Here is a 100455-nt window from a genome sequence, read left to right as displayed (position 1 = left end):
TTCGCGTTTACAATACTTTGCTGCAACCTGATTGGCCACGCTCCATTCAACCCATTCACCGCTCACCACTTTCCACTCACCCGCGAAGCGTCAGAAAACAGCGGTGCCGGAGATACGGGACGCCGGAGTTGTGTACCTCTGGCACACTAAGACACTGTTATAACTTAATCTACAAACCTTTTGCACCTCTGGTGCAGCCTGTCAATCTCTTAACTTCGTGGATGGCAAAGAAGCAATCACATCACGGGGACACAACCACTCACCACGCTCCATTCAACCATTCACCTTCAACCCGCGTTAGGGATAGGAGCGGATACCGGCCCGCGCTTAAGGCCTCGGGGCGTATGAGCGTATAGCCCGGCCGAAGGCAACGCCCTGATATGAACATCCAAACAATCCAATTACTCACCACTCGCCAAAGGCAAGTCCATGATTCCTAACAGTTAAAAATTTGCGTATTATAAAATAAATATAACTAACTTTATAATACACAGCCTGTTACCGCCATGCCTGCAGAAGCCAATAAAGCTGTTTCGCCTTTAAGTTGGGTTATCATAACCGGATTGGGTTTTGTGTTGTTTGTAGGGGCCGCGGTAATACTCATGGTCGTTGGTAATAAATCTGCAAATATGAGTGCGCAGGTTTATTTCTTTCTTTTGATTTTTGCTGCTCTAATTGCGTCTGGCTTTTTATTCGGAGCATTAAAAGCGCACGCGAAATATAGTGGTCAGCTGCATAACGGAACTTTGGCGCTTGGCGGGCCTGCTGTAATCTTTTGCCTCATTATCTATTTTGGACTGAAGCTGTCTCCTACCGCTGATTCGTTCGATATAAAATTCATAGTATTTGCAGATGAAAGCAAAAATGAACTGGTAGATGGCGGGGTACTTAAAGTTTTATTCAATAAGCCTGATTCGGCGAGAGTTGAAAATGGAACAGTAACTTTTAACGACTTGCCTGCAAGTTTATTAGGCAAAAGCATTACCGTTACCCCCGCGGTAGCAGGCTATTACCGGCAAAGCCAGCAGGTAACTATCCCGCTTGACAGGCATACTTCTATTGAACTGCATCTCAGAAAGAAGCCGGATTCTTTAAAGGTAAGTGGTTTGGTTGTAGATGTACAGGGACAGCCTGTTCCTGATGTATTGATTGTACTGGCAGATGGACAGTATAAGACCAATGCAGATCAATTAGGTAATTTTAGTTTAATACTACCTATAAAAGATGGTACCGAACTTCCGGTGAGGATCTACATGGGTAAAAAGCTACGTTTTAACAGTACGCAGATTTTTTCGTCTAAAGTACCGCTTACGCTTCAACTGAATAAGCTATGAAAGCGCTTGTTTACATAGTAGGTCTATGTATGACCGGCCTTAACGGTTATGGGCAAACTACGGTTTTCAAAGGCGAGCTGTTAAACAATAACACTTTAGTTAAAAACTATACCATAACTATCGACGGAAATCCGGCGACGACAAATGGGTCGGGCGTTTTTAGCACCGCCATCAGCAGCAGCACTACCCAGGTAGAAATAAAAACGTCTGATAAAACTTATATCATACTTTACCCAATAGGAGGAAGGGTGCTGATACCTAAAAATCCAACCCTGTTAACGCAGATAGTACTGGAAAGCTTTCAATCAAGCGGGCAGATCAAGAGCTATATGGCGTCGTTATCGCAATTAAAGGACGCGGCCAAAAAGGGACAAGCCGATACCAAAGCACTGCAGGTTAAAATAGATTCTATCGCTGCTAATCTTAAAAAGCTGGGTTATTCGAATGAAGACCTGAGGGCAGCCCGCGAGAAGCAGGATGGTATCGACCTGTTTTACCCCGAAATCAGCGCAGCTTTGCAGAACTATATCCTGCAGGCGCAAAGTCTAATGATCGCCTTTAAATTTATTGGTGTGTATGCTTTTGTTAACGTTAACGCGCTTACACAATATGCGCAAACCCAGAATGGGTTTAATCAGGCTTTTGAAAAGTTATATGTTAATTACCCCACATACTCAAAAAAGATGAGCGACTATTGGGACGATCCGGCGCTTTCCAAAGCATTTGAAGGCATAGCCGATACGCTTATTTATGCCATTGGCAAAAATAAGATAGTCCCTTTAAATGATGTTAAAAACCAGATCAATCAATATTTTCAAAATCAGATGCCCGATAAGGATAAGGACAAGCTAAAAAAGGAGATCCAATCACAGATAGAAGCGCAGGTTCCGGCTATTACAGATCAGCTTACCGCTATGGAACAGCGCATAAAACAATTCCTAAGCCAGTTGAAGAATTAATAATCACTAATAACTAAAGCATTTAATCATGAAAAAATTAAATCCCCCTCTCTATGTTATTTTGATCGTTATCGCAGGCCTCTGTACTACCACATGTGGTAAAAGTAGTGACGGCGGCGGTGGCGGCGGTGGCGGCGTGATCGTTCTTTTAGGTGATCTTATCGGTTTTTGGCAACACGACCCCGACTCATTTACGTTTGATGGCCAGGACAACAAACTCGGTGGCTCTGGAACCGTCGGCGGGCAAACAGGCACAGTCTCGAACAGCAAAATTGACAAGTATCAGTTCTCGTTTGATCTTGTTTTTGCCGATAACAGCACAAAATCTTATACGGGTACTATAGATGAGACGAAGGAGATTATAAAGCTGACCACAGGCGGAATAACCACAACCTTTAATAAACAATAAGGAAAATATCCTTGATTAGCTAAGGTGTGCTGTCACGCTACTTTTTTCCTTTGGTATTGCGACAAAAGCCCTGACTTGGACATCGGGGCTTTTGTGTTTAAAAAAATTAATTCGTCTTACCGCTCCGGAAAATTTTAATTCAAAGTACGCTCAAAAGTCATTGATAGTCTTGGCAAATCAATAGCTTTTCGCCTTAATTCAACTTCAAAAAAATTATCTCAATTCAAAAAAAGTAAGCTATATTCACAGTGTCTAAATAGGTGTTAATCTCACACTCAATATAAAACCAATTCATGTACTCATGATGTTTAAACAAGTATCTCACAAAAGCGCAAAGATTACGCAATCGATTGTGTTGGTCATTTTGCTGTTAACAGGTATGTCAACTATGCCTGCTTTGGCAGTTATCAAATCGTTTAAAAAGGCTGCCGACGGCGTTACTTTTACGCTCGACAAAGGCATGATGAAAGTACTCATTCGTAAGGATGATATCATCGAGGTAAAATACACCATATTCGATGCTTTTGAAACGAAACCATCGCTGGTAGTTAATAACAAGTGGCTTCAGCATACACCTTACCAGATTACTGATGGGAAAGCGGAAATTGTAATTACTACATCGAAGCTGAAGGTCAAAATAAACAAAGCCACCAACGCTATTACCTATACCGATTTAAAAGGTAACGTGATCACAGCGGAGGACAGCGATAATAAATCGATGACGCCTGCTACTATTGCAGGAATCAGTACATACAATGTTACTGCGCAATTTAACTCGCCTAAGGACGAGGCCTTGTTTGGTTTGGGCTGTCACCCGCTTGATTCCATGTCCATCAATTATAAAGGCCGTAACCAGGATCTGGCCATTAAATATCTTACCGGCGCTATACCGGTGATGTTATCAACCAAAGGTTATGGTTTGATGTGGGATAATTATTCGGCCAGTAATTTTTACGGGGCTGAGGCCGATAATACCAAATTTAAGTATGTATCAGAAAGTGGTAAGCAAGTTGATTACTTCTTTTTCTACGGCCCCGGCTTTGACCATATTATCGATTTGTACCGTACCGCTACCGGCCGGGCGCCTATGTTTGGTAAATGGGCTTATGGTTTGTTTCAGTCGCAGGATAGGTATCTGAGTGAAGACGAGATACTGAGTGTAAAAGATAATTATCGCAATAACCACATTCCGGTTGACGTAATTGTACAGGACTGGTACTACTGGGACCCATTGCCGATAGGTTCACATGTGATGAAGCCGGAGCGCTATCCTCATCCTCAAAAATTGATTGACGCTTTGCACGAAGCAAATCTGCATGCCATGATCTCTATCTGGCCGGTTTTTGGTAAGGGAACACCTAACTATGACGCGCTGGATAAAATGGGCGGCCTGACCGATATTACCTGGGACAACGTGGTTACCCACACTTTTGATACTTATTATGATGCCCATAATCCTAAAGCGCGTGAGCTATACTGGGATCAGGCCCGCGATAGTCTCATCAAACGCTATGGCTGGGACGCATGGTGGATAGATCAGTGTGAGCCTGATAATGGCGCGTTGCTTGATGCCCGCCGGCAAAGTAATTTTGCCATTGGTAAAGGCATTGATTATTTTAATACTTACTCTTTGCAGCATACCAAAGGTGTATATGAAGGCTGGCGTCGTGATATTCCGGGCAAACGCGCTTTCTTTTTGGTGAGGCAGTCGTTTGCAGGCGAACAGCGTAATGCTTCGACGCTATGGTCGAGCGATATTGAGTGTACCTTTCATGATTTTAAAGACCAGGTGCCGCAGGGCATCAATGCCTGTACATCGGGAATCCCTTACTGGACATCAGACATCGGTGGTTATCACTATCACTGGAAACCTGCAGATTGGTCGCAGCCCGATAAGCGTGAACTTTTTACCCGCTGGTTCCAGTTTGGTACGTTCTGCCCGATATTCAGGATCCATGGTAAAGGTGAACGCGCTATCTTCAGCAAAAACTGGGATGAAAATACAAGGTCGATATTGCTTAATTTCGATAAGCTCCGCTATCGCCTGATGCCGTACATTTATTCATTGGCTGGTCGTGTTACTAATGATAATTACACTATCATGCGCTCTCTGGCATTTGATTACCGTGGCGATGCCAATGTTTACGGTATTCCTGACCAGTATATGTTTGGACCGGCCTTTATGGTTAACCCGGTTACCGAGCAGCTTTATACCTCAAGTGATGCTGCCAAAAAAGCCAAGGCACGCCAGGTTTACCTGCCCGCAGCCAGCAAATGGTATAACTTCTGGACAGGTGAATTGCTTGACGGTGGTCAAACCATCAGCGCCGCAGCGCCTATCGAAATATTGCCGCTTTACGTAAAAGCAGGCTCAATTATACCTATGGGCCCGGATGTTGAATACGCTACCGAAAAGCCAAACAGCAATATCGAACTTCGCATTTATCCGGGTGCCGATGCTTCATTTAAGTTTTATGAGGATGAGAACGATAATTATAATTATGAAAAAGGACAGTCGGCTACGTTTACCTTAAACTGGAATGATAAAACCCATAAGCTGAGTATCTCTGACACCAAGGGCCATTTCCCGGGCCAGTTGAAAAACCGCACGTTTAATATTGTGATGGTTAAAGGTGCTCACGGCTCCGATGTGGCTTTAACTGCTAAGGCGGATAAAGTGGTTAAGTACGCTGGGAAAGCAATGATAGTGGCGCTTTAGCGACAATGTAAAAAATGGATTTTTCTCTATGTCATTGCGAGGAGGAACGACGAAGCAATCGCATGCTGTACAGAGGGGCTCTGCCTCCGTGCGGTTGCCACGCTTCGCTCGCAATGACGTAGATTAATTTGCAATGATGAATTTCTCTAATTCTTTTTGCTCTCCACTTTCTTCACCCTGTTAGCCTTCATTTTTAAATTCAGCATCTCTACCAAAACAGAGAATGCCATGGCGAAATAAATATAACCTTTCGGGATATGCTGTTCAAAAGCTTCGGCCAGGAGCGAAACGCCAATCAATAACAAAAATGACAATGCCAGCATTTTTACGGTGGGGTGTTTATTTACAAAAGATGCAACGCCATTTGACGCCCACATCATAATACCTACGGCAATAACTACAGCAAGGATCATGATTTCAACATGGCTGGCCATCCCTACGGCAGTAATTACAGAATCGAGCGAGAAAACGATATCCAGCAGCATGATCTGTAATATAGTGCCCCAAAACGAATGTTTTTTTACCGCTCCTTCGTTTTCCTCATCTCCCTCAATCTTATGATGGATCTCGGCGGTACTTTTATAGATCAGGAACAAGCCGCCGACGATAAGGATCAGATCGCGACCGGAGATTGCCAGTTTTTCAACCCATTCGGCATCTGTAATACTAAAAATTGAACTAAGGTTAAACAAGGGCGCTGTTAAGGTCATTACCCAGCTGATAGAAAGCAATAACAGTATGCGGGTGATCATGGCCATGCCCAAACCGACCCGGCGGCCCTGGCTTTGCTGGCTGGCCGGAAGTTTGTCGGATAGAATAGAGATAAACACAATATTGTCGATGCCCAAAACAATCTCCAATAAAGTAAGCGTGATAAGGGAGATCCAGGATTCGGCCTGTTCAAAAATTTCAAAACTCATAGGTAGCAGGTATTTGTTTCTTCCCAAAAATAACAAAACCCCTGCCGTTAAGGGCAAGGGCTTGTAAAAATAGATTATCGTTTGGGAATGGCTTATTCAACAGTAACCGACTTTGCCAGGTTACGTGGCTGATCCACATTGCAACCACGCATAACCGCAATATGATAAGCCAATAGCTGGAGCGGAATAGTTGCCACCAGCGGAACAAAGGCTTCGTTGGTTTGCGGGATCTCTATCACATAATCGGCCATTCCTTTTACCTCGGTATCGCCTTCGCTAACAATAGCGATAACGTGCCCCTTACGGGCTTTTACTTCCTGGATGTTGCTGATCACTTTTTCGTACGACGAATGTTTAGTGGCGATGAACACAACTGGCATTTCATCATCAATTAAGGCGATAGGACCGTGTTTCATTTCGGCTGCCGGATAACCTTCGGCATGTATGTAAGAGATCTCCTTAAGCTTTAAAGCGCCTTCCAGTGCCACAGGGAATGAACTGCCCCTACCCAGGAACAAACAATTGCTTGAATCTTTAAACCTTGCCGCTATTTCCTTAATATGTTCATTGGTTTTCAGGGTTTCTTGTACCAGGTTAGGGATCTCGTTTAAACCGGTTAAATACTCAACCATTTTGCTTTGCGTGATTTTGCCACGCTGCTGGGCTATATAAAACGCGATAAGTGTTAACACACTTACCTGCGCGGTAAACGCCTTGGTTGATGCTACGCCAATTTCGGGGCCGGCATGGGTATAAACGCCGGCATGGGTTAAACGCGGAATGGACGCGCCAACCACATTACAGATACCGAAAATAGTAGCGCCCTTCTCTTTAGCCAGTTCAATGGCGGCCATGGTATCGGCTGTTTCGCCCGATTGGGATATGGCTATTACCAGGTCTTTTTCGGTGATGATAGGGTTACGGTATCTGAACTCAGAGGCATATTCCACTTCTACCGGTACGCGCGCGTATTCTTCAATCAGATATTCGCCTACCAAACCGGCATGCCATGATGTACCACAGGCCACAATAATGATCCTGTCAACGTTTTTAAGCTTCTCGGTGTATTCTTTAATACCACCAAGCTGGACTTTGCCCTGTTGGGGGTAAATACGGCCGCGCAGGCAATCGCGGATAGAGCGGGGCTGCTCATAGATCTCTTTCATCATGAAATGATCGTAGCCGCCTTTTTCAAGCATTTCCAGCTTCAGGTCAAGCTCCTGGATGTATGGGGTTTGTACCGAGTTATCGATATTTTTTACCAGCAGGTTTTCACGGTGCACATAAGCAATTTCGTTATCGTTAAGGTAGATCACATTTTTAGTGTACTCTACAATAGGAGTAGCGTCAGATGCAATGAAATATTCGCCTTTGCCTACGCCAATCACCATTGGGCTTCCTTTGCGCGCAGCTATCATCAGATCTGGCTCATCGGCACTCATAATTACAATAGCATATGCACCTATTACTTTGTTTAAGGCCACGCGTACGGCATCTTTTAAATCCAGGCCGGTTTCCCTTTGGATATCCTCAATCAGATGTATTAAAACCTCGGTATCGGTATCACTTTTAAAAACGTGGCCTTTGGCAATGAGGGTTTCTTTAATGATGCCGTAGTTTTCAATAATCCCGTTATGGATGATAGCAAGCTTCCTGTCGCCAGATGAGTGCGGGTGCGAGTTTCGGTCGCTTGGTTCGCCGTGGGTGGCCCAGCGGGTATGGCCCATGCCAATTGTCCCTTTCAGGTCTACGCCTTTTACAAAATTTTCCAGATCCTCAACTTTACCGGCCTTTTTATAAACTTTAAGGTCCTGGTCAAGCAGTGCAACACCGGCGCTGTCATAGCCGCGGTATTCGAGCCTGTGAAGCCCTTTTATAACGATGGGATAAGCATCCCTAAACCCTATATAACCAACAATTCCGCACATAAAATATCAAGTATAAATGTTAAACGCCGCAAAATAAACAGCTATATAACACATATCAGCAATAATTATTTTGATTTTTTGCGAAAAAGAGGAAGTTTTAAAATACTTAAAAAAGTATTTTAAGAAGTGGATTTGTCTTAAACAAAAAAATCCCCTAAGCGGGGATTCTTTTGTTTATTAAGGGATATCTTACTTGTGAATTTTGGTGTAAATGATATTCATTCGGATACTGTAACCCGGTGTGTTTTTATCGCTACCCACTATAATTGTACGGGCTGCTGTTTGTGTAGACGGAGCCACATCAATACCCGTTGTAGTGTTAACAAGGGTGGTATCAACAGGGGCAATATAAGTGCCGTAATCAATAGTTTTCTTGCGGATCAGATCCTGAACAAAAGCGGTAACCAGGAAGTGGTATTCTTTTTTTGTACGATCATAACGGCCGCCAAACAAGCTGGTTTGTGAACGTGGGTCGCTTGCGTTCACATCCTGTATTAATGTCCTTTGTTTGGCTATATCCAGTTTATACATAGTTAGCTTAGGCAGTGGCGCGTAAGGTACGCCTGAACCTGCACGTGGCGTTATAACAATTTCGGCACGGTTTAATACTACCGACGAGTCAACAAGTTTATCCAGCCCAGGGAAGCTTAGTTTGGCCCTTAGGCCTGCAAGGCCCTGAAGATAAACTGTATTTTGAGATGTTGTTGTATTATTGAGCGCTGCCTGGATGGTAGTGCTGTAGGTATGCGTAACCTCGGCAGCCCGGTTAAAGAACGGCAGGGTTACCGAAGCGGTGTCGATGGTACTCGTCGTCGTACTCGTGGCTGCAGTAACAACTTTGTAGAAAACATCAATTTGAGATGAACCAAGGTCAAGCTGTATAATACCGCCGGCGTCGCTGGCCTGCGCCCTCTCTAAACCAAGGTATAAACCTTTTATTGTGCTTTGGAAAGTTGTAGGCGATGCAAGTATCGTACCGCTCGCATTAAACAGGTTATTGTAAATGAAAGCTTTACTCAATGGTACACGTAACTGTGGCGCAACGCGCTGTACAGTATCGGTAGAGTCTGCACGGATACGGGCTATAGTGATACTGTCATGCGTACGCGCAGTGAAGGTTTTAGAACCAAGCAAAGCGCTAAGATCAGCATCCCAGTGATTATTGCTGTAGTAGGTTTTGCTCTCAACTTTCTTTTGAAGTTGATAAACGTTTATTTTATAACGCGAAGCCAGCGAGTCGCCATAAAAACCATCAGAATATTTGAGTACAAGTATAGCCGAGTCAATGGTAAGGGTACCTGCCGGAACAGAATACGCGGCACCATTTGGTAAGTTAACGCCCAGTGCAACAATACTTTTTGTTGTACCAAATACAGGGTCAACAAAGTTGGCAAGCGGTGTTCTTGTCATACCAGATGTTGACGCGGTATCATCAGCAACAGTATTGATAACGATATTGGTATCAACTACCAGGTTACCATTGATCTCGTTTTGATCATTGATGCCCAAACCAATACCATCCTGGCGTTTACAACTATTCAAAATAAAAAGACTTATTAACAGGGTCAATAAGTCTAATCGGAAAAATTTCATATATAATATTAAGTCTTATGCAACATCCACCAATTCGTCGTTGGTAATTTCGTCGTAAAAATTGTAATAATTTTCGAAATCTGCGGTAGAATCAAATTCTAAAACCGATTTATTGCTGTTTTTAACATTATTTAACACATCTGCATCAATGTCCGGGCTACCTAAAACGATACCATCTGAGTAGTGGATAGCACCGGCGTATAATGCCGAGTTGGTGCCGCCTTTGTAAGGCTCAACATGCTGCTCGTTCATATTGCTCATAATGGCTTTTGTAGTAAAGTCATTGTGCAATTTCTCCTTAAAATCATTTTCATAAATAGAGTAAATGATTTTTGAGTGTTTGAAAGTAGGATCGTCTTTGTAGGTTGTTTTAAGATAAGCAGGCACAAGCGCGCTCATCCACCCATGGCAGTGAATTACGTCCGGAGCCCAACCTAATTTTTTAACAGTTTCCAATGCGCCTTTGCAAAAGAAAATCATACGCTCATCATTGTCGGCGTAAAATTTACCTTCTTTGTCTGCAAATACATGTTTACGCTGAAAATATTCTTCATTATCCAAAAAATACACCTGCATACGCGCCGCCGGGATAGATGCTACTTTGATGATCAGCGGGTTGTCATTATCATCAATGATAATATTCATACCCGATAACCGGATCACTTCATGAAGTCTGTTCCTGCGCTCATTGATGTTGCCGAAACGCGGCATAAGGATACGGATTTCGTAACCTTTGTCCTGCATGGCCTGCGGGAGTTGGCGTGTTATTTCAGCAATTTTTGTGAGTTCAAGGAAAGGGGACATTTCATGAGTTATAAACAAAAGCTTAGATTTACCCATCACTAAATCAGTATTTAAAATGTAAAGAAGTCAAAAAATTTGAGTTTGCAAATATAACTAATATTATATAAACTGCCAACGAATTATGCAAGTAACTTTTGGTTATTTTTAAGCAATTGTACACCTTTGCCAGATTTTGTAATACCTGTTGCATTGAAAATATTCACCACCAAAAAAGAAATATCAGATTACTTTAACCGTAAGCCTGTAAAAGTAATTGGCTTTGTACCAACCATGGGTGCATTGCATAAGGGGCACCTGGGTTTAATTGAACTGGCAAAGCAGCAAAGCACCCAGGTTGTTTGCAGTATTTTTGTAAACCCTACCCAGTTTAATGACCCTAAGGACCTCGAAAAATACCCACGCCCGATAACTGATGATATCCGCCGCCTGGAAGAGGTGAACTGCGATATTTTGTTTAATCCGCAGGTTACCGAGATGTATGCTGATAATGAGAAATGGCATTTTGACATGGGTGATCTGGAGCACCTGCTGGAAGGAAAATTCAGGCCAGGGCACTATCAGGGCGTTACCCAGGTGGTTAACAAGCTATTCAATATAGTAAAGCCGGATATAGCCTTTTTTGGCCAGAAGGATTACCAGCAGTTTATGGTGATCAGCAAAATGGTGGAGGCGCTTGAAATGCCCGTTAAGCTGGTGATGTGCCCTATTGAGCGCGAACCCGACGGCCTGGCCATGAGCTCGAGAAATATCCACCTTACCCCATATGATCGTGAGCATTCGCTCATCCTGTCCAAAACGCTCAACTGGGTTAAAGAAAACTTCGATATCAATCAAATTGATACGTTACAGCAGCAGGCCGCTCAAATGATCAGCAATGAACCTGGCGTTGAACTGGAGTATTTTGAAATAGCCGACGGTAAAACACTTCATCTCGCCACACCGGCGTCAGAAAGTGTTGTGGCGCTGGTAGCGGCCCGCGTAGGTAAAACAAGATTGATTGATAATGTGTTGATTGATTAGGAGCCTATAGTTCATAGATAATGGTTCATGGTTTTTAGCAAAATTGCTGTTAGCGGGTTAGTTGAAATAATCATAAACTATTTACAATCAGCTAACAAATACTATGAACTATCAACTATGAACCATGAACTAAATATTCCTAACTTTGCGTCATGACAATTGAAATATTAAAGTCCAAAATTCACCGGGTTAAGGTAACGCAGGCGGAGTTGAATTATGTGGGCAGTATCACTATTGATGAAGACCTGATTGAGGCTGCAAATATCATCCCCAACGAAAAGGTTCAGATAGTGAACAACAATAACGGCGCTCGCTTTGAAACTTATGTTATCAAAGGCGAACGCGGAACCGGCACTGTTTGCCTGAATGGTGCTACAGCCCGCCTGGCACAGGTAGGCGATATCGTGATCATTATGTCGTACGCGTATATGGAGGCAGAGGAGGCCCGCAAATACGAACCAATTCTGGTATTCCCTGATTCAGATAACAAACTAATCAAATAAATCTGTATATCCCGTTTAATTGGACGGGTATGATCCTATTCCCAACGATACTTTCAGGCTCGCGTCGGTAGCGGCGGCTTTACGCAAACGGTAAACCATCCTGATACGTACCGAGGGTTCACGTACAAGCACATCCAAAAAATGCGAGTTATCGATATCCAATACAATGCTGTTGCCGGCATTGGGTTGGATATCTTTGCGGATAGCTACCATCACTTCTTCACTGCCATCGCTTTTGCCCATGTATACCCTTAATGAAGCGATATTGCCGATGTTGTAATCTGAAGGGTCCTTTGATTCCAACTTGGCCGATATGATGCGTACTTCACTTATCTTATTGGCATTATTGCCGTCTTTAGTAAAATCCTGGTCAAAGCTGTTGCCCGTGCTTATCGCTATTTGGGCTTCATCAACCTTAGCCGACGCCGGGATTACCATAGTAGCCGTGTAAGGAAAAGTTGATTTAACAACGGATTGCAGCATAGCACAGCTGCCAAGAAATAAAATAGCCACAAGCAATGGAAAAACAGGCTTCTTTATCATAGTTCTTAAATATATAAAGTATTTGCGGGTTGGCGCAATTACAGGTTTAATTGGGATTTTTACAGCCGGGGCTGTAAGTAAATATAGTGAGATTCTACGAAATTAATAAGCCTATTGTTTTATGAAAAAGTGCCTTAAAACTTAAAAAAAGCGGGGTGTAATTGCTGTAATGTTAAATCTGAAAAAAAACATGAATGGTGTTTGTTAAAATTCTATCTTTGCACCCCGACGCTGAAGTCGGGATTTCTTGGCTTTCAGCGCATAGGAAAAACCGTTTAAAGGCTTAACTGTCTTTAACTTTTGACTTAGAACTTTTGAATTAAAAAAAAGCCCTATGCCCAAAGACACCTCCATTAAATCCGTTCTGATTATCGGCTCCGGCCCAATCATCATCGGCCAGGCTTGCGAATTTGATTATTCCGGATCGCAAGCTGCTCTCTCGCTAAAAGAAGAAGGCATCTCTGTTTCTATCATTAACAGCAATCCGGCAACTATCATGACGGATAAAGTTATCAGCGACCATGTTTATCTTCTGCCGCTCACCTGCGAAAGCATTGAGAAAATTTTAACCGAGCAACAGATAGACGCTGTACTGCCTACCATGGGTGGCCAAACCGCGTTGAATCTTTGTATCGAAGCGTCTGAACGCGGCATCTGGGAAAAGTATGGCGTTAAAGTTATCGGTGTAGATATCGCCGCCATCGAAAAAACCGAAAACCGCGAGGCGTTCCGCCAGCTGATGGTTGACATCGGCGTAGGTGTTGCTAAATCAAAAATCGCCAACTCTTTCCTTGAAGGTAAAGAAGGTGCGCAGGAAATCGGTTTCCCGCTGGTTATTCGCCCAAGCTACACGCTGGGTGGTAAAGGCGCGGGTTTCGTTCACAAAAAAGAAGATTTCGACGCTGCCCTTAACCGTGGCTTACAAGCTTCACCAACCCACGAGGTATTGGTTGAGCAGGCTGTATTAGGCTGGAAAGAGTACGAATTGGAGTTGCTTCGCGATAGCAATGACAACGTGATCATCATCTGTTCTATCGAGAACTTTGACCCGATGGGTATCCACACCGGCGACTCGATCACCGTAGCCCCCGCCATGACCCTGAGCGATCGTTGCTACCAGGAAATGCGTAACCAGGCTATCAAGATGATGCGCGCCATCGGCAACTTTGCCGGCGGTTGTAATGTTCAGTTCTCGGTAAACCCTGCCGATGAATCGATCATCGCTATCGAGATCAACCCTCGTGTGTCACGCTCATCAGCCCTTGCTTCAAAAGCTACCGGTTACCCAATTGCTAAAATTGCTGCTAAGCTGGCGATAGGTTATAACCTTGATGAAATTGAAAACCAGATCACCAAAACCACTTCGGCTTACTTTGAGCCTACGCTGGATTACGTGATCGTGAAAATACCTCGCTGGAACTTTGATAAGTTCAAAGGCGCTAATAAAGAACTTGGCCTGCAGATGAAATCGGTAGGTGAGGTTATGGGTATCGGTCGCAGCTTTACCGAGGCTTTACAAAAAGCCTGTCAAAGTTTGGAGATTGGTCGCGCCGGTTTAGGTGCCGATGGTCGTCAGAGCCGCAACCTGGAAGAGATCATGGCCAGCCTGGAGCATCCAAGCTGGGACAGGTTGTTCCATATTTATGACGCGTTAAGCCTGGGTGTGCCTATCGAATCGGTACGTAAAGTAACCAAAATCGACCGCTGGTTCCTGAACCAGATCCAGGAACTGGTTAACCTGGAAACAGAGCTTCGCCGTTATTCACTGAATAATGTGCCTGAAGAGTTCCTGTACACCCTGAAACAAAAAGGTTTCTCAGACGTGCAGATTGCCCACATTTTGGGTAACGTAACCGAGGAAGATGTTTACCAGCGCCGCAAAGCCTTGGGTATGCACCGCGTTTACAAAATGGTGGATACCTGCGCTGCTGAATTCCCTGCAAAAACTCCGTACTACTATTCAAGCTACGAAGGCGAAAACGAATCTGTAGCATCTGATAAGAAAAAGATCATTGTATTAGGCTCGGGCCCTAACCGTATAGGCCAGGGTATTGAGTTTGATTATAGCTGTGTACACGGCTTACTTGCCGCTAAAGAGGCCGGTTTTGAGGCTATCATGGTTAACTGTAACCCTGAAACGGTATCAACCGACTTTAACATGGCCGATAAGCTGTACTTTGAGCCGGTTTACTGGGAGCATGTACGCGAGATTATCGAATTGGAGAAACCTTACGGTGTAATTGTTCAGCTTGGTGGTCAAACCGCGCTTAAAATGGCCGAGAAAATGCACGAGCATGGCATCCGTATCATTGGTACATCGTTCGATAACATGGACATTGCAGAAGATCGCGGCCGTTTCTCTGACCTGTTGAAAGACCTTGACATTCCATATCCAAAATACGGTGTAGCTGAAAGCGCTGAAGAAGCCCTTGAAGTTGCTCACAAAGTTGGTTACCCTGTGTTGGTAAGGCCAAGCTACGTATTAGGTGGCCAGGGCATGAGCATTGTGATCAACGATGAGGATCTTGAGAAAGCGGTTGTAAGCTTGCTGCGCAACCTGCCTGGTAACCGTGTACTGATCGACCACTTCCTTGATCGCGCCGCCGAAGCTGAGTCAGACTCGATCAGTGATGGTGAGGATGTACACATCATTGGTATGATGGAGCACATCGAGCCTGCCGGTATCCACTCTGGCGACTCATACGCGGTACTGCCTCCGTTCGATTTTTCGGATACCGTTATCCACCAGATAGAAGAGTATACCAAAAAGATAGCTACAGCACTTAACGTACGCGGCTTATTGAACATACAGTTCGCGGTTAAGGATGACAAGGTTTACGTAATTGAGGCCAACCCACGTGCTTCACGTACTGTACCTTTCATTGCTAAAGCTTATGACGTGCCATACATCAACATAGCTACCAAAGTTATGCTGGAAGCCAACAAGCTAAGCGACTTCACTATCGAGCGCAAGCTGTGGGGCTACGCCATTAAAGAACCGGTATTCTCATTCGATAAATTCCCTGAGGTTACCAAGGAGCTTGGCCCTGAAATGAAATCGACAGGTGAGGCCATCCGCTTCATCCCTAACCTGCAAGACCCTTACTTCAGGCATCTGTACAAAGAGAAATCAATGTATTTGAGTAAATAATTAAAACATTAAATTACAGCCTTTGTAGTTTAATTGCTAATAACGTGAACCTGCAACCCTAATTGCAGGTTCACTATTGTTGTACTTAGTTACTATAGATTGAAAGTTAATTCGGCTAATGGTCAGGACATCAACCTGAAGAGTGTTGATCCTGAAGATATGGATGGTGTTTTAATGAAAATTGAAAAGTCATTTAACATCAGTTTAAACGATACATCAGTAAATGATGTTCAAAACTTTGGTAAACTTTGCGACGTTGTAGTTGAAAAAGTAAAAAAAACAAACGATGGCTGTACCACACAGCAGGCATTTTACAAACTTCGTAATGCTATTAACGCATCGGCAGGGCATGACAAGGATATCATAAAGCCCCAAACCAAACTTGTTGATCTTTTCCCGCGTGATAGCCGGATCGAGGCTGTAGCCGCTATTGAAGAAGAAATGGGTTTCCAGATCAGCTTGCTTCAACCCAAGCAATGGATAGTTAACCTGTTTTCAATGATTTTGGTGGTTAGTTTTGTTTTGGCGTTTTATTACCTCGCTATAGGCATTGCAGGCATGGTAGTTGCTGGTATAGGCTTAAAACTGGCCGGCCGTTTTGGCAAAGAGATGCATGTAAAAACTATCGGCGATCTGGCCGAAAAAATTGCCCGCGAGCATTATATGAAATGCAAACGCGAAGCATCTGCAGTAAATAAAAACGAAGTTTCTGAAAAAATAAGGCAGCTCATTGTAACAAATGCTTAATATTGGTCGTCAGGGTTAATATATCACATATTAACCCTGACGATTAATTATATCCTGCATTGAGAACTACCTTTATCCTGCTTTTTGTCCTGCTGATAGGCGGGACAATGAAAACTTATGCTCAGGCCAAAAATGCTATCGGTCTCGGCCTTTCCTTAAACACCTCCCGCGAGAATAGTAATGGCTTTGGCGCCCTTTTGCAGGGTGAAGTTAAAATAGCGAAAGCTGTAAGCATCACGCCATATTTGGGCGGCGAAGTTGCTTACGGTGTGCTGGCCGGGTTATCGGGCAGATATTATTTCAGCAAGGAGATTTATACATTAGCGGGTGCTTTCGGGCATCTTGATCCCGATTATTCCGGCTTCGGTGCTACTGCCGGGATAGGCTTTATCGTTCTATCCGCACGGCATCAAACCCTCGATCTGAATTTTCATGGCGATTATTTGAAGAAAGGTAATCAGTCAACACCAATAGCCGGGCTCAGGCTTATTTATAGCTTTTCTTTTACTAAGCTTGAATAGGCTTATTTATCTACCATTAAACCTTTTACTTCAAAACTAACCTTTTTCCCAGCGGAGGCATTTGTTTTATGCTGCCTTTTACCGTTAACCGTGTCACCTGCCATATGCTGCAGGTCATCTGCAATGAACTGTTTGGCTGCTACTCCAGAAATTATTACCGTGCGACCGGCAAGAGCAGTTGGCAAATTTACACCTGCATTGGCGAAGTGAGCAGATATAATACGCTTGCTGCCTGCATCCATTTCAAACCAGCCACCTTTTTCTTTAGTTACCTTAATCACCTTGCCGGAAATCGCAGTAGTGATCCGCGTTTTTTTTCCCATAAAGGTTTCCAGTTTTGAGGCCGGCATTAAGGCTACGGTATCGGGCTTTTGGCCAAATATCATTCCATGCGGTAACGGTACTCGTTTTTGTGCTATGGCCGCATGAACTATCAGGAGCGATATAAACAACATTATTGTTTTCATGGTTAATTATTAACACATCCGCGCCAAAAATGTTGCTGAGTTTTTGGTTACTTTACACCCGTTAAAAAAGATAATTAACTGGTATTGTCCGCAGATGCAGGGTAATACCAGGTTTTGGTACGTAATAAGTATGTTAATATTTGTTAAAATGTTACTTTAAAGTGATTTACTACGTATCGATAAGTTAATTTTGCTTACTTTACTATATAACTTTTAAACAAACTCGTGAAAAAGAGCTTTACTAAAACAATTTTATTTGCCGCGTTTATAGTTGCCGTTGCTTTGGCAGGTGCAGGTTGTGGTAAAAGCGGAAGTGTTACACCAGTAACCGTACCGACTTTAACCACAATGGATGTGGTTACTGCCGAAAGTGGAACAATAGCCTATGCAGGCGGTTTATTTAACGGACAGCAGGATGTTAGCCTCGGTACTTATGGCATTTGCTATAGTTCAACCAATCAAACACCAACTACGGCCGATAAGAAAACTACTGATACCGTACTACAATTTGCTTATACAACCAAAATTACCGGTTTAAGCCCTAAAACAACTTATTACGCGCGTGCCTACGCCCTAAACAGTGCGGGTACCGGTTATGGTAAAGTTATCCAGTTCACTACCGGCGACGGTACTGCTTATGCAGGCGGCACAGTTAGCACACTGGCGGGCAACGCGGGATCTGACTTTATTGACGGCTTAGGGAGCGCCGCTTTCTTTGACAGTCCGCAGGGTATAACGGTTGGTGCTGATGGCAATATTTATGTTGCTGATTCATTCAACAGTGCTATACGTAAAGTCACCACGGCGGGAAATGTTACTACGCTGTCGGGTAATGGCGCTATAGGTTATGTTGATGGCCCTATAGCAACAGCCCAATTTTATGCCCCGCAAAGTTTAGTTACCGATGCAACAGGTAATATTTACATAGCTGATTACGGTAATAACAATATTCGTAAAATTACACCAGATGGTACCGTTAGTACTTTTGCAGGCAGCGGTGATGCCGGTTATGCAGATGGAACCGGTACTAAAGCAACATTCAATAGTCCACGCGGCCTGGCAATTGATGGTTCCGGAAATATTTTTGTTGCCGATATGGGTAATAACCTGATCCGTAAAATTACATCGGCAGGTGTTGTTACTACATTTGCGGGTAGCAGGGGTGCAAGCTACCTGGATAATGCAACCGCCACCAGCGCTACTTTTAACAGACCTAACGGCATAGCTGTTGATGCCAGTAACAACGTTTACGTGGCCGAAGCGCTTAATCACACCATTCGTAAAATCACTCCTGAAGGAGTTGTTTCCACGTTTGTTGGCGGCAATAAGCAAACTACCCTTGTTGGCGGTCCGTCAGCTATCGCGTTTGATAAAAGCGGTAACCTGTTCATAACTGATCAGAACGGCAGAATCCTGGAAATCACTAAGGACAGGGTGTTAAGGACTATTGCAGGTAACGGCACAACAGGCTTTGCAGAAGGTGTTGGCACCGCAGGTATCTTTAATTCGCCGCAGGGCATCACGGTTGATGCCAGCAACAATGTTTATGTGGCCGATTACTATAATAATCGCATCCGTAAGATCGTATTGCAGTAAGCTTTTACTGTTTAGATATTTTCAGCGGGATAGTTTTTCTTTTGGGAAAAGTTATCCCGCTTTTTTTATATGGAATTGTGCTATTCCCCCCTCTCAAGGGTAATAGCAGATGAGTTGACAATTCCCTCCCTTGGGAGGGGTGCGTTAGGATCGCGAGTTGGCGGGGAGGGGTTTGTACGCCATTTAGTGAATAAGCCTGCCTATGAAACCCCTCCCTACACCCTCCTAGGGGAGGGAATCGCACAGCCCCATGCTTTAATATTTATTCTTTGACTAAGTGGGGTAATAGTTAAAAGTATCTCCCTCTCTCTAATTTTTCTTAAAATCATAAGCCCCGCGCTCCACAAAATCAGCCACTTTTACCCGTACACCTGTAACCTCGCCGTTTTGTACGGTGAACGGAAATACAGCCTTTCCTAACGTAGGATCGGAAAATGTAACGTAGAACCGGTTGCCGCCAAGGGGTTTTAGCAATGCATACATTTTTGGATGATGCTCAAAGCGCATCTCAAGGTTGTTACCTTCGCCTTGTGTAACTTCCATAATGCCATAAAACTCGTTGGTGTATTTGCCAAGGTATTTGTTAGGCAATAACATAGGCTTGAGGTTTAACAGCACAGAATCTTTTAGCTTTTTATCTTCGGCTTGTTCTGTCGCGGTATTGGCTTTGTATTGCTTTAAATAACCTTCGCTGTAGTTACGGAACGGTTGTTTAAAGTAAGCATCCAGAATGTCCCAGCGAAGGGCCTCAAATAGTAGGTTTTGATCTGTATTGGTTAATATAACAATGCCCAGGTTATCCTGCGGCGAGAGTGTTACTGATGACAGATAGCCATTTACGCCGCCATCATGCATTACGAGGCGATGCCCTGAGTAGTCCTGTATAAACCACCCCAGGCCGTAAAGCTCAAAGTTATTTTCGCCGTTCATGTGGTGAACGCTGCCAACAATATCTTGCGGTACACGGGTAGCCTCAATAGCCGCAGCGGGAATCACCTGGCGTTGCCCTACCTTACCATTGTTCAATAACGCCAATACCCATTTACTCATGTCATTTACCGATGAGCTGATAGACCCTGCCGGCGCGATCCCGTCTATCTGGCAATAGGGGATAGGGGTGAGCCTGCCATCAACAATGGTATGAGGTACTGTACGGTTTATAGAAGTTGGCAGATCTTTACTTAAAGCTAAAGTATTACCCATGCCCAGTGGTGCAAAAATAGCCTCTTTTACATAAGCCTCCCACGAGTGCCCGTTGGTTACTTTTGGAATGATTTCACCGGCTGTTAAAAATGCAGCGTTGGTATAACCCCAGCGTGTGCGGAAGGGATAGGCGGCTTTTAGCCTGCCCAGGCGTGCTATTACATCCTGGCGGGTAAGATTGGTGTTATAAAAAGTAAAGTCGCCCTGAAAGGTCTGGAAACCGAGGCGGTGACAAAGCAGGTCGCGTACAATTACCTGCTCGCTCGCGTTTTTATCTTCCAGTTTAAATTCGGGAATGTATTTGGTTACCTTATCATCTAAAGATAGCTTTTTATTGGCCTGCAGCATGGCGAGAGCGGTAGCCGTAAAAGCCTTGGTATTGCTGCCTATCATAAACAGGGTATTTTCATCAACCTTGTTCATGAGGCCAAGCTCTTTAATGCCGTAACCCTTCATCAGCACAACTTTGTTATCCTTTACAATACAAACGGCTACACCGGGCACACGCCAGTTGGTGAGGGCCTTGCTGATGTAAAGATCTAAACTGTCTTTAATGAATTTGCTCCTGTCGGCATGCTGGGCATTTACCGAAGTGAAAAGTAACATGCAGGCAACGAGCAATAGAGGTATTTTTTTCATTACAGAGGGCTTTAGATTTCTTTATTGTGCTAATTTAACGCAAAATTTACAGTGACGTTATCTAATAAATAAAAATAGCGTTGCTCTATTAATTCAAACTAAATGTATATGAAATTTTACCGTTCGGGATTAACTTTCCTTACCGCACTACTGTTAATTATCCAGCAGAATACCGCCCACGCGCAGCATAGCGGTGTTAACTGGACAAAAGACGGCAATCAATACTACCGCATCACCGGTGGACAGATCATCATGATCGACGCTCGGGATACATCTAAAAAAACTGTTTTTATCACAAAGCAAGAACTGACCCCGGCAGGTAAATCGCCTATCAGCGTAAAAAGGTTTACCGTGAGTGAGGATAACAAAAAAGTGCTTATCAATACCAACACCAAAAAGGTATGGCGCTATGATACCCGCGGCGATTACTGGGTTTATGACTCAAACACTAAAAAACTTTGGCAACTGGGTAAAAACCTGCCCGAATCTTCATTGATGTTTGCTAAGTTTTCGCCGGATGGCAGTAAAGCGGCTTATGTAAGCGGTCATAACATCTACATGGAGGACCTGGCCGATGGTTCGGTTAAGCAATTAACTACCGATGGTACTCAAAAGCTCATAAACGGCACTTTTGACTGGGCTTATGAAGAAGAGTTTGGCTGTCGCGATGGTTTCCGCTGGTCGCCGGATAGCAAATCTATCGCTTACTGGCAGTTGGATGCAAGCAAAACCAAAACTTATTTGATGATCAACACTACCGATTCGGTTTACCCGTTTGTTGTGCCTGTTGAATATCCTGTTGCCGGCGAAGATCCAAGCTCATGCAAAGTGGGGGTAGTTAACACCGCAACCGGCAAAACAACCTGGATCAATGTTCCGGGAGATGCTATACAGCACTACATTCCTAATATGGAATGGGCTGATAACTCAAACGAAGTTATCCTGGAGCAATTGAACCGTGCGCAAAACGAAAGCCGCGTATTTATTGGTAATGTATCAAATGGTACAACCCGTTCTATCCGTGAGGAGCACAATGATTCATGGATTGATGTTAAAGCCCGCGTAGCTGGCGGCGACCCTGTAGGCTGGGGCTGGATTGAAAAAGGTAAAAGCTTTTTATGGCTGAGCGAAAAAGACGGATGGCGCCATTTATATAAAGTAACCCGTGAAGGCAAGGAAAGCCTGATCACTAAAGGTAACTATGATGTAATCGGCATCGACATGATTGATGAAGCTTTGGGATATGTATACTTCATCGCATCGCCTGATAATGCTACACAAAAGTATCTTTACAAAATAAAATTGAGCGGCGGCAAAGCAGAGCGTGTTTCGCCTGCTGATGAGCCGGGAACGCACAGCTATGATATATCGCCTAACGGCAAAGTAGCGTTGCATAATTTCAACAACAGTTACACCCGTCCACAAAGTGAGGTTGTAAGCCTGCCCGAACACAAGCATATTACCGGTACTGTAATAACCGTTGATAAAGACGCTAAAAACAAGCCGGAATTTTTTAAGATAAAAACAGTTGATGGCATTGAAATGGATGGCTGGATGATGAAGCCAACCAATTTCGACCCAAATAAAAAATACCCTGTACTGTTTACTGTATATGGCGAACCTGCAGGACAAACCGTAACGGATACCTGGGGTACGGGCCGTAACAGGCTGTATGAAGGCAGCATGGCCGATGACGGATATATTTACATGTCGGTTGAAGGTCGTGGCGCTCCGGCCCCTAAAGGTACTGCATGGCGCAAGGCTATCTACAAAAATATCGGCATCATCAACATCCGCGATCAGGCTATGGCTGCCAAAGAGATCATCAAATGGCCTTTTGTCGACTCAACCCGTATTGCGGTACACGGCTGGAGCGGTGGTGGTTCGTCAACCCTTAACCTGATGTTCCAGTATGGTGATATCTACAAAACCGGTATCGCTGTAGCGGCTGTTGGTTCGCAGCTTACTTACGATAATATTTACCAGGAACGTTACATGGGCGTACCTACCGATGAGGCTGGTCGCGCGGCATTTATCAAAGGTTCGCCTATTACTTATGCTAAAAACCTGAAAGGTAATTTGCTTTACATCCACGGTACCGGCGATGACAATGTGCACTACAAAAACGCCGAGTTGCTGATTGATGAGTTGATAAAATACAACAGGCAGTTTCAACTGATGTCGTATCCTAACCGTACGCACTCGATATCAGAAGGTGAAGGCACAACAGAGCATTTACGTACCCTGTTTACACAGTACCTGAAAGCTAAATGCCCTCCGGGAGGAAGATAATTGTGAGGATTTGAAAAATAAATTAAAAGGGAGATCAAATGGTCTCCCTTTTTTTGTCAGTCATGTTTGCGTTTGTTTGGTATTAGTGTCATTATTATATGTGTCTGTGAAATTCTTAATTCCCCGTAGGGGATACCTGTTTGTAGCAAAATAATCGTTAGTAAAATTTGTGCACCGTTAGGTGCTACCCTTCTGCATGGCGCTAATGTATGCGCATATCGGGTAGCACCTAACGGCGCAAATGATTATGCAAAATAATGTTCTACAAACAGGTAGCGCCTAATGGCGCAAATCGGCAAGGTGTTTACGGGTTGGTTGCAGGAGGGGATTATATGATGTTACGCTTGTTATAACTTTTGGATAGTTACCTTAAAGGCATGAGCAACGTTTAGTGAAATAATAATATTCAAATTATGAAGTAACGTTGCCATGGCCCTTCCTGAATAAAACCGGCGACGTATCCGTATGCTTTTTAAAGTAATTGCTGAAATGTGTTGCTTCAGAAAAGCCAAGCCTGAAAGCGATCTCTTTAATGGAAAGTTTTGAATTTTGCAGTAGTGATTTGGCTTCGGCAATGGTTTTTTCGGCTATCCAGGTGCTGATGGTTTTGCCGGTTTTAATTTTGATGACGTTACTCAGGTAATTGGGATGCAGACTTTGTGCATCGGCATAATCCTGCACACGGAAAGCTTGTTCGGCAACACCACTGCTAAGGTCACGATAGTGTTTCTCGAGCAGGCGTTTAAAGTTCTTTACAATTTCTGAGCTGCGGTTACCTTCGTATATCGGGTTATAATCCTTCCAGAAATATTCCTTAAATTTTAACAGCATTACTACAAACAGGTTGCCGATGATACGGTAGCGGTAGGGGCTATTTGAGTTATACTCCCTCAATATTTGATGATATAAAATATCAAACTCATCAAAAACCTCCGGACTAACTACCCGCGCCGGAAATGTTTCGGCCAGCAAAAAGGAAAACTCATCAAAAATATTAGCATGAACGTTTTCCTTCAGGAATGATTCACTTAATGTGAACAGGTAAACATCGCCTATATGCTCCCAGTTAAACGAACGAAAATGCCCCGGATTGGTAAAGTAGATGGCTCGTGGCTGCAGTTTATAATTATGCTCATCAATAGTATAATCACCATCCCCGCTTTTAATAAAGGCAAAAACAAAAAAATTAAGCCTGCTCAACGGCGATTTAAACGGCGTGGGCTGGTTTATATCCTTCAGGTTGAAAACCGTAAAATCGGTATGCTTTATGAGTTCAAGCGGCAAGCCCAGGTGCTTGTATTGGTCATAAAGGGTATTAAAGATCTGCTTTTCATTGTCCTGGTGGTGCATGGGGGAAGATGTTTACTCCAAAGCTATGAGGGCTGCGGCAGATTTGCAAGAACCGGTAAAGCAATAAAAAAAACGGCTCATTGTTAGATCATAACAATGAGCCGTTTAAAATAAGGTTATTTATAGCTCTTAGTCAAAGCTTACGCTGCCATAACTGGTGCTGATGGTAATGGTTTTATCGCTGCCACCTTTGCCTAAATGGCCTTTGTAGGTTTTAGTTGGGTTAAAGCCACGTTCACCATCGGCAGGGGTTTTACTGGTGATGTTAACATCATGGCCGTTGTAATTAAAGCTGCCGTAGTGTACAGTAATATCGAAATCGGCATTCTGCCCATCGCTTACACCAAGCTTTACACTTGAATATGACGAGTTAACCGAAAGGTTTTTTACATTTTTATCAACCTCGCCAATATTTAAGGCGCCGCTGAACTTTACGTTGATGTTACCTGATGTGGTAATACGGCCAATTTTTGCCGATCCATAGCTTACATCCGCGTTAAGCTTGTCGCAATCGCCGAGGTTAAGGCTCCCGTAGGCCACATCAAGGTCGCTTCCTGTTAAGGTTTCAATAGTGGCACTGCCATATCTTACCCTGATTTGATTGCCAGGATTAGTCAGCGCTTTTGCGCGGAAGCTGCCATATGAGTTATTGATATTAAGCTTGCCGCTAAGATCAGGTAACTCTGTATTACCATATTTGTTGTTGATGGTAAGCGGGTTCCTGGCAGGCATATACACGGTATAATTGATCTCCATTTTACGGAACGCATTTTTTTTGCCAAATAATGATCCCCAGATACCACCATCATTGTCGCTATCTCCCTGGTTAATAGATGTTCTGAAAGAAACACCTGAGCCATCTTTGCTATCCTTGATGCTTACCGCGTCCAGCATTTTTTGCACCTTATCTTCATCATTAGCACCTACCACAATCTGTACATCAACCTTTACCTCACTTTTTGCCCAGGTAAACACAGTTACTTTACCATATTTGTTATCGATATTAATTACATCATTACCATCAATACTGTAGCTTTTGCTGTAGGTTTTGGTTTTCTCAACTATATCGCCGTTTTGCACTTGCTTTTCATAGCTCTCGTCACCATCGTAATTGTAACTAAAATTCTGGTCGAAATTTTTGAAACCGAAGTTTACGTTAGGGCTCAGTTTCTCAAACTTATCTGCAAACTTCATGCTGTCGAAATCCTTGAACTTCAATTTAAATTTTAAAGAGTCAAGCATTTTGAACCGCATGCTGTCCTTAAACTTAAAAGCAAGCTGCTTATTAAGGCGAACCATGTTTTGCATTTTAAGCTGGATCTGTTTTTGCTGCTGCACGCGCAGGTTATTCATCTGCTTTTGCAAATCGCGCATTTTGGTGCTCAGTTCCTTCATTTTTTCCTGGTACTCCTTGCTATTGGTCGCCGGTGTCCAATCACCATTAAGTTCAGCAGCGGGCGGCGGTGAGGGTGGTAATACCGGTTTTGCCGGAGGCGGAGGAGGAGCTGCAGGACTTACCTGTGCAAAGTTTGCTGTACTTATGGTTAACAAGCCGATAAGTGTTAGCAGGGCCGGACTAAATATTTTTAGTTTCATTGTTTTGTTCCTTTTTCATCTGGTTAAACTGTTCAATTACATTTAATTGCTGGTTTAGCACCTCGGTTTGTATTTGCAGGTTCCGGATCATTGCACGTAAAACACGTTCCTGGTTAGGGCTGGTGACTAAATCATTGTTTAGTTTTTTATAGGTGGAATCCATTTTAGCTATCTCGGCGCTGAACTCCTTGTATAGCTGCGGATCGTTTTTAGATGCTGATTTAAGTTCGGTAAGCTTGGTTTCAACAAGCGATGCGTAATGCACCCGCTGTTGCGCATACTCGGGGTTGATGGCTGCAAAGTCAACGCTTTTTACGCCTTTCTGGCTTTGTATATATATGCCGAAGCCTATCCCCATTACGATGATCACCGACGCGGCCACTTTTAGTACGAAGGCCAGCGAAAAAGTCTTTGCTTCGCGCTTTTTGGGCTGCTGATCTTCCTCGTCCAAAAAATTGAGCTGCGCCTCAATTTTACCCCACAGATCTGCCGATGGTTCTATCTCGTTAAATTCTTCGTTATTGTCGTGCATGAAATCTTCAAATCGCTTGCTCATGATACTGTTCCTTTCCTGTTTAAAATTTCAATTAACTTCCTTTTAGCTCTCAAAAACTGGGTTCTTGATGTGTTTTCTGATATGTTCAATATTTGTCCTATTTCTTCGTGGTCATACCCTTCAAGCAGGTACAATGATAATACAACACGGTAACCATCGGGCAGTAATTTCATGCCCTCCTTTACCCGGGCAACCTGGTATTGTATGTCTTCGTCGTCCCAGCTTTCATCGTCGGCAATATTTTCAAGGTGGCCGTCTTCCAGTTCAACCAGTTCAAGCTTCCGCTTGCGCAGCATATTGATTGACCGGTTAACAACGATTTGCTTAAGCCAGAGGCCAAATGTGGTATCCTGCCTAAAATCCTTCAGCTTGGCAAAGGCATCCACAAAAGCTTCCTGCAGCACATCTTCCGCTTCGGCAATATCGCCCACTATCCGAAAGGCCACGTTCAGCATAGCTTTCGAATACAGACGGTAAAGCTCATAGCAGGCCTTTTTGCTTCCCTGCTTGCACTCAATTACCAGGTTGTAATGTTTGTCAATATATATCGCTTCCAAATTTGTGACCAGCTTCAGGTTAATAGACGCAACGCATTTTACAACGTTGCACATATGTGAAAAATATTTTTTTAATTACTGATAATTTTTTTGAAAGTTTTAAGTTGAGGTGGATTTTAGATGTGCAAATTTGTAGATGTGCAAATTTCAAATGTGCAGATGTGCAAATTGAAAAGGTGGCATGATGAGCCGATTCCGGTTATGCGAATAAGCTGTTTGGTGCCAATAATATCCGCATGGATATCTTTATTCAGTCTTCAAATCTGAAATTTGCACATCTACAAATCTGCACATTAATCCCGGTCATCCTTTAATCCTAAAAATCAAGGTTCAGATACCTATCAATCGCCTTTACCGCATTATCATGTCTTTCCTGGCCTAAGCCTGATATTATTACATAATTAGCGTTAAGCGCCTGAAGTTCACGGTGCCAAACGTTCATGAAATATTCCCGCTTGGTAGGGAAGTTGCGTAAAGGATCATCCTGCCAGGGCATGTCGATATCCAGGAGCAGGTATAAGTCATAGGGGTGGCGCGGCAGTTCCTCAAGTACCTCCTGCGGAGCGCTGCCAAACATTTCCTCGCTCCAGATCTTTACGGTTAAAAAGGTAGTATCGCAAATCAGGATACCATTGGCCTGCGGAGTTAGTTTGTTTTCGAGTGCCACCTGGCCGTGAAACATATTCACCTCGTCCTGCCAGGTACAATCGCCTGTGAGGTTTGCGCAATACTCACGCGAATACTCAGGCACAGCTATTGTATTATAATGTGCCGCGAGATATTCAGACATGGTTGATTTACCTGTTGATTCTGGGCCTACAACTGCTATTTTGAGTATTTTGTTCATGTGGGGAAAACTAAGAAGCGCAGGAATTGTGCGATTCCCCTCTTGAGAGGGGTGGAGGGGTGTGTTCCTACTTTGATAAATCAATTGTAGAAACACACCCCCGCTATCGCTCCATCCTTCGCTCCCCCTCTCAAGAGGGGAACTAAAAAACTTTTTTGATTCGGACGTTAGCTGCCGTTCAACTAATCTCCAGTCACTAACCTCTAATTTCTCTACTCCGTTTTCTTAGGCACTCTTGTTGGTGTATCCTGTCCCGAAACAATAGTACGCGAACTCAACGCTATCGCGCGGATCGTCGAAGTAATGTTATCCACATCCAGTGTGCTAAACTCATCGCCAACGGTATGGTATAGTTTATCTATATCAATCTGGTCGGTTGAGATGGTGTGTGCAGGTACGCCAACTTCGGCCAGCGAGGCGTTATCACTTCTGTAAAACAAGTCCTGGTCCGGGTATGGGTCCGGATAAAATTTAAAGGTGGTACCTTCCAGGTTCTTCTGTAAGATCTTACCAAAATCGGATCTTTCAAAACCGGTGATGAATGCGGAGTTAGTACCAAATTTTGAAGCCTTGCCAATCATTTCAATATTAAACATGGCAACTACCTTATCGGCATCTACTTGTTTCGCAAAATACTGTGAGCCATATTCGCCAATCTCTTCGGCAGTAAAGGCTACAAAAATCAGGGTACGGGCATTGTTGTCAAGCTTTTTGTAGTATTTAGCCAGGCTTAACACGGCTGTTGTACCTGAAGCGTCATCATCGGCACCGTTGGCAATGCTGTCGGTTACTCCTGGTTTATCAGGCTTAATGATACCCAGGTGATCATAGTGGCCCGAAAATACTACGTATTCATTTGGTTTGGTCTTGCCGGGGATGATACCTGCTACGTTAAACAGTGGCAACTCCTGGGTTTTTACTTCGCAGTTTACATCAAATGATGTAACGTTATCAAACTTGCCGGATACAAATATGATTGGCGCTTTTGCTTTTCCTTTGAAATTGGTTGAGCCGGCACCAATATAGCCCTTAATACGGCTAAAGAGGCTTTTGAATTTAGGATCAACCAGTAAAAGGGTTTTGGTATCGCTTTTAAACGCTTTACGATATTCGGTGCGGAAATCCTTATCGGGGCCAACTGTAATCACCTGTACATCTTTATCACCTGCCCATTTAAATGAATCGGCACTGCTTGCAAACGCGCTGTCGGCAGCTACTGTTTTACCATTGATACTTACCGTTAAGCTTACCGGGGTTGAACGCACCATGGTAAAGTTTTGGCGGTAACCGGTGTTACCTTCCATCGGCTTTAGACCGGCCTTTTTATATTCGCTTTCAATGAATTGAGCTGCCTTTTCAATGCCGGGCGTAAAAGTTGCCCTGCCCTGCATATCATCTGCCGACAGCGTTTTGATGATGCGGGTTACATCATCTTTACTAACCAGTTTGTTAACATCCTGGGCAAAACTATAAGCCGAAACGCTTAATAATGCCGCTGTTACTATTGATATCTTCTTCATAGTTATTTGACTTTTGATTGCAGCCAGTTGTTACGGAAGGTTTCCTGTTCTTTGCTCAATTGTTTACCTGCCTTTTCAAAGGTTACTACCTCAAAGTTTGGATTTTCTTCAAGGGTGATGGTGGTTTCATGAGCGCCTGTGCGGTTTTTGTAGTTTATGATTACTTTATCGCCCGGTTTTTTATCGGCAATAATGTCGCTAAAGCCTTTCTGGTCTTTAATGTCTTTTCCGTCAACTTTCAGGATAACATCGCCTGCATCAAGACCTGCTTTATAAACCGGTGTGCCTATGGTTGTGCTTGAAAGTATTGGCAGACCTTCGGCGTCGGCAGCACGTACCTGGCCTGCACGACCGCGACCCGGGGTAGCGGCCAGCGGGCCGGCCCAGCCTTTACCCGGTTGTACTTTCTGTAAAACCAGGCCTGCTTTTGCCAATAGTTCTTCGTAATTATTTTTGTCGGTTCCGTTGATGTGGCGCTTAAAGAAATCGGCCGCGAATTTTGGATTGTTGGTTACTTTGCCTAAATCGCTTTGCAGATCGGGAATAGTATACGGCTTCATTACTTTGCCACGGTTAAGCCAAACAGCGCGCATGTAATCATCAAGCGTCATGTTAAAATCACTGCGTAAGCGAAGGTCAAGCGCTAATGCGATAGCACCACCGTAGGTATAATAGCTGGTAAAATCGTTAACGTTATTGTTAGGGTCGATAGATACGCCCGCGTCGGCAAATACAGAATAACGGCTCATCTGTGCGGCCGAATATTTAGCGGCCCCCGGCGTGTTTAAAATCTGGTTAACTAAACCTGCAATGGTTTTGGTGTAATCATCCAATGTGTTGAAGCCGGAGCGGGTAAGCAATAATTCGCCGTAATATTGGGTGAAACCTTCGGCAAACCAAAGCTCGCTGCTGATGTTGGCATGCTCAAAGTTAAATGGCTCCAACGATTTTGGGCGGATGCGTTTCACATTCCAGCTATGGAAATATTCGTGCGCGTAAACGCCCATCAGGTTGTTTTCAAACCCCTCTACTTTAGGCGCGGGAATAGTTATAGAAGTGGAGTTACGGTGCTCCATTCCATCACCGGATACAGCGGGGTTTACATCGCTTACAAAAGTATATTCGCCAAAATCGTAGGCTGGTAATTCGCCAAATACTGCCTTTTCTTCCAATACCAGCTTTTGGATCATTTTTCCGAAATTATCTATCACAGCCTGGCTATCGTCCGAGTGCATGGCAAGGTTTATTTTTTCTTTCTTACCATCGGTATTTACCACATCCCAACTGCTAACATTGTAGTTAGATAGTTCGGTAGGGCTATCCATCATGTACTGCAAACTTGGAGCGCTGTACACGCTTGAGCCCTCATGTTTAAGCTGTGAAGCTACTTTCCAGCCGTATTTATCCAGATCATCAAACTGAATGGTAAGCGGGCGTTTGTCTTGTCCAACAACCCACATAAAAGTGGCAGGCATATTCAGGTGGGCATGGCTTGGATCGATAGAAGCGTAAGTACCATCTGTCCAGTTACCGAAAAGCGTATAGTTCACTTTTACAGTGGCCGGATGTTCTCCAACTTCATAAACATCGCCTTCAACCTGTGTTAAAGGCAACTCTTTGCCGTCAACATCGGTAGCTTTAACGTTATAGATATTTTTGCCAAACTCATGTGTTGCATATCGGCCGGCAGATGAACGGCTCATGCGTACCCTAAAGTTACCAACCGGCGCTTGCGGAATGGTCATGCTTATTTCGGCCTCATGATGGGCGGCGTTAGGAAATGATATGGAATAGTAAATGGCTTTTTGCGGTTCCTGCTGTGCCATAACATTGCACGCAAGCGCGGAGGCAGCGGTAAATAGTAGTAATTTTTTCATCAACTTAAATTATCTGCGCTGAAATTACTATTAAATCGGCAAAAAAATAATATCAATATTATTACCTGCTATGGGTTCGCCAACCCTTTTAAAACTCTCGTTCTGACGCTTTCGTTTAATTATCCGTACATTTAAAGAAATTCCCGGCTTATGATCCTTTTTTCAAGAAGAAATTTACATTACACCGATTATAAATGGACTGCTTACATTCAGAATGATCCGCGTGTAAATGGCAGGCCAGATCATACAGTGTTTAATAAAAACGAGGGGAACGAAATGGTGTATCTCATTAACAAATTAATGATGATATGGGACTACCGTTTTGCCAATACCGGCAATAAAATGGAAAAACTGATCCATGATAAACTTCCGGCAGAGATTAGCAGCCAGGAAGAGGTACAGCAATGGCTTAAAACAAATCTCAAGTTTTAAATAAATAATAATAAGGATAGCACGAGGTACAGCGCAATTGTTTTTTGCTTTGAGCCTTCTGCTTTAAGCTTATCTTCTATCCAAACAACAAACTGAATACTTCCTCAATACTGCTTACGATCTTGATGTCGATATCGTAGCGCGAGAGGTCCATGCGCTTTTTATCCTGGCCGCTTGCAGGGAGGTTGTATTTGGAGATAAAGATCTGGTTGAAGCCGAGTTTTTGTGCTTCGGCAATGCGCTGCTCTACCCGGTTTACCGCCCTAATCTCGCCCGAAAGTCCGAGTTCGCCGGCAAAACAGGTTTTGAAGGGTATCGGCATATCCTCGTGCGATGAAATAATGGCAGCGGCAAGCCCCAGATCAATAGCGGGGTCTTCAACCCTGATGCCCCCGGTAATATTCAGGAATACATCCTTTGCGCCCAGCCTGAAACCACAGCGCTTTTCCAGTACGGCCAGCAGCATGCTCATGCGTTTGGTATCAAAGCCGGTAGCGGTACGTTGCGGTGTACCATAGGCCGACGCACTAACCAATGCCTGGGTCTCGATCAGCATCGGTCGCATCCCTTCTAACGTAGCAGAAATGGTAATGCCGCTCAATGGGGCTTCCCGGTGTGAGAGCAATATTTCCGAAGGATTGGATACTTCCCGCAAGCCTTCGCCCATCATTTCATAAATGCCCAGCTCCGATGCCGAGCCGAAGCGGTTTTTAATGGTGCGTAATATGCGGTAAACATGATGCCTGTCGCCCTCAAACTGTAACACGGTATCAACCATGTGCTCCAGTATTTTGGGGCCTGCTATCATGCCATCCTTAGTGATATGGCCAATTAAAAACACTGGTGTCGAAGTTTCTTTGGCAAAACGGAGCAGTTCGGCGGTACATTCCCTAACCTGTGATACGCTGCCTGGTGTTGATTCGATATGTGCCGAGTGCAGGGTCTGGATAGAGTCGATCACAACCATATCCGGCTCCAGTGCCTCTATTTGTTTAAAAATGTTTTGGGTTGAGGTTTCTGTAAGGATATACGCACCTTCGCCGATAGGTCCCCCCTCGGGCGATGCCAACCTTTCTGCCCTCATCTTGATCTGTCGTTCGCTTTCCTCGCCCGACACATACAGCACTTTCTGGTTAGGCATGTTGAGGGCAAGCTGCAGCATCAGAGTCGATTTGCCTATGCCCGGCTCACCGCCGATAAGTACCAATGAGCCCGGAACAATGCCGCCGCCCAAAACACGGTTAAACTCTTTATCTGGGGTAGGTACACGGTGCTCTTCGGAATACGTGATCTCCGTAACCGGCACAGGTTTGTTGGCCCGCTGCTGACTGGTTGAAGCAGGCTTCCAGGCGGGTACTGATGCATTGCCTTTTTCAATCACCTCTTCAACAAAGGTGTTCCATTGCTGGCATGACGGGCATTTGCCCAGCCATTTGGGCGATTCAAAGCCACAGCTTTGACAAAAGTACGCGATCTTGGATTTGGCCATTTTAGATTTGCAGATTACAGATGTGCAAATATGCAGATTATATTTAAAATGCTAAATTATTTAGTAATTTAAATATGGGACTTTTTGATTCACCGTATTACTTTTTGTCTGCATAAGTCCTGAAATATCCGCACTCCTTTAGCGCCTCTTTGTAATAGGCTGTTTGGTTATACTTGGCCTTTAACTCGGCAAAATAGTTATAGTAAGCATCAATTACCGATTTGCTGATTTTTCCTTCGGAAAGTTTTTCGTAGCCGTTAAAACCAGGATCGTTATAAACTTCATTTAGCGCGCATTTGCTCAGCATAAATGTACAACGGGCGCGTTGCTCATCGGTAGCTGCGTTTTTTCGGGCCAACTGATAATACTTTATAGCAACCTGCATAGAAGTCAGTTTGTCATCCATCCGCGGTTCGCCTTCATAGTAATAGCGACCGGTTGGCCCGGTAGCTACCACGTCCGATTCATAGAACAGCCTTGCATTACCATAGTACGTGATATTGTAATAAGCGTTGGCGGCGGCATAAGCATTACGGTAAACGTTTTTGCCCTGCTTAATTTCGGTATCCAGCGTATAAAGGGTTTGCAAAAAGCTCAGCGGAGTAAACTTTTGCTTTTGCGGCGCTTCATGGTCACAATCATGACAGTCGGTTAACCTGCCTGTAAAAGGGTTGCCGGCAAGCAAAAAATTCTCAGGTGTCATCTTTTTAAGTTGGGCAATGGCTTCCGGTAATTTTTGCTGATAAGCCAGCATGATAGCCTGATGGTAATATAAATTATTTAGCGTTATCGGGTAATAACGAAGCATGGCCTGCTCAAACGCGGTTTTGTCCGGTTTATTGAGCAGATCTATCATGTGTTGCACCCTCGCGCTATCGGCATAAAAATCCTGCGCATTGTTATTAAAACATATCTCCCTGATAGCGTTACCTTGTTTTTTATAAAGGCGGGAAATAGCCAGGTTGCAAACCGATATCGCATTGCTAAACCGCAGATCTTTTATTTTAAGCTTATTATCGCGCAGGTTGGCAAGCCAGTTAAGCGGCTCAATTAATTTAGCTTCGGCATTGGCATCCATTTTTTTCAGGCTTTTAATGTATAGCATCATATCCAGCAGTTTGGCCTGCGCCACAATCATTTTGTCACCGGCGGGGAACTGGCTTTTTGCTGTTGCGTAATACTTTCCGGCTGCGGTATAGTTGCTATCCAAAAAGTTGAGGTAACCGGCGGCAACGTTCCAATAGTAAGGCTTGGCGGTATTGTTTTTTGAGGCGATGTCTTCTACCAAACGTTTACCCGCATTGTCGGATCTTTTGACCGAATCAGTCGCGTTTCCCCAGCCTGTTCCAGCCTCCCGTACATTAATGAGGCGACTTAGCAGCAGATCGAGCTTTTCGGATTTGGGATTGATGGCTATTATAACTATTATGGCTCTTGAGGCATCATACTGTACGCCCAACATATGCCATAAGGTTATCTTTTCCTCCGGGGTTTTGGCAAGCTTCAATGTAGCATTCCAATCACTTTCATTTTGCGGGTGGAAACTCCAGAAACTCGGGATCTTCAATTTATAGGTGTAGTCGTAGCAGAGGCTGTACAGGTAATTTGATAGCGCGTAGTTTTTTTGCCTGTAATAATATCCGGCTACGTAGCCCATTGTACGATAGTAAATTAGATTTTTAGGAAAATGATCTTTAAACTGATCGAACAGTTTCACGGTTTTGTTTGATGGTTCATCCAGAAAATAGTAATAACGTACCATTTGAAACCAGATACGTTCTTTAATAAAAGGATCGGTTTCTTTATCATAAGCCCCCACCAGCGCTTGCCCCAGGTTCACCGGCGAATGATTGGGTTTTACTTTATCCCACGAATAATACTGATCGTTCACAGAATAAGCCTCGGCATTTTTGGCCAGCTTAAGGTAGCTGTAAAAGGCGTTAAGCATTTTTGCCGGTACATTGCCGGTAACAATAGCAGGATATTTAGCAGGTAGCGCTTTAAGCGAACCGGTAGATTTACGATAGATAGAATCAACGGCGCCCGCACTGGCTTTAAGGAGCAGGTATTGAAGCGACGTTTTATTGAATTGGTGATTAAAATGCTCATACCATTCATCAACAATATTGTCGTTATACCAGGTATTGCTGCCGTCGGTATAGCCTAAGCCGTAGTAAACCTCGTTGCCGGTGTAAAAGAATGGCGAATATTGTTTGTTAACAAAATATTCGGGGGTAAAAACAGAGTACTCTTCTTCATATGAGTCGGCGCAGGCCCAGATCACACCTGCTATAGTGAGTGTACATAAACTAAAAACGAGCAGAAATTTGCGTAAGGGTTTCCTGGTTAAATTTTGAAAGGTCGATGTTGGCCAGTTCATAGTAGATGATGGTTGTATGTTGTTGTTTAGGCAGATGCTGTATTATTTGTTCGGCGGCGGTGTTCAATGTTTTACCGTCCGTTTCTTCAAGTTTAAAAATATCATTTTGTTTTACATAAATTCCTTCCATGAAAAAGCTTGTCACGGCGCGATAGTTGGCCTGCCCTTCAATCTGTTCAAAATGAGAACGGTCTGCAAGTTGTTGCCTCCCGATTTTTCCGTAAACCTGTATAACCCTGCTATCGCGGATATGAATAGCCCAGGAGAACAACGGCAAGGCGATATCCAGCTTTAAAGGGTACACACTTAGATAATCGATATACTTACCGGCGTCCTCTTCATTGTAAATTGAATTGGGTTGATGCAGACCGGCATTGAGCTTACCCATATTGTAAAACATCAATACGCCACGGTCGGCAGGGGGGACTCCTGTACGGTCTTTAAATTTAACCTGGTGTAGGCGAATGGTTGCTTCCAACTGCTTTTTGCTGAGTTTTTTAAATGCCGCCAAAAAGCTGAAGTATTTAAGCCGGGTACTTAGCGACCAATCGCAGTCAACTTGTACCGCGGTATAGCTGATCTTCTTTTCTGTGGCCAGCTCATTAATCAGCTTGTTACAATGCACTGCAAGGGTAGTTACTGCAGTATCGGTAATGTTTTCAAAAGTTTTATTGGTGATATAGATAACGGGAATAATGTTCAGCCCTGCCGGGATTTCGTTAAGCTGCACAACGGCATTAGGGTAGGAGCGTTTTTCCTGATCATTCCAGCTTACATCAAAAAAATGGATGTAAGCATTGTTGCCGGTTTGTTTTAGTAAAGCTGCCTGTTGCCCGTTGAGGCTGAAGCCGGTTTTCCAGTAGTAAAAAGCAGTTGAAGCATTGCCGGGTTTGCGGCAGGAAGCCACATGAAGTAACAATACTACTATTATAAACCACCGGAAATATTTAAGCATAGGTAATGCAGCAGGTTTTTTAACGATGGTAAAGTAAGGGAATTTTTGATATATTGTTTGGGGGAACCAGTATTACATTCTATCTGGTCGAAGTTTAGCGCCAGCGTAACTTCGATCCCAAAACGGGTTAAGCTTTCAGCTTAACTGAAACAGACCAACTTTTTTAATATTTCAGGTAGGCGAGCAGAATGCTTGCCTTATTTTAGGACGAAGTTACGCTGTCGCTAAACTTCGACCAGGGGTGATAAGGAGATACCCCTGCGTAACTGCATAAAGATGCTTATGAGAAATATAGTTTTTTTAGAGGAACCCAATAAATACTCTGACGAAAATGAATTTATCGCTCACCTTCCAAAGGTTAGAGGAGAAGATGAGTTATTAAAAAAGCTAAGTGAGGCGCTTGAATTTCCAGACTACTTTGGGAATAACTGGAACGCACTATATGATTGTTTGTGCGATTTTCATTGGATGGCGAAGAGGGGGATTGTGTTGGTTCATCATGAGCTGCCTCTTCTTGCCGATGATAAAATAAAGATTTACCTAAATGTACTTTTTGATGCGGCCGGAAGTTGGCTTGATAATGAAGAGCATTATTTCAAGGTGATTTTTCCCGAGAAATCGAGGCGGTTTTTAGAGGCTAATCTTCTGATGTGAGTATCACAGCGCAAAGCGCCCTTATGGTTTCGTTTAATTTACCTTCAGAATTTAGTTCTACAAGTTCAGCCTCTCTGAAAATTCGTTTATGTGATTTTCCCTCGTGCTGCGCGTCTATGGTAATAAAGGCTTCAGCGTTTAAGCTATCCGGGCCGGATCTTGTAACATTGAGGACTTCGAAGTGTGGTTCGAAAACTTCCTTTATTCTGTCAACTATTTCCATATCTCAAAAATAGCGATTAAAACATTGCAATGTATGCATCGCATTTAACCTGTGTGAGTTATGTTATCGCTAAATTTTGATGAAATATAGAAGAGGGGAAAATAAAAAGAGCAGATGCTCATCCAAACATCTGCTCTTTTAAAGATCTTTAATTTGTGCCATTTTCAAACAGTTGCACTTCTGAAAGTTTTACAGTTTAATTTCTTCGTCTTTTGATGAGAAGAAATGGAATTCCGTGATCTGGTAGGATGGGTTGCTTTTAACCTTTATCCATTGGCCATATTTGATAAACCACTTCATTTGGCGGTTATAGATGCCTTTTTTAATGTAGGCTTCAATATATGGGTGCACGCACAGGGTAATCCCTTTTTCGTTTTGCTCGGTAAGGATATAATTGAAATTATTTTCAATATCATCCATCAGCAAAATGGTTGGCCTTATAGTGCCGGTTCCGTTACAGGTTGGACAAACCTCGCTGGTAACAATGTTCATTTCTGGCCTTACACGCTGACGGGTGATCTGCACTAAGCCAAATTTGCTCGGAGGCAAAATGGTGTGCTTGGCACGGTCGTACTGCATTTCGGCACGCAGAAAATCAAAAAGCTCTTTACGGTTTTGAGGTTTGTGCATATCGATAAAATCGATCACCACAATGCCGCCCATATCGCGCAGGCGTAATTGCCTTGCTATTTCTTTGGCGGCTTCCTTGTTTACCTGGTAAGCGTTCTCTTCCTGGTTTTCTTTACTGGCTGTACGATTACCGCTGTTTACGTCAATAACGTGCAGGGCTTCGGTATGCTCAATTACCAGGTAAGCGCCACCGGCAAGGTTCACGGTTTTACCAAACGCTCCCTTGATTTGCTTTTCGATACCAAAATGGTCAAATATAGGTTCCTTATGCTTGTGCATGCGGACTATACTTTCCATATCGGGCGATATTTCATGAATGTATGAACGAATTTCTTCGAACATACTGTTGTCATTGGTATAAATGTGCTGAAAATCGGGGTTCAAAATATCCCTGAGGATAGTTGATGTACGCCCAATTTCGCCCAATACCTTTTTTGAAGGCTCAACAGATGGCAGCTTGGTAATAAACTGCTCCCATTTTGAGATCAGATCAAGCAGGTCTTTCTGCAGCTCATCAACTCCTTTACCTTCGGAAACTGTACGGATGATAACGCCAAAATGCTTTGGCTTAATGCTTTCAACTACTTTCCGGAGCCTGGTGCGCTCAGTATTGCTTTTTATCTTTTTCGAAATGGAAATAGCTTCCGAAAAAGGTACTAAAACAACATACCGGCCTGCTATTGACAGGTCGGAACTTAAACGTGGCCCCTTAGTTGATATGGGTTCTTTGGCTATCTGTACCGGGATAAGCTGGTTTTTGGTCAATATCTCGGAGATTTTGCCTCCTTTATTGATATCGGCCTCAAGCTTAAACCCATCCAATAGCTTAGATTGATATCCCCCGCTACGTACCTGTTTGGTCAGTTTAAGCAGGCTTTGTACCTGCGGACCAAGGTCAAGATAATGCAAAAAGGCATCCTTCTCATAGCCAACGTCAACAAAGGCGGCATTTAGGCTGGGCATAATCTTTTTGATACGGCCCAGGTAAATATCGCCAACTGTATAGTTGTTGCTTACCTGTTCTTTGTGAAGCTCTACGAGTTGTTTATCCTGTAATAATGCAATGGTAGCCCCGTTGGGGGATGAATCGATAATTAATTCTTTTATCAATTGCTACTCCATTTCTTATAACGGTAAAAACCGTGTGTTAATAAGTGGGTAAAAAAACACTAATAAATAAAAAGTTACCAGCCCCGGTTGGGGGCAGGTAAACCATTAATGTTTAGTCTTAAGTCGTTAGTCGAAAGTTTAAAGTCAAGAAAAAGAAGACTTTGTACTTAAGACTAAGTACTATCGACTTAACACAAATGCTTATTTCTTTTTATGTCTGTTTTTTCTTAAACGTTTTTTACGTTTGTGGGTAGCCATTTTGTGTCTTTTACGTTTTTTACCGCTCGGCATAATAATAATTTTTAAATGTGTGTTAGTTATTTAATTCCTTGATATATCCATCAATGCGCTGACTGAATACGGGGTCAGGCATCATTTCTTTGCATTTCTGGTAAGCGTCAATAGCTTCCTTTTTCATACCCAATTGCTTATAGCTTTCGGCTAAATAGAAAGTCGGTTCCAGTTCCTGCTTTTGCGCAAGCAGTGTTTTAAACCTGCCTACCGCTTTTTCATACTGACCCGATTTCATGGCAAACATACCTAAGTTAAGGTTAGCGTTCCAATTGTTCGGGTCTTTTTTTACAACCTCAAGCAACAGCGCTATACCCTGCATAGGGCCGGCTGCGCCGTTAACGTAAGCTATGCCCAACCCGGTTTTACCTTCAAGGCTTTCGGGCTGTAATTTCAAAGCATTTTGAAATGCTTCGGCTGCATTATTTACAAACGCGGGCTGAAATAAAGTATCCTGTGTAAGTTTATATGCATCATTAAAACGGTTACCTGCATTTATCCAGTCTTGCACCTTGTTTTCTTTACGGGCTACTGCCTGGTAATAGAATGCCGCGGGTGCAGGCTGGTTAACATCGTCCCAGTGTTTGGCCAGTTGCTGTTGCAAAGCTGGTGCATCTGCGTCTGATGCTTTTTTTAACTGGGCTTCAAGGTCGTTGATCTTAGCCGCCAATGCATCCCCAATAGCTGCTTTGGCCGGGGCCGATACCATATCAACAGTAACGTTAGCTGCCGGTTTAGTGGCGCCTGCAGAGGCAGCCATGGCCGGTTTGCTGTTTTTATCGTCTTTTGGTTTTACTAAACCTTTTACGGGCAACCAATACAAATAGCCCATAATAACAACTACGGCTGCACTAACGACTATTTGTTTCTTATTCATGATGGCGTATAATTATTTTTTGCTGGTTTTGTTACCTGACTTTACTTTCTCAACAAAAGTTTTAGCTGGTTTAAAGCTTGGCACAAAGTGCTCAGGGATAATGATGGCAGTATTTTTTGAAATGTTACGTGCTGTTTTTTTAGCTCTTTTTTTAACAACAAAACTACCGAATCCTCTTACGTATACGTTTTCGCCGCCAACCATTGAGCTTTTAACAACTTTGAAAAACGCCTCAACAGTTTCCTGCACGTCTACTTTCTCTATACCTGTTTTTGATGAGATTTCAGTTATAATTTCTGCCTTAGTCATATCTTATTTACTTAATTTTATTTTATAAATACTTAACTGTTTTGGGGTTGCAAAAGTATTGCTTTATCCGTTAACAGCGAAATATTTATCCGTTTTTTTTTGTTCAGCCCTTAAAACATACACTATCGTTACAATTTTGAGTATGAGAGCCTTATAAATCACGGGCAAAATACAGGTTGCCGGTTGTGAAGAGGTGTGAAAAAAAGTGTGCAAATCCACCATCCTGATAGGCCTGGGCAACACTTACCTTTCACACTTTTTTAAGCGGGTCCGGCCCGGATTTCTGAATTTCCTGTGGCAGTTTTCTTAACCCCAGTTTCCATTCCCGGTATCCTTAACTTCTTGTTTCCTGATTCCCGGCTTCCTGGTGCTGCAATTACTTACTTTTACATCGATGAATTTTACAGACGAAATAGTTCAATGGTATTTGAAGAATAAACGCGACCTGCCCTGGCGTAATACCACAGACGCTTACGTGATCTGGCTTTCGGAAATTATACTGCAGCAAACCCGGGTAGAACAGGGGATGCCTTACTTTTATCGCTTCCTTGAAAAATACCCCGATGTAAGCAGTTTTGCCGCCGCCCATGAAGATGAGATCCTGAAACTATGGCAGGGGCTGGGCTATTATTCAAGAGGGCGTAACATGCTTAAAACAGCGCGACTGGTGCAAGAGCTTCATCATGGCCGTTTTCCGGATAGCTATAACGAACTGATAAAGCTAAAAGGAATTGGCGAATACACCGCGGCCGCTATAGCATCGTTTGCTGCCAATGAAGCAAAGGCCGTGGTTGACGGCAATGTTTACCGAGTGCTGGCGCGGTACCTGGGTATTTACGAGCCCATCAACTCAACTGCGGGTAAAAAAACATTCCAGCAGGTAGCGGATGATTTTCTTAATAAGAAAATGCCGGGGCTGCATAATCAGGCCATGATGGAGTTTGGCGCTATGCTGTGCAAACCTAAAGCTCCGAGCTGTAATATTTGCCCTGTACGAATGGATTGTGTGGCATTTAATACTAACGCGGTGGCCGACCTGCCGGTTAAATTAAAAAACCTGAAAGTGCGCGAACGCTTTTTAAATTATTTCCTGGTAACCGACGGGGATACCGTTTTAATGAACAAAAGGGGTGATAGGGATATCTGGGCGAATATGTATGATTTGCCTATGGTTGAAACAGATACGCTTTTAAGCACAAAAGAATTATTGAAACAACCTGCGGTTTTAGATGTTTTTGGTAATGATATTGAAGCAATAGAAGTTTCGCCGGTGTATAAACATATTCTTACCCATCAGCGACTTTTTGTTAGGCTGATAAAAATTGAGAATCAGCCAATCAAAATGAATGAAAACTGGGTAAAAATCAAGGTTCAAAACCTTCCGGAATTAGCATTGCCGAAAATCATTTTTATATTATTAAAAAATATTTTTAATTTGTAAAATAATTTTGCGTTAATTTAGGGCATGTCTGGAATAAACAAAGTAATACTCGTTGGCCATTTGGGGAAGGACCCCGAAGTACGAAATTTAGAAGGTGGGGTGTCTGTAACGAGTTTCCCTTTAGCTACTTCCGAAACGTTTAATAAGGACGGTCGTAAGGTTGAACAAACCGAATGGCACAATATTGTAATGTGGCGCGGGCTGGCCGAGGTAGCCGCCAAATTCCTTTCAAAAGGGAAGCTGGTTTATATAGAAGGCAAACTCCGTACACGCTCCTTTGAAGACAAAGAAGGGATAAAGAAGTACACTACCGAAATTGTGGCCGAGAACTTTACTATGCTTGGCCGTAAAAGTGATTTTGAAAATGAGCCATTGAAATCACCTTCAAAAAACGGGGATTCGTTTATTGATCATTTAAATGCCGAAGACTATTAATTTGCCGATACTTTACTGAAAACAACCCCGACAAAAAAATCTTACACATCATGCCATATAGTACCTTGTACGCTGCGCATGATGTATAAGATTTCCTAAATCGTTACCTAAACTTATTTTCCCCGCCAATAACTACCAGATCTTTTCGCCTTTTTTCATTTGGTCGAGCTGTTTGTTTAACGCTTCGTTTTCTTTGCCATTTATTTTGATCAGCTTTTCAAAGGCAGCAATACCCGCTTCTTTTTCTCCGGCTTTGTACAGCAGACATGAATAAGTGTTCAGGTAATTCAGGTTTTCTTCGTTGCCGCCTGTGAGCGTGGATTTTGACCAGTCGGCAGCTGTTTTTAAATAATCTTGATTATCGCTATCAAGATATAACGACCATGCGTAGGAATTGAGCATATTTATGTCAAAACCTGATGGTCTGGCTGTATAAGCATTAACGGCCGCGATAAATTGCGGTTTGTCTCCGGTCCATTGGTAGTAAGCCGGTTTTGCACAAACAATCATGTCGTTGCCTCGCCCGGGATATCGTGCCTCAATTTTAGACTTAATTGCATCCCAGTTTACATCCGTTATGATATCGCCTGTATAGTAATACATAAACCCATTATCTACTTTCTTGCCATCCTTGCGCAGCAGCGGAAGTATGAGTTCGTCAAAAGCGATATTGTTGACAACTATGGCGCTTTGGCCTTTGCCTGCTACCATGTCTACTTTATCGGCATCACGAAGTAACACCGCAAAACCAGGGTCTGTACTTTTTTTAGTGACAACGGTTATCAACTTTATATTCTCTTCGGTAAGCAAATCTTTTTGGGTACGTAAATAAGCATTTGCCACGACAGGTATGAAGTTGATGTCGCCGGTTTGCTGAGCCGAATGTGTAAGCGTCAACAAAAGGTCGCGTCTCGTTTACCCTGTTCAAATTGCTTTTTAAGGTGTGTGTATTGGGTTGCCGGGTCAAGGGCAGATTTAGCTTTGGCTATAAAATCGTCGGCTTTAACTGTACCGCCAACCACAGTGTGCACTAATTCACCGCTTGGGTTAAAAAATAAAAAAGTTGGATAAGCTGCAATTTTATAGGTGCTCGCTAAATATTTAGCGTCCTTGTAAAATAGCTTCACATCGGCATTGTCATTTTTGGTTTGGTCAAACTGGACGGACACATTAATGAAATTCTTGTTGAAAAAGTCGCCTACTTTTTGCTGAGGGAAAATTTCATTCGCCATAATTTTGCAGGGTTCGCACCAGCTTGTAAAGCCATCAACAAATACATACTTGTTTTCTTTTTTGGCTTTCGCCTTGATCTGGGCCCAGGTAAGTCCTTTTTCAAATTTGATTCCTTTTTCGGCAGCTTGCAGGGTTGTGCTTAGTAGCAGCAATGCTATTATCAATACTTTATTCATGGCAGGTTTAATTGGTTAATGCAATTTAAATATTTCGCGATTAATAATCATTTTTTATTTATTGCACTTAATACCGCGTCAATTAAGAGCTCTGCATAAACCAACCTTAGATATTCGTAAGTAATGCTTTGATATGTGTATCATTAAGGGGCCCTGCTCTTGCCACCTTTGTATTGTCAATCAACAACGACAAAAACATTAACAAAATAACAAAGGAAACCATGAACACATTAGCATCAAAAGTAGTATTAGTAACCGGTGCCTCAAGAGGCATAGGTGCAGCAGTAGCCCACAAATTAGCAGCCGAAGGCGCTAAAGTAATTATCAATTATGCAGGCGGTAAAGAAGCTGCCGACCAAACAGTAGCATCTATAAAACAACAAGGCGGTGACGCGATTGCCTTACAAGCCGATGTGAGCAAAGCCGATGAGGTAGCAGCCATGTTTGACGCCGCCATAGCCCACTACGGAAAAATTGATGTACTTGTAAACAATGCAGGCATCATGATCACCAAACTTATAAAAGACACTACCGACGAAGATTTTACCCGTCAGTTTGATATCAATGTAAAAGGCACTTTTAATACTCTTCGTGAGGCCGCTACAAAATTGGCCGACAAAGGGTCTGTAATCAATTTCTCATCAACCCAAACCCGAGTGTTAACACCTACTTATGGCAGCTATGTAGCAACTAAAGGTGCGGTTGAACAACTGACCCGTGTATTTGCAAAGGAAGTAGGAGCACGTGGTATTAATGTAAATGCGGTACAGCCGGGCCCTGTTAATACCGAATTATTCACCAAAGGCAAATCACAGGAGCTAATTGACCGCCTCAATTCACTCAACGCCTTTAATCGCCTGGGCGAGCCTGAAGACATTGCCAAAGTGGTTGCTTTCCTGGCCAGTGATGACGCCAAATGGATCAGCGGACAAATCATCGGTTTGAATGGCGCAATGGCTTAAGCCCCTAGCCCCCTAAAGGGGAATCAAGAAGCAAGAAATCAGGAATCAAGATTCAGGAAGAAACCTTGAAACAAGAAAAAATAAGTGTAATCAACAACAATCATCACAATCAAAAACATAGAAATCATGAACTCATTAAATAATAAAGTAGCAGTAATAACCGGCTCAGCCCGTGGTTTAGGTAAAGCAATTGCAGAACGTTACGCGGCATTAGGTGCCGATATCGTAATCAATTACTCACGTGATAAAGCATCTGCCGATGAAGTGGTAAGCAACATCAGCGCAATGGGTGTAAAAGTAATAGCTGTACAGGCCGATATCAGCAAAGTGGCCGATATTGAAAGGTTGTTTAAAGAAGCTAAAGAAGCCTTTGGTAAAATAGATATCGTGGTAGCCAATGCCGGTATCGAGCTTGTTGAAACCCCGGTAGTTGATTTTACTGAAGAACAGTTTGACCGTGTATTCGGTATCAATACTAAAGGCACTTACTTCACCATGCAGCAGGCTGCTAAAAATGTAGAAGACAATGGTCGTATTATTTACATTGCCTCAAGTACCACCTCATTCCCCGTACCCGGAATGGCTGTGTATGGTGGTAGCAAAACTACTCCACGCTATCTGGTTGATATCCTTTCAAAAGAAATTGGTCACCGCGGTGTAACAGTTAACTCTATCATACCATTTGCTGTTGATCATTCAGGTATCTTTGCCGAAGCTGATAGCTACCCCGCATTAAGAAAACAATTGCTTGACAGTTGTCCGATGGGCCGCCTGGCCGAAGTTGAAGATGTGGCCAATGTGGCCGAGTTTTTCGCCAGCGATCTTTCATCATTCGTAAACGGCCAGCATTTGCTGGTAAACGGTGGTGCAACAAATTAATAATCAGTTTAGTAACATACGCCAGCAGGTTGTAGTCTTAGCTATAACCTGTTGTTTCTATTTAACAGGCAGAAAATATTATTTGATTTATACATCTACTAAGCCATGAAAACGCTTAACCATTATATCATATACGGTACATTAATTACTGCCTCTGTAAATGCGCAGGCTGCAAAAACGCCTACCTCAACTATACAAAACATCAAAACCATGAATACCGAAAAATTAAGTAACGCGGTAGTAAAACAAGCCATTGAGGCTCTGCAAAGCGGCGATAAACAAACCTGGTTTGCTTTATTCACTAATGATGCCCAACTTTTTGACGATGGTAACAAAATGAACTTTAAAAGCTTTTTTGATAAGGCATTGGGGCATGAGCGCTTTACCAGTATTGATAAGGTAGAGCAAAACGGTTTACATGTTTACGGTAAATTCCACAGCGACCAGTGGGGCGATTTTAAAACCTATTTTAAGTTTACGGTTGCTGATAATAAGATCAGCAAATTAGAGATAGGACAGGCGAGTTATTGACCTGTTGTCATTCTGAGTGACAGCGAAGAATCTTCTGCGAGGTAAAAAGCGGCTATACAGGGCGAAGAAGATGCTTCGTGCCTCAGCATGACAAGCGTTTTTTATTCTTTTATCACCACACTTATCTCTTTCCCCGATATTTGTATCATGCAACAGCAACTCATCGCCCGTTTACAGCAGTTGAAACCAATCCCGGTTGGTGATCAGGAACTCATTGCAAAAGCCTTTGAACCGATGAAGTTTAAGGAGGGGGATACGTTATTGCCGCTTGGACACGTAGCAAGACAGTTGTTTTTCATTACAAACGGTGTACTGCGCATCATGGCCCAAAATGATAAAGGCAATGAGGTAACTTATTTCTTTTTAAAAGACAATCAGTTTTGCACTATCCTGTACAGCTTCAATAATAACATGATTGCCGAAGAAAGTATCCAGGCTGCCTGCGATACGGAATTGCTGGCTATCAGTAAAAATAATTTGCTGGCTTTATATGAGAAACTGCCCTATCTAAAAGAAATGATCGATCAGATTTCGCAGAATACGCTTCTGGAGAAAATAAAAACAAGAAATGCTTATCTGGGGCATGATTCATCCGAACGATACCTGTTATTTTTGGAGCGCCAGCCTGAAGTGGCTATGCGGGTACCTTTAACTGATATCGCTTCTTACCTGGGTGTTACGCCTCAGTCTTTAAGCAGGATCCGAAAAAACATCCGTTAATCGCATAATAAATAAACCGTGCTTTTTACCATTTGTTAAATGCCCTGGTTACTTTAGTGCCGAGCTTTGTTTTATCATTAAAACAGAACAAACATGTCAAGAATATTTATAACAGGATCGGCAGATGGTTTAGGGCAGATGGCCGCCCGATTATTAATAAAAGATGGTCATAGTGTGGTATTGCACGCCCGTAATGACGCCCGCGCTAAAGAGGCTTTGGCCACTGTGCGAGGGGCAGACGCCGTTGTTGCCGGCGATTTATCTTCTATTGCTGGAACTATAAAAGTTGCAGAACAGGTAAATAAACTTGGCACTTTTGACGCGGTAATTCATAATGCCGCAGTTGGCTACCAGGAGGGGCGACGGATAGCAACCGTCGACGGTTTACCGCACGTTTTTGCTATCAATAGCCTTGGTCCTTATATCCTCACCTGTTTAATAAATAAACCCAAACGGCTTGTATATATCAGTTCGGGCTTACACAAAGATGGGGATGCTACACTGCGCGACCTGGAATGGAACATTCGTAACTGGAACGGTTATATGGCTTATGCCGACTCAAAATTACACAATGTGGTCCTGGCTTTTTACGCTGCCCGCAAATGGCCCGATGTGTACTCAAACGCCCTGGAACCGGGCTGGGTAGCAACCAAAATGGGCGGACCAAGCGCTCCGGATAGTTTGGAAGATGGCCCCAAAACACAAGTATGGCTTGCTGCAAGCAATGAGCCTGAAGTGTTGGTAAGCGGGAAATATTTCTATCATAAAAAGTTACGTTCCGTTCATCCTGCAGCTTCAGATCCGGTTGTTCAGGATAAATTTATTGTCGAGTGCGAACGTTTATCGGGAATTAAATTTCCTGGTTGAAGGATTCAGTAAATTCGCATCAATAAAATCTATATAAATTAAAAACAAAATAGCTATCATGAATACAGTTAAAATAGGATGGATTGGTTTGGGTAAAATGGGCGTCCCCATGTCGCAGCAATTGATTAAGGCCGGGTATCCACTCAGCGTTTATAACCGCAGTAAGGACAAGGAAGAGGGATTTAAAGCCCAGGGCATCGGTACGGCCGCATCGCCAGCGTTGTTATTAAATGATACTGATGTTGTTTTTGTAATGGTATCTGATGATAAGGCCATCAAGGATATTTTTACCGGCGACGAAGGTTTGCTGGCCGCGAAAGTGAGTGGCAGGATCATCATTAACATGAGTACTGTTTCACCGGCCATAAGCAAGGAGATGGCTGCAGCATCCAAAGCTCAGGGTAATCATTACCTGGATGCGCCGGTATCAGGCAGTGTAAAACAGGCGGAGGATGCCATGCTTGTGATTATGGCGGGGGGCGAAGTAAGTGCATTTGAGCAGGCGAAACCTATTCTCGAAAAAATGGGCAAACTGGTAATGCTGGTTGGCGATACCGGCGCAGGCAACGTGGCCAAACTGGCAATTAACACCTTGTTGGGTATTGTTGCACAAGGCCTTGCCGAAACAGTAACGCTGGCACAACAAAACGGCATCGATGCAGAAGCGCTGACAACGCTGATTGGTAACAGTGCTTTAGGTAGCCCGTTCATCAAAATAAAGGGGGATGCTATTGTTAATGATAATTATAGTGCGGCTTTTGCCCTAAAGCATATCACTAAGGATCTGCGCCTGGCCAAAGACCTGGGTTTGGCTACTCCGCTTGGCGAAACCGCCTATCAAACCTATCAGGATGCCGAAGCCGCGTTTGGTGAAGAGGATATCATTGCGGTGATAAAGCAGGTGAGGAAGGGGTAAAGGATAGAAGATCACTATAAAAAAATGTCATTGCGAGCGAAGCGCGGCAATCGCACGGAGGCATGTCCGCCCTGTATAGTATGCGATTGCTTCGTCGTTCCTCCTCGCAATGACATGGTTTCGTCGTTCTTCGAGGGATGACTACCTACTCCAAAACTATCTTTTGATGCTGATAAGGTATTTCAATATGCCTGAACCCATGTTCTTTTAGTTTCCCGGCAAAATGTTGCTGAACGTCATACTCGCCATGAACCAGAAAAACGGTTTTCACCAATGCTGGATCCTGGCAGGCCAGAAAATGAAGCAGGTCATCATAATCGCCATGGGCACTCATGGATTTGATGGAACGTACTTCGGCTTTAACCTCGTACATATCGCCAAAAATATGCACCTCATGATCGCCGCGTAATAAGCGTCCGCCTAACGAATTTGGTTCCGCATAGCCTACCATTAAAATGGTGTTCTTTTGGTTGTTGATATTGTTTTTGATGTGATGTTTTACCCGCCCGGCTTCGGCCATGCCCGACGAGGAGATGATAACGCACGGACGCGGATCGTTATTCAACGCCTTTGACTCTTCCACACTTTCAATAAATTTCAGGCCTTTAAATCCAAAAGGATTGGCATCGGTTTTTAAAACTTCCTGCACGTTTTTATTGTAAACCTCTGGGTGGTTCATCAATACCTGCGTAGCCTTTTCCGACAGCGGGCTATCTACATAATAAGGAATATCCGGTAAGGTACCTTTCAGTTCCAGGCTGTTTAAGGCATACAGTAATTCCTGCGTGCGGCCAACGCTGAATGCCGGGATAATTACCTTGCCGCCCTTTACCTGGCAGGTTTGTTTAATAACTTCAAGTAGCGATTCCTCGATAGGTCCGAGGTCTTTATGCAGCGAATCGCCGTAGGTTGATTCCAGTAAAATATAATTGGCCTGCTCAAAAGTTTGCGGACTTTTCAGCAACAAATCGCCGTACCGGCCAACATCGCCACTGAAGGTAATGTATGTGTCCTTACCGTTTTCGGTTACGGTGATATGCACTGCGGCGCTGCCTAAAATATGTCCGGCATCAGTAAAATTAAATTTCACGGCGGGGGTAATGGCAAACTCCTCACCATATTCAACAATCTTGAACAGGCGCAGGGCTTCCATTACATCATCCTCGGTATATAAAGGCGAAAGCAGGGGCAGGCCTTTGCGGGCGCGGTGCTTGTTGCTATATTCGGCATCCTGCATCTGAATTTTTGCAGAATCAAGCAACAGGATCCGCGTAAGGTCCATAGTGGCCGATGTACAGTAGATGTTTCCGTCAAAACCTTCGGCAACTAACCTTGGGATTAAACCGCAATGGTCAATATGCGCGTGCGACAGGATCATGTGCGTAACACCTTTAGGATTAAAACCAAAATGTTCGTTCATTTCTTCGGTTTGTTCTCCAAGGCCTTGAAACATGCCGCAATCTAATAATATGCTGGTACCGTCGTTTAAACGGAGTAAATGCTTGCTACCGGTAACATTACGGGCAGCACCATGGAAGGTTATATTCATGTATAATTGGATGTGATCAACACAACGAATATGGTGATTTAAAGTTTAGGAAATTAATAACTAAAAATTTAGTTGCAAATTTGAAATATGTCCCTTACCTTAGTTTAACCAATTAAATATATTAATACACGAGGTATTAATTTAAAAGCACGCACATGGAAATTAAAGAGTTAACCCGCGCCGAAGAGCAGATCATGCAAGTGCTCTGGCAATTAAAAAAAGGGTATGTTAAAGACGTTATCGAGCAGTTACCTGAGCCCAAGCCCGCTTATAATACCGTGTCGACAATTATCCGGATCCTGGAAACCAAGGGCTTTGTTGGTCATGAGGCATTTGGTAAAAGTCATGAATATCACCCGGTGATCAGCAAGGAGCAGTATCAGAATTTTGCTGCCGATAAATTGCTGAGCGGCTATTTTGATAACTCTGTTAACCGCATGCTTTCGTTTTTTGTAAAGAAAGAAAAGATCGACCTGAAAGAGGCCGATGAGATCATGAAACTGATTGAAAAACTTAAAGAAAGATAATTATGAACTGGTGGCAATATTTATTACTGGTAAACATATACCTGTTGCTGTTTTACGGGTTTTATGTGCTTTTGCTCCGAAAAGAAACCTTTTTTCAGCTTAACAGGCTTTACCTGGTAAGCGCCGCCCTGTTGTCATTTATGATACCCGTTATTCAGGCCAGCTGGGTACAAAATCTTTTTATTACCCAGCAGGTGAAATACACGCTGTACAGCAGCCCGGTGGCTGTTTACAACTTTAAACCGATAGAAGAATCGCCGGTGAGTATAGGCGAGATCCTGTTTTTGGTGTATGTAGCGGGTATAGTGTTTTTGTCGGCAAGATTGGTATGGCAGCTGTTTAAGCTAAAAAAAGTGATCAGCCAGCCTGAGCCTCAGGTATCTTATTCCTTTTTCAAGACCGTAAAACTAAATGCCGATGGTGAAGTTAACGAAGCCATCGCCACGCACGAAGATGTGCATGCCCAACAATGGCACTCGGCCGATGTGCTTTTAATTGAGCTGGTGATGATCATTAACTGGTTTAACCCGATAGTGTATTTCTATCGCAGGGCTATAAAGCATATCCATGAATTTATTGCCGACAGGCATGCGGTTGAAGCCGGTACCGACAAGGCCGACTACGCCATGCTGCTCTTAAGCCAAACCTTTAATACGCCAACCCATGGCCTGGTTAATTCATTTTTTAATAAAAGCTTATTAAAAGAACGCATTATTATGCTGCAGAAAAATAAATCGCACCGGATATCGCTGGCTAAATATGGGCTTTCGGCCCCATTGTTTATTTTGATGATGGTCCTCTCATCAGCAACTATTAATAACAGTGATGCTATTTCAGTTATCAATACTAAAGCTGATAAGGTTTTTTCAACCCCGGCCAGTAAGGTAACAGAAATTACCATTGATGAACCAATCCGTGCTGAAAAGCACAATGTAGCTGCAGCTGATACTACACCTATTTATACTTCGGTTGAAAAAGTGCCCGAATTTTCGGGAGGACTACAGGCTTTCAGTAAATTCCTTCAAAGTAATCTCAGATATCCTGCTAACGCCCGCGCGCAAAAGATCCAGGGCAGGGTGATCATCACTTTTGTTGTTGAAAGGGATGGTGCGCTTTCAAATGAAAAGGTAGTAAGGGGCATTACCGATGATCTGAACAATGAAGCTTTAAGGGTGATAAAATTATCGCCTAACTGGAAACCTGGCATGCAGGGTAATCGTACGGTGAGGACTCAATATTCGGTACCTATCAGTTTTAAACTTGCCGCTGACGAGGATACCATAAAGACTACTACACCTGCAAAATTCTCAATAGCGTCGGCTCAACCCGGTTCCGATCAGGTATTTACAGCAGTTGAGCAGGTGCCGGAGTTTAAAGGTGGGATAAACGCGTTTGGTAAGTTTCTGGCAACTAATATCAGGTATCCTAAAGATGCCCGTGAAAAAAATATCCAGGGCCGGGTGGTTGCTACTTTTGTTGTTGAAAAAGATGGTTCTTTGTCTGATTTCAAAGTTCTGAGAGGAATAGGTTATGGCTGTGATGAAGAAGCAATAAGAGTGCTGAAGTTGTCTCCCGAATGGAAACCCGGTACTCAAAACGGTCGTGCTGTAAGGGTACAATATAGCGTGCCAATAAGTTTTACACTTGCTGGCGGCACACCCACTAAGCCCGGTGAAAATAAAACCGGTGCTGTTGTAACCGGAGATTCAAATACGTCTTCACTGGCGGCGCAGATACGGAGAGATTCAAGCAGGGCTACATTTTCAATACGGGATGGTTTTGAAAATGGGGCACAGCCGTTATATGTTATTGATGGTGTAACCCAGTCAAAATCGTTTGTCCTCAAAAATATTAACCCCGATGATATTTCAAGCATTACTGTTTGGAAGGATAAAAACGCAACCGCTATTTACGGTGAGCGGGGTGCAAACGGTGTTATACAGATCACTACCAAGGCCGAAGCAAAAAGGAAAGCAGCGGAAGGTACCGTTATAAAAGGAGCTGTTATCAAGAACAATTGATATTAGCAGGATGAAGTTGCATACGCTGCAAAGTAATTTATTTACAAAATGTTATACCAGCAGCACAACGTTTTTTGGAGTTTTGATGTGAATAGATTTGTTTATATTTGTAATTGAAAATATAACCTTATCACATGAAGAAACTTTATCCTCTATTACTACTGGTGGTAGCATTTGCGTTTGCACACACATCCTGCACCAAACTTACAGATCAGCCTAAACCGGTAACAGACAGCACCAAAACCCTTAAAGAAATTTCTTTGAGAGATACACTTACCATGTATACCGATCAGGTTATACAATTGGATGTAAAAGTCAGGCCAATAAATTTTGACACAACAAAGCTTGTTTGGGTATCATCAGATACCTCAGTAGCATCCGTTAGCCAATTAGGACGAATTACAGCAAAGAAAGAAGGCAGTTCAAAGGTTTCTGTCAGTAACGCCGAAAAAACAAAATCAATAAGTTGCACCGTAACAGTAAAGGATAGCCTTACGGTGGGTATGATAGCCTATTACCCTTTCGGGGCTAACACTGCCGACGTATCCGGCAATGGTAATAATGGCTTCGGATATAATTTAACGCAAGTTGCCGATAGGTTTGGCAATGCCAACGGGGCCTATTATTTTAATGGTTACAGCAGTTATATTGTGGTTAAGGATAAACAGACACTGCGACTGTCGCATACTGATTTTACCATTTCTACCTGGGTGAAGCTTGATGTTTATAACTATTCATTCGCTTCACAGATCATTGACAAAAGGATTCCTGAATTGGGCAACGGGTGGAATATGTCTATTTCGGGATATGATTTCGTTGCAACCGGTCAGGGTGGTTTAGGATTGCTAACATTTAATGAGAATAACAGCCCACTATTAACGCTTACTCAGGGAATGGTTTCGTTAAACGCCTGGCATATGATAACCACGGTATATAATTATCCTACCCACACTTTAGCGCTTTATATTGATGGCGTGAAAGACATTACATTTAACGGAATTGCTTCGCCAAATATAACCATAACGGCCGATGCTTATATCGGCAGGGATAATCCTGATGTTCCTTCTCCGGGATATTTCCTGAAAGGTGCGTTGGATGACATGCGTTTATATGACAGGGCTCTATCCGACAAAGAAATTAAAAAGCTTTATAAAGCTGTGTATTAATACAACTTAACCGGTAGGTTAAAACAGGTTTCCTCATGCGGGGAAACCTGTTTTGCTTTAAAACCGGCGCATGAAAAGCTAAGTAAAACTATTAAATTAGCCGCATGAAAGGTAACGACCGATTATATCCCTCTGTTTTTCACACGCGCTATGTATCCCTTTCACAACTGAGGGATAAAACCATCGAAATAGTAAAACAACTTACCGCCGATAATAAAACATTACTGCTTGCCGACTTTGGCTGTGGTGATATGCCATACCGCGAATTGATTGACCCGATAGTAGGCAAATACCTGGGTATCGACCTGGAAATGAACCCCAAGGCCGAGCATCATATCGGCTTCGACAGTAAAACTACCCTGCCCGATAATTATTGCGACATTGTGCTTAGTAACCAGGTGCTTGAACACGTAGATACCCCATCAGGTTATTTACAGGAGGCCATGCGTATTTTGAAACCCGGAGGTTCGGCTATTATTACCACACATGGTTACTGGTTTTATCATCCAACGCCTAATGATTACTGGAGGTGGACAAGTGCTGGTTTACGTAAAACCATCGAAGCCGAAGGGTTTAAGATCAATTCATTTTTTGGTATTATGGGTTTGGCGGCAAGTGGCCTGCAACTTTTTCAGGATGGTATTGCCGTTAAATTGCCTAAATTTTTAATTCCCCCTTTTGCTTTGGTAATGCAGGCTATGATTGGCCTGTTTAACAGAATAAACACACAGGCGCAACGTGATCGCGACGGCGCTATCTATGTTATTGTTGCCCAAAAGCCCCTTTAATATTATTTATTAACTTTGTACCTGCAAAGCATAGCTTTATATACTCTGTATCTGTAATGATTGAAACTCCAAACCGCGAAAATGTAGTGTCTTATTATGATGAGCACGTTAAAAACAAGCTTAATGATTATATTGTAGTTAATCCCCGTATTGAGTTTGGGTGGGATACCATTAAGCGTTTTACGCCATCAAGCCCGGCCCGCGTTTTAGAAGTAGGTTGTGGTATGGGCAATATTTGTTCGCGGATGCGTAAATACTGGCCTGATGCCGTTATTACAGGTATTGATATCAGCACCATGTCTATCCAGATTGCGCAAAAGCTTTTTGGCGACAGCAAACTAAATTTTAAGGAAAGCATCCTTACCACTGATACTTTTAATGAGCAGTTCGACCTGATCATTTTCATGGATGTATATGAGCACATTGCCGTTACCGACAGGCCTGCTGTTCACGCGGCACTTGCCAAAATTTTACGGAACAAAGGCCGCATCATTTTAACTGTGCCTACACCGGCAAACTTAAAATGGTCGTTGGTGAATAAGCCGGAAACCATGCAGCCGGTTGATGAGCATATCTCTTTTGATGTTATTGGCAAGCTGGCCGCAGATACAGGCACCGAAGTGATTTTTTACGAACTTAAAAACGTGTGGAACGTAGGCGACTACGCGCACATCGTATTGGAAAAAAATGACGATTTCGAGGCTGCGTTTTTTCATCCGAAACCGGTAACCGCATCTCAACGTAGCAGGAGGATCTTTAATAAGGCTGTTTATAAATTAGGCAGCTTCTTCCGCCGGTATTATGTCCGCAAAAAGTTAGGTTGATATGAGCGGGTCATATAACTTATGTATCATAAAGCCCAATAAGTCCGCTTTTTCCGAAACCTTCATTCAGGCGCATATAGATGGCCTGGCCGGGAATAAAAAAGTGCTGTACGGCGGTGCCTTCCCTTTGTATGACCATGAGGGAAAAACACTGATCCGTTCAAAACTGGGTCTGCTGAGTTATCTGATCCAAAAGCGGATTTTTAAAAAGAAAAATATCAGGGTACGTACCCGTGCCCTGTATAAATATCTCAAAGCAAATAAAATAGACGCTGTTTTTGCCGAATACGGCATGGTTGGCGCATCGGTTACAGAAGCTTGCAAAATGGCCGGCGTTCCGCTCATTATCCATTTTCATGGGGCCGATGTTTATCATCGTGATACAGTTGCCGCCTATGCCGAACTTTACCAGCAGGCTTTCAGGTACGCGAGCGCTTTCATTGCTGTGTCGGTAGATATGGCAGTTACACTGAAAGAAATGGGAGCGCCTGCCGATAAGGTATATACCGCTTCATGCGGCGTGGATACCGCCGCTTTTCCGCTGCTTGATATATCGGCCTCGGCCAAAGATTTTTTATTTGTAGGGCGTTTTGTGGAGAAAAAATCCCCTCAATCATTAGTTAAAGCATTTAAGATCGTCCTTGAACAGCATCCGGATGCGAGGCTTTGGATGGCAGGCGGCGGCCCGCTGTTTGATGAAACTAAAGCACTGATTGTGGAACTTGGGCTTAACGAGCAAATTACACTTACCGGGGTATTAAAGCCGGAAGAGATCAGGGATTTGATGAAACGCATGCGGGCATTTGTACAACATTCGGTTACTGCCGCCAATGGCGATAAAGAAGGGACCCCGGTTACCGTATTAGAAGCATCATCATCTGGGCTTCCAGTGGTTTCAACCCGGCATTCAGGAATTAAGGAAGCTGTTGTTGACGGCGAAACAGGTTTCCTGGTTGATGAGTATGATATAACCGGAATGGCCGAACGAATGATAACCCTGGCAGAATCTGTTGAACTGGCCGTGCAAATGGGTAAAGCTGCGCGAAACCACATGATTGACAATTACGATATTAACCTGCGTATAGCTTTGCTTGATCATATTATCCAGAACAGCATCAATAGTAAAGCGAACTAAATGAACCTATTACAAAAACAGGGATTTTTTAACAGCCTCATACTTTATGCCGGGGTTGCGTTGGGTTTCTTTAATTTGATCATTCTTTTTCAGCGGATCCTCACCATCGAGGAGATCGGTTTTTTTAATTTAATGACAACCACTATCTCGTTACTTTATGCCCAGTTTGCCGGGTTGGGGATTGGTAATATCATTCTTAAATATTTTCCGTACTATCGAAGTGAAGATAAAAAACACGGGGGATTTGCATCTTTTGTTGCCGTATGGAGCCTGGTTGGTTTTGTTGTTTTCACTGTGCTTTTTGTAGTTTTTAAAGATTCTATTGTAAGTCACTACAAAGATAAAGATGGTGGTCCGCTGCTCACCGAATATTTTTACTACCTGATTCCATTATCGTTCCTGGTCATGGTATTCTCCGTGCTTGAAAACATGGCACTCACGGTATTTAAAAATGTACTTTCTTCGTTTTTACGCGAGGTGGGGTTGCGTTTGTTTACAACTGCAGGAGTTTTATTGATTGCTCTTAAACTGATCGATTATCATGTTTTTTTAATAATATACATAATTGCTAACCTTGTAGCTGTACTGCTGTTGCTTACTTATATAGCCAAAGGCCGGCATTTTAGGTTTTCAGCCGTTAGTATACAATTGATCAGTGAACGAAAAACATTTCTCAGTTATGGCTTTTTCACAGTATTGAGCGGCAGTTCATTTGTAATGATCCAGAATCTGGATACGCTGATGCTGAGCCTGCTTACCAAACAGTCGTTTGTTTTCGTTGGCATCTATGGTACTTTTTTCGCCATCGCCGTAGTTATCAGCTTGCCGGCGAAGGCGCTCAGTCGTACTTCTTTGCAGATCATAGCACAATCATGGGTTACCAATGATATAGCTAAAATTGGTAAAATCTACTACAAAACGTCGGTAGTGCAAATGCTTATCGGCTGCTTGCTATTTATAGGTCTGGTTATCAACAGGCAGTTTATTGTAATGCTATTGCACAAACATGATTACGCCCCATATTTTAATGTGTTTATTGTGGTAGGCGTAGCATTTTTGGTTGATATGACAGGTGGCCTGAACGGTTATATCATGAACGTATCTAAATATTATCGCCTTACTACTGTTTTTATCGTTTCGGCAGTAGTGCTTTGTGTGGTATCAAACTGGATATTAATCCCGCGCATGGGTATGATGGGAGCCGCCGTATCTTACCTCGTTACCATGTTTGCGCTAAATTTTGCCTATTGGTTGTTTATCAAAATCAAGTTTAATCTGCAACCTTTCGCGAAAGCTCATTTGTATATATTATTGATATTTACGGTTTGTCTGTTGATAGGGCTTTATCTACCGCAGTTAAAAAATGTGGTTTTAGATATGGTTTACCGCTCGGCCATAGTTGGTGTGGTGTACGTATTTTTTGCCTATGTTTTAAAAATTTCAGAAGATATTAATGTTATATTTGATCGCATCCTGAAAAAAGTATAACCAGGACGCGTTGAGTACTAAATAACCTAACCTATCGCAATAAATTACATGAGCAAAATCTTTGCACAAACCTTATTTGTACGCTTATACATCAAGGTTATGCCATTTACATTGTTGGCCTGGCAGCATTTACCGATCTATAAAAAACAGGCAATACATAAGTATATGAGCCGGTTTTTTCTCTTACACTTTTTAAAAGTTCTTGATAAATTGAACATTATAATTGATTATCCCGTAAAAGAGATCAAATGCCGTTGCGCTGTGCCGGCATTAATGCAGCCTGGATTAACAATTTAATATTTTATTGACCCCTGATTGATTGAGTTAAATCATTTTTGACTGGCTTTAAAATGTTGTTGTTACAGGTTAAAATATTTTGAAAATTTAATAATGTGAAGGATAATTATTATCATTATCCGTTAATTTAAGCTATGCACCCTAATGCCTATTCGCTTGTATAAAACTTTTTTATGGGCAATGTTTTGCCTGTTCTTTTTACCTTTAGTTGGTTTTAGCCGGGTATCCGCACCTGAAATCAATAAAGCGAAGCGTATTACGGATTCGCGACTGAACTCTGATAATTTAACCCCGGCTCCGCTACAGGCCATAACTATTTGTTCTGCTGCCGCTGCCGTACTAAACGGTGATGTAAAAACCCCAACGCCCGATAGTTATCTCTGGCAAATAAACCGTGGTGGTAGCTGGGTTAGCGCGCCATCTACCAATACCCTGAAAGATTATATCACATCTTCACTTACTAACACTGCTGCAACCAGTATTGTTTATAGTTTGCGCAGGCAAATTACTACGAGTGGCGTTGTCACTTTTGATTCATTTTATGATGTAACAGTGAGGCCTATAAGCGCGGTTACAAATAATTCTATTTCGGCACCGGCTGTTACCCAGTTTTGTACTACCGGAAACCCTACTGCTATTACCGGTACTACAGCTGCAGGCGGTGATGGCACCTATGCTTATCAGTGGCAATCATCAACAGATAACATAACATTTACCGATATTGCCGGGGCAACATCCAAAAACTACGACCCGCCAACATTGAGCGGTGATATTTATTATCGCCGTGTAGTTACATCCGGTGCTTGTACCACATCGTTAGTCAGTAATGTGGTTGTATTTAAGGTTTCTCCGGCTCCTCAACCGCCACCTCCTTTAACCAAAGCTATAAGCACTTGTTACGGCACTTCTGTTGTGATAACGTTAGACTCGCCACCGGGTGCGGCAAAATATTACTGGTACGATTCGCCGGCTAAGAATACATTGGTGGGTTCAGGTGAATCTTTTACAACACCGGTTTTATTTGCCAGCACAAAGTATTATGTAGAAGCATCAAACGGTACTTGCAGCAGTCAGTTAACAACCGTGCAGGTAACAGTTACTCCTGCTCCTGATGTTCCGGCGTTTGCTCAAAGCATAGTTACCGCGTGTACCGGTTCTGCAGCTACACTTACCGTTCAAAATGCTCAAAGCGGTGTTGTTTATAACTGGTATGGTAGTCCAACCGATCCTAATATTATACATACAGGAGCCGGCTATACCCTTAATAATGTAACGGGAGGAATAAAGTTTTATGTGGAGGCTGTTAATACAACAGGTTGTGTTTCTGCGTCGCGTGGTACTGTGAGCTTATCTGTGGTTGGCTTACCGGTAGTCACTGTAAACAGTACAGGTACCAGTATCTGCCCGGGCACAACGGCTACCTTATCCGCTTCATCTTCAGATGCGGCAGCAGTTTTATCCTGGTATGATGCACCTACCGGTGGTACTTTGCTTGCTAAAGGCAATACTTATGTTACCGCTAAGTTGAGCGCAGCAAAAACTTACTACGTAGAAGCAACAAATACTGCCGGATGTAATACCAACGGAAGAACCCCGGTGCAGGTACAAATGACCAAGCCGCTTGATGCACCTGTGGTGACAGTTGGCGATGTTACATCATCAAGTGTAACCTTTAACTGGAGCACGGTAAATGGCGCTACCAGCTACCAGGTAAGTACCGATAACGGTTTAACTTATACTGCCCCAAGCTCGGGTAGTAACGGTTTAACGCATACGGTAAGCAATCTTGATGTTAATCAGCCGGTAACAATTACGGTTAAGGCTTTGGGCGCTACATCATGTACCCTTAGTGAGGCCTCGGCGGCTGTTACGGCTACCACTATCGACAATAACAATATCATATACGTGGCCAATAATTTTACCCCCAATGGCGACGGGAATAACGATGTCATCTACGTACATGGCAAAAATATCAGCACACTTTCATTTTACGTGTATGATCAGTGGGGCCAGTTGCTGTTTACATCAACCGATGTTAATAAAGGATGGGATGGTTATTTTAAAGGATCATTGATGCCGGTGGGCGTGTATGTATACTATTTAAAAGCAACAATGAATAATGGGGCGCAATTGACTAAAAAAGGAACAATTACGCTATTACGATGAAGAAAGCACTACTTATTATTACCATAGCGCTGCAGTTGGCAGTTGCAGGAAAAGTGAAGGCGCAGGTTGATCCGCATTTTTCACAGTTTTACGCTTATCCGCTTTGGCTAAACCCGGCGCTTACAGGCGTTTTTGATGGCGATACGCGCTTGTCGGCCAACTTCAGGGATCAATGGACTAACATTAACAACGGTTACCGTACAGCTGGTGTATCTGCCGATTTTAAACCGAATGATAAAGTTGGAATCGGCTTTAATGTGCTTGATCAAAAGGCAGGTACAGCCGGATATAATTACTTTACGGCTTATGGTTCATTTGGTTATGGCATAAAGCTTTCGGATGATGGTAACCAGCGCTTACATTTCGGTTTGCAGGCTGGAGTTATCAGTCGCAGTTTTGATCCTAATAAACTTCAGTCAGATAATCAGTATGATCCCAATACCGGTTACGACCCAACGCTGCCCAATTACGAGAATTTTGGCTATTCGTCAAAAACAGTATTTGATGCCGGTGCCGGAATCTATTATTACAATGCCGACCCGATGAACAAAGCCAATTTTTTTGGCGGGCTTAGCGTCAACCACATCAATGATGTAACAGATCCTTTTGCTGCAGGCGGTATTAACAGCAAATTACCAATACGATTTACAGCACACGGCGGTATCCGCATAAAGGCTTCTGACTTTTTTGACCTGATCCCCAACATTGTTTATATCAAGCAGGGTAAAGGAGAGATCAAAGCGGGAGGCGTATACTCTGAGCTGAAGTTTTCTGATGATAACGGGCTTGTACTTGGCGGCATGGTGCGTTTACAGGATGCCGCTATTGCCAACATTGGCTATCACCTGCGCCAAATGGTTATTGGGGCCAGCTATGATTTTAATACTTCAGGCCTTCGCGCTGTTACATCTGGTCGTGGTGGGTTTGAATTGTCAATAAGTTACATATTTAGCCGCTATACTGATTCTCCGGCCCCAATTTGCCCAAGGATATAATATGAAAAAACTATTACCTTATTTTTTATTATCGTTTTTTCCGGCGGTTTCATTTGGACAGGCGAAAAATTACAAGACCCTGGCCGATACCGCCTTTAACAGGCACGAATATTATACCGCGGCCTATTACTATAAGCACCTAATTGATGGCACCTCTGCCGAATCAAAGAACAGCGTGCCTTTGGTATCAAACACAAAAAGCAGTTCTAAAAAAAGTGCAGCCAATCAATACATTATCTATCAATTGGCCGAATCATATCGTTTGTATAAAGATTTTACCGACGCCACTATCTGGTACACCCGGATGAGTAATGAAGGATCTGTTGAAAAATATCCTTTAACGCCGCTTTGGTATGGGATCTGCCTGCAAGCAAACGGTAAATATGATGAGGCCCTGCTGCAGTTGAGGCAATTTGCAGGTGTTAACCAGGACCCTAAATACACCGCGTTGGCTAATAAGGAAATCACTTCCTGCGAGTACGCCCTGAAGCAAATGGAGCACCCGCGTGCTGTTGATGTATCGCCATTGGTATTCCTGAATAAAGATCAGGGCGATTATGCCCTCACCGTAAATTTAGGGCGATATTGGTTTACCTCATCGCGGATGGTTGATAAGGATAAATTTTATACGAACCGGATTTACAGCTCGGCCATTTTAGACTCAACAAAAGCCCTTGCTACAAACTTTAATGTATTTGATAAAGAAGGGCAGATTGAATATGCCACACCTGCTCTTGACGGTACCGGTACCAAAATGTACCTCACCCGCTGGTATAAAAAGAATGGGAAAACGGTTTCTGCTATTTACTTAAGTCAATTGGTAAACAGCAAATGGCAGCAGCCAGTTAGGTTAAATAATACGGTTAACGCCGAAGGTTATAATTCTAAACATCCTTTTGTTAGTGCCGATGGTAAACGTCTGTTCTTCTCATCAGACAGGCCTGGCGGCGAAGGTGGCGATGACATCTGGGAAAGTAACCTGGATGATGCCGGGCAACCAAAAACAGTAAGCAATTTAGGCGATGTTGTAAATACACCTTATGATGAACAATCACCATATTATGATGGTCCGGATAAGGTATTGTTCTTTAGCTCGAACGGTTTTATAGGCATGGGCGGTTTTGATGTTTACCGTAGCGACGGTGATTTTGGTCATTGGTCGGCCCCGGTTAACCTGGGCTATCCTGTTAATTCATCTAAAGACGATCTGTATTACAGCATCGACCCAAACAATGCCAATAAATTTTACCTGAGCTCGGCACGCGGTTCCGACTGCTGTTTAAGCTTATTCACCGGTCAGTACCAGTTTTTATACATCAGTGGCCGGGTTATCGACTGCCGTAGTAATACCGGTATGGCCGGCGCGAGGGTGATCTTGAAAGACCCGAATGTGAAAATGGGCCTGGTTGCCAAAGTTACCGATGAAAAAGGCGACTATGTTTTCCAGGTGAAAGAAAAATTGCCAAGCTATAAATTGGAGATCTCACAAAAAGGATATTTCACTAAAGTTGTACCGGCTCCAATAGTAAGGCCGGGTATTGATACACTCATCAATCCCGATATCTGTTTGCAGAACTATAAAGTTAATGTGCAAATAGTTATTGATAATATTTACTTTGATTTTGGTAACGCCCATCTCCGGGCCGATTCATATAGCACGCTGGATAAACTTGTTGCCATTATGAACGATAACCCCAAAATAAAGATTGAGCTTGGTTCACATACCGATGGCGTAGGTGGGGATGCCTGGAACCTGAAATTATCGCAGGCCCGGGCCGAGGCATGCGTTGATTACCTTTTATTGCAAGGCATTAAATCATCACGCATCAAAGCTAAAGGTTATGGAAAGAGAATGCCTATAGCTCCAAATAAACTGCCAAACGGTAAGGATAATCCCGAGGGCAGGCAGCTTAACCGCCGTACCACGTTTACTGTAAAATCGGCAGACTAAAAACAAATTATTTTATTTGTTGGCGATGGCGAGGTTATAGTATAATTTTGTCTTTACAATTAGATGCCCTGCTATATGCGGGGCATTTAATTTCAATACCCTGTCTGCTGAAATCAAACCATGCAAAATATTGCTCCGATAGCCCTTTTTGTTTATAACCGGCCCGACCATACCCGCCGTACTATCAGTTATTTACAACAAAATTTACTGGCCGACGAATCGCGCCTGTATATTTTTTGTGACGCGGCCAAAACCGATGCCGATAGGCCAAAGGTTGAACAGGTGAGGCAACTGGTGAATGACGTAAGCGGATTTAAGTCGGTAAAGGTTATCGTGCGTGAACATAACCTTGGTTTGGCCGAGTCCATTATTAGTGGGGTAACGCAATTGGTATATGAGTATGGTAAGGTGATTGTGTTTGAAGATGATCTGTTATCATCGCCCTATACCCTGCAGTATTTTAACGATGCGTTGGCTAAGTACGCCAACCAGGAACAGGTAATGCATATTGGCGCGTATATGTACAACCTGTATGATAAAACCCTGCCCGAAACTTTCTTTTACCGAGCAGCCACCAGCTGGGGCTGGGCAACCTGGGCACGTGCCTGGAAAAACTTTGAACCCGATGTTGATAAGTTGATAGACCAGTTTGATAACCTCAAAATAGCCCGTTTTTCCATAGAAGGTAAAATGAATTTCTGGAAACAAATTGAGCAATTTAAGGCCGGTAAAAATAATTCCTGGGCTATCAGGTGGTATGCCTCTATCTTTTTAAAAAATGGCTTAACGCTCAACCCGTCGCAGTCGCTTATTCAAAATATAGGGCACGATGGTACCGGTGTGCATTCCAATAACGAAGATATGTACCATGTACAAATGGCGCGCAAGCAGGTAACGCAATTTCCGGATGTGCTGCAGGAAAACGAACAGGCCTATAAGGCTATCAAACATTTTTTGGCCAATCGTAAAGGGACGCTGTTACAGCGGGTTAGGCGTTTTGTAAAACAGCAGATGGGCCGCTGAAATAATGTTTTCAAAAACGGTTAGGAATTATTGTTGGGCTTGATTTAAAAGGTATATTTAAGTCTTAAAAATCAAATTTCCACCATGAAAAAAGTAACCGGTATTGGAGGTATCTTCTTTAAAAGTAAAGATCCAAAACAATTGAATGAATGGTATGCCCAAAAGCTTGGTTTTAAAACCAGTGCTTATGGAACCATGTTTCAATGGCGAAAAGACGATGATCCCGATCAAACCGCGCTCACTGTTTGGAACCCCTTTCCGGAAACTACCACTTATTTTGCCCCTTCAACCAAGGAGTTTATGATAAACTATATTGTTGAAGACCTGGAGGGATTGGTTGCTGAGCTCAAAAAAGATGGCGTTACCATCCTTGATGAAATTGCGGCAAGTGAATACGGCAAATTTGTACATATCCTCGATCCGGAAGGAAATAGCATTGAGCTTTGGGAACCGCCTGCTGATGAGGCCTGATTTAAATTATATAGTTGAATCAAATTAAATAGGAGGCACCTATGGAGCCCGAAATATTTTGATTTAATCAAGCTATAAACATGGTACTCCTATGGAGTTGTCTAAAACCTATATTTATAACTCCGTAGGAGTACCATGTTTGTAGCCAAAATATAAATTGTGTTTTGGCTCCGGATGGAGCCTCCTTTTTATTTAAATAGGAAAACAAAACTTACCCATCAACACCGCCGGGTTTGTTCCGATGCTGATTGGCTCACCACATAAAGCTTCATTTCCAAGCAAAGCAAACAGTATAGCTTCTTTAGCATCGGGATTAATACCTAACAAACTGCTATCCTCTATTAAAACGCTGGGCAACAGTTTTTTTAATTCACCAATAACAAAAGGGTTTCTTGCGCCGCCGCCGCTGGTGAAAATTTGAATATGATCGCCAGAGATATTGTTCTCGATAAAACCTGCTATGGATGCCGCCGTGAAAGCGCTTAAGGTACAAACAAGATCTTCATTGGTAATTTGCCCGCTGCCGGATTGTTGTTGCGCTTCGGCAACCATGTCCAGATTAAACAATTCTGGTCCAGTGGTTTTAGGCGCTTTCTCTTTAAAAAATGGATGAGCGAGAAGCGCTGTTAACAACCCTTCATTCACATTGCCACTGTAAGCTATAGCCGAATTTTCATCATAAGGCTTATCGAAATATTTGCGACAGGCAGCATCGATAAGCGTATTTCCGGGGCCGATGTCTGTGCAGAGCACGCGGTTAAAATCGCCATCGCCGGGCAGCCAGGTTAAATTGGCTATGCCGCCCATGTTTAACAAAACTTGGTTTTCGCCGGTTTTATTGCCTAATAAAACATCGCCGTATAAAGCCAGCGGAGCGCCTTCGCCTCCGGCTGCAATATGTTTCTGCCTGAAATCGCTGATGGTTAATATCCCCGTTTTTACAGCGATATGATCGCCGTCGCCAATTTGCAGGGTGGTGTTAGGATAGTTTTTATGCAGATGTAAGCGTTCAGGGGCATGATAAATAGTTTGGCCGTGACTCGCGATGAAATCGACGTTTTTGGGATCGGTACGCCATTGTTCAAGAGCTTGCAATATCAGCTCCGCATGATAGCTGCCGATGTAAGCATTAAGCAAAGTAACCTTTTCAAGATCGGCACTGCGCTTTGCAAATACCTGCTGAACTTCCTGCTTAAACTCATCAGGGTAGGGGATGGTAATAAATTGCTGTAACTCAAATTTGGTGTTTAAACCATGGCCGGTGAATTTGCACAAAGCAATATCAAGGCCATCCAACGAAGTACCCGACATAAGGCCAATGCCCATTTTCGATGGTTTTTGAGCGATGTTGAAAAGTTGTTGCAGGTTATGGTTCAAGGGTATCATAGGCTTAAATTACAATTTGTATACAAGCGGCAAAAGTTAAAATAATAATGGCGCTATGTAAATATCTGATATATTTGTTTTGAACAACTAACCTCAAATACATTTCCTAAAATTCATGGCACGATTAAATTTATTGGAAGAGACGCGTTACGAGAAGTTACCTGTAAGCGTGTACGGCAACCAGCATGAAGCCTCAGTGGCTGTAGCGAACCGGATAGCAGATCTGATCCGCTCAAAACAAGCCAAAGGCAAAAATGCGGTATTGGGACTTGCCACGGGTGTAACCCCGATAGGAGTTTATGCCGAACTGGTAAGGTTGCACAAAGAAGCAGGCTTGAGCTTTAAAAATGTGATCACTTTCAACCTGGATGAGTACTACCCGATGAAACCCACAGCTGCCCAAAGCTATGTGACGTTCATGTACGAAAACCTGTTCAGCCATATTGATATAGATAAAGCCAATGTGCATATCCCTGATGGTACACTGGATAAAGACGCGGTAGCCGGCTACTGTTTGGCTTACGAAAAGCAAATTGAAGAGTTGGGTGGCTTAGATCTCCAGATCCTGGGTATCGGTCGTACCGGCCACATCGGTTTCAACGAGCCGGGTTCTGCGCCTAACTCAGGTACCAGGATGGTTACTCTTGATGATCTGACCAGAAGTGACGCTTCAAGGGATTTCGGTGGTAAAGCCAACGTGCCAACCAAAGCCATCACAATGGGTATCGGTACCATTTTCAAAGCAAGGGAAATCATCCTGATGGCCTGGAGCAAGAAAAAAGCTCCGATCATCAAAAAAGCAGTAGAAGGTGAAATCTCCGGTGATGTGCCTGCAACTTACCTGCAACTGTCAGAACATGTAGAATTTGTATTGGATGAGGCAGCTGCATCAGAATTAACCAGGTTTGATACCCCATGGCTGGTAAAAGATTGTATTTGGGATAACCAGTTGAAAAAGAAAGCGGTGATCTGGCTTGCTAATGAAATCAACAAACCGGTACTGAAACTAACCGAAGAAGATTATAACAACCACGGTATGGCCCAGCTTGCGGTAGAACAGGGCCCGGTATACAATATTAATATCGATATCTTTAACCAGATTCAGCATACCATCACCGGCTGGCCAGGTGGTAAACAGGATGCTGATGATTCGCAAAGGCCGGAAAGGGCATTACCTGCTAAAAAACGCTCAATCATTTTCTCTCCACACCCTGATGATGACGTGATTTCAATGGGTGGTACCTTTATTCGTTTGGTAGACCAGGGCCACGACGTTCACGTAGCTTACCAAACTTCAGGTAATACCGCGGTATGGGACGATGACGTATTGAGGTATATGGAATTTGCTATTGATTTTACCAACAGCATAGGCGAAGACACCGCTCATCTTCAGAAATCATACGAAGATATGCGCGCCTTTTTCCCAACCAAGCAGCCTAACCAGATCGACACACAGGAGATCAGGAATGTAAAAGGCTTCATCAGGAAAACAGAAGCGATTTCAGGTGCAAGATATGCAGGCTTACAGGATGATCATATCCACTTTATGGCCCTGCCGTTTTACGAAACAGGCAAGATTAAAAAGAACTCAGTCGGCGAAGAAGATATCCAGCTGACTATTGAACTGCTTCAAAAAGTAAAACCACAACAGATCTTCGCGGCAGGCGATTTTGCTGATCCTAACGGCACCCACCTGGTGTGTTTCAAGATCATCTTAGCGGCATTGGACAGGCTGAAAGGTAAAGAGGCCTGGGTAGAAGATTGCTGGTTATGGATGTACCGTGGCGCATGGCATGAGTTTGAAACCTACGAGATAGAGATGGCCGTACCATTGTCGCCTCAAGAGGTGATCCGTAAACGCAACGCGATCTTTAAACACCAGTCACAAAAAGACAGGCCTGTATTCCCGGGTGATGATGCAAGGGAGTTCTGGGTAAGGGCAGAAGACCGTACCCGCGACACCGCTCAACGCTACGACCGCCTTGGCCTTGCCGAATACGAGGCTATGGAAGCGTTTAAGCGATATATGTTTTAATGAACCAGCGCCCGTGTTGTCACGGGCGGTTAAAAAAATAATAGCGAAGGCTTGCGCGATTCCCTCCCCCGGGAGGGTGTAGGGAGGGGTTTCAACGATCTGACTAAGTGTATAACCCCTCCCTGCCACTTCGCATCCCAACTCACCCCTCCCGAGGGAGGGAATTCCTAATAATAGCCTATGACCTCAACCATAACCGAAAAAACCAAACGCCTGCTATCTCTTGATGTATTTCGTGGGGCAACCATCGCCATGATGATCCTCGTTAATGATCCCGGCGATTGGGGGCATATCTACGCCCCGCTTGAACACTCCAAATGGAATGGTTGCACACCTACCGATCTGGTTTTTCCGTTTTTTCTGTTTATGGTTGGCGTATCGGTTATATATGCTATGGAAAGTAAAAAGTCCACCGTATCGCACAGCAAGCTTATTTTGAAAGCGTTGCGCCGTACTGTAATTTTGCTACTCATTCCATGGGTAACCCAATTGATCTTTCATCCCGATGGCGGATTGGCTCATTTGCGCTTGCCGGGTGTGCTGCCCCGTATTGCTTTGGTGTACTTTATCAGCACTGTGCTTTATCTCAAAACATCACAAAAAACACGCGACTGGATCTTTGCCGCTGCCCTTATTGGCTATTTCATTATCATGACCTGCATCCCGGTACCGGGAGTAGGTTATGCCAATCTCGAACCGGAAACCAATATGGGAGCTTTGATAGACAGGCTTGTATTTACTCCCGATCATCTCTGGCGTGAATCACATACCTGGGACCCGGAAGGTTTGCTGGGAACTATACCCGCGGTGGCTACAGCTTTGTTTGGGATACGTGTGGGGAGCTGGCTTAAACGTAAAGACCGCGACGACCAGGTAAAAACTAACTGGATGTTTGCTTATGGCGTAATAGCAGTTGTTGCAGGCTTGTTTTGGGATTTGTTTTTCCCGATAAACAAAGCCTTGTGGACAAGCTCATTTGTGTTATATACCGGCGGACTTGCCACTATTGGCCTGGCCTTAAGCTATTGGTTGATAGACATACAGGGGTATAAAAGATTTACTTATCCCTTTGTGGTATTTGGTGTTAATGCCATTACTGCTTATGTGCTATCGGGTTTTATTCCGCATTATATGGGGATGATTAAAATTGGAGGCCATTCAATTTATCAAACATTTTTCGCGCCTTATTTTTCGCCGGTAAATGCTTCGTTGGTAAGCGCTATGTTTACGGTATTGATTTTATGGCTAGTGATGTGGGGATTCTACATCAAAAAGATTTTTATAAAAATTTAGATATGAACCTGAAACTTAAACTTATCACGTTTGCCGGTGTAATTCTGTTTTTTTCATCAAGCTTAAAAGCGCAAACTACAGAACAAACCTTAACTCCTACACACCTGGCAGCAGCCCAGCAAATGTTGCTCGCGCTTGGTATTGATAAACAATTTGGAACAATAGTTACTAATCAGATTGATGCTTTAGCTAATCAGGCACCGGAGGATAAAAGAGCTGGTTTTAAAAAGGTTATGAAAACCTTTATGGATAAATATTTTACCTGGGATTTACTTAAGGATAAAATGATGGCTATTTATGCCAATGAATTTACCGAGGACGAACTGAAACAGATAACAACTTTTTATAATTCGCCTGTTGGCCAAAAAGTTGGCCAAAAATTACCTTCACTGATGCAAAAGGGAATGATGGTTGGCCAGGAGGCTGTAGAAGCGCATAAAGAAGAGTTACAACAAATGATTCAGGAGGAGTTCGCACAAAAAACAGACCCGCCTGTAGTGAAAGAACAAGTTTTACCGGTTACAAAGAAACCTGCTTCAAAAACTCCTTCAAAACATTAAATTTTCCGAACCATACTTTGTAACTAAGATTTTCGTTTTGCATGTTAGTACCCTGATTATTCAAACTTTATAATGAACCTGAACAAATACGTTCCGCTGGCGTTGCTGGCTTTAACTCTTTCGGCAGGCAGTGCCTTTGCCCAGGTTAAAAAGAAACCTGTTCCATCTCCAAAAAATAAACCCGGCGCTCCGGCAATTGCCCCAAAAAGCGATGTTTTACCGGTTGATCAAAGTGTGATCATTGGCAAATTGCCAAATGGTTTAACTTACTATATCCGTGCTAATGCCGAGCCAAAAAGCAGGGCCGAACTTTACTTGGTCAACAAGGCGGGTTCTGTTTTGGAAAACGACGATCAGCAGGGTTTAGCCCACTTTACCGAGCACATGGCCTTTAATGGCACACGCGATTTTCCTAAAAATCAGATGGTTGACTACCTGCAAAAAGCAGGCGTGAAATTTGGAGCCGATTTAAATGCCTATACCTCATTTAATGAAACTGTATTCCAGTTGCCTTTACCAACAGATACCGTAGCTGTGTTTGAAAAAGGGTTTAACATACTGGCTAACTGGGCAGGTTATGTGAGCTTTGATCCGGCAGAAATTGACAAAGAGCGTGGTGTTGTTTTGGAGGAAGAACGTCTTCGTGGAAAAAACGCGCAGGAACGTATGCAGCAGCAAACATTACCGGTATTGCTTAATAACTCAAGGTACGCGCTTCGTTTGCCTATAGGTAAGGAAGATATCCTGAAAAATTTTAAGCCTGAAACCATCAAAGCTTTTTATCAGGACTGGTACCGCCCCGATTTGCAGGCCGTAATCGCTGTTGGTGATTTTGACCCTAAACGTGTTGAAGCGCTTATCAAGCAAAATTTTTCGCAGCTAAAAAATCCGGCTGCCGAAAAGCCAAGAACAAAATATACTGTACCTGCCACTCCGGGTACCGCGGTTAAAATTGTAACAGATCCGGAGAATCCTTATACCATAGCGCAGATCATTGTTAAACATCCGGGTACACCTACCAAAACTACCGGCGATTATATGCAGCAGGTAAGGGTACAGCTCTTTAACCAGATGCTGAACGCGCGTTTGAATGAGTTGTTACAAAAGCCTAATCCGCCTTTTTTATATGGCCGTACCAACTATGGCAATTTTATAGGCGATCAGGATGCATATACCTCATTGGTTGTTGCCAAACCCGGCGAGCTTGAAAAAGCGGTTAAAGCCGTAGTGGCCGAATCAGAACGAGCCCGCAAATTTGGCTTCACCCTAACCGAGCTTGAACGCGCCAAACAAGACGCGCTGGTAGGCATAGGTAACGCTTACCGCGAAAGAGATAAAACGCCATCAGTTAATTTTGTGCGTGAATACCAGGCCAACTTTTTAACCGGTGAGGCTATCCCCGGCATCGATTATGAGTACAATTTCTACATAGGCAATATCTATAAAGTTAGTTTGTCGGATATGAATGCCATGGCCGGCAAATTTATCAGCGATCAGAATCGCGTAGTGATAGTACAAGCGCCGGACAAAGAAAAGGCCAACCTGCCCGATGATAAAACATTGCTGAACTGGATTGCCACCGGCGGTCAGAATGTTACTGCGTATATTGACAACGTATCGAGTGAGCCGTTGTTAGCCAAAATACCTGAAGGTACTAAAGTTGCCAAGCAGGACACAGACGAGGCTATTGGTGCAACTACGCTTATCCTGGGTAACGGTCTGAAAGTAATTTTGAAACCAACTGAATATCGTAATGATCAGATCCTGATTAACGGATATGCTCTTGGTGGTACATCGTTGGCCAGCGACGACGAATTTACATCGGCAAATCTTGCTGCATCAATTATCAGCGGCAGTGGTATAGCGCAATTTAACCAGGGGATGCTTGATAAAAAACTGGCTGGTAAAAATCTCAGTATTTCACCGTATATCAGCGAGTTTGCACAGGGCATTTCAGGAAGCGCCTCGCCTGCCGATTTTGAAACCGCCCTGCAATTGATATACCTGTACTTTACCCAGCCGCGCAAAGACAAAGATATCTGGGATGCCAACATTGATCAAACCAGGTCGATATTGAGTACCCGCGGGCTCGATCCGGGAAGCGTTTACCAGGATACTGTATCGGCTGTATTAAGCAACTATAATTTCCGCGGTATGGTTACTACTATTCCACGGTTAAACGCGGCTACGCTTGATAAAGCTTATGATTTTTATAAAAAGCGCTTTGCCGATGCAAGCGGTTTTACCTTTACACTGGTTGGTAACTTTGATGTAGAAACAGTTAAGCCATACCTTGAACATTACCTTGGCGGTCTGCCATCAACCAATAGCAAGGAGACCTTTAAAAATATGAATATCCAGCCTCCGGCAGGCGTGATCACCAAAACTGTAAGTAAAGGCGTTGGCGATAAAAGCACAGTACAGCTGGTATTCAGCGGCGATTATGATTATAACGACGCCAACAATATCCAGGTTGACGCGCTGGAAGAAGTCCTGAACATTAAATTGATTGAGCGTTTGCGCGAGCAGGAAAGCGGTGTTTACGCGCCGGGGGTAAGGGCAAGCTACCGTAAAATCCCTGGCGGCCGTTATACCTTTACCATATCTTTTGGTTGTGCGCCCGAAAATGTGGATAAGCTGATCAACGCTACCATGGAAGAAATTGGCAAGATCAAACAGAACGGTGCATTGCCGGCAGATATCCAGAAATTTGTTGCCGAAGAAGCACGTTCAACCCAGCAGCAGCTTAAACAAAATGTTTTCTGGGCCGGCTATCTTGCAGCTACATCGCAAAATGGCGAAAACCCGGATCAGATCCTGGCCCATGTAAGCAGCCTTGAACAGGTAACCCCACAAACCACTAAAGACGCCGCCAATAAATACCTGAGCGGCAAAAATTTAATCAAACTGATATTGATGCCTGAAAAGAAGTAGGCTGTGTTATTGATAAAAAGGGCTCTGCTGAATAAGCAGAGCCCTTTTGTTTTGCTTTTGTTATCCTGAGCGGTAGCGAAGGATCTTCTTTAATCTACAGGGTCATTTACAGGGTGAAGAAGATGCTTTGTTCCTACCCATGACAAGTTTCAAAAAGGGTGTCATGCTGAGCAAGTCGAAGCATGGTGGGCGGGGCCTCTGCGCGCGGCCCTTCGACAGGCTCAGGGTGACAGCCTCTACTTTGGTCATTTCTCCTTCACAGGCCAACGCTCAGCATGACAATTGGTATTGTACCTCAATGCATATTCAAATAAGCCACAGCGGTATCATTGGCTTTATGCACCACAACGCCAATACATTTACCATTGCTATCTATTTCAAAAGATATTCCTTTAGCCAAATCGGTATAAACCTGCACTTTTTCTCCGGCCTTGTTATAGGTTGATGTTGATTTCAGGGTATAAGTTTTTTGGATCTCCTGTTTGGATGAACCTACGCCAACTCCATCCCCGGTTTTAAATTTAGGCGAAGTCACCAAAATCTTTTGCACATGACTTACCGACTCATCCTTGCCGCCCATGTTATGATGCGTGGAAACCGCGGTACGATTGCCTGCAGGATTATGACCAGCAAACCAAACCAATAATGAACTGCCCATGGCCGCGTCAGAACTGTCGGGCTTACCCAACTGGTTTATTACATTTTGTGCATCATCATTCAAAACAATATGCCCGATACTTTTGCCGGGTGTTATCAGCCAATTAGACTGAGAAGTGTTAGATGCGCCTGTATCCGATGCCATGGTATGATGTAAAGTAGTATCGTTTTTATCGCCGAGATGCTGGCCCAAAGTGTCCTTTGGTACTTTATTGGTATCGGCCAGAGTGGTTTCTTTTTTAGTGTTGTTGCCACAGGCCAAAAGGCAAATGGCAATGGAAAGAATGATTAAGCTATTTCTGATCATATAGATATAACCAATTTAATGGTTATTTTGTTGGCTCGGTTATTCAGGCTATAACCAAACAATAAAAAATTTGTTAAAGGGATAATGACAAGCAAAGGCCAGGAGGTTATACAGCAATGGTACATGGAAAAAAACTGGGAGCAGTTTCCTTTCCAGGCCGAAATGATGGACGCATACCTCGGCGGCTATTCTGGGTTGCTGAATGCCCCGACAGGCAGTGGTAAAACCTTTGCTTTGTTCTTGCCATTTTTGGCCGGTTTTATTAACGCTAATCCTGACACCTACAAAACCAAACAGAATAACGGTCTGCTGATGCTTTGGATAACCCCCTTGCGGGCACTTACCAATGATATCCGCAAAGCAATGCAGGAAGCCTGCGACGAGATCGGCTTGCCCTGGCGCATTGCTACACGCACGGGGGATACCCCGGCAGCAGAAAAGCAGGCTTTGAAAAAAAAGCTTCCTGAGGTTCTGCTTACCACCCCCGAAAGCCTGCACCTGATGCTGGCCCAAAAAGAGTACCCAAAGCTATTTAATCAGTTACAGGTAGTGGTTATTGACGAATGGCATGAGTTGCTGGGCACTAAGAGGGGAGTACAGGTGGAGCTGGGGTTGTCCAGGCTAAAGAACCTCGCTTCAGTTGGCAGTGATAACCGGTTTGCAGTTGACAGTTTGCAGTTTGCAGAAAGCAATGGCGGATCAAGGGGGAATGCGAATGAAAATAAAAACCGCCCACTGCCCACTGCTCACTGCCAACTGAAAATATGGGGCATCTCAGCTACCATCGGCAACCTTGAACAAGCTGCCGAAGTTTTATTAGGTAATGATTTTCCACAGGAGCAGGTAAAAATGGTACGCGCCAACCTGGAGAAAAAGCTGGATATCCGGTCTATTATTCCTCAAAATATTGAAAACTATTCGTGGGCGGGACATATCGGTTTAAAACTGCTGCCTGAGGTAATGGAGATTGTGGCCAAAAGTAAAACCACACTGATTTTCACCAATACCCGTTCACAGTCGGAGATCTGGTACCATGCCATTTTAGATAATTATCCGGAATACGCCGGTATCATGGCTATGCACCACGGTTCGTTGGATAATGAATTACGCAACTGGGTGGAAGCTGCCCTGCATGCCGAGGCCTTGAAGCTGGTAGTGTGTACCTCAAGTCTGGATTTGGGAGTGGACTTCCGTCCTGTAGATACTGTGGTGCAGGTAGGCAGTCCGAAAGGTGTGGCCCGTTTTATGCAGCGTGCCGGTCGAAGCGGCCACCATCCGGGAGCTACCTCGCTGGCATATTTTGTACCTACGCATTCGCTTGAGTTGTTGGAGGGCGCGGCATTGAAGGAGGCTATTAAGGCAAAGATCTTTGAAAGCCGCGATCCCATGCTGCTTACCATGGATGTGCTGATCCAGTATATGGTTACGCTTGCCGTATCGGACGGTTTCAGGGCCGAAGAACTTTTTAGAGAGGTAAAAACTACCTATGCCTTTGCCGACCTGAGCCGGAACGAATTTGGCCAGCTACTTGATTTCATCACCAGCGGTGGCAAAACGCTTGCGCAGTACGATGAATTTTTAAAGGTTGAGGTTGAAAATGGGTTGTATAAAGTGAATAGTCGCAGGGTGGCCATGCGGCACCGCTTAAGTATCGGTACTATTACCAGTGAACTAAGCATTAGGGTAAAATGGCTTAGCGGCGGGAGTCTGGGCACTATAGAAGAGTCATTTGTATCCAAGCTAAAACCGGGCAATACCTTTTGGTTTGCCGGTCGGAGTTTGGAGTTTGTGCGGGTAAAAGAGATGACAGCCTACGTTAAAAAATCAAATTCAACAAAAGGCATCATCCCAAGCTGGAATGGTGGACGAATGCCTTTATCATCACAACTGGCAGCTGTGTTCAGGCTTAAGCTGGATGAAGTTGCTCATGGTGTTGAGCGCGATGTGGAGGTAAAAGCTTTAAAACCGCTTTTTGAGTTGCAGCAAAAGTTATCACACTTGCCTCAAAGTCATGAGTTTTTGATCGAGTCGTTTAAATCAAAAGAGGGGCACCATCTTTTATTTTATCCTTTTGAAGGGCGCCTGGTTCATGAGGGTATGGCATCGTTACTCGCCTATCGCATCAGTAAAATAAAACCGGCCAGTTTCTCCATCGCCATGAATGATTACGGATTTGAATTGCTGGCTGATGAGGATATCCCTATTGAGGAAGCACTGGAAGATGCGAGCTTTTTTTCGTTGGATAACCTGATAGATGATATTCAGCATAGTTTAAATGCCAATGAGATGGCCCGTCGCCGTTTCAGGGACATCGCGCATATCGGTGGTTTGGTGTTTACCGGTTACCCCGGTCAGCAGGTTAAAAATAAGCATTTACAGGCATCAACCTCATTGCTGTTTGAGGTTTTCAGCGAGTACGAACCTGATAATTTACTGGTGCGCCAGGCCTATAATGAAGCATTGGCTTTTCAATTGGAAGAGTTCAGGCTAAGGGCCGCCCTGCAACGGATCCAAACGCAGAATATCATTTTGAAAGTTATTGAGCGACCAACCCCATTCGCATTCCCAATTATGGTTGATAGCCTTGGCCGCGAAAAACTGACTACCGAAACCATGGAAGAACGCATAGCCAAAATGGCCCGTAACTACGGTGCCGAGGGGGTAGCCGAGCCGGCAGAGCGAAAGAGCAGAAAACCGGGGATTACAAGGAAGAAAGGCTTTTAAGCTGTTAACAAATTTGTTACCCGAATCGGGTTAAACTTCTCGTGCATTTATCGCTCATACGGATAAACACTTATCCAATATGAAAATCTTAAAACTAAACCACCTGATCATTTTGCTAAGCCTGTTCCTGGCATCATGCGCTACAACCAGTTATCTTGGCGACACCTATCCGGCAACAGAAAAAGTAGACGTATTTTACGATGCTAAAGATGTTAAGAAGGATTACAAAGTAATAGGTCACCTGGCCATCGCTTATACCCCGAATGCAGCAGAAGCCAAAAATGACCTGTCAATTAAGGCCCGTGAAGTTGGGGCAGACGGCATTATCATTTTACAGGTAGACGGGAATAACGAGAAGGCAACTATCCGGGCGGACGCGATAAAGTATAATAAGTAATTCATTAGCGTAATAAATTTACTCACGTCATTGCGAGGAACGAAGCAATCCCCGACTTACAGAGTCGCCATGCTTCCGTGCGATTGCTTCGTTCCTCGCAATGACGAGGTGGGTAAAGGGCTCATCGAGTCCCAATTCGCTGTCCGTAGACTCTGTCTACGGACTACTATGCCTGTAGTTTATAACTACAGGCATATTTTTTACCTTTGCCACCATGGAAACCATCACCTGGCATGATTTTGAAAAAGTAGAACTTCGCGTAGGCACTGTATTGGAGGCAATTGATTTCCCCGAAGCGCGCAAACCTGCGTTTAAGGTAAGGGTTGATTTTGGCGAGTTCGGCATCCGGTGGTCAAGCGCGCAGATCACCAAACATTACACTAAAGAAGAGCTGGTTGGCAGGCAGATAGTAGGTGTAACAAATTTTCCTAAAAAACAGATTGCCAATTTTATGTCGGAGTTTTTGGTTACCGGCTTTGCCGACGAAAACGGTGATATCGTATTAACCGCTGTTGAAAAACATGTGCCAAACGGCAGCAAACTTATTTAAATGAGATATATCAGTTTTGAGGATGAGGCTTCAATATCACCCGACGAATATTTTATGGGCGAGGCATTAAAGGAAGCCCGTTATGCGTTTGATGAAGATGAGATTCCTATTGGTGCAATAGTTGTTTATAATGGCCGGATCATTGGTCGCGGGCATAACCTTACCGAGAGGCTTAATGATGTATCGGCCCATGCCGAAATGCAGGCGCTTACCGCCGCAGCAAATTTAATGGGTGGTAAATACCTGCAGGGCTGTACTTTATATGTTACTATGGAGCCCTGTGTTATGTGCGCCGGGGCATCGTATTGGTTCCAGGTAAGCAAGATCGTGTTTGGGGCGTATGATAACAAATTGGGATTCGGTCGTATCAATCAAAAAATAACCCATCCTAAAACCGTAATTACCGGAGGCATCCGCGAAGCTGAATGCAGCCAGTTGGTTAAAGATTTTTTTAAGGGGAAGAGGAAAAAGAGTTAATAGTTCATGGATCATAGTTCATGGTAATGGAAAATAGCTATGAACCATTAACCATCAACTATGAACTAAACAAAACATGACAATTATTTAGAACAAATACTTCTGTCAACGCTTATATTTGTTACGTCACAACAAACATTAAACTTTAAAATTAACAACTAAAATTATGGCATTTACACTACCGGCGTTATCCTACGCTACTGATGCTTTGGAACCGCACATTGATAAACTGACCATGGAAATTCACCATGGAAAACATCACCAGGCTTATGTTACCAACTTAAACAAAGCTTTGGAAGGTAAACCGGAAGCCGATAGCAATATCGACGATATCATTAAAAATATCTCTAAATTCCCTGCTGCTGTACGTAACAATGGCGGTGGTCACTACAACCACACTTTGTTCTGGACTTTGTTATCACCAAACGGTGGTGGCGAGCCTACAGGTGCTTTAGCTGATGCTATTAAAAGCACTTTCGGTTCATTTGCCGATTTCAAAACTAAAGTATCTGAAGCTGGTGCAACCCGTTTTGGTTCTGGCTGGGCCTGGTTAATTGTTACTGCTGATAAAAAATTAGCTGTAACTTCAACTCCTAACCAGGATAATCCATTAATGGACATCGCTGAGGTTAAAGGTACTCCAATTTTAGGTATCGACGTTTGGGAGCACGCTTACTACCTGAAATATCAAAACCGTCGTCCGGATTACTTAGCAGCTATCTGGAACGTTATTAACTGGAACCACGTTGCTGAGCTTTACGCTAAAGCAACTGCTTAATTTATTTAAGCGCATAAATTTAAAGCGGCAGGATCTGATGGTCCTGCCGCTTTTTTGTTGGGCAACAGACTCAAAAAATGTCATCTCTGGCCGACTTACATTGGTATGGCGTATACAGGCCAGAGGCCTGGAAATAACGGCCACTTGGCAGGAGCCGAGCGGCGGCTAAAAGGTATTTATTACGGCCCTTATTTTACTTGGGAATTATATCCCCACACTATACCTCTCAAATAATCTACTAACTTTGTGGACTTTTTTATATTATGATCAAAAAGCCCATAGAAACCCTGCTCCGCGAATCAAAGGAAGAAGGCGAACATTCATTAAAACGCTCATTGGGGCCGGTTAACCTGATTTTAATTGGTATAGGCATCATTATAGGGGCAGGTTTATTTTCCTTAACGGGGATAGCAGCTGGTCAGCATTCGGGCCCGGCGGTAACTATATCTTTCCTGATAGCCGCTGTAGGTTGTGCATTTGCCGCGCTTTGTTATGCCGAGTTTTCGGCCATGATTCCTGTTGCAGGGAGCGCTTATACCTACTCATACGCCACCATGGGCGAGCTTTTTGCCTGGATCATAGGCTGGGACCTTGCGCTTGAATATGCTGTGGGCGCGGCAACGGTGGCCATTAGCTGGTCGCAGTATCTTACTAAGTTTTTATCCTGGTTTGATCTGTATTTGCCGCCGCAACTGACACTTTCGCCTTTTGAAACGGCCAAGGCTGCTAATGGGGATGTTATAAGTGGGATTATTAATTTACCGGCCGCTTTAATAGTAATTTTAGTTACCAGTATCATTATCCGCGGTACCAAAGGTTCGGCATTGGTTAATGCTATTATAGTAACCTTGAAAGTGGGAGTGGTGCTGGTGTTTATAGCTGTGGGCTGGTCGTTCATTAACCCGCAAAATTATCATCCATACATTCCGCAAAATACCGGTGTTTGGGGCGATTATGGCTGGTCGGGCATATTGAGAGGGGCCGGACTGGTGTTTTTTGTATTTATCGGTTTCGATGCGGTATCAACCGCCGCGCAGGAAGCCAAGAATCCGCAACGTAATATGCCAATCGGTATTATTGGTTCATTGCTGATCTGTACGGTATTATTCATCGTGTTTGCTCACGTCATGACGGGCATGGCCAATTATAAAGAGTTTATAGGTTCAGGTGCACCCGTTGCCATCGCCATCGAAAAAACACATTACCAGTGGTTAAGCAAGGCAATAGTATTAGCTATATTGATAGGTTATACTTCGGTGATCCTGGTTGATTTATTGGGACAATCACGCGTATTTTTCTCTATGTCGAAAGATGGATTGTTACCCAAAGTATTTTCAGAGATTCACCCTAAATTTCGCACGCCCTGGAAATCGAATATCATGCTTTGCGCCTTTATTGCTTTGTTTGCTGCCTTTGTGCCGATACGTGTAGTCGGCGAAATGACCAGTATTGGTACCCTGCTTGCATTTGTAATGGTTTGCGCGGGTGTACTTATTTTGCGTAAACAACAGCCCAATATTCACCGACCATTTAAAACGCCGCTTGTTCCATTGGTGCCTGTATTGGGGATATTGACTTGCTTTGCCATGATGACATTTTTACCGGGCGATACCTGGTTGCGTTTGATCATCTGGCTTGCAATTGGTTTGGTTATCTATTATACTTACGGCAAAAAGAACAGTGTTATCCGCAGAATGCTTGAGGATAAACACCAGCGCTACTAATTGATGACTGAAAACATTTTAAAACTAAAAGTTGAACGCATAAAATGGGAAACTCCTGATACTGCTACATTTTACTTGAGCAGTACAAAAGGTGAGGCTATCCCGTACACAGCAGGTCAGTTTATCCCCCTGATATTTAACCACAGGCAGGAAGAGATCAGACGTTCGTATTCCTTAAGTTCATCGCCTGATGAAGCTTACCTGGCAATAACGTAAAGCGCATTACCAATGGAGAAATCTCCAGGTTTATGCTTACTAAAATAAAAGAAGGGGATGAGTTGACAGCCCTTGCGCCGGCGGGTCGTTTTACCATTAGCGATTATCAACAACAGAAAGACATATTTTTATTTGCGGCCGGGAGTGGTATCACACCGGTTTTTTCTCAGCTGAAATATATCCTTGGCCGGGAAGGCAAAAGCCGGTTGGTACTGATCTATAGCAATCAAAATGCTGCATCTGTTTTATTTAAGGATGAGCTTAATAAACTGGCGGCTGATCAACCTGAAAGGCTTACTATTATTCATTTGCTGAGCAGTGAGGCTAACCGCCTTAATACCGATAAGGTAGAAATGCTGGTTAAGCAACACCTTCGTTTTAGTTTAGCTGATGCCGAATTTTACCTGTGCGGGCCGTTTGCGTATATGCGTATGATCCGCTTTGATCTGGTGTATATGGGAATTGATCAGACTAAAATTCGCCGGGAAAATTTTGTGCTTGAAACGGTTGCTGTAAAAAGCGGTATTACCAGTTTCCCGCCGCAAAATATTAAAATAAAATACAGGGGCGAACTGCATGATATTATGGTAGGCGAAAACCAATCCATATTACAGGCTGCGCTGCAAAACAACATTCCATTACCTTATAGTTGCCGGGGTGGGGTATGTTCAACCTGTATGGTCAAATGCACCGGCGGTAAAGTAGAGATGGTAAAAAATGATGTCCTTACCGATGCCGATCTTGCCCAAGGCTGGATCCTGACTTGCACCGGGCATCCGTTGGACGGTGGGGTAGTGATTGAGTTATAAAAAACCATGTCATTGCGAGCGATAGCGTTGCAATCTCGTAGCTAATGCAAAATGGATAAGCACAGCTACGAGATTGCTTCGTCGTTCCTCCTCGCAATGACATAATGTTTGAAAGTAGTTACTTGGCCGGCAAATGCTGCCTTACGGTACGGCGATGCACTACTGATTTTACCTTTTTTGATTTGGTTTTTTTGCGTTTGCCCAGCCAGATAATGAAGCCGGTAATTGGCAAGCTTGCACAAATTAAACTGGCCAGGAAAGCGATGATCTTACCCGGAAGCCCCAGGATTTGGCCTACGTGAATATCATAGTTCATGTTATTCATCTTCATACCTGCACTTTTTTGCTCATGCGCTGTGCGGTTCAGCAGCTTTCCGGTGTATTTGTCGAATGAATAGGTATCGCTTTCATAGTAGTGCAGGGCCTGTGCATATGCGGTTACACCAACTGCGCCAGCCTTTGTTGCATCGTCATAAATTAAAAACATTTCGGCCTTGGGTGAAGCCGCCTTAGCTGCCAGGTAAGCTTTGTTGATAACCTGGGTAGTATCTATTTTTCCATTCAGTAACGAATCCGACTTGAAAACTGCCTTTTCTTCTGGATGAGCTTTGCCCAAATTGGCCGCGGCGTAAATTCCTTCGCGCATCCAGTCAAATGATATGGAAAGACCGGTTATGGCTAATATGATAGCCACACTTGTTGCATAAAAGCCTAAAACATTATGCAGGTCATAATTCACCCTTCTCCAGCGACCGCCCCATTTAATAGTGAAGCTGCGTTTGCGATCGCTTTTGCGTTTTGGCCACCAAAGTATAATACCGGTGATCATCAGCACCACAAAAATAATTACCGAAATGCCTACCACTAAAGTCCCAATATTGGCTGGTAGCAACAGGTACAAGTGGATATATTCAACAATGATGAAGAAATTTGTAGTTGGGCTTTCGGTGTGTATGATCTTACCGGTATAAGGGTTTTGATACACAAACAGCAGACCTTCTTTCTTATCGGTTACCAACACTCCTGCCGGGCGACCGATGCCATAATAATAAACATAACTGGCGGTAGCTCCTTTGCGGCCTTTTAGCGCCTCAGCTTTAAGGATTGATGGCGCTATGTATGGCTTGTTTTTTACCTCAACCTTACGGTAGCTGTGTATGGCATCCTGGATTTCGTCCTGAAAACAGAAAATGCAGCCGGTGATACTCACTATAAACACCACAAGCCCGGATATAAATCCGAGCCAGCGATGTATGAATAGTAGTGCTTTTTTAAAAGGCGTCATTCATTAAAATTTATAGGTGGCGCTCAGTGCAAAGCTTCTTAATTTTTGAGGGTTCACCGTGCCGTAGCCTACCCAGTATTTCTGGTTAGTAAAGTTATCTATCTTGGCTCCGAACCTGTACCTGTTGGTATCGTAAAATGCTGAGGCATTCAGTATGGTATACGATGGCAGTGTAAATACGCCTAAGGTGCGGCTGTTGATAACTTTGTTATCGCTGGCGTAATTGCCGCCAATACCAAAGCCTAAACCTTTAACTGCGCCTTGTTGAATTTTGTAGCTTGCCCAGAAGTTAGCCTGATAAGGTGAACCCGCTGTTGCAGGCCGCAGACCTTCAACCGTAGCATCGGCAGTTTTGGTAAGCTTTGAATTATTGTAAGTAAAGCCTGCGGTTAAGTTTAAACCTGGTAGCGGGTTTGCGATTACTTCGGCTTCAAAACCTTTGCTGAACTGCGTGCCATCCTGTACAGAAAGTATCGGGTTTACGGTAGATGGGCGTACAATATCTTTTACCTTGATATCATAGTAGCTAACAGTACTGCTTAGTTTACCATCAAACAGATCTAATTTTACACCACCTTCAATTTGGTTGGCCTGTTCAGGTTTAAGTGGTTTGTTGTTTTCGGTAGTACCGGTTTGGTTGTTAAAGCTGTTTTGGTAGTTGGCAAATAACGATACGTGATCTTTTACCGGCTGGTAAACCAGGCCAAATTTTGGAGAGAACGCGGTTTGTTTATAAGCGCCGGAAGTTTTTTCTGAAACCGGGTCGTAATTGCCTTTGTTGTCAAACCTGTCTACACGTAAACCTGCAGATGCTATTAATTGATCGGTAATGTTAAATACATCTGAGATATAAGCACTATATGTATTGCGTTTATACATGGCCGGATAGGTAAAACCTATGTTGCCTGCTGCATACATGGCATCCATCGCAGCTCCGTTGAAATTGCTGTAGTTATGATTACCGATTACTGATACAGTATCAAGTGTACTGCCGTAGAAGTACTGCTGCGAATTTTCCCTGAAGAAATCCAGACCGCCAACAAACCTGTTACGGAATTTGCCTATTTTGAAATCGCCGTTAAAGTTTTGTTGAATTTCCATCATATCGTCCTTGCTGTTGCGGGTAGCCTGATCGTTTCGCGAAATCATATTGCCTGGCAATAGATAATAATAAAGACCATGGCCGTCTGAATAGCTATGTGTATAGCTCAGGTTGGTACGCGAGGTCCAGGCATCAGAGATCTTGTATTTTACTTCGCCATAGAAGTTTTTGTTTTGCGATATCTGAGTAAGACCGTCACCGTGGTAGCTTTGCCTGTAATCAATATTTGACTTATCAGGACTGCTGAAACCCATTTGTTCAACAGTTAGCCCATAAGGGAAAAAGTAGATAGTTTTGCCTACGTTTTTGCCGTAAGATAGCTCCGCGTCGGCGCTGATAGTTAACCTGTCGTTAGCTTTGTAAACGATGCTTGGGTCGATAACCACATTGCGGGAAAAACCATTATTCTGAAAACTACCGTCGTGGTTAAACGCGGTATTTAAGCGGAATAGTACTTTTTTATCTTTATCAAGCGGTGTGTTGATATCTGCGCTACCACGGTAAAAACCGAAGTTGCCGCCTGATAAGCTCACCTCACCACCAAAGGTGTCATAAGGCTTTTTAGTTACACGATTGATTAAACCACCGTATGATGTTAGCGCGTTGCCAAACAAAGTACCAGATGGGCCTTTGATCACTTCAATTCTTTCAATATTTGCTGCATCAACGCTGTTGGTAACCTTACCGGCAATACCGTTGCGAATAGAGCTTTGCACAATAAAACCGCGGCTGTTAAAGTAAGCGCCTCCATCGCCACCGCGACCGGTTGCATCCCACATTTTTTGTAAACCCGGGGTATTCCTCAGCGCGTCATCAACAGAAAAAATTAGTTGTTCCTGGATCAGTTGGCTGCTGATGGTATTGTAAACCTGCGGGTTTTCGAGGTTGGCTAATGGCATTTTAGCCACATCTTCGCTGCGGGTGCGTTTAAATTTATTGGTTTTGTTTGCGTTGATATTTACTTCCTGTAAACCATGAACGGTATTATCAACGGTTATGGTTTGAAGATTGGTTGTTTGACCAGCCTTTACGCTTACAGCCTTTTCCTGACCTTTTGCGCCAACTTCGGATATAACCAGCGTGTAGTTACCTTCAGGAGCTTTAATTTCAAAGAGGCCGTTTTCGTCTGTAATAGTACCAAACTTGGTGCCTTTAAGTGTTACCGATACGTTTTCGGCCGGGTCGTTTTTTATGGTAATAACTTTACCTTTTAGAGTACCCCTTGCTTGCTGCGCCAGAGTAGGGAGTGTATTAATAAGCAGCAATAGCGCTAAAACTGTGAGAGGAAATAACTTTTTGAAAGCTTGTAGGGGTTGAATCATTGTTATTTAGACTAAATATAAATAATTGCGCAAAAGTAGTCATGCAAGTGTTATAATGCAAATTATTTATAATAAATCTAAATAAAGATGTATTTAATACTGTAAATCAGGATATTAGTTGATTTTGTTGGCTGGAATCAAATCGATCTTTAATCAGATCAGTTTAACCAGTTGAGATACTTACGAAGTTTTAAAAACTTCGTAAGTCTGGCAGAAGGGATAGGTAAACACTTAAATATCCATCACTTCCTTTTTCTTCTTGCTCTTCATTCGCTTAGGTACAAACTCCAGTATCTCAGCTTTTAAAGCTTCAATCATCCTGCGTTTTAAAAAGTTACGCTGTATCACAATGCTTACCTCACGGGCCGGCTCCGGCGATTTAAAGTAGCGCACTTTATCCAGCTGTTTTTCGCTTAGTTCGGATAGGGCCAGTTCGGGTAGGATGGTTGCCCCGTTGTTTTGGTCGACCATGCGTTTAAGGGTTTCAACGCTGCCGGTGTTGTATTCAAAATGTTGAAAACCCCGGGTTGATTTACGTCGCTGGCAAATGTTCAATACCTGTTCGCGCATGCAGTGGCCTTCGTTCAAAATCCAGATCTCCTCCATATCTATATCATCCGGAACGATGTTTTTCTTTTTAGAGAGCTTACTGTTTTTGGATACATAGGCTACAAAGTTTTCATAAAACACCGGGATCTCTGTAAGGTTACTTTCATGCAGCGGCGTGGAGAGGATCCCGCAATCCAACATACCCAGTTTTAACTGTTGAATTATCTCGTCGGTGGTTTGTTCCCACACAATCAGTTTTACCTGCGGATATTTTTCAATAAAGCCGTGGATGATCTTGGGCAATATGTATGGAGAAACGGTAGGAATGATGCCCACCCGTAGTTCACCTGAAAGTTCCTTTTGCCTGTCGGAAATGATCTCTTTGATCTTTTCGCTTTCAGACAGCATTACACGTGCCTGGCTAATAATTTCAATCCCTATTTCGGTAGGGACTACCGGTTGTTTACTCCTGTCAAAAATCTTGACGCCAAGGGTATCTTCCAGTTTTTGTACCTGCATACTTAGCGTTGGCTGGGTAACAAAACATTTTTCGGCGGCTAAAACAAAGCTTCGGTAGGTATCAACCGCCACAATATACTCCAGTTGTGTAATAGTCATGTAATATAGATAAATGCTATGCAAAGATAATAATTATTGATTTTTTCTATTCAAATATTTTCGTGAGGTTTGAACTATCAAACGCAACTAAATATGGAAACAAACAAAAAGAAACTAACTACAGCATCGGGCAGACCTTACGTGGAAGATGAAAACTCTATGACAGCTGGTCCCCGTGGGCCTATCCTGTTACAGGACTATATCCTACACGAAAAAATGGCGCACTTCAACCGCGAAAGGATTCCTGAGCGGGTGGTTCATGCCAAAGGTTCCGGGGCCTATGGTACTTTTACAGTTACACACGATATTTCAAAATACACCCGCGCCAAACTATTTAACAATATAGGTAAACAAACCAAATTGTTTCTGCGTTTTTCGACCGTTGGTGGCGAAAAAGGTTCGGCCGATACCGAACGTGACCCACGCGGCTTTGCCATTAAGTTTTATACCGAAGACGGCAACTGGGACCTGGTTGGTAACAACACCCCGGTATTCTTCATAAAAGATCCTAAAAAATTCAGTGATTTTATCCATACCCAAAAACGCGATCCTTACACAAATTGCAAAAGCGCCACTATGGTGTGGGATTTTTGGTCGTTAAACCCTGAAAGCTTACACCAGGTAACTATTTTGATGAGCGACCGTGGTACGCCTTATGGATACCGTCATATGGATGGGTTCGGCAGTCATACCTTCTCATTCATCAATGCAAAAAATGAAAGATTTTGGGTTAAGTTTCACTTTAAAACCCAGCAGGGCATTAAAAACTTTACCGATGCCGAAGCTGGTGAAATGCGCGGGAAAAATCCTGATTTTGCACAGCATGATCTATTAACAGCTATCGATAATGGCGACTTCCCGAAATGGACGCTCAAAATACAGGTAATGCCCGAAGCAGACGCCAAAACCTACCATATTAATCCCTTTGATTTAACTAAAGTATGGCCACACGCAGATTATCCTTTGATTGAAGTGGGCGTATTGGAATTAAACGAAAACCCGGATAACTATTTTGCCCATGTGGAACAGGCTGCGTTTGCACCGGCGCATGTTATTGATGGCGTAGGCTACTCGCCGGATAAAATGCTACAGGGCCGCATCCTTTCATACCCTGACGCCCATCGTTACCGCTTAGGTGGTAATTATGAACAGATTCCTGTTAACAAATGCCCATACCTGGTAAACAATTACCAGCGCGACGGCCAGATGGCGGTTAATGGTAATGGCGGATCAAACCCTAACTATTTCCCTAATAGTTTTGATGATATCGAAATAGATCAAAGCTATAAAGAGCCAGCCTGGGATTTTGGCAGCCCGGTAGGCGACTGGTATGACCGTAATGCCGAAGGTGAAAACGATCATTATACCCAGCCGGGAAATCTTTACCGACTGATGGATGCTCAGCAGAAAAATGATTTGATTGCCAACATCGTAAACTCAATGAGTGGTATTGAAGGGCCTAAAAAAGATATGATCATCAACCGCCAGCTTTGTCACTGGTTTAGGGCTGATATCAACTTAGGTATGGCCGTTGCCAAAGGCCTGGAGCTTGACCTGGCCGAAACGATGAAGCAAATGCCTCAAGGTGTTTAACCCCTAAAACTTCCGATAAAAGAACGGCTGTCCCCCCAAAAGGACGGCCTCTTTTTTGCTGTCAATTTTCGGAGCCAAGCTGTTTTAACACTGTTTTTGCATAAGTGTTGCCAATAGTAATAAGCCGGCCACCTATCTCAATTTCGCTTGCCGAATAAGATTGAATATGGTTTAGCGCAATAATATACGACCGGTGTACACGCATGAAATGGCTGAGCGGCAATTTCTCTTCAAAATAATTGAGGGTTTGGTGGGTAACTATCTTTTTGTCGGTTGTATGTACCTGCACGTAATCTTTAAGCCCCTCTATAAACAAGATGTCTTTTAGTAATACCCGAACCATTTTTTTATCGGCCTTTATGTAAATAAAAGCCTCTTTTATATCATCATTTACAAAAGTTGTTTGGGGATCTATATTGCCTGTTGGATTAGTGAGGCTCTCATATTTCTCAATAGCTTTCAAAAAGCGATCGAACGGAACGGGTTTTAGCAGATAATCAATTACGTTAACTTCAAAACTTTCAAGGGCATATTCCCGGAAGGCTGTTGTTAATATCACTGGCGGCGGATTTTTTATGGAGCGAAGCAATTCGAGCCCGCTTAACTGCGGCATTTTAATATCCAGAAAAAGCAGATCGACCTTATCGTTTTTTAACGCGGTAAAAGTTCCGGCTCCGTCAGCGCATGATGCCACAAGTTTAAGCTGTGGTAATTGGGCAATGTAACGCTCAATAATACCCCGCGCCAGTTCTTCATCGTCGGCAACTATACAGTTTATTGTTTTCATAGGTTTATTTTGAGTTCAGCCTCAAACGATTCATCGTTTTTTGTAAGGTTAAGGTAATGTTTGCCCGGGTATAGCAACTCAAGTCGTTTTTGCACATTGGCCAAGCCTATTCCCGGTTTAGGAGGGATTGCTTTTGCCACATAGCTGTTTTCAACCTTAAAATAAAGATGCCCATTTAAATAATTCAGATTAATAGTTATCCAGCCCGACCCTTCTTCAACCCCATGCTTAAACGCGTTTTCGACGAAAGGCAGGAGCAGAAGCGGGGCGATCTTTACATCGGCATTTACACCGGCGCACTGAAAAGAAATATCAACCCTGTCGGCAAAGCGGGTTTGCTCAATGCTGATGTAATCTTTTAAATAGTTGATCTCGTTGTTTAATGATACCGTATCACCGGATGTTGAGTAGAGCATGTAATGCATCAATTGTGATAAGCGAAGTACCAGCCCCGGTGCCATGTCCGACTTGTTGAGGGTGAGCGCATACAGGCTATTAAATGTATTGAATAAAAAGTGCGGGTTGATCTGTGCTTTCAAGAGATTGAGCTCAGCGGTAAATTTCTCTTTTTCTATCTGCCTTAAATGTTTTTCACGCAGTATGTTATCTCTCATAAGCTGAAATACCATAGTGATGGCAAGTATTGTTCCCATTTCAAATGAAAGGCGTGTTATCCGTATTGGGATCCAAAATGTTTTTATTTCCAATTTATATCTGGCCGGGTCATGGACCTGTTCCCATGGTAGTACAAAAAGGTGGGTGAGTAGCCTTGTAAGTACACCGCCGATAGTTATTATTAATAAAAAGAATACGGCATATAAAACATACCTGCGCCTGCGATATAGCCATGGCATTAGTATCAGCAGATTTATATAGGTAATAACTATGGTTAATGGTACCGTAATACCTATAATTTGCGGAGGTAGCTGAAAGCTAAGTTCATCTACATTGTTCCATTTATAGGTTACCGCCTGATACAGTATGTACGCCAGCCAGAATAAACTGTGCCTTATGATGTCTTTATAAAGTATGTGTTTGAGTACCGGCATGGTTAAAAATGCTGAATTTTTATTTGTACGGCCAATTTTTTTGCGAGTAACGAATTGAAAACCTTTAACAGGCAATTTATCTCCCTGAAATTAGTTCGTCGTTAAAAATGCCCTTTTGACGGCACATGATTGCCCTTACAGCTAAAAATATAAAAAGCGATATTTTATGTGTGTTTATTTGTTCAAAATCAACAATTTAAATACAAATGAAAGTTAAATCAGTTATAATTGCCTGCCTGTTGTTTGCAGCCGCAGCGCAAGTAAAAGCACAATCTTATAGCAATTTCGCGCATGTAAAAGAACTAAGCAAAAGTGCGCCATATGATAATACAGGGCATCAGAGTTTTCCCGACTTTACTTATCAATCGCAATTAAGCCCACAACTAATTGGTTTGAGGCAGGCATTTAATCTTGATTCGGTTGCCGGCAAAGGTTCTCAAACCGATAGGGCCATCCGTTTACTAAATTGGTTTCATAACCAGGTGCCGCATCAGGACACGCTTAATATTGATTCGCTGAATACCATGAACGTGATCTCTTTTTATCGTTCGCACAAGGTGGGGCAGGGCTGCTATGTACTGTCGATAGGGATGAATGATATTTTCTTAGCTATGGGTTTTAAGTCGAGAACAGTTATTTGTTTTTCTGACGCTTATCCTGTAGCACACGGTGGGCATGTGGTTAACGCGCTGTATATCGATTCGCTAAATAAATGGATCTATATCGACCCGCAGGAAAATGCCTATATGAAAGATGAGAAAGGGGCGTTTTTAAGCATAGAAGAAGTGAGGCAACGTATAATTGACGGCAGACCGATCATCTTAAACAGCACGGCTAATTATCACAACATCCCAACTAAAAAGGAAGATTATGTATATACCTTTTTAGCCGAGCATTTATACAGAATGATATGCCCGGTTGTTAGCGAATACAATTCGCAAACAATTACGCCAGGTAAAGTTTTTACATATGTGGAACTGCTGCCTGTTGGGAGTAAAAATCCCAAAGCCGATAGGTTTGAAACATCGGTTAGTAAATGGTATAGTGTGATAACCTATCATACAAACAACAGCAACTTGTTTTGGAAGAAGCCATAAGGCGGTTTTCTCTAATATGCTTGTTATTCATAAAAGCCATTCTGCCAGGATGGCTTTTATATTTTTACAATAAAGTCATTCGCATTAATTTCCCCGCAAACAAATCTTATAAATCCTTACTTTAGGATATATGCTTCCTTTATTAATTGCCGAACAAATTCGCGAGGGTGATGCCTATACCATTGCTCAGGAACCGATATCATCTGTGGACCTGATGGAGCGTGCTTCCAGGGCTTTTGTGGGATGGTTTGCAAATCGTTTCCCCGATAAAAATGAACCCATAACTTTTTATTGCGGAACCGGGAATAATGGGGGCGATGGCTTAGCCATAGCTCGTATTTTATGCGACCATCATTATAATAATCTGCATGTTGTTATAGCCCGTTTTTCTGATAAAGCTTCTGCCGATTTCAATCATAATTTTGAAAGGTTAAAGCAAACCTGCGTAACAATAACCGAACTTGGCAATGGCGAAGAGATTCCTGTAGATAACAGCCCGGTAATAATTGATGCATTACTCGGCAGCGGGTTAAACAAGCCCCTTTCTGGCGATTACGAGCGGTTGGTTAATTACATCAATGATCTTGACCGCACAGTTGTTTCGGTTGATGTACCTACAGGCTTTTTTTCCGAAGGAGAGGTGCCAAAAGATACTGTTGCCATAAAGGCCGATTTAGTGATAACTTTTCAGCAGCCCAAGATCAATTTCCTGCTGCCTGAGTCGGCACCTTATATCAATTGCTGGGAAGCGGTAAATATTGGTATCGATGAAAAGTTTGTGCAGGGCCTTAATTCGCCATATCAATTTATTGAAGAAAAAGATATCAGGCAGATGCTCAAACCTCGTCATCGCTTCAGTAATAAAGGCACTTACGGGCACGCCCTGATCGTGGCGGGACAGGCAAAAACCATGGGAGCAGCCTTGCTAAGTTCATCTGGCGCGGCACATGCGGGGGCGGGATTGACGACGGCCTGTATCCCCGAAAGCGGTTTGACGGCACTTAACAGCTATCAGCCCGAAATTATGGCTATAGTGAGGACCGGTGATGAACTTCCTGATATTGAGTGGGATAAATTCAGTTCGATTGCTGTGGGGCCAGGTTTGGGTAAAGAAGCTGGTGCCCTGGAGTTGTTAAATGCTATCATTAAAAACTATAAAAAGCCATTAGTTATTGACGCTGATGCCCTGAACCTACTTGCGGAAAATCAGGAGTTGTTAACTCAATTGCCTGCCGGGAGCGTTTTAACTCCGCATATGAAAGAGTTTGACAGGCTATTTGGTGATCATACCAATTGGTGGCAGCGGCTACAGAAAGCAATAGTTAAGGCAAAAGAACTAAACCTGTGTATCCTGCTGAAAAACGATTATACTATTGTGGCCACACCTAATGGTACAGCCTATTTCAATTCATCGGGCAATGCCGCTATGGCAAGCGGAGGGATGGGCGATGTGCTTACCGGTATAATAGCCGCGTTGCTTGGCCAGAAGTATGCTCCGGAACAGGCTTGTATTATTGGTGCCTACATTCATGGTAAAGCTGGTGACGAACTGGCGTTGCCTAACCGCATGCATGTTGTTTTGCCGGGTAAACTTATTGCGCAATTGCCAATCACCATGGCAAAATTAAGGGCATAAAAAAACGGCCGCAAGTATTATACGCCCGTTTTAATTAACTATTAACTGATCTTATAAAGAACTAAATACTCAAATCTGGGGGTTAGGAATTTTAGGTTTTTTCTCTCGTTTATGTCCTAACTAATCATAAGACGCTTGCACGTACTTATTAGTTACAAAAAAACTAATAATTGGTTTTGGGTTTCGTTAAAAATATGTTAAATAATTTATTCCGTGAACTTTAGGTTTACACGAAATATAACTACTAACGGATAAAAAACAAAAAGCTTACATCGTTTTCGGAATAAATCTGAAAAAAATGTAAGCTTTTTTATTTATGAGCAACCTAAAAGGCGGCTATTTATGGTTTTAGTATTTGCCGAGTACCACCATCTCTGATAGTGTTGGGCTTGCACTTCCGCCTCGTGGCTCAAGGGTTACAGCAAACGCATCGGCTGCGGCTATTGCTTTCATGTTCTTGAAGCCGCTTGAATCAGATGTAGCATCAAATACACCCAGATCGACCGGTTTGCCACCCACCAGTGCCCAAAGCTGGTATTGGTGATTTTGATCATTGGCAGGTAGTTTAAGGCCTTCCATATCAATAACCACTTTTTGTTTAGATGGACTAAAGGCAACAGTCATTATTGACTCAGGCGATTTTGCCGTACCTCTTAAGTGGATCAGTTTGTATGATGTGTCTCTTAACAGGTTCAGTTCACTATCCTTCGCGCTAACCGTATTGCTAAAATGCTGATTTTGCGCCTGCATGGCACTTAACTGGGTATTGGTGTCGTTAAGGCGGGTATAAAGATTATATAAAGCTATGGCGCTTGCTAATAATAAAGCAAGGCAAGCTGCAAATGCGTATTTATAAAAGTTGGTTCCTTTATCGGCGTTAGGTTGCATGGCTACAACATTTTCATGTTGTACGTGGGTTGGCGTCGGAAAGTTGTTATCGTCGCCAAAATTTGTTAGCAGGCTGCCTAATACACGGTTACGTAATTGTTCAGATGGTTCTATCGCGTTTTCTTCAGCATATAATTCTATTGACCGCTCTATTTCATCCAGCTCAGCCTTAATAGCCGGATGCTTTGAAGCCATCTCTTCAACTTGTAACCTTTCGGCCGGGGTAACATCCCCCAGAACGTAAAGTTCCAGTATCCCTGATTCAATATATGCTTTTAAATCTTCCACTTTCTCAATTAAAATGTTTTCTGAGTTCCATGATTGCCATTCGTAACCGGGTTTTAATGGTTCCCAGCGGCATGCCTAACTCTTCGGCGGCTTCCACATGGGTATAACCTTTAAAATACACCAGCTCTACAATTAGCTTTTGTTCGGGTTTTAGCGTTTGCACTAAATCCTTAACGCCCATTAACTCAGGTTTGTAAACTGTGTTCCTTTGCTCGTCAATGAAAGTTACGTTATTTTCAATCTCCTGGTTTTTGTTTTGGTTCTTAAAATCTTTCGATCTGATTTTATCTATCGCGAGGTTGCGCGCGATATTAACCATCCAGGTAAATAAACGGCCTTTTTCAGTACTGTAGCTTGAAAAGGAATGCCAGATTTTTACAAAAGTTTCCTGTAAAACATCTTCGGCTATAGCGGTGTCATTTATAATGCGTGATATCACCCCGAATAACGAGGCCGAATACATATCGTATAGCGCTTCTACGGCAATTTTTTCCCGGTGCTGTAATGACAGCACCAGTTCTTCTTCCGACAGCGATATTTTTCGTTTTTTACTCAACTTGGTGAAGATATAAAGGAATTATCACATTTCAAACAGATGTTTTTCTGCGTGATAAGAAGAGCGTACCAGTGGTCCGCTTTCTACATATCTAAAACCCTTGTCAAGTCCAAATTGTTTGTAACGGGCAAACTGATCTGGGTGGATCCAGTCAATTACCGGGTGATGGTTGCGAGTTGGCTGTAAGTATTGGCCTAATGTAAGTATGTGTACGCCGGCTGCAAGCAGATCATCCATAGCTTCCAAAACATCTTCTTCAGTTTCGCCCAGGCCAAGCATAATGCCCGATTTGGTGCGCAGGCCAGCTTCTGAAATATGTTTCAAAGCCTCAAGGCTACGATCATATTTTGCCTGGATGCGAACCTCTTTGGTAAGGCGCCTTACGGTTTCCAGATTGTGAGATACCACTTCGGGCCTGGTTTCTAAAACGCGGGCAAGGTTATCCCAGTTACCTTTAAAATCGGGTAACAAAGTTTCTAAAGTAGTTTCCGGGCTTTCGCGGCGGATGGCGTTAATGGTTTCGGCCCAGATAATGGAACCGCCATCTTTTAAATCGTCGCGATCTACCGAGGTAATGACACAATGCTTTACCTGCATCAGTTTTACCGAAGTAGCTACGCGGTTTGGCTCATCAACATCAACAGCCAACGGCCTGCCGGTTGCGACAGCGCAAAACGAGCATGAGCGGGTACAAATATTACCAAGGATCATGAAAGTAGCAGTACCGGCTCCCCAGCACTCGCCCATATTGGGGCAGTTACCACTTTCGCATATAGTGTGCAGTTTGTGGGTATCAACAAGACTGCGTACGTGAGCATATTCTTTTCCTGTAGGAAGTTTAACCCTAAGCCAATCGGGCTTACGCACAGGCTGGCTAACAGCAGGAACTACCGGCAATTCAATCATGGTGCAAATGTAGTTAAATATTTAGTTGATGGGGAATGGTTCATTGTTCATAGTGGCAGCAAATGACTGCAAAATGATCATTTGCTGTAACGTACTAACACTAACATTTTATGAACCCATGAACCATGAACTATGATCCATGAACAAAATTAATTCAATACTTCTAAAGTTTCATCAACGGAGATACCGCTGTGCGATTGGTCAAGAATGCATTCGCCATTTTTGATGAGTAATAGCTGAGGCGACTCATGATGTACCTGGAATAATTGCGCAACCTGGTTTGACAGATCGCGGTGTTTGATCAGGTCTAAAAAATAGAGGGGCATATTTTCGGGAAGATTGTCCCAGTCAAGCTCAAATCGTCTTTTTGCCATCATGCTGATGGAACAGCGTGTGCTGTGTTTAAATATAAGGCTATAGCCTTCCTGCTGCTTGATCTGCATAAGCTGATCGGCCGTCTCCAACGAAATCCAGTTCATATTTATTATAATAGTTAAAATGCTATAACGTAATTATAACACAAAAACTCTGCAATGTGTTTAAACAGGTTTAAAAATGACAATTAACTGTTAACGACCTGTTTTAGGATATGAACCGTAAGCAGGGCACAATTTGTTTGAGCAGGATGATACTGTTGCAATTGCCGCCGCTATAAGTGCTATGTAAACTAATTTTTTCATGTTGAGCTAAATTAACTGCTTTAACGTGTGTTAACTGTTTAATGTTTCGGCAAGTGCAGCCATTTTGATAGCGGTGATAGCCGCTTCATCGCCTTTATTGCCATGTTTGCCACCTGCCCGGTCAATAGCCTGTTGCTGATTATCGGTAGTTAATACACCAAATATAACAGGTTTTGAATATTTTATAGATACATTACTTACGCCGTGTGCTACCGCGTCGCAAATAAAATCAAAATGTCTTGTTTCGCCCTGTATTACACAGCCCAGGCAAATTACCGCGTCAAGGTCGCCTTTTTGCAGCAATAGATCGGCTCCTGAGGTAAGCTCAAAGCTGCCCGGTACCTGGTATGAAAAAATGTTTTCGGCCAACGCCCCATTGCTTACCAGGCTTTGGTATGCGCCCTGGTAAAGTGCATTGGTAATTTCGGCGTTCCACTCGGCCACGACAATGCCAAAGCGATACGGTGCTGCCGAAGGTATTTCGGTATTTGAAAAGTCGGAAAGGTTTTTAAGCTGTGTAGCCATTTTGATTTCGGATATTTTTATTTCGAATTTCGGTGGTTCGATTTCGGATTTGTTAAGCGCTGTGATTGACGATTAAAATGTGCTTATAAAAAAAATCGATTCCGGATTTAAAGGTATTTAACTACCTGATAAATCCGAAATCGAAATTCTCAAATCCGAAATAAATTATTGTTTTGCTTCAGCGCGTGCTATATACTCGTCGATATTTTGAGCTTCTGCACTTTCAGGATATTCATTTTTTATCCTTTTATAAGCGTCGGCAGCTTCTTTGTTGTTTTTTTGAGCCTCGTAAGTTAAACCTAACTTTTTAAGGTAAAGTGGCGATAAGAATTTGTTTTTTGCCTTGTCAACCGCTTTGCTGAAATAAGTTTCTGCTTTTTCGTAGTCTTTCAACTCTACGTAAGCATCACCTGTGCTGCCGAAAGCTTCGGCTGCAATCATGTTGTCGTCACCGCGATAGTTAGTCAGGTTGTCAACGGCTTTGCGGTAATCACCTTTATTTAAATACGCTGTACCCAGGTAAAAATAAGCCAGGTTAGCAGCTTTAGTGTTGCTGTAATCGCTGATGATTTTTTCAAAACCAGGGAAACCGGCATCGCCTTTAATGGCTTTGTCCCAGTTTTTTTGCTGCCAGAACTCTTGTGCTTTATACATTTGGTTAGCGGCAGTAACTTCACGCGGACCTAAGTATAATTTAATGTAAATAAAATAGATAGCAATAAGGGCGACGATAGCCCCTACAATAAACAGTAAGCTTTTTTGGTTCTCGCGTACAAAATTGCCACTCTGACCAAAATTGTTTTCTGGTGCTGCAACTTTGGTGTTCGCCTGGGTTTTTGACATTGTTGTTCTAAAATTAAGTTTGCAAAAATACGGTTTTCAAATTTACTGGCAATACCTTTTGTATTAAATCTTTAAAGAGGGGTGAATGGTTGATTATGAACCATGATTATGCTTGATTAAAGGATGACATGATAGATGGAACATTTGAAAAAGTGAATTTACCCTGATATCATGAAAATCAATTAATCCTATTAATCATGGTTCTGAACTTATTCAATCTAATAAAACACTAACTTTGCCATCCCATGCACCTGCAACAGCTGTCAGTTATCAATTTTAAAAATTACGATGAGGCCGAACTGGTTTTCAGCGAGGGGGTTAATGTATTTACAGGTAACAACGGGGCCGGCAAAACTAATTTGCTTGACGCTATTCATTACCTTTCATTATGCAAAAGTTACTTTAACCCAATTGATAGTCAGCAGATAAAGCAAGGGACCGATTTTTTTATTGTTACCGGAGTTTTTAATAAAAATGATCAGCCGGAGGCTGTGGCCTGCTCGGTAAAACGGAACCAGAAAAAGCAGTTTAAGCGTAATAAAAAAGATTATCAGCGCCTGGCCGATCATATCGGGCTGCTGCCGCTGGTAATGATCTCGCCAAATGATACCAGTATTATAACCGAGGGGAGCGAGGAGCGCCGGAAGTTTATTGATAATGTGATATCGCAAACGGATAACCATTATTTGGATGAGCTGATCACCTATAATAAGATCCTCACCAATCGTAACGCGCTGTTAAAACAGGTAAATGAAACCGGGCGGTATGACGCGGGGTTGTTTGAAGTAATTGATGAGCAGCTAACAGATTCGGGCATGCGTATTTTTGAAAGGCGCCGCGCCTTTATGGATACCTTTGTACCGGTATTTAATAAGCACTACGATTTTTTGAGCGATAATGCCGAAAGGGTCGAACTCATCTATGAATCACAATTGCTTACAGATAGCTTTGATAGTTTATTAAAAAAGAGTTTTGACCGTGATAAGGCGCTGGAGCGAACCACCGCCGGCATCCATAAAGACGATCTGCAGTTTAATATTCACGGCATGGCCATGAAAAAATTTGGATCGCAGGGGCAACAGAAGTCGTTTTTAATTGCATTGAAGCTTGCCCAATACAGTTTCCTGTATCAGCAAAAGGGTTTTAAACCCTTGCTTTTGTTGGATGATATTTTTGATAAGCTTGATGATGGGCGCGTTACCAAATTGATGCAGATGGTATCAAACAATGATTTTGGCCAGGTTTTTATAACCGATACCGGAGTTGAGCGTGTTGAAAGCGTTTTTAATAAAATAGAGGTACCCGTTAAATTATTTAAAGTAAAGGGAGGAGCGATTGATGCGTAAAACTAATGATAAAACACTGAAAGAGGCCATTGAGCAAATGCTTAATGTGTACAAGATCAAAAGACGTTTTGATGAAACCGGTGTTGTTACGGCCTGGCCTGATCTGGTAGGTAAATCGGTAGCCAACCGTACTAAAGAGTTATTTGTGCGCGACAGGAAATTATTCCTGCGGATTGAATCGTCGGTAATAAAAAACGAACTGATGCTTATGCGCAGTCAGATCATCGAGAAAATAAATAATGAAGCTAAAAGTATTATTGTAGAAGAGATTATCTTCCTCTAACCATACCGTGGTGCTTTAGCTTAATATCATCGGTAAGCTTTGAGTAAGCAAGGATGAACAAGCCCGGAATTGTAAAAGCAAGTTGTGCTTCAGGGTGAGTTTTATAAAGCAGTATCGAACCGATAACTAAAAGTACCAGCACCAGTACGTAAAATATGTATTTGAATAACGGCTTCATCTTGTTCGATATTTCTTGGTTCGTCTAAATGTAATAATGTTCAGGTAGCGAATGTAAAGTTAAAAAAAATGTAACCATACTTCCAAGAAAAACGTAAACATTTCGGGCGCAACCCGCTGATTGACTGATTGCACCCGAAATAAGGCTAATTAAAACCTTTCAAAAGCCGAGAAAAAGAAGTTTCCTTCAATGTCTGCGTTCTCGTCAGAGTCTGAACCGTGAACGGCATTTTCACCAATTGACCTTGCATACAGGTTACGGATAGTGCCTTCAGCAGCATCCGCAGGGTTAGTAGCACCAATTAATGTACGGAATTCGGTAATAGCGTTATCTTTTTCAAGAATAGCAGCTACAATAGGGCCTGATGACATAAATTCAACCAGTCCGGCATAAAAAGGACGCTCTTTATGTACTTCGTAAAACTGTCCGGCTTTTTCTGCAGATAGTTTAGTGTATTTAAGGGCTACAATTTTAAAACCATTTTTGGTAATAATATCTAAAATAGCACCGATGTG

General features: G+C 43.1%; 89 protein-coding genes (1 of these 89 running past the window's edge). 50 read left to right on the top strand and 39 right to left on the bottom strand.

Annotation, left to right across the window (positions count from 1 at the left end; all coding sequences use genetic code 11):
* Positions 1-506: 506 nt before the first annotated feature.
* The 4 genes from DUL71_RS28145 to DUL71_RS28130 all read left to right on the top strand — a co-directional run bounded on the left by DUL71_RS28145 (position 507) and on the right by DUL71_RS28130 (position 5421).
* Positions 507-1334 carry a hypothetical protein gene (locus DUL71_RS28145; protein ID WP_154402494.1) on the top strand — a complete coding sequence of 276 codons (828 nt, stop codon included), beginning with the start codon at positions 507-509 and terminating at the stop codon, positions 1332-1334.
* Positions 1331-2293, top strand: a complete 963-nt coding sequence (locus DUL71_RS28140; protein WP_154402493.1) for a hypothetical protein — start codon at positions 1331-1333, stop codon at positions 2291-2293. The genes DUL71_RS28145 and DUL71_RS28140 overlap by 4 nt, the downstream gene beginning before the upstream one ends.
* A 28-nt stretch (positions 2294-2321) precedes the next feature.
* On the top strand, positions 2322-2702 hold the full coding sequence (locus tag DUL71_RS28135; protein WP_114941146.1) for a hypothetical protein: 381 nt from the start codon (positions 2322-2324) through the stop codon (positions 2700-2702).
* A gap of 301 nt (positions 2703-3003) precedes the next feature.
* Positions 3004-5421, top strand: coding sequence for a glycoside hydrolase family 31 protein (locus tag DUL71_RS28130; RefSeq protein WP_114941145.1), 2418 nt, complete (start codon positions 3004-3006; stop codon positions 5419-5421).
* Positions 5422-5567: 146 nt separating this feature from the next.
* Here the strand turns inward: DUL71_RS28130 and DUL71_RS28125 are convergent, their stop codons facing one another.
* The 4 genes from DUL71_RS28125 to DUL71_RS28110 form a co-directional block, all read right to left on the bottom strand.
* Entirely contained in the window at positions 5568-6341 is a 774-nt protein-coding gene (locus tag DUL71_RS28125; RefSeq protein WP_114941144.1) for a TerC family protein, read from the bottom strand.
* A gap of 92 nt (positions 6342-6433) precedes the next feature.
* Positions 6434-8269 (bottom strand): glutamine--fructose-6-phosphate transaminase (isomerizing), encoded by a 1836-nt coding sequence (glmS, locus tag DUL71_RS28120; RefSeq protein WP_114941143.1) that lies wholly within the window; start codon positions 8267-8269, stop codon positions 6434-6436.
* A gap of 189 nt (positions 8270-8458) precedes the next feature.
* Positions 8459-9811 carry a DUF4270 family protein gene (locus DUL71_RS28115; RefSeq protein ID WP_161964527.1) on the bottom strand — a complete coding sequence of 451 codons (1353 nt, stop codon included), beginning with the start codon at positions 9809-9811 and terminating at the stop codon, positions 8459-8461.
* Positions 9812-9877: 66 nt separating this feature from the next.
* A complete protein-coding gene (locus tag DUL71_RS28110; RefSeq protein WP_112569015.1) occupies positions 9878-10702 on the bottom strand; it encodes a glycogen/starch synthase in 825 nt (274 codons plus the stop codon).
* Between the two features lie 153 nt (positions 10703-10855).
* Here DUL71_RS28110 and panC point away from each other — a divergent pair, with 153 nt between their 5' ends.
* Positions 10856-11686, top strand: a complete 831-nt coding sequence (gene panC / locus DUL71_RS28105) for a pantoate--beta-alanine ligase (protein WP_114941159.1) — start codon at positions 10856-10858, stop codon at positions 11684-11686.
* 152 nt (positions 11687-11838) lie between these two features.
* Positions 11839-12189 (top strand): aspartate 1-decarboxylase, encoded by a 351-nt coding sequence (gene panD, locus DUL71_RS28100; RefSeq protein ID WP_114941141.1) that lies wholly within the window; start codon positions 11839-11841, stop codon positions 12187-12189.
* A 15-nt stretch (positions 12190-12204) separates the two neighbouring features.
* On the opposite strand, the gene DUL71_RS28095 is transcribed toward panD, so the two are convergent.
* On the bottom strand, positions 12205-12732 hold the full coding sequence (locus tag DUL71_RS28095) for a hypothetical protein (RefSeq protein ID WP_114941140.1): 528 nt from the start codon (positions 12730-12732) through the stop codon (positions 12205-12207).
* Positions 12733-13066: 334 nt separating this feature from the next.
* On the opposite strand from DUL71_RS28095, the gene carB reads away from it, so the two are divergent.
* The 3 genes from carB (at position 13067) to DUL71_RS28080 (ending at position 17151) form a co-directional block, all read left to right on the top strand.
* Positions 13067-15883 carry a carbamoyl-phosphate synthase large subunit gene (carB, locus tag DUL71_RS28090; protein WP_114941139.1) on the top strand — a complete coding sequence of 939 codons (2817 nt, stop codon included), beginning with the start codon at positions 13067-13069 and terminating at the stop codon, positions 15881-15883.
* 99 nt (positions 15884-15982) lie between these two features.
* Positions 15983-16630 (top strand): hypothetical protein, encoded by a 648-nt coding sequence (locus DUL71_RS28085; RefSeq protein ID WP_114941138.1) that lies wholly within the window; start codon positions 15983-15985, stop codon positions 16628-16630.
* Between the two features lie 59 nt (positions 16631-16689).
* Entirely contained in the window at positions 16690-17151 is a 462-nt protein-coding gene (locus tag DUL71_RS28080) for a hypothetical protein (protein WP_154402492.1), read from the top strand.
* Between the two features lie 2 nt (positions 17152-17153).
* Here DUL71_RS28080 and DUL71_RS28075 read toward each other — a convergent pair whose 3' ends face one another.
* Positions 17154-17618, bottom strand: coding sequence for a DUF4920 domain-containing protein (locus tag DUL71_RS28075; RefSeq protein WP_114941136.1), 465 nt, complete (start codon positions 17616-17618; stop codon positions 17154-17156).
* A 225-nt stretch (positions 17619-17843) separates the two neighbouring features.
* On the opposite strand from DUL71_RS28075, the gene DUL71_RS28070 reads away from it, so the two are divergent.
* A complete protein-coding gene (locus tag DUL71_RS28070; RefSeq protein WP_114941135.1) occupies positions 17844-19214 on the top strand; it encodes an NHL repeat-containing protein in 1371 nt (456 codons plus the stop codon).
* 309 nt (positions 19215-19523) lie between these two features.
* On the opposite strand, the gene DUL71_RS28065 is transcribed toward DUL71_RS28070, so the two are convergent.
* Positions 19524-21056, bottom strand: coding sequence for a serine hydrolase (locus tag DUL71_RS28065; protein ID WP_114941134.1), 1533 nt, complete (start codon positions 21054-21056; stop codon positions 19524-19526).
* Positions 21057-21164: 108 nt separating this feature from the next.
* Between DUL71_RS28065 and DUL71_RS28060 the strand changes: the two genes are divergently transcribed.
* The gene (locus tag DUL71_RS28060) at positions 21165-23348 is read left to right on the top strand and encodes a S9 family peptidase (protein ID WP_425270984.1); all 2184 of its coding nucleotides are present in this window, start codon (positions 21165-21167) and stop codon (positions 23346-23348) included.
* A gap of 411 nt (positions 23349-23759) precedes the next feature.
* Here DUL71_RS28060 and DUL71_RS28055 read toward each other — a convergent pair whose 3' ends face one another.
* The 7 genes from DUL71_RS28055 to DUL71_RS28025 all read right to left on the bottom strand — a co-directional run bounded on the left by DUL71_RS28055 (position 23760) and on the right by DUL71_RS28025 (position 31651).
* Complete coding sequence (locus DUL71_RS28055; RefSeq protein WP_114941132.1) at positions 23760-24698, bottom strand: helix-turn-helix domain-containing protein; 939 nt, start codon at positions 24696-24698, stop codon at positions 23760-23762.
* Between the two features lie 129 nt (positions 24699-24827).
* A complete protein-coding gene (locus DUL71_RS28050; protein ID WP_114941131.1) occupies positions 24828-26294 on the bottom strand; it encodes a DUF4097 family beta strand repeat-containing protein in 1467 nt (488 codons plus the stop codon).
* The gene (locus tag DUL71_RS28045) at positions 26275-26850 is read right to left on the bottom strand and encodes a hypothetical protein (protein ID WP_114941130.1); all 576 of its coding nucleotides are present in this window, start codon (positions 26848-26850) and stop codon (positions 26275-26277) included. The genes DUL71_RS28050 and DUL71_RS28045 overlap by 20 nt, the downstream gene beginning before the upstream one ends.
* Positions 26847-27461, bottom strand: a complete 615-nt coding sequence (locus DUL71_RS28040) for an RNA polymerase sigma factor (RefSeq protein WP_114941129.1) — start codon at positions 27459-27461, stop codon at positions 26847-26849. The genes DUL71_RS28045 and DUL71_RS28040 overlap by 4 nt, the downstream gene beginning before the upstream one ends.
* Before the next feature lie 262 nt (positions 27462-27723).
* Positions 27724-28254, bottom strand: a complete 531-nt coding sequence (locus DUL71_RS28035) for an AAA family ATPase (RefSeq protein ID WP_114941128.1) — start codon at positions 28252-28254, stop codon at positions 27724-27726.
* A gap of 212 nt (positions 28255-28466) precedes the next feature.
* Positions 28467-29774: a M28 family metallopeptidase gene (locus DUL71_RS28030; RefSeq protein ID WP_114941127.1), complete on the bottom strand. Its 1308-nt coding sequence runs from the start codon at positions 29772-29774 to the stop codon at positions 28467-28469.
* 2 nt (positions 29775-29776) lie between these two features.
* On the bottom strand, positions 29777-31651 hold the full coding sequence (locus DUL71_RS28025) for a M61 family metallopeptidase (RefSeq protein ID WP_114941126.1): 1875 nt from the start codon (positions 31649-31651) through the stop codon (positions 29777-29779).
* A gap of 150 nt (positions 31652-31801) precedes the next feature.
* On the opposite strand from DUL71_RS28025, the gene DUL71_RS28020 reads away from it, so the two are divergent.
* Positions 31802-32083, top strand: coding sequence for a hypothetical protein (locus tag DUL71_RS28020; protein WP_112568983.1), 282 nt, complete (start codon positions 31802-31804; stop codon positions 32081-32083).
* A gap of 76 nt (positions 32084-32159) precedes the next feature.
* Here DUL71_RS28020 and radA read toward each other — a convergent pair whose 3' ends face one another.
* From radA to DUL71_RS28005, 3 genes are all read right to left on the bottom strand, one after another.
* Positions 32160-33572: a DNA repair protein RadA gene (gene radA / locus DUL71_RS28015; protein ID WP_114941125.1), complete on the bottom strand. Its 1413-nt coding sequence runs from the start codon at positions 33570-33572 to the stop codon at positions 32160-32162.
* A gap of 97 nt (positions 33573-33669) precedes the next feature.
* The gene (locus tag DUL71_RS28010) at positions 33670-35952 is read right to left on the bottom strand and encodes a hypothetical protein (protein ID WP_154402491.1); all 2283 of its coding nucleotides are present in this window, start codon (positions 35950-35952) and stop codon (positions 33670-33672) included.
* Complete coding sequence (locus tag DUL71_RS28005; RefSeq protein WP_114941123.1) at positions 35882-36907, bottom strand: hypothetical protein; 1026 nt, start codon at positions 36905-36907, stop codon at positions 35882-35884. Before DUL71_RS28005 ends, DUL71_RS28010 begins: the two co-directional genes overlap by 71 nt.
* Positions 36908-37189: 282 nt before the next feature.
* Between DUL71_RS28005 and DUL71_RS28000 the strand changes: the two genes are divergently transcribed.
* Positions 37190-37561, top strand: a complete 372-nt coding sequence (locus DUL71_RS28000) for a barstar family protein (protein WP_161964526.1) — start codon at positions 37190-37192, stop codon at positions 37559-37561.
* On the opposite strand, the gene DUL71_RS27995 is transcribed toward DUL71_RS28000, so the two are convergent.
* The 4 genes from DUL71_RS27995 to DUL71_RS27980 all read right to left on the bottom strand — a co-directional run bounded on the left by DUL71_RS27995 (position 37545) and on the right by DUL71_RS27980 (position 41001).
* Complete coding sequence (locus DUL71_RS27995) at positions 37545-37784, bottom strand: hypothetical protein (protein ID WP_114941121.1); 240 nt, start codon at positions 37782-37784, stop codon at positions 37545-37547. The two genes, DUL71_RS28000 and DUL71_RS27995, sit on opposite strands and share 17 nt — an antisense overlap.
* A gap of 189 nt (positions 37785-37973) precedes the next feature.
* The gene (locus DUL71_RS27990; RefSeq protein ID WP_112568972.1) at positions 37974-39524 is read right to left on the bottom strand and encodes an Rne/Rng family ribonuclease; all 1551 of its coding nucleotides are present in this window, start codon (positions 39522-39524) and stop codon (positions 37974-37976) included.
* 313 nt (positions 39525-39837) lie between these two features.
* The gene (locus DUL71_RS27985; RefSeq protein WP_114941120.1) at positions 39838-40692 is read right to left on the bottom strand and encodes a tetratricopeptide repeat protein; all 855 of its coding nucleotides are present in this window, start codon (positions 40690-40692) and stop codon (positions 39838-39840) included.
* A 12-nt stretch (positions 40693-40704) separates the two neighbouring features.
* Entirely contained in the window at positions 40705-41001 is a 297-nt protein-coding gene (locus DUL71_RS27980) for an HU family DNA-binding protein (RefSeq protein WP_090534644.1), read from the bottom strand.
* A 394-nt stretch (positions 41002-41395) separates the two neighbouring features.
* Between DUL71_RS27980 and mutY the strand changes: the two genes are divergently transcribed.
* Together mutY and DUL71_RS27970 are read left to right on the top strand one after the other, a co-directional pair.
* Positions 41396-42442, top strand: coding sequence for an A/G-specific adenine glycosylase (gene mutY, locus DUL71_RS27975; protein WP_114941119.1), 1047 nt, complete (start codon positions 41396-41398; stop codon positions 42440-42442).
* A gap of 24 nt (positions 42443-42466) precedes the next feature.
* Positions 42467-42877 carry a single-stranded DNA-binding protein gene (locus DUL71_RS27970; protein ID WP_112568966.1) on the top strand — a complete coding sequence of 137 codons (411 nt, stop codon included), beginning with the start codon at positions 42467-42469 and terminating at the stop codon, positions 42875-42877.
* A gap of 132 nt (positions 42878-43009) precedes the next feature.
* Here DUL71_RS27970 and DUL71_RS27965 read toward each other — a convergent pair whose 3' ends face one another.
* The gene (locus tag DUL71_RS27965; RefSeq protein WP_161964525.1) at positions 43010-43777 is read right to left on the bottom strand and encodes a hypothetical protein; all 768 of its coding nucleotides are present in this window, start codon (positions 43775-43777) and stop codon (positions 43010-43012) included.
* Positions 43771-44286 (bottom strand): thioredoxin family protein, encoded by a 516-nt coding sequence (locus DUL71_RS27960; RefSeq protein ID WP_114941117.1) that lies wholly within the window; start codon positions 44284-44286, stop codon positions 43771-43773. Before DUL71_RS27960 ends, DUL71_RS27965 begins: the two co-directional genes overlap by 7 nt.
* Before the next feature lie 221 nt (positions 44287-44507).
* On the opposite strand from DUL71_RS27960, the gene DUL71_RS27955 reads away from it, so the two are divergent.
* From DUL71_RS27955 to DUL71_RS27930, 6 genes are all read left to right on the top strand, one after another.
* Positions 44508-45248 (top strand): SDR family oxidoreductase, encoded by a 741-nt coding sequence (locus DUL71_RS27955; protein WP_114941158.1) that lies wholly within the window; start codon positions 44508-44510, stop codon positions 45246-45248.
* Positions 45249-45374: 126 nt separating this feature from the next.
* Positions 45375-46127: an SDR family oxidoreductase gene (locus DUL71_RS27950; RefSeq protein WP_112568962.1), complete on the top strand. Its 753-nt coding sequence runs from the start codon at positions 45375-45377 to the stop codon at positions 46125-46127.
* 105 nt (positions 46128-46232) lie between these two features.
* A complete protein-coding gene (locus tag DUL71_RS27945; RefSeq protein ID WP_244228856.1) occupies positions 46233-46658 on the top strand; it encodes a nuclear transport factor 2-like protein in 426 nt (141 codons plus the stop codon).
* An 87-nt stretch (positions 46659-46745) separates the two neighbouring features.
* On the top strand, positions 46746-47378 hold the full coding sequence (locus DUL71_RS27940) for a Crp/Fnr family transcriptional regulator (protein WP_208645665.1): 633 nt from the start codon (positions 46746-46748) through the stop codon (positions 47376-47378).
* Between the two features lie 93 nt (positions 47379-47471).
* Positions 47472-48245, top strand: a complete 774-nt coding sequence (locus DUL71_RS27935; protein WP_114941115.1) for an SDR family NAD(P)-dependent oxidoreductase — start codon at positions 47472-47474, stop codon at positions 48243-48245.
* Positions 48246-48303: 58 nt separating this feature from the next.
* Entirely contained in the window at positions 48304-49161 is an 858-nt protein-coding gene (locus DUL71_RS27930; RefSeq protein ID WP_114941114.1) for an NAD(P)-dependent oxidoreductase, read from the top strand.
* A 145-nt stretch (positions 49162-49306) separates the two neighbouring features.
* Here the strand turns inward: DUL71_RS27930 and DUL71_RS27925 are convergent, their stop codons facing one another.
* On the bottom strand, positions 49307-50710 hold the full coding sequence (locus DUL71_RS27925) for an MBL fold metallo-hydrolase RNA specificity domain-containing protein (RefSeq protein ID WP_114941113.1): 1404 nt from the start codon (positions 50708-50710) through the stop codon (positions 49307-49309).
* A 155-nt stretch (positions 50711-50865) separates the two neighbouring features.
* Here DUL71_RS27925 and DUL71_RS27920 point away from each other — a divergent pair, with 155 nt between their 5' ends.
* From DUL71_RS27920 to DUL71_RS27860, 12 genes are all read left to right on the top strand, one after another.
* Complete coding sequence (locus DUL71_RS27920; RefSeq protein WP_114941112.1) at positions 50866-51237, top strand: BlaI/MecI/CopY family transcriptional regulator; 372 nt, start codon at positions 50866-50868, stop codon at positions 51235-51237.
* 2 nt (positions 51238-51239) lie between these two features.
* Positions 51240-53258 carry a M56 family metallopeptidase gene (locus DUL71_RS27915; protein WP_114941111.1) on the top strand — a complete coding sequence of 673 codons (2019 nt, stop codon included), beginning with the start codon at positions 51240-51242 and terminating at the stop codon, positions 53256-53258.
* 134 nt (positions 53259-53392) lie between these two features.
* Entirely contained in the window at positions 53393-54424 is a 1032-nt protein-coding gene (locus tag DUL71_RS27910) for a LamG-like jellyroll fold domain-containing protein (RefSeq protein ID WP_114941110.1), read from the top strand.
* Positions 54425-54528: 104 nt separating this feature from the next.
* Complete coding sequence (locus DUL71_RS27905) at positions 54529-55212, top strand: class I SAM-dependent methyltransferase (protein WP_114941109.1); 684 nt, start codon at positions 54529-54531, stop codon at positions 55210-55212.
* A gap of 56 nt (positions 55213-55268) precedes the next feature.
* Positions 55269-56036: a class I SAM-dependent methyltransferase gene (locus tag DUL71_RS27900; RefSeq protein WP_114941108.1), complete on the top strand. Its 768-nt coding sequence runs from the start codon at positions 55269-55271 to the stop codon at positions 56034-56036.
* Between the two features lies 1 nt (position 56037).
* Entirely contained in the window at positions 56038-57171 is a 1134-nt protein-coding gene (locus DUL71_RS27895; RefSeq protein WP_114941107.1) for a glycosyltransferase, read from the top strand.
* On the top strand, positions 57172-58659 hold the full coding sequence (locus DUL71_RS27890; RefSeq protein WP_114941106.1) for a lipopolysaccharide biosynthesis protein: 1488 nt from the start codon (positions 57172-57174) through the stop codon (positions 58657-58659).
* Between the two features lie 441 nt (positions 58660-59100).
* Positions 59101-61122: a T9SS type B sorting domain-containing protein gene (locus tag DUL71_RS27880; RefSeq protein WP_114941104.1), complete on the top strand. Its 2022-nt coding sequence runs from the start codon at positions 59101-59103 to the stop codon at positions 61120-61122.
* Entirely contained in the window at positions 61119-62117 is a 999-nt protein-coding gene (locus DUL71_RS27875) for a PorP/SprF family type IX secretion system membrane protein (RefSeq protein ID WP_114941103.1), read from the top strand. The genes DUL71_RS27880 and DUL71_RS27875 overlap by 4 nt, the downstream gene beginning before the upstream one ends.
* A gap of 1 nt (position 62118) precedes the next feature.
* Positions 62119-64068: an OmpA family protein gene (locus DUL71_RS27870; RefSeq protein ID WP_114941102.1), complete on the top strand. Its 1950-nt coding sequence runs from the start codon at positions 62119-62121 to the stop codon at positions 64066-64068.
* A 120-nt stretch (positions 64069-64188) separates the two neighbouring features.
* A complete protein-coding gene (locus tag DUL71_RS27865) occupies positions 64189-65091 on the top strand; it encodes a glycosyltransferase family A protein (RefSeq protein WP_114941101.1) in 903 nt (300 codons plus the stop codon).
* Between the two features lie 84 nt (positions 65092-65175).
* Positions 65176-65562 (top strand): VOC family protein, encoded by a 387-nt coding sequence (locus DUL71_RS27860; protein WP_112568930.1) that lies wholly within the window; start codon positions 65176-65178, stop codon positions 65560-65562.
* A gap of 192 nt (positions 65563-65754) precedes the next feature.
* Here the strand turns inward: DUL71_RS27860 and DUL71_RS27855 are convergent, their stop codons facing one another.
* Positions 65755-66948 (bottom strand): anhydro-N-acetylmuramic acid kinase, encoded by a 1194-nt coding sequence (locus DUL71_RS27855; RefSeq protein WP_244228855.1) that lies wholly within the window; start codon positions 66946-66948, stop codon positions 65755-65757.
* Between the two features lie 115 nt (positions 66949-67063).
* Here DUL71_RS27855 and nagB point away from each other — a divergent pair, with 115 nt between their 5' ends.
* The 4 genes from nagB (at position 67064) to DUL71_RS27835 (ending at position 73770) form a co-directional block, all read left to right on the top strand.
* Entirely contained in the window at positions 67064-68983 is a 1920-nt protein-coding gene (gene nagB / locus DUL71_RS27850) for a glucosamine-6-phosphate deaminase (protein WP_114941100.1), read from the top strand.
* Between the two features lie 180 nt (positions 68984-69163).
* Positions 69164-70276 (top strand): acyltransferase family protein, encoded by a 1113-nt coding sequence (locus DUL71_RS27845; RefSeq protein ID WP_114941099.1) that lies wholly within the window; start codon positions 69164-69166, stop codon positions 70274-70276.
* 2 nt (positions 70277-70278) lie between these two features.
* Entirely contained in the window at positions 70279-70836 is a 558-nt protein-coding gene (locus DUL71_RS27840) for a DUF2059 domain-containing protein (protein WP_161964524.1), read from the top strand.
* A gap of 72 nt (positions 70837-70908) precedes the next feature.
* Entirely contained in the window at positions 70909-73770 is a 2862-nt protein-coding gene (locus tag DUL71_RS27835; RefSeq protein ID WP_114941097.1) for a M16 family metallopeptidase, read from the top strand.
* A 295-nt stretch (positions 73771-74065) separates the two neighbouring features.
* Here DUL71_RS27835 and DUL71_RS27830 read toward each other — a convergent pair whose 3' ends face one another.
* Positions 74066-74734, bottom strand: a complete 669-nt coding sequence (locus DUL71_RS27830; RefSeq protein ID WP_154402490.1) for a hypothetical protein — start codon at positions 74732-74734, stop codon at positions 74066-74068.
* A gap of 84 nt (positions 74735-74818) precedes the next feature.
* Here DUL71_RS27830 and DUL71_RS27825 point away from each other — a divergent pair, with 84 nt between their 5' ends.
* The 8 genes from DUL71_RS27825 (at position 74819) to DUL71_RS27790 (ending at position 82409) form a co-directional block, all read left to right on the top strand.
* Complete coding sequence (locus tag DUL71_RS27825) at positions 74819-77458, top strand: ligase-associated DNA damage response DEXH box helicase (protein ID WP_114941095.1); 2640 nt, start codon at positions 74819-74821, stop codon at positions 77456-77458.
* Positions 77459-77537: 79 nt separating this feature from the next.
* Positions 77538-77855 (top strand): hypothetical protein, encoded by a 318-nt coding sequence (locus DUL71_RS27820; protein WP_114941094.1) that lies wholly within the window; start codon positions 77538-77540, stop codon positions 77853-77855.
* Positions 77856-78069: 214 nt separating this feature from the next.
* On the top strand, positions 78070-78405 hold the full coding sequence (locus tag DUL71_RS27815) for a tRNA-binding protein (protein ID WP_114941093.1): 336 nt from the start codon (positions 78070-78072) through the stop codon (positions 78403-78405).
* Positions 78406-78882 (top strand): nucleoside deaminase, encoded by a 477-nt coding sequence (locus tag DUL71_RS27810; RefSeq protein WP_114941092.1) that lies wholly within the window; start codon positions 78406-78408, stop codon positions 78880-78882.
* Positions 78883-79048: 166 nt separating this feature from the next.
* Positions 79049-79660 (top strand): superoxide dismutase, encoded by a 612-nt coding sequence (locus tag DUL71_RS27805; protein WP_091220078.1) that lies wholly within the window; start codon positions 79049-79051, stop codon positions 79658-79660.
* Between the two features lie 263 nt (positions 79661-79923).
* Complete coding sequence (locus tag DUL71_RS27800) at positions 79924-81384, top strand: amino acid permease (RefSeq protein ID WP_114941091.1); 1461 nt, start codon at positions 79924-79926, stop codon at positions 81382-81384.
* A 3-nt stretch (positions 81385-81387) separates the two neighbouring features.
* The gene (locus tag DUL71_RS27795) at positions 81388-81600 is read left to right on the top strand and encodes an FAD-binding oxidoreductase (protein ID WP_114941090.1); all 213 of its coding nucleotides are present in this window, start codon (positions 81388-81390) and stop codon (positions 81598-81600) included.
* Between the two features lie 32 nt (positions 81601-81632).
* Positions 81633-82409, top strand: coding sequence for a 2Fe-2S iron-sulfur cluster-binding protein (locus DUL71_RS27790; protein ID WP_114941089.1), 777 nt, complete (start codon positions 81633-81635; stop codon positions 82407-82409).
* Positions 82410-82527: 118 nt separating this feature from the next.
* Here DUL71_RS27790 and DUL71_RS27785 read toward each other — a convergent pair whose 3' ends face one another.
* The 3 genes from DUL71_RS27785 to DUL71_RS27775 all read right to left on the bottom strand — a co-directional run bounded on the left by DUL71_RS27785 (position 82528) and on the right by DUL71_RS27775 (position 87285).
* Positions 82528-83694, bottom strand: a complete 1167-nt coding sequence (locus tag DUL71_RS27785; RefSeq protein ID WP_114941088.1) for a PepSY-associated TM helix domain-containing protein — start codon at positions 83692-83694, stop codon at positions 82528-82530.
* 3 nt (positions 83695-83697) lie between these two features.
* The gene (locus DUL71_RS27780; protein WP_114941087.1) at positions 83698-86118 is read right to left on the bottom strand and encodes a TonB-dependent receptor; all 2421 of its coding nucleotides are present in this window, start codon (positions 86116-86118) and stop codon (positions 83698-83700) included.
* 231 nt (positions 86119-86349) lie between these two features.
* Positions 86350-87285 (bottom strand): hydrogen peroxide-inducible genes activator, encoded by a 936-nt coding sequence (locus DUL71_RS27775; protein ID WP_114941086.1) that lies wholly within the window; start codon positions 87283-87285, stop codon positions 86350-86352.
* Positions 87286-87378: 93 nt separating this feature from the next.
* On the opposite strand from DUL71_RS27775, the gene DUL71_RS27770 reads away from it, so the two are divergent.
* A complete protein-coding gene (locus DUL71_RS27770) occupies positions 87379-88878 on the top strand; it encodes a catalase (RefSeq protein WP_114941085.1) in 1500 nt (499 codons plus the stop codon).
* Positions 88879-88939: 61 nt separating this feature from the next.
* On the opposite strand, the gene DUL71_RS27765 is transcribed toward DUL71_RS27770, so the two are convergent.
* Both DUL71_RS27765 and DUL71_RS27760 read right to left on the bottom strand, forming a co-directional pair.
* Positions 88940-89665 carry a LytR/AlgR family response regulator transcription factor gene (locus tag DUL71_RS27765; protein WP_114941084.1) on the bottom strand — a complete coding sequence of 242 codons (726 nt, stop codon included), beginning with the start codon at positions 89663-89665 and terminating at the stop codon, positions 88940-88942.
* Positions 89662-90714, bottom strand: coding sequence for a sensor histidine kinase (locus DUL71_RS27760; protein ID WP_154402489.1), 1053 nt, complete (start codon positions 90712-90714; stop codon positions 89662-89664). Before DUL71_RS27760 ends, DUL71_RS27765 begins: the two co-directional genes overlap by 4 nt.
* A 206-nt stretch (positions 90715-90920) precedes the next feature.
* Between DUL71_RS27760 and DUL71_RS27755 the strand changes: the two genes are divergently transcribed.
* Entirely contained in the window at positions 90921-91811 is an 891-nt protein-coding gene (locus DUL71_RS27755) for a transglutaminase domain-containing protein (RefSeq protein ID WP_114941082.1), read from the top strand.
* Between the two features lie 130 nt (positions 91812-91941).
* Positions 91942-93447: an NAD(P)H-hydrate dehydratase gene (locus DUL71_RS27750; protein WP_114941081.1), complete on the top strand. Its 1506-nt coding sequence runs from the start codon at positions 91942-91944 to the stop codon at positions 93445-93447.
* A gap of 348 nt (positions 93448-93795) precedes the next feature.
* Here the strand turns inward: DUL71_RS27750 and DUL71_RS27745 are convergent, their stop codons facing one another.
* The 6 genes from DUL71_RS27745 to DUL71_RS27720 form a co-directional block, all read right to left on the bottom strand.
* Positions 93796-94623, bottom strand: coding sequence for an anti-sigma factor (locus tag DUL71_RS27745; RefSeq protein ID WP_112568893.1), 828 nt, complete (start codon positions 94621-94623; stop codon positions 93796-93798).
* 4 nt (positions 94624-94627) lie between these two features.
* Entirely contained in the window at positions 94628-95179 is a 552-nt protein-coding gene (locus tag DUL71_RS27740) for an RNA polymerase sigma factor (protein WP_114941080.1), read from the bottom strand.
* Positions 95180-95203: 24 nt separating this feature from the next.
* Positions 95204-96085, bottom strand: a complete 882-nt coding sequence (lipA, locus tag DUL71_RS27735) for a lipoyl synthase (RefSeq protein WP_112568889.1) — start codon at positions 96083-96085, stop codon at positions 95204-95206.
* A 149-nt stretch (positions 96086-96234) separates the two neighbouring features.
* Positions 96235-96564 (bottom strand): bacillithiol system redox-active protein YtxJ, encoded by a 330-nt coding sequence (ytxJ, locus tag DUL71_RS27730; RefSeq protein WP_114941079.1) that lies wholly within the window; start codon positions 96562-96564, stop codon positions 96235-96237.
* 231 nt (positions 96565-96795) lie between these two features.
* Positions 96796-97290 carry a 6,7-dimethyl-8-ribityllumazine synthase gene (gene ribH, locus DUL71_RS27725; RefSeq protein ID WP_114941078.1) on the bottom strand — a complete coding sequence of 165 codons (495 nt, stop codon included), beginning with the start codon at positions 97288-97290 and terminating at the stop codon, positions 96796-96798.
* Positions 97291-97455: 165 nt separating this feature from the next.
* The gene (locus DUL71_RS27720; RefSeq protein WP_112568883.1) at positions 97456-98133 is read right to left on the bottom strand and encodes a tetratricopeptide repeat protein; all 678 of its coding nucleotides are present in this window, start codon (positions 98131-98133) and stop codon (positions 97456-97458) included.
* A gap of 245 nt (positions 98134-98378) precedes the next feature.
* Here DUL71_RS27720 and recF point away from each other — a divergent pair, with 245 nt between their 5' ends.
* Positions 98379-99479, top strand: coding sequence for a DNA replication/repair protein RecF (gene recF / locus DUL71_RS27715; protein WP_114941077.1), 1101 nt, complete (start codon positions 98379-98381; stop codon positions 99477-99479).
* Positions 99472-99762 carry a DciA family protein gene (locus DUL71_RS27710; RefSeq protein WP_114941076.1) on the top strand — a complete coding sequence of 97 codons (291 nt, stop codon included), beginning with the start codon at positions 99472-99474 and terminating at the stop codon, positions 99760-99762. Before recF ends, DUL71_RS27710 begins: the two co-directional genes overlap by 8 nt.
* Here the strand turns inward: DUL71_RS27710 and DUL71_RS27705 are convergent.
* Together DUL71_RS27705 and DUL71_RS27700 are read right to left on the bottom strand one after the other, a co-directional pair.
* Complete coding sequence (locus DUL71_RS27705) at positions 99749-99940, bottom strand: hypothetical protein (protein WP_112568877.1); 192 nt, start codon at positions 99938-99940, stop codon at positions 99749-99751. The genes DUL71_RS27710 and DUL71_RS27705 overlap by 14 nt on opposite strands.
* 149 nt (positions 99941-100089) lie before the next feature.
* Positions 100090-100455 carry the 3' portion of a nucleoside-diphosphate kinase gene (locus DUL71_RS27700; RefSeq protein ID WP_091220172.1) on the bottom strand. Its footprint extends 54 nt past the window's final position, so the window shows 366 of its 420 coding nt (coding positions 55-420); the start codon falls outside the window, past its right edge; its stop codon occupies positions 100090-100092.

The organism is Mucilaginibacter endophyticus (assembly GCF_003351025.1).
GTDB classification, from domain to species: Bacteria; Bacteroidota; Bacteroidia; order Sphingobacteriales; family Sphingobacteriaceae; genus Mucilaginibacter; species Mucilaginibacter endophyticus.
The sequence above is the reverse complement of the archived record's forward strand: the minus strand, read 5'-3'. Positions and strand labels throughout refer to the sequence as shown.

Excerpts from the sequence above, each read along its gene's own strand:
- DUL71_RS28145 (WP_154402494.1), top strand. The coding sequence starts at position 507 with ATGCCTGCAGAAGCCAATAAAGCTGTTTCGCCTTTAAGTTGGGTTATC.
- DUL71_RS28140 (WP_154402493.1), top strand. The coding sequence starts at position 1,331 with ATGAAAGCGCTTGTTTACATAGTAGGTCTATGTATGACCGGCCTTAAC.
- DUL71_RS28135 (WP_114941146.1), top strand. The coding sequence starts at position 2,322 with ATGAAAAAATTAAATCCCCCTCTCTATGTTATTTTGATCGTTATCGCA.
- DUL71_RS28130 (WP_114941145.1), top strand. The coding sequence starts at position 3,004 with ATGATGTTTAAACAAGTATCTCACAAAAGCGCAAAGATTACGCAATCG.
- DUL71_RS28125 (WP_114941144.1), bottom strand. The coding sequence starts at position 6,341 with ATGAGTTTTGAAATTTTTGAACAGGCCGAATCCTGGATCTCCCTTATC.
- glmS (WP_114941143.1), bottom strand. The coding sequence starts at position 8,269 with ATGTGCGGAATTGTTGGTTATATAGGGTTTAGGGATGCTTATCCCATC.
- DUL71_RS28110 (WP_112569015.1), bottom strand. The coding sequence starts at position 10,702 with ATGGGTAAATCTAAGCTTTTGTTTATAACTCATGAAATGTCCCCTTTC.
- panD (WP_114941141.1), top strand. The coding sequence starts at position 11,839 with ATGACAATTGAAATATTAAAGTCCAAAATTCACCGGGTTAAGGTAACG.
- DUL71_RS28095 (WP_114941140.1), bottom strand. The coding sequence starts at position 12,732 with ATGATAAAGAAGCCTGTTTTTCCATTGCTTGTGGCTATTTTATTTCTT.
- carB (WP_114941139.1), top strand. The coding sequence starts at position 13,067 with ATGCCCAAAGACACCTCCATTAAATCCGTTCTGATTATCGGCTCCGGC.
- DUL71_RS28075 (WP_114941136.1), bottom strand. The coding sequence starts at position 17,618 with ATGAAAACAATAATGTTGTTTATATCGCTCCTGATAGTTCATGCGGCC.
- DUL71_RS28065 (WP_114941134.1), bottom strand. The coding sequence starts at position 21,056 with ATGAAAAAAATACCTCTATTGCTCGTTGCCTGCATGTTACTTTTCACT.
- DUL71_RS28060 (WP_425270984.1), top strand. The coding sequence starts at position 21,165 with ATGAAATTTTACCGTTCGGGATTAACTTTCCTTACCGCACTACTGTTA.
- DUL71_RS28055 (WP_114941132.1), bottom strand. The coding sequence starts at position 24,698 with ATGCACCACCAGGACAATGAAAAGCAGATCTTTAATACCCTTTATGAC.
- DUL71_RS28050 (WP_114941131.1), bottom strand. The coding sequence starts at position 26,294 with ATGAAACTAAAAATATTTAGTCCGGCCCTGCTAACACTTATCGGCTTG.
- DUL71_RS28045 (WP_114941130.1), bottom strand. The coding sequence starts at position 26,850 with ATGAGCAAGCGATTTGAAGATTTCATGCACGACAATAACGAAGAATTT.
- DUL71_RS28040 (WP_114941129.1), bottom strand. The coding sequence starts at position 27,461 with ATGTGCAACGTTGTAAAATGCGTTGCGTCTATTAACCTGAAGCTGGTC.
- DUL71_RS28035 (WP_114941128.1), bottom strand. The coding sequence starts at position 28,254 with ATGAACAAAATACTCAAAATAGCAGTTGTAGGCCCAGAATCAACAGGT.
- DUL71_RS28030 (WP_114941127.1), bottom strand. The coding sequence starts at position 29,774 with ATGAAGAAGATATCAATAGTAACAGCGGCATTATTAAGCGTTTCGGCT.
- DUL71_RS28025 (WP_114941126.1), bottom strand. The coding sequence starts at position 31,651 with ATGAAAAAATTACTACTATTTACCGCTGCCTCCGCGCTTGCGTGCAAT.
- DUL71_RS28020 (WP_112568983.1), top strand. The coding sequence starts at position 31,802 with ATGATCCTTTTTTCAAGAAGAAATTTACATTACACCGATTATAAATGG.
- radA (WP_114941125.1), bottom strand. The coding sequence starts at position 33,572 with ATGGCCAAATCCAAGATCGCGTACTTTTGTCAAAGCTGTGGCTTTGAA.
- DUL71_RS28010 (WP_154402491.1), bottom strand. The coding sequence starts at position 35,952 with ATGAACTGGCCAACATCGACCTTTCAAAATTTAACCAGGAAACCCTTA.
- DUL71_RS28005 (WP_114941123.1), bottom strand. The coding sequence starts at position 36,907 with ATGCTTAAATATTTCCGGTGGTTTATAATAGTAGTATTGTTACTTCAT.
- DUL71_RS28000 (WP_161964526.1), top strand. The coding sequence starts at position 37,190 with ATGAGAAATATAGTTTTTTTAGAGGAACCCAATAAATACTCTGACGAA.
- DUL71_RS27995 (WP_114941121.1), bottom strand. The coding sequence starts at position 37,784 with ATGGAAATAGTTGACAGAATAAAGGAAGTTTTCGAACCACACTTCGAA.
- DUL71_RS27985 (WP_114941120.1), bottom strand. The coding sequence starts at position 40,692 with ATGAATAAGAAACAAATAGTCGTTAGTGCAGCCGTAGTTGTTATTATG.
- DUL71_RS27980 (WP_090534644.1), bottom strand. The coding sequence starts at position 41,001 with ATGACTAAGGCAGAAATTATAACTGAAATCTCATCAAAAACAGGTATA.
- mutY (WP_114941119.1), top strand. The coding sequence starts at position 41,396 with ATGAATTTTACAGACGAAATAGTTCAATGGTATTTGAAGAATAAACGC.
- DUL71_RS27970 (WP_112568966.1), top strand. The coding sequence starts at position 42,467 with ATGTCTGGAATAAACAAAGTAATACTCGTTGGCCATTTGGGGAAGGAC.
- DUL71_RS27960 (WP_114941117.1), bottom strand. The coding sequence starts at position 44,286 with ATGAATAAAGTATTGATAATAGCATTGCTGCTACTAAGCACAACCCTG.
- DUL71_RS27955 (WP_114941158.1), top strand. The coding sequence starts at position 44,508 with ATGAACACATTAGCATCAAAAGTAGTATTAGTAACCGGTGCCTCAAGA.
- DUL71_RS27950 (WP_112568962.1), top strand. The coding sequence starts at position 45,375 with ATGAACTCATTAAATAATAAAGTAGCAGTAATAACCGGCTCAGCCCGT.
- DUL71_RS27945 (WP_244228856.1), top strand. The coding sequence starts at position 46,233 with ATGAAAACGCTTAACCATTATATCATATACGGTACATTAATTACTGCC.
- DUL71_RS27940 (WP_208645665.1), top strand. The coding sequence starts at position 46,746 with ATGACAAGCGTTTTTTATTCTTTTATCACCACACTTATCTCTTTCCCC.
- DUL71_RS27935 (WP_114941115.1), top strand. The coding sequence starts at position 47,472 with ATGTCAAGAATATTTATAACAGGATCGGCAGATGGTTTAGGGCAGATG.
- DUL71_RS27930 (WP_114941114.1), top strand. The coding sequence starts at position 48,304 with ATGAATACAGTTAAAATAGGATGGATTGGTTTGGGTAAAATGGGCGTC.
- DUL71_RS27925 (WP_114941113.1), bottom strand. The coding sequence starts at position 50,710 with ATGAATATAACCTTCCATGGTGCTGCCCGTAATGTTACCGGTAGCAAG.
- DUL71_RS27920 (WP_114941112.1), top strand. The coding sequence starts at position 50,866 with ATGGAAATTAAAGAGTTAACCCGCGCCGAAGAGCAGATCATGCAAGTG.
- DUL71_RS27915 (WP_114941111.1), top strand. The coding sequence starts at position 51,240 with ATGAACTGGTGGCAATATTTATTACTGGTAAACATATACCTGTTGCTG.
- DUL71_RS27910 (WP_114941110.1), top strand. The coding sequence starts at position 53,393 with ATGAAGAAACTTTATCCTCTATTACTACTGGTGGTAGCATTTGCGTTT.
- DUL71_RS27905 (WP_114941109.1), top strand. The coding sequence starts at position 54,529 with ATGAAAGGTAACGACCGATTATATCCCTCTGTTTTTCACACGCGCTAT.
- DUL71_RS27900 (WP_114941108.1), top strand. The coding sequence starts at position 55,269 with ATGATTGAAACTCCAAACCGCGAAAATGTAGTGTCTTATTATGATGAG.
- DUL71_RS27895 (WP_114941107.1), top strand. The coding sequence starts at position 56,038 with ATGAGCGGGTCATATAACTTATGTATCATAAAGCCCAATAAGTCCGCT.
- DUL71_RS27890 (WP_114941106.1), top strand. The coding sequence starts at position 57,172 with ATGAACCTATTACAAAAACAGGGATTTTTTAACAGCCTCATACTTTAT.
- DUL71_RS27880 (WP_114941104.1), top strand. The coding sequence starts at position 59,101 with ATGCCTATTCGCTTGTATAAAACTTTTTTATGGGCAATGTTTTGCCTG.
- DUL71_RS27875 (WP_114941103.1), top strand. The coding sequence starts at position 61,119 with ATGAAGAAAGCACTACTTATTATTACCATAGCGCTGCAGTTGGCAGTT.
- DUL71_RS27870 (WP_114941102.1), top strand. The coding sequence starts at position 62,119 with ATGAAAAAACTATTACCTTATTTTTTATTATCGTTTTTTCCGGCGGTT.
- DUL71_RS27865 (WP_114941101.1), top strand. The coding sequence starts at position 64,189 with ATGCAAAATATTGCTCCGATAGCCCTTTTTGTTTATAACCGGCCCGAC.
- DUL71_RS27860 (WP_112568930.1), top strand. The coding sequence starts at position 65,176 with ATGAAAAAAGTAACCGGTATTGGAGGTATCTTCTTTAAAAGTAAAGAT.
- DUL71_RS27855 (WP_244228855.1), bottom strand. The coding sequence starts at position 66,948 with ATGATACCCTTGAACCATAACCTGCAACAACTTTTCAACATCGCTCAA.
- nagB (WP_114941100.1), top strand. The coding sequence starts at position 67,064 with ATGGCACGATTAAATTTATTGGAAGAGACGCGTTACGAGAAGTTACCT.
- DUL71_RS27845 (WP_114941099.1), top strand. The coding sequence starts at position 69,164 with ATGACCTCAACCATAACCGAAAAAACCAAACGCCTGCTATCTCTTGAT.
- DUL71_RS27840 (WP_161964524.1), top strand. The coding sequence starts at position 70,279 with ATGAACCTGAAACTTAAACTTATCACGTTTGCCGGTGTAATTCTGTTT.
- DUL71_RS27835 (WP_114941097.1), top strand. The coding sequence starts at position 70,909 with ATGAACCTGAACAAATACGTTCCGCTGGCGTTGCTGGCTTTAACTCTT.
- DUL71_RS27830 (WP_154402490.1), bottom strand. The coding sequence starts at position 74,734 with ATGATCAGAAATAGCTTAATCATTCTTTCCATTGCCATTTGCCTTTTG.
- DUL71_RS27825 (WP_114941095.1), top strand. The coding sequence starts at position 74,819 with ATGACAAGCAAAGGCCAGGAGGTTATACAGCAATGGTACATGGAAAAA.
- DUL71_RS27820 (WP_114941094.1), top strand. The coding sequence starts at position 77,538 with ATGAAAATCTTAAAACTAAACCACCTGATCATTTTGCTAAGCCTGTTC.
- DUL71_RS27815 (WP_114941093.1), top strand. The coding sequence starts at position 78,070 with ATGGAAACCATCACCTGGCATGATTTTGAAAAAGTAGAACTTCGCGTA.
- DUL71_RS27810 (WP_114941092.1), top strand. The coding sequence starts at position 78,406 with ATGAGATATATCAGTTTTGAGGATGAGGCTTCAATATCACCCGACGAA.
- DUL71_RS27805 (WP_091220078.1), top strand. The coding sequence starts at position 79,049 with ATGGCATTTACACTACCGGCGTTATCCTACGCTACTGATGCTTTGGAA.
- DUL71_RS27800 (WP_114941091.1), top strand. The coding sequence starts at position 79,924 with ATGATCAAAAAGCCCATAGAAACCCTGCTCCGCGAATCAAAGGAAGAA.
- DUL71_RS27795 (WP_114941090.1), top strand. The coding sequence starts at position 81,388 with ATGACTGAAAACATTTTAAAACTAAAAGTTGAACGCATAAAATGGGAA.
- DUL71_RS27790 (WP_114941089.1), top strand. The coding sequence starts at position 81,633 with ATGCTTACTAAAATAAAAGAAGGGGATGAGTTGACAGCCCTTGCGCCG.
- DUL71_RS27785 (WP_114941088.1), bottom strand. The coding sequence starts at position 83,694 with ATGACGCCTTTTAAAAAAGCACTACTATTCATACATCGCTGGCTCGGA.
- DUL71_RS27780 (WP_114941087.1), bottom strand. The coding sequence starts at position 86,118 with ATGATTCAACCCCTACAAGCTTTCAAAAAGTTATTTCCTCTCACAGTT.
- DUL71_RS27775 (WP_114941086.1), bottom strand. The coding sequence starts at position 87,285 with ATGACTATTACACAACTGGAGTATATTGTGGCGGTTGATACCTACCGA.
- DUL71_RS27770 (WP_114941085.1), top strand. The coding sequence starts at position 87,379 with ATGGAAACAAACAAAAAGAAACTAACTACAGCATCGGGCAGACCTTAC.
- DUL71_RS27765 (WP_114941084.1), bottom strand. The coding sequence starts at position 89,665 with ATGAAAACAATAAACTGTATAGTTGCCGACGATGAAGAACTGGCGCGG.
- DUL71_RS27760 (WP_154402489.1), bottom strand. The coding sequence starts at position 90,714 with ATGCCGGTACTCAAACACATACTTTATAAAGACATCATAAGGCACAGT.
- DUL71_RS27755 (WP_114941082.1), top strand. The coding sequence starts at position 90,921 with ATGAAAGTTAAATCAGTTATAATTGCCTGCCTGTTGTTTGCAGCCGCA.
- DUL71_RS27750 (WP_114941081.1), top strand. The coding sequence starts at position 91,942 with ATGCTTCCTTTATTAATTGCCGAACAAATTCGCGAGGGTGATGCCTAT.
- lipA (WP_112568889.1), bottom strand. The coding sequence starts at position 96,085 with ATGATTGAATTGCCGGTAGTTCCTGCTGTTAGCCAGCCTGTGCGTAAG.
- ytxJ (WP_114941079.1), bottom strand. The coding sequence starts at position 96,564 with ATGAACTGGATTTCGTTGGAGACGGCCGATCAGCTTATGCAGATCAAG.
- ribH (WP_114941078.1), bottom strand. The coding sequence starts at position 97,290 with ATGGCTACACAGCTTAAAAACCTTTCCGACTTTTCAAATACCGAAATA.
- DUL71_RS27720 (WP_112568883.1), bottom strand. The coding sequence starts at position 98,133 with ATGTCAAAAACCCAGGCGAACACCAAAGTTGCAGCACCAGAAAACAAT.
- recF (WP_114941077.1), top strand. The coding sequence starts at position 98,379 with ATGCACCTGCAACAGCTGTCAGTTATCAATTTTAAAAATTACGATGAG.
- DUL71_RS27710 (WP_114941076.1), top strand. The coding sequence starts at position 99,472 with ATGCGTAAAACTAATGATAAAACACTGAAAGAGGCCATTGAGCAAATG.
- DUL71_RS27705 (WP_112568877.1), bottom strand. The coding sequence starts at position 99,940 with ATGAAGCCGTTATTCAAATACATATTTTACGTACTGGTGCTGGTACTT.